This is a genomic window from Pseudomonas sp. CLCA07 (assembly GCF_053615335.1).
Genome location: NZ_CM132131.1, coordinates 3,892,739 through 4,008,081, shown reverse-complemented (window position 1 = coordinate 4,008,081; position 115,343 = coordinate 3,892,739). Strand labels below are relative to the sequence as shown.

At 57.6% G+C, this 115,343-nt stretch carries 87 protein-coding genes, 2 tRNA genes, 3 rRNA genes, 1 other RNA gene and 5 pseudogenes (2 of these 98 running past the window's edge); 46 read left to right on the top strand and 52 right to left on the bottom strand.

Annotated elements, in window-relative coordinates; genetic code table 11:
• Positions 1-1,321 carry the 5' portion of an ATP-dependent zinc metalloprotease FtsH gene (gene ftsH / locus ACWGZX_RS18370; RefSeq protein WP_033048677.1) on the bottom strand. It extends 590 nt beyond the left edge of the window, so 1,321 of the gene's 1,911 nt are visible here — the first part of the coding sequence; its start codon is at positions 1,319-1,321; the stop codon falls past the left edge of the window.
• A 200-nt stretch (positions 1,322-1,521) separates the two neighbouring features.
• Positions 1,522-2,154: a 23S rRNA (uridine(2552)-2'-O)-methyltransferase RlmE gene (gene rlmE / locus ACWGZX_RS18365; protein ID WP_223516380.1), complete on the bottom strand. Its 633-nt coding sequence runs from the start codon at positions 2,152-2,154 to the stop codon at positions 1,522-1,524.
• Between the two features lie 105 nt (positions 2,155-2,259).
• Between rlmE and ACWGZX_RS18360 the strand changes: the two genes are divergently transcribed.
• The gene (locus tag ACWGZX_RS18360) at positions 2,260-2,568 is read left to right on the top strand and encodes a YhbY family RNA-binding protein (RefSeq protein ID WP_007942889.1); all 309 of its coding nucleotides are present in this window, start codon (positions 2,260-2,262) and stop codon (positions 2,566-2,568) included.
• Between the two features lie 9 nt (positions 2,569-2,577).
• On the opposite strand, the gene ACWGZX_RS18355 is transcribed toward ACWGZX_RS18360, so the two are convergent.
• The 8 genes from ACWGZX_RS18355 to grpE form a co-directional block, all read right to left on the bottom strand.
• Positions 2,578-2,982, bottom strand: coding sequence for an MFS transporter (locus ACWGZX_RS18355; RefSeq protein ID WP_452624898.1), 405 nt, complete (start codon positions 2,980-2,982; stop codon positions 2,578-2,580).
• A 28-nt stretch (positions 2,983-3,010) separates the two neighbouring features.
• Positions 3,011-3,487 carry a transcription elongation factor GreA gene (greA, locus tag ACWGZX_RS18350; RefSeq protein WP_027924456.1) on the bottom strand — a complete coding sequence of 159 codons (477 nt, stop codon included), beginning with the start codon at positions 3,485-3,487 and terminating at the stop codon, positions 3,011-3,013.
• Positions 3,484-6,705, bottom strand: coding sequence for a carbamoyl-phosphate synthase large subunit (gene carB, locus ACWGZX_RS18345; protein WP_223516375.1), 3,222 nt, complete (start codon positions 6,703-6,705; stop codon positions 3,484-3,486). Before carB ends, greA begins: the two co-directional genes overlap by 4 nt.
• A 118-nt stretch (positions 6,706-6,823) precedes the next feature.
• On the bottom strand, positions 6,824-7,960 hold the full coding sequence (carA, locus tag ACWGZX_RS18340; protein ID WP_452624897.1) for a glutamine-hydrolyzing carbamoyl-phosphate synthase small subunit: 1,137 nt from the start codon (positions 7,958-7,960) through the stop codon (positions 6,824-6,826).
• A gap of 259 nt (positions 7,961-8,219) precedes the next feature.
• Entirely contained in the window at positions 8,220-9,023 is an 804-nt protein-coding gene (gene dapB, locus ACWGZX_RS18335) for a 4-hydroxy-tetrahydrodipicolinate reductase (RefSeq protein WP_452624896.1), read from the bottom strand.
• A gap of 10 nt (positions 9,024-9,033) precedes the next feature.
• Positions 9,034-10,158: a molecular chaperone DnaJ gene (gene dnaJ, locus ACWGZX_RS18330; protein ID WP_452624895.1), complete on the bottom strand. Its 1,125-nt coding sequence runs from the start codon at positions 10,156-10,158 to the stop codon at positions 9,034-9,036.
• A gap of 295 nt (positions 10,159-10,453) precedes the next feature.
• The gene (gene dnaK / locus ACWGZX_RS18325) at positions 10,454-12,370 is read right to left on the bottom strand and encodes a molecular chaperone DnaK (protein ID WP_452624894.1); all 1,917 of its coding nucleotides are present in this window, start codon (positions 12,368-12,370) and stop codon (positions 10,454-10,456) included.
• A 102-nt stretch (positions 12,371-12,472) separates the two neighbouring features.
• Positions 12,473-13,039: a nucleotide exchange factor GrpE gene (gene grpE, locus ACWGZX_RS18320; protein ID WP_452624892.1), complete on the bottom strand. Its 567-nt coding sequence runs from the start codon at positions 13,037-13,039 to the stop codon at positions 12,473-12,475.
• 240 nt (positions 13,040-13,279) lie between these two features.
• Here grpE and recN point away from each other — a divergent pair, with 240 nt between their 5' ends.
• On the top strand, positions 13,280-14,953 hold the full coding sequence (gene recN, locus ACWGZX_RS18315) for a DNA repair protein RecN (protein WP_452624891.1): 1,674 nt from the start codon (positions 13,280-13,282) through the stop codon (positions 14,951-14,953).
• A 75-nt stretch (positions 14,954-15,028) separates the two neighbouring features.
• Here the strand turns inward: recN and fur are convergent, their stop codons facing one another.
• Positions 15,029-15,433, bottom strand: coding sequence for a ferric iron uptake transcriptional regulator (gene fur, locus ACWGZX_RS18310; RefSeq protein ID WP_003197684.1), 405 nt, complete (start codon positions 15,431-15,433; stop codon positions 15,029-15,031).
• Between the two features lie 97 nt (positions 15,434-15,530).
• On the opposite strand from fur, the gene ACWGZX_RS18305 reads away from it, so the two are divergent.
• Positions 15,531-16,052, top strand: coding sequence for an outer membrane protein assembly factor BamE (locus ACWGZX_RS18305; RefSeq protein WP_223516361.1), 522 nt, complete (start codon positions 15,531-15,533; stop codon positions 16,050-16,052).
• Between the two features lie 60 nt (positions 16,053-16,112).
• Here ACWGZX_RS18305 and ACWGZX_RS18300 read toward each other — a convergent pair whose 3' ends face one another.
• Genes ACWGZX_RS18300 through ACWGZX_RS18290 form a run of 3 tightly spaced genes read right to left on the bottom strand, consistent with a single transcriptional unit; the run spans position 16,113 to position 18,265 of the window.
• Positions 16,113-16,427: an RnfH family protein gene (locus ACWGZX_RS18300; RefSeq protein ID WP_452624889.1), complete on the bottom strand. Its 315-nt coding sequence runs from the start codon at positions 16,425-16,427 to the stop codon at positions 16,113-16,115.
• The gene (locus tag ACWGZX_RS18295; protein ID WP_452624888.1) at positions 16,420-16,854 is read right to left on the bottom strand and encodes a type II toxin-antitoxin system RatA family toxin; all 435 of its coding nucleotides are present in this window, start codon (positions 16,852-16,854) and stop codon (positions 16,420-16,422) included. The genes ACWGZX_RS18300 and ACWGZX_RS18295 overlap by 8 nt, the downstream gene beginning before the upstream one ends.
• Before the next feature lie 7 nt (positions 16,855-16,861).
• Complete coding sequence (locus ACWGZX_RS18290; RefSeq protein WP_223516356.1) at positions 16,862-18,265, bottom strand: sodium-dependent transporter; 1,404 nt, start codon at positions 18,263-18,265, stop codon at positions 16,862-16,864.
• Between the two features lie 118 nt (positions 18,266-18,383).
• On the opposite strand from ACWGZX_RS18290, the gene smpB reads away from it, so the two are divergent.
• Positions 18,384-18,866, top strand: a complete 483-nt coding sequence (gene smpB / locus ACWGZX_RS18285; RefSeq protein ID WP_007942908.1) for an SsrA-binding protein SmpB — start codon at positions 18,384-18,386, stop codon at positions 18,864-18,866.
• A gap of 76 nt (positions 18,867-18,942) precedes the next feature.
• On the opposite strand, the gene ACWGZX_RS18280 is transcribed toward smpB, so the two are convergent.
• Positions 18,943-19,710, bottom strand: coding sequence for an FCD domain-containing protein (locus ACWGZX_RS18280; RefSeq protein WP_223516354.1), 768 nt, complete (start codon positions 19,708-19,710; stop codon positions 18,943-18,945).
• A 263-nt stretch (positions 19,711-19,973) separates the two neighbouring features.
• Between ACWGZX_RS18280 and ACWGZX_RS18275 the strand changes: the two genes are divergently transcribed.
• From ACWGZX_RS18275 to ACWGZX_RS18225, 11 genes and pseudogenes are all read left to right on the top strand, one after another.
• Positions 19,974-21,668, top strand: a complete 1,695-nt coding sequence (locus ACWGZX_RS18275; protein ID WP_452624887.1) for a lactate permease LctP family transporter — start codon at positions 19,974-19,976, stop codon at positions 21,666-21,668.
• Between the two features lie 151 nt (positions 21,669-21,819).
• The gene (locus tag ACWGZX_RS18270) at positions 21,820-22,644 is read left to right on the top strand and encodes a (Fe-S)-binding protein (RefSeq protein WP_452624886.1); all 825 of its coding nucleotides are present in this window, start codon (positions 21,820-21,822) and stop codon (positions 22,642-22,644) included.
• A complete protein-coding gene (locus ACWGZX_RS18265; RefSeq protein WP_452624885.1) occupies positions 22,641-24,095 on the top strand; it encodes a LutB/LldF family L-lactate oxidation iron-sulfur protein in 1,455 nt (484 codons plus the stop codon). Before ACWGZX_RS18270 ends, ACWGZX_RS18265 begins: the two co-directional genes overlap by 4 nt.
• The gene (locus ACWGZX_RS18260; protein WP_452624884.1) at positions 24,095-24,766 is read left to right on the top strand and encodes a LutC/YkgG family protein; all 672 of its coding nucleotides are present in this window, start codon (positions 24,095-24,097) and stop codon (positions 24,764-24,766) included. The genes ACWGZX_RS18265 and ACWGZX_RS18260 overlap by 1 nt, the downstream gene beginning before the upstream one ends.
• A complete protein-coding gene (locus tag ACWGZX_RS18255; protein WP_452624883.1) occupies positions 24,763-27,573 on the top strand; it encodes an FAD-binding and (Fe-S)-binding domain-containing protein in 2,811 nt (936 codons plus the stop codon). The genes ACWGZX_RS18260 and ACWGZX_RS18255 overlap by 4 nt, the downstream gene beginning before the upstream one ends.
• A gap of 200 nt (positions 27,574-27,773) precedes the next feature.
• The gene (locus ACWGZX_RS18250) at positions 27,774-28,046 is read left to right on the top strand and encodes a hypothetical protein (protein ID WP_452624882.1); all 273 of its coding nucleotides are present in this window, start codon (positions 27,774-27,776) and stop codon (positions 28,044-28,046) included.
• 97 nt (positions 28,047-28,143) lie between these two features.
• Positions 28,144-28,537: a transfer-messenger RNA gene (gene ssrA / locus ACWGZX_RS18245) on the top strand.
• A gap of 180 nt (positions 28,538-28,717) precedes the next feature.
• Positions 28,718-28,927: a hypothetical protein gene (locus ACWGZX_RS18240; RefSeq protein ID WP_452624881.1), complete on the top strand. Its 210-nt coding sequence runs from the start codon at positions 28,718-28,720 to the stop codon at positions 28,925-28,927.
• A 287-nt stretch (positions 28,928-29,214) separates the two neighbouring features.
• Complete coding sequence (locus tag ACWGZX_RS18235) at positions 29,215-29,754, top strand: class I SAM-dependent methyltransferase (protein WP_452624880.1); 540 nt, start codon at positions 29,215-29,217, stop codon at positions 29,752-29,754.
• 407 nt (positions 29,755-30,161) lie between these two features.
• Positions 30,162-30,365 (top strand): hypothetical protein, encoded by a 204-nt coding sequence (locus ACWGZX_RS18230; RefSeq protein ID WP_452624879.1) that lies wholly within the window; start codon positions 30,162-30,164, stop codon positions 30,363-30,365.
• Positions 30,366-30,492: 127 nt separating this feature from the next.
• Positions 30,493-30,831 (top strand): annotated as a pseudogene (locus ACWGZX_RS18225) (DUF6124 family protein); the annotation flags it as partial.
• Between the two features lie 122 nt (positions 30,832-30,953).
• Here the strand turns inward: ACWGZX_RS18225 and ACWGZX_RS18220 are convergent.
• Positions 30,954-31,376: an organic hydroperoxide resistance protein gene (locus ACWGZX_RS18220; RefSeq protein ID WP_452624878.1), complete on the bottom strand. Its 423-nt coding sequence runs from the start codon at positions 31,374-31,376 to the stop codon at positions 30,954-30,956.
• 146 nt (positions 31,377-31,522) lie between these two features.
• Between ACWGZX_RS18220 and ACWGZX_RS18215 the strand changes: the two genes are divergently transcribed.
• The 5 genes from ACWGZX_RS18215 to ACWGZX_RS18195 all read left to right on the top strand — a co-directional run bounded on the left by ACWGZX_RS18215 (position 31,523) and on the right by ACWGZX_RS18195 (position 34,865).
• The gene (locus ACWGZX_RS18215; protein ID WP_452624877.1) at positions 31,523-32,440 is read left to right on the top strand and encodes a hypothetical protein; all 918 of its coding nucleotides are present in this window, start codon (positions 31,523-31,525) and stop codon (positions 32,438-32,440) included.
• Between the two features lie 342 nt (positions 32,441-32,782).
• Positions 32,783-33,169, top strand: coding sequence for a DUF6124 family protein (locus ACWGZX_RS18210; RefSeq protein ID WP_452624876.1), 387 nt, complete (start codon positions 32,783-32,785; stop codon positions 33,167-33,169).
• Between the two features lie 31 nt (positions 33,170-33,200).
• On the top strand, positions 33,201-33,449 hold the full coding sequence (locus ACWGZX_RS18205) for a hypothetical protein (RefSeq protein WP_452624875.1): 249 nt from the start codon (positions 33,201-33,203) through the stop codon (positions 33,447-33,449).
• 319 nt (positions 33,450-33,768) lie between these two features.
• Positions 33,769-34,461: a DUF433 domain-containing protein gene (locus ACWGZX_RS18200; protein ID WP_452624874.1), complete on the top strand. Its 693-nt coding sequence runs from the start codon at positions 33,769-33,771 to the stop codon at positions 34,459-34,461.
• Entirely contained in the window at positions 34,458-34,865 is a 408-nt protein-coding gene (locus ACWGZX_RS18195) for a PIN-like domain-containing protein (protein ID WP_452624873.1), read from the top strand. Before ACWGZX_RS18200 ends, ACWGZX_RS18195 begins: the two co-directional genes overlap by 4 nt.
• A 249-nt stretch (positions 34,866-35,114) precedes the next feature.
• Here the strand turns inward: ACWGZX_RS18195 and ACWGZX_RS18190 are convergent, their stop codons facing one another.
• Positions 35,115-35,366: a helix-turn-helix transcriptional regulator gene (locus tag ACWGZX_RS18190; RefSeq protein WP_452624872.1), complete on the bottom strand. Its 252-nt coding sequence runs from the start codon at positions 35,364-35,366 to the stop codon at positions 35,115-35,117.
• A gap of 212 nt (positions 35,367-35,578) precedes the next feature.
• On the opposite strand from ACWGZX_RS18190, the gene ACWGZX_RS18185 reads away from it, so the two are divergent.
• Complete coding sequence (locus tag ACWGZX_RS18185) at positions 35,579-36,985, top strand: DUF2252 domain-containing protein (protein ID WP_452624871.1); 1,407 nt, start codon at positions 35,579-35,581, stop codon at positions 36,983-36,985.
• A 243-nt stretch (positions 36,986-37,228) separates the two neighbouring features.
• Here ACWGZX_RS18185 and ACWGZX_RS18180 read toward each other — a convergent pair whose 3' ends face one another.
• Positions 37,229-38,086 carry a phosphatase PAP2 family protein gene (locus ACWGZX_RS18180; protein ID WP_452624870.1) on the bottom strand — a complete coding sequence of 286 codons (858 nt, stop codon included), beginning with the start codon at positions 38,084-38,086 and terminating at the stop codon, positions 37,229-37,231.
• A 25-nt stretch (positions 38,087-38,111) separates the two neighbouring features.
• A complete protein-coding gene (pmrG, locus tag ACWGZX_RS18175; protein WP_452624869.1) occupies positions 38,112-38,783 on the bottom strand; it encodes a lipopolysaccharide core heptose(II)-phosphate phosphatase PmrG in 672 nt (223 codons plus the stop codon).
• A 259-nt stretch (positions 38,784-39,042) separates the two neighbouring features.
• Between pmrG and ACWGZX_RS18170 the strand changes: the two are divergent.
• A pseudogene (locus ACWGZX_RS18170) lies at positions 39,043-40,056 on the top strand (methyl-accepting chemotaxis protein); the annotation flags it as partial.
• Positions 40,057-40,098: 42 nt separating this feature from the next.
• Entirely contained in the window at positions 40,099-40,962 is an 864-nt protein-coding gene (locus tag ACWGZX_RS18165) for a methyl-accepting chemotaxis protein (RefSeq protein ID WP_452629031.1), read from the top strand.
• A 158-nt stretch (positions 40,963-41,120) separates the two neighbouring features.
• On the opposite strand, the gene ACWGZX_RS18160 is transcribed toward ACWGZX_RS18165, so the two are convergent.
• The 6 genes from ACWGZX_RS18160 to ACWGZX_RS18135 all read right to left on the bottom strand — a co-directional run bounded on the left by ACWGZX_RS18160 (position 41,121) and on the right by ACWGZX_RS18135 (position 51,215).
• Positions 41,121-42,494 carry a DUF1329 domain-containing protein gene (locus tag ACWGZX_RS18160; protein ID WP_452624868.1) on the bottom strand — a complete coding sequence of 458 codons (1,374 nt, stop codon included), beginning with the start codon at positions 42,492-42,494 and terminating at the stop codon, positions 41,121-41,123.
• Positions 42,495-42,680: 186 nt separating this feature from the next.
• Entirely contained in the window at positions 42,681-44,636 is a 1,956-nt protein-coding gene (locus tag ACWGZX_RS18155) for a DUF1302 domain-containing protein (protein ID WP_452624867.1), read from the bottom strand.
• Between the two features lie 70 nt (positions 44,637-44,706).
• A complete protein-coding gene (locus tag ACWGZX_RS18150; RefSeq protein ID WP_452624866.1) occupies positions 44,707-45,993 on the bottom strand; it encodes a phospholipase in 1,287 nt (428 codons plus the stop codon).
• A gap of 245 nt (positions 45,994-46,238) precedes the next feature.
• Positions 46,239-47,807 carry an FGGY-family carbohydrate kinase gene (locus ACWGZX_RS18145; RefSeq protein WP_452629030.1) on the bottom strand — a complete coding sequence of 523 codons (1,569 nt, stop codon included), beginning with the start codon at positions 47,805-47,807 and terminating at the stop codon, positions 46,239-46,241.
• 202 nt (positions 47,808-48,009) lie between these two features.
• On the bottom strand, positions 48,010-49,614 hold the full coding sequence (locus ACWGZX_RS18140) for a glycerol-3-phosphate dehydrogenase/oxidase (protein WP_452624865.1): 1,605 nt from the start codon (positions 49,612-49,614) through the stop codon (positions 48,010-48,012).
• 5 nt (positions 49,615-49,619) lie between these two features.
• Positions 49,620-51,215 (bottom strand): FAD-binding oxidoreductase, encoded by a 1,596-nt coding sequence (locus ACWGZX_RS18135; RefSeq protein ID WP_452624864.1) that lies wholly within the window; start codon positions 51,213-51,215, stop codon positions 49,620-49,622.
• Positions 51,216-51,424: 209 nt separating this feature from the next.
• Between ACWGZX_RS18135 and gliR the strand changes: the two genes are divergently transcribed.
• The 4 genes from gliR to ACWGZX_RS18115 all read left to right on the top strand — a co-directional run bounded on the left by gliR (position 51,425) and on the right by ACWGZX_RS18115 (position 60,679).
• On the top strand, positions 51,425-52,453 hold the full coding sequence (gene gliR / locus ACWGZX_RS18130) for an AraC family transcriptional regulator GliR (protein ID WP_452624863.1): 1,029 nt from the start codon (positions 51,425-51,427) through the stop codon (positions 52,451-52,453).
• A gap of 153 nt (positions 52,454-52,606) precedes the next feature.
• Positions 52,607-55,504, top strand: a complete 2,898-nt coding sequence (locus ACWGZX_RS18125; protein ID WP_452624862.1) for a Tc toxin subunit A — start codon at positions 52,607-52,609, stop codon at positions 55,502-55,504.
• 26 nt (positions 55,505-55,530) lie between these two features.
• Positions 55,531-59,361 (top strand): Tc toxin subunit A-related protein, encoded by a 3,831-nt coding sequence (locus tag ACWGZX_RS18120; protein WP_452624861.1) that lies wholly within the window; start codon positions 55,531-55,533, stop codon positions 59,359-59,361.
• On the top strand, positions 59,354-60,679 hold the full coding sequence (locus tag ACWGZX_RS18115; protein WP_452624860.1) for a SpvB/TcaC N-terminal domain-containing protein: 1,326 nt from the start codon (positions 59,354-59,356) through the stop codon (positions 60,677-60,679). Before ACWGZX_RS18120 ends, ACWGZX_RS18115 begins: the two co-directional genes overlap by 8 nt.
• On the opposite strand, the gene ACWGZX_RS18110 is transcribed toward ACWGZX_RS18115, so the two are convergent.
• Both ACWGZX_RS18110 and ACWGZX_RS18105 read right to left on the bottom strand, forming a co-directional pair.
• Positions 60,676-61,509 carry an IS3 family transposase gene (locus ACWGZX_RS18110; RefSeq protein ID WP_452624859.1) on the bottom strand — a complete coding sequence of 278 codons (834 nt, stop codon included), beginning with the start codon at positions 61,507-61,509 and terminating at the stop codon, positions 60,676-60,678. The two genes, ACWGZX_RS18115 and ACWGZX_RS18110, sit on opposite strands and share 4 nt — an antisense overlap.
• Entirely contained in the window at positions 61,506-61,802 is a 297-nt protein-coding gene (locus ACWGZX_RS18105) for a transposase (RefSeq protein ID WP_452624858.1), read from the bottom strand. Before ACWGZX_RS18105 ends, ACWGZX_RS18110 begins: the two co-directional genes overlap by 4 nt.
• 43 nt (positions 61,803-61,845) lie before the next feature.
• Between ACWGZX_RS18105 and ACWGZX_RS18100 the strand changes: the two genes are divergently transcribed.
• Entirely contained in the window at positions 61,846-65,112 is a 3,267-nt protein-coding gene (locus ACWGZX_RS18100) for a toxin TcdB middle/C-terminal domain-containing protein (RefSeq protein ID WP_452624857.1), read from the top strand.
• Positions 65,109-67,862: an RHS repeat-associated core domain-containing protein gene (locus tag ACWGZX_RS18095; protein WP_452624856.1), complete on the top strand. Its 2,754-nt coding sequence runs from the start codon at positions 65,109-65,111 to the stop codon at positions 67,860-67,862. Before ACWGZX_RS18100 ends, ACWGZX_RS18095 begins: the two co-directional genes overlap by 4 nt.
• Before the next feature lie 13 nt (positions 67,863-67,875).
• Here the strand turns inward: ACWGZX_RS18095 and ACWGZX_RS18090 are convergent.
• Positions 67,876-68,041, bottom strand: a pseudogene (locus ACWGZX_RS18090) (glyoxalase superfamily protein); the annotation flags it as partial.
• 414 nt (positions 68,042-68,455) lie between these two features.
• Here ACWGZX_RS18090 and ACWGZX_RS18085 point away from each other — a divergent pair.
• Complete coding sequence (locus tag ACWGZX_RS18085) at positions 68,456-68,821, top strand: DUF6124 family protein (RefSeq protein ID WP_452624855.1); 366 nt, start codon at positions 68,456-68,458, stop codon at positions 68,819-68,821.
• A 118-nt stretch (positions 68,822-68,939) separates the two neighbouring features.
• Here ACWGZX_RS18085 and ACWGZX_RS18080 read toward each other — a convergent pair whose 3' ends face one another.
• The 6 genes and pseudogenes from ACWGZX_RS18080 to ACWGZX_RS18055 all read right to left on the bottom strand — a co-directional run bounded on the left by ACWGZX_RS18080 (position 68,940) and on the right by ACWGZX_RS18055 (position 75,131).
• Positions 68,940-69,308: a glyoxalase superfamily protein gene (locus tag ACWGZX_RS18080; protein WP_452624854.1), complete on the bottom strand. Its 369-nt coding sequence runs from the start codon at positions 69,306-69,308 to the stop codon at positions 68,940-68,942.
• 120 nt (positions 69,309-69,428) lie between these two features.
• Positions 69,429-70,886: pseudogene (locus tag ACWGZX_RS18075) on the bottom strand (N-acyl-D-amino-acid deacylase family protein).
• Positions 70,887-70,932: 46 nt separating this feature from the next.
• Positions 70,933-72,378 (bottom strand): SulP family inorganic anion transporter, encoded by a 1,446-nt coding sequence (locus ACWGZX_RS18070; RefSeq protein WP_452624853.1) that lies wholly within the window; start codon positions 72,376-72,378, stop codon positions 70,933-70,935.
• 195 nt (positions 72,379-72,573) lie between these two features.
• Positions 72,574-73,467: an NAD-dependent epimerase/dehydratase family protein gene (locus ACWGZX_RS18065; protein WP_452624852.1), complete on the bottom strand. Its 894-nt coding sequence runs from the start codon at positions 73,465-73,467 to the stop codon at positions 72,574-72,576.
• Between the two features lie 103 nt (positions 73,468-73,570).
• A complete protein-coding gene (locus ACWGZX_RS18060; protein WP_452624851.1) occupies positions 73,571-74,482 on the bottom strand; it encodes a LysR substrate-binding domain-containing protein in 912 nt (303 codons plus the stop codon).
• Positions 74,483-74,540: 58 nt separating this feature from the next.
• Positions 74,541-75,131 carry an NAD(P)H-dependent oxidoreductase gene (locus tag ACWGZX_RS18055; protein ID WP_452624850.1) on the bottom strand — a complete coding sequence of 197 codons (591 nt, stop codon included), beginning with the start codon at positions 75,129-75,131 and terminating at the stop codon, positions 74,541-74,543.
• 161 nt (positions 75,132-75,292) lie between these two features.
• Between ACWGZX_RS18055 and ACWGZX_RS18050 the strand changes: the two genes are divergently transcribed.
• Positions 75,293-75,607 carry a putative quinol monooxygenase gene (locus ACWGZX_RS18050; protein WP_452624849.1) on the top strand — a complete coding sequence of 105 codons (315 nt, stop codon included), beginning with the start codon at positions 75,293-75,295 and terminating at the stop codon, positions 75,605-75,607.
• Here the strand turns inward: ACWGZX_RS18050 and ACWGZX_RS18045 are convergent.
• On the bottom strand, positions 75,597-76,361 hold the full coding sequence (locus ACWGZX_RS18045; RefSeq protein WP_452624848.1) for a sulfite exporter TauE/SafE family protein: 765 nt from the start codon (positions 76,359-76,361) through the stop codon (positions 75,597-75,599). The genes ACWGZX_RS18050 and ACWGZX_RS18045 overlap by 11 nt on opposite strands.
• A 238-nt stretch (positions 76,362-76,599) precedes the next feature.
• Here ACWGZX_RS18045 and ACWGZX_RS18040 point away from each other — a divergent pair, with 238 nt between their 5' ends.
• Positions 76,600-77,484: a LysR substrate-binding domain-containing protein gene (locus ACWGZX_RS18040; RefSeq protein ID WP_452624847.1), complete on the top strand. Its 885-nt coding sequence runs from the start codon at positions 76,600-76,602 to the stop codon at positions 77,482-77,484.
• 57 nt (positions 77,485-77,541) lie between these two features.
• Here ACWGZX_RS18040 and ACWGZX_RS18035 read toward each other — a convergent pair whose 3' ends face one another.
• The 3 genes from ACWGZX_RS18035 to kynU form a co-directional block, all read right to left on the bottom strand.
• Positions 77,542-78,951: an amino acid permease gene (locus ACWGZX_RS18035; protein ID WP_452624846.1), complete on the bottom strand. Its 1,410-nt coding sequence runs from the start codon at positions 78,949-78,951 to the stop codon at positions 77,542-77,544.
• 88 nt (positions 78,952-79,039) lie between these two features.
• Positions 79,040-80,350, bottom strand: a complete 1,311-nt coding sequence (locus tag ACWGZX_RS18030; RefSeq protein WP_452624845.1) for an OprD family porin — start codon at positions 80,348-80,350, stop codon at positions 79,040-79,042.
• A gap of 105 nt (positions 80,351-80,455) precedes the next feature.
• Complete coding sequence (gene kynU / locus ACWGZX_RS18025) at positions 80,456-81,706, bottom strand: kynureninase (protein WP_452624844.1); 1,251 nt, start codon at positions 81,704-81,706, stop codon at positions 80,456-80,458.
• Between the two features lie 222 nt (positions 81,707-81,928).
• Here kynU and ACWGZX_RS18020 point away from each other — a divergent pair, with 222 nt between their 5' ends.
• Complete coding sequence (locus ACWGZX_RS18020; RefSeq protein ID WP_452624843.1) at positions 81,929-82,402, top strand: Lrp/AsnC family transcriptional regulator; 474 nt, start codon at positions 81,929-81,931, stop codon at positions 82,400-82,402.
• A 15-nt stretch (positions 82,403-82,417) separates the two neighbouring features.
• On the opposite strand, the gene ACWGZX_RS18015 is transcribed toward ACWGZX_RS18020, so the two are convergent.
• On the bottom strand, positions 82,418-83,431 hold the full coding sequence (locus tag ACWGZX_RS18015; RefSeq protein WP_452624842.1) for an AraC-like ligand-binding domain-containing protein: 1,014 nt from the start codon (positions 83,429-83,431) through the stop codon (positions 82,418-82,420).
• A 377-nt stretch (positions 83,432-83,808) separates the two neighbouring features.
• Between ACWGZX_RS18015 and antA the strand changes: the two genes are divergently transcribed.
• From antA to antC, 3 genes are read left to right on the top strand one after another with little or no spacing between them, the layout of a single operon-like run.
• The gene (gene antA, locus ACWGZX_RS18010; RefSeq protein ID WP_452624841.1) at positions 83,809-85,200 is read left to right on the top strand and encodes an anthranilate 1,2-dioxygenase large subunit; all 1,392 of its coding nucleotides are present in this window, start codon (positions 83,809-83,811) and stop codon (positions 85,198-85,200) included.
• Positions 85,200-85,691 (top strand): anthranilate 1,2-dioxygenase small subunit, encoded by a 492-nt coding sequence (gene antB, locus ACWGZX_RS18005; RefSeq protein ID WP_452624840.1) that lies wholly within the window; start codon positions 85,200-85,202, stop codon positions 85,689-85,691. The genes antA and antB overlap by 1 nt, the downstream gene beginning before the upstream one ends.
• Positions 85,692-85,709: 18 nt before the next feature.
• Positions 85,710-86,732, top strand: coding sequence for an anthranilate 1,2-dioxygenase electron transfer component AntC (gene antC, locus ACWGZX_RS18000; RefSeq protein ID WP_452624839.1), 1,023 nt, complete (start codon positions 85,710-85,712; stop codon positions 86,730-86,732).
• A gap of 71 nt (positions 86,733-86,803) precedes the next feature.
• Here the strand turns inward: antC and kynB are convergent, their stop codons facing one another.
• Positions 86,804-87,448, bottom strand: a complete 645-nt coding sequence (gene kynB, locus ACWGZX_RS17995; RefSeq protein WP_452624838.1) for an arylformamidase — start codon at positions 87,446-87,448, stop codon at positions 86,804-86,806.
• A gap of 289 nt (positions 87,449-87,737) precedes the next feature.
• Here kynB and ACWGZX_RS17990 point away from each other — a divergent pair, with 289 nt between their 5' ends.
• Entirely contained in the window at positions 87,738-88,082 is a 345-nt protein-coding gene (locus tag ACWGZX_RS17990) for a cupin domain-containing protein (RefSeq protein ID WP_007946320.1), read from the top strand.
• A 134-nt stretch (positions 88,083-88,216) separates the two neighbouring features.
• On the opposite strand, the gene mmsB is transcribed toward ACWGZX_RS17990, so the two are convergent.
• A complete protein-coding gene (gene mmsB, locus ACWGZX_RS17985; protein WP_452624837.1) occupies positions 88,217-89,104 on the bottom strand; it encodes a 3-hydroxyisobutyrate dehydrogenase in 888 nt (295 codons plus the stop codon).
• Between the two features lie 10 nt (positions 89,105-89,114).
• Complete coding sequence (locus ACWGZX_RS17980; protein WP_452624836.1) at positions 89,115-90,641, bottom strand: CoA-acylating methylmalonate-semialdehyde dehydrogenase; 1,527 nt, start codon at positions 90,639-90,641, stop codon at positions 89,115-89,117.
• Positions 90,642-90,791: 150 nt separating this feature from the next.
• Here ACWGZX_RS17980 and ACWGZX_RS17975 point away from each other — a divergent pair, with 150 nt between their 5' ends.
• The 7 genes and pseudogenes from ACWGZX_RS17975 to ACWGZX_RS17945 all read left to right on the top strand — a co-directional run.
• Positions 90,792-91,739: a LysR family transcriptional regulator gene (locus tag ACWGZX_RS17975; RefSeq protein ID WP_452624835.1), complete on the top strand. Its 948-nt coding sequence runs from the start codon at positions 90,792-90,794 to the stop codon at positions 91,737-91,739.
• A gap of 263 nt (positions 91,740-92,002) precedes the next feature.
• Positions 92,003-92,671, top strand: a complete 669-nt coding sequence (locus tag ACWGZX_RS17970; protein WP_452624834.1) for a hypothetical protein — start codon at positions 92,003-92,005, stop codon at positions 92,669-92,671.
• Positions 92,672-92,712: 41 nt separating this feature from the next.
• Positions 92,713-93,144 (top strand): hypothetical protein, encoded by a 432-nt coding sequence (locus tag ACWGZX_RS17965; protein WP_452624833.1) that lies wholly within the window; start codon positions 92,713-92,715, stop codon positions 93,142-93,144.
• Between the two features lie 19 nt (positions 93,145-93,163).
• Positions 93,164-93,538 carry a Rap1a/Tai family immunity protein gene (locus ACWGZX_RS17960; RefSeq protein ID WP_452624832.1) on the top strand — a complete coding sequence of 125 codons (375 nt, stop codon included), beginning with the start codon at positions 93,164-93,166 and terminating at the stop codon, positions 93,536-93,538.
• 465 nt (positions 93,539-94,003) lie between these two features.
• Positions 94,004-95,149, top strand: a complete 1,146-nt coding sequence (locus ACWGZX_RS17955; RefSeq protein WP_452624831.1) for a polymorphic toxin type 44 domain-containing protein — start codon at positions 94,004-94,006, stop codon at positions 95,147-95,149.
• A complete protein-coding gene (locus tag ACWGZX_RS17950; RefSeq protein ID WP_452624830.1) occupies positions 95,121-95,537 on the top strand; it encodes a hypothetical protein in 417 nt (138 codons plus the stop codon). The genes ACWGZX_RS17955 and ACWGZX_RS17950 overlap by 29 nt, the downstream gene beginning before the upstream one ends.
• A gap of 57 nt (positions 95,538-95,594) precedes the next feature.
• Positions 95,595-95,732: pseudogene (locus ACWGZX_RS17945) on the top strand (LysR family transcriptional regulator); the annotation flags it as partial.
• A gap of 11 nt (positions 95,733-95,743) precedes the next feature.
• Here the strand turns inward: ACWGZX_RS17945 and recD are convergent.
• The 10 genes from recD to ACWGZX_RS17895 form a co-directional block, all read right to left on the bottom strand.
• A complete protein-coding gene (recD, locus tag ACWGZX_RS17940; RefSeq protein WP_452624829.1) occupies positions 95,744-97,852 on the bottom strand; it encodes an exodeoxyribonuclease V subunit alpha in 2,109 nt (702 codons plus the stop codon).
• Positions 97,849-101,538 (bottom strand): exodeoxyribonuclease V subunit beta, encoded by a 3,690-nt coding sequence (gene recB, locus ACWGZX_RS17935; protein WP_452624828.1) that lies wholly within the window; start codon positions 101,536-101,538, stop codon positions 97,849-97,851. Before recB ends, recD begins: the two co-directional genes overlap by 4 nt.
• Positions 101,535-104,987 (bottom strand): exodeoxyribonuclease V subunit gamma, encoded by a 3,453-nt coding sequence (gene recC / locus ACWGZX_RS17930; protein ID WP_452624827.1) that lies wholly within the window; start codon positions 104,985-104,987, stop codon positions 101,535-101,537. Before recC ends, recB begins: the two co-directional genes overlap by 4 nt.
• A 156-nt stretch (positions 104,988-105,143) precedes the next feature.
• Positions 105,144-105,259, bottom strand: a 5S ribosomal RNA gene (rrf, locus tag ACWGZX_RS17925).
• A 148-nt stretch (positions 105,260-105,407) separates the two neighbouring features.
• Positions 105,408-108,298 (bottom strand): 23S ribosomal RNA (locus tag ACWGZX_RS17920).
• Positions 108,299-108,546: 248 nt separating this feature from the next.
• Positions 108,547-108,622: transfer RNA gene (locus ACWGZX_RS17915), tRNA-Ala, on the bottom strand.
• Positions 108,623-108,652: 30 nt separating this feature from the next.
• Positions 108,653-108,729, bottom strand: a tRNA-Ile gene (locus ACWGZX_RS17910).
• Between the two features lie 81 nt (positions 108,730-108,810).
• A 16S ribosomal RNA gene (locus ACWGZX_RS17905) occupies positions 108,811-110,344 on the bottom strand.
• The 16S, 23S and 5S rRNA genes sit together here with 2 tRNA genes alongside, the layout of an rRNA operon.
• Before the next feature lie 567 nt (positions 110,345-110,911).
• Positions 110,912-112,405, bottom strand: coding sequence for a CoA-acylating methylmalonate-semialdehyde dehydrogenase (locus ACWGZX_RS17900; RefSeq protein ID WP_027921834.1), 1,494 nt, complete (start codon positions 112,403-112,405; stop codon positions 110,912-110,914).
• Between the two features lie 63 nt (positions 112,406-112,468).
• A complete protein-coding gene (locus ACWGZX_RS17895) occupies positions 112,469-113,818 on the bottom strand; it encodes an aminotransferase class III-fold pyridoxal phosphate-dependent enzyme (protein ID WP_452624826.1) in 1,350 nt (449 codons plus the stop codon).
• 124 nt (positions 113,819-113,942) lie between these two features.
• On the opposite strand from ACWGZX_RS17895, the gene ACWGZX_RS17890 reads away from it, so the two are divergent.
• Positions 113,943-114,863 carry a LysR family transcriptional regulator gene (locus ACWGZX_RS17890; RefSeq protein WP_007940170.1) on the top strand — a complete coding sequence of 307 codons (921 nt, stop codon included), beginning with the start codon at positions 113,943-113,945 and terminating at the stop codon, positions 114,861-114,863.
• Between the two features lie 236 nt (positions 114,864-115,099).
• Positions 115,100-115,343 carry the beginning of a TetR/AcrR family transcriptional regulator gene (locus tag ACWGZX_RS17885; RefSeq protein ID WP_223521424.1) on the top strand. It continues 407 nt past the right edge of the window, so 244 of the gene's 651 nt are visible here — the first part of the coding sequence; its start codon is at positions 115,100-115,102; its stop codon lies beyond the right edge, outside the window.

The following is a 115,343-nucleotide window of genomic DNA, read 5'->3' as shown; positions in this document are numbered from 1 at the left end:
GCGGGATGATCGATACCTTGTAGACCGGATCATGCTCAGGCACGACGCGACCAACGATAGCGTGGCCGGCTTCGTGATAAGCAGTGTTCTGCTTTTCTTTCTCGGACATGACCATGGATTTGCGCTCGGCGCCCATCATGATCTTGTCTTTCGCCAGTTCGAACTCTTTCATTTCGACGATGCGCTTGCCGGCACGGGCTGCGAACAAGGAGGCCTCGTTCACCAGGTTAGCCAAGTCAGCACCGGAGAAACCAGGTGTACCACGAGCGATCACTGCCGGAGCGACGTCGTCACCCATTGGCACTTTGCGCATGTGAACTTTAAGAATCTGCTCGCGACCACGAATGTCTGGCAGACCCACCACAACCTGACGGTCGAAACGGCCTGGACGCAGCAATGCCGGGTCCAATACGTCCGGACGGTTGGTTGCAGCGATAACGATGATGCCGTCATTCATTTCAAAGCCGTCCATCTCTACCAGCAACTGGTTGAGAGTCTGCTCGCGCTCATCGTGACCACCGCCCATGCCGGCGCCACGGTGGCGACCAACGGCGTCGATTTCATCGATGAAGATGATGCATGGCGCGTGCTTCTTGGCCTGCTCGAACATATCGCGAACACGGCTGGCACCGACACCGACGAACATCTCGACGAAGTCAGAACCAGAGATGGTGAAGAACGGCACTTTCGCTTCGCCGGCAATCGCCTTGGCCAGCAAGGTTTTACCGGTACCCGGAGGACCGACCATCAGCACGCCGCGTGGAATACGACCGCCCAGGCGCTGGAACTTGCCCGGATCCCGGAGGAACTCAACCAACTCGCCAACTTCTTCCTTCGCTTCGTCGCAACCGGCAACGTCAGCCAAGGTAGTTTTTACCTGATCTTCGGAGAGCAGGCGCGCCTTGCTCTTGCCGAAGCTCATTGGCCCGCCTTTGCCGCCCGCGCCACCCTGCATCTGCCGCATGAAGAACATGAACACGGCGATGATCACCAGGATCGGGAAGCTTGCAACCAGGAGTTGAGTCCAGATGCTTTGCTGTTCAGGCTGCTTGCCTTCGACTACGACGTGGTTGTCCACGAGGTCGCCAATCAGACCGTTGTCCTGGATTGCCGGACGGATGGTCTTGAAACTGTCGCCATCGGTGCGTTTACCGGTAATCACGTAGCCGTCAACTGCTACGCGCTCGACCTTGCCATCCTTGACTTGCTGGATGAAGTCGGAATAGTTGAGGGTCTGCGGCTCGTTAGGGCTGGAGAAGTTGTTCATCACTGTCACCAGGACAGCCGCGATGATCAACCACAGGATCAGATTCTTTGCCATATCGTTCAATTAACTACCCTCTGAAGCAAGCTCCGCTAATGGCGCGCGCTTCGCATGATATTCACCGGCCTAACTTACTACATTACCTACGGCTCTGGCAGGCGCCGTCTGTAACCCTTTGTGAAACACTTTCTACACAATATTCGCTAAAGCACACGGGGCGAAATACGAAAAACCTATCACCCCGGTAGAAAAAACTTTTATTCCTCACTGCGTCCGCGGAAACCACGGCCCAGCAAGTACTGCTCACGAGAGCGATCGCGCGACGATTTCGGCTTGCGCGTCGTGACCTTCTCGAACTGCTTGCGTACGCTCTTGTGGTATTCGTCAAAGCCTTCACCCTGGAAGATCTTGATCAAAAAGTCACCACCTGGCTTCAACACCCGAGTTGCGAGATCCAGTGCCAATTCGCACAGAAACATCGATTTCGGCATATCGACAGAGGCCAGTCCACTCATATTGGGGGCCATATCGGAAATCACAAGGTCCACTTCTTTATTTCCGACAGCCTCAAGGATTTGTGCCAGCACGGCATCCTCGGTGAAGTCGCCCTGAATGAAGGTCACATCAGGGATGCTGTCCATTTCCAGGATGTCGGAAGCGATCAGTGTACCTTGCCCGCCAATCAGACGACTGGTCACTTGGGACCAGCCACCGGGCGCGGCACCAAGGTCGATCACACTCATGCCCGGGCGGATCAGACGATCTCTTTCCTGGATCTCCAGCAACTTGTAGCTGGCACGGGAGCGGTACCCGTCTTTTTGTGCCATTTTGACGAATGGGTCGTTGAAATGCTCTTGCAGCCATTTAAGACTTGTCTTGGAACGGGCCACGGGCCACCTCGAAAATAAAACGGGTCGTGATTAACTGGGCGGTCCCGGACTCGCTCGGGTAAACTGGCCGCCGCTTTTTACAAGATCAGACGCAGGGGTCAGATTATGCCGCTCACTCAAGAGCAGAAGAAACAGTACAAATCCATTGGCCACCATCTGAAACCAGTTTTGATTGTGGCTGACAACGGTTTGACTGAAGGTGTGTTAGCCGAACTTGAACGCGCGTTGGCGGATCACGAGCTGATTAAAATCAAGCTCAACATCCTCGATCGCGAATCGCGCCTGGCGTCCATTGCAGAACTCTGCAAGGTCGGTAAAGCGGATCTGGTTCAGGTCATCGGCAAGATGGCACTGATTTACCGCAAGAACTTCAGCGTCAACAAGCAACTGTCGAACGTCCATCGCTTCAAGTGATGGCAAGGGTCAAGGGTGTGCTTCGCGCACCCTACCGCTCCTCCCCGGCACCGGCTGCAACACCAGCACCAGCCCGGAAAAGCCCAGAACAAGATAGCTGAATACCTGCCAACGCACTGCATCCGGCCAACCGAAGCGCACAGCGAAAAACATCGCGCACGCACACAGCGCCATCAGCAGCAGCTGCCCACGAATATCGCACCATAGACTGACAAGGCCCTCGGCCTGAACCAGCACCAAAGCCTGAAAAATCACACACGCTGCGGCAAATCCCGCCAACAGCGCATTCAGCATGCCTGCAATTTCGTCGATCAGCAGCGGCGCCAGGCCTATTTGACCCAACGCCGGCACCAGACCGATATGTAACAGCCACAGGCCGCCAACCCACAACATCTGAGCCAGCTGCCAAACCATCGCGCCAGCACGAAGCGGGCGCAGGCCTTTAGATGTGGCGAACTTCGACAATCTCGTACTCGATGACGCCGCTTGGCGTTTTCACGGCCACCACGTCACCCTCTTCCTTGGCAATCAAGGCGCGGGCCAGTGGCGACCCGACCGAAATCTTGCCAAGTTTGAAATCAGCCTCATCCTCACCAACGATGTGGTAAGTGACGCTTTCATCAGTCTCGACGTTGGCGATTTCAACGGTGGTGCCGAAAATCACTTTGCCGGTGTGAGGAATGGTCGTGACATCGATGATGACCTGATTCTGAATCCGGCCTTCGATGTCACGAATCCGCGCCTCGACCATCCCCTGCTGCTCACGAGCAGCGTGGTATTCGGCGTTTTCCTTCAAGTCACCCAACTCACGGGCCGTCCCGATGTCCTGGCTGAGCTTGGGACGGACGACCTTGGTCAGGTGAGCGTGTTCTTCTTCCAGGGCTTTCGCGCCCTGGACGGTCATTGGGTATTTGATCATGCCTTCAATCCTGCGTGTAGATCCTGCAAGCGGCGCACGGTCTTCTCGGGACCGAACTTCAGCGCTTCGCAGATGGCTTCGCCAGCAGCAATAGTCGTGGTGCAGTAGATTTTGTGCTGCAAGGCATTACGACGAATGGAGTACGAGTCAGCGATCGACTGACGACCTTCGGTGGTGTTGATGATCAGGGTGACTTCGTCATTCTTGATCATGTCGACCACGTGCGGACGGCCCTCGGTCACCTTGTTCACACGGCGCACTTTCAGGCCTGCAGCCTCGATCAGCTTGGCAGTACCGGCAGTGGCAACCACTTCGAAACCCAAGTTGATCAGATCACGTGCTACGCCTGCAACCAGTGGCTTGTCGTCGTCACGCACGCTGATGAACGCGGTGCCGCCGGTCGGCAGCACTTCGCTGGCGCCCATCTGGGCCTTGGCAAATGCTTCGCCGAAGGTGTCGCCCACGCCCATCACTTCACCGGTGGACTTCATCTCTGGGCCGAGGATCGGGTCCACACCAGGGAATTTGGCGAATGGGAACACCGCCTCTTTCACGCTGTAGAAGTTCGGGATGATTTCTTTGGTGAAGCCGATTTCTTTCAGGGTTTTACCGGCCATCACGCGAGCCGCGATCATCGCCAGGGAAACACCGATGCACTTCGACACGAACGGAACGGTACGGGAAGCGCGTGGGTTGACTTCGATGACGTAGATGTCTTCGCCTTGCAGCGCCAACTGAACGTTCATCAGGCCGACAACGCCTAGTTCCAGGGCCATTTTCTTGACCTGTTCGCGCATCTCGTCCTGGATGTGTGCAGGCAACGAGTACGGCGGCAGGGAGCACGCGGAGTCACCGGAGTGAACGCCGGCCTGCTCAATGTGCTGCATGATCGCGCCGATCACCACGTCGGTGCCGTCGCAAACCGCATCCACGTCCATTTCGATGGCGCAGTTGAGGAAGTGGTCGAGCAGCACCGGGCTGTCGTTGGACACTTTCACCGCGTCACGCAGGTAGCGCTTCAGCTCTTCTTCTTCGTAAACGATTTCCATCGCGCGCCCGCCCAGTACATAGGACGGACGAACCACCAGCGGGTAACCGATTTTGGCGGCGGCACGAATTGCTTCGTCTTCGCTGCGCACGGTAGCGTTTGGCGGCTGACGCAGGTTCAGGCGCTCAACCATTTGCTGGAAGCGCTCACGGTCTTCGGCACGGTCGATGGCGTCAGGGCTGGTGCCGATGATCGGTACACCGGCTTCTTCCAGGGCGCGCGCCAGTTTCAGCGGGGTTTGGCCGCCGTACTGGACGATCACACCTTTTGGCTTCTCGACGCGGACGATTTCCAGTACGTCTTCCAGGGTCACTGGTTCGAAGTACAGACGATCGGATGTGTCGTAGTCGGTGGAAACGGTTTCCGGGTTGCAGTTGACCATGATGGTCTCGTAACCGTCTTCGCGCAGGGCCAGTGCCGCGTGTACGCAGCAGTAGTCGAACTCGATGCCCTGGCCGATTCGGTTTGGACCGCCGCCGAGGATCATGATCTTGTCGCGACCCGATGGCGCGGCTTCGCACTCTTCCTCGTACGTCGAGTAGAGGTAAGCGGTGTCGGTGGCGAACTCGGCCGCGCAGGTGTCAACGCGCTTGTAGACCGGGTAAATCTCAAGCTTGTGGCGGTGGCGGCGCAGGGCCTTCTCTGTCACGCCCAGCAGCTTGGCCAGACGCATATCGGAGAAGCCTTTGCGCTTGAGGCGGAACATCAAGTCGCGGTCGATGCTGGCCAGACCCAGGGTCTTGACCTTCTCTTCTTCCTTGATCAGATCTTCGATCTGCACCAGGAACCACGGGTCGATCATGTTCATGCCGAAGATGTCTTCGACCGACAGACCGGCGCGGAAGGCGTCAGCCACGTACCAAATACGCTCGGCACCCGGCACGGTCAGCTCGCGCTTGAGCACGCTCATGCTTTCCGGATTGCTCAGGTCGAGCTTCTCGTCCAGACCGCAAACGCCCACTTCCAGGCCACGCAGGGCTTTCTGCAGGGATTCCTGGAATGTCCGGCCGATGGCCATGACTTCGCCGACCGACTTCATTTGAGTAGTCAGGCGTGCATCGGCTTTCGGGAATTTCTCGAAGGCGAAACGTGGCAGCTTCGTGACGACGTAGTCGATGGACGGCTCGAAGGATGCAGGAGTAGCGCCGCCGGTGATTTCGTTCTGCAGCTCGTCCAGGGTGTAGCCGATCGCCAGCTTGGCAGCGATACGCGCAATCGGGAAACCAGTGGCTTTCGAGGCCAGTGCCGAAGAGCGGGATACACGCGGGTTCATCTCGATCACGACCATACGGCCAGTGTCCGGGCAGATGCCAAACTGAACGTTGGAGCCGCCGGTTTCCACGCCGATCTCACGCAGTACCGCCAACGAGGCGTTACGCATGATCTGGTATTCCTTGTCCGTCAGGGTTTGTGCCGGAGCAACGGTGATCGAGTCACCGGTGTGCACGCCCATCGGGTCAAAGTTTTCGATCGAGCAAACGATGATGCAGTTATCCTTTTTATCGCGGACAACCTCCATCTCGTACTCTTTCCAGCCGATCAGCGATTCGTCGATCAGCAGCTCTTTGGTCGGCGACAAATCCAGACCGCGAGCGCAGATTTCTTCGAACTCTTCACGGTTGTAAGCGATACCGCCACCCGTGCCGCCCATGGTGAAGGACGGACGGATGATGCACGGGAAGCCGAGCTTTTCGAGGACCGCGTTGGCCTCTTCCATGCTATGGGCGATACCCGAACGCGGGCAGTCCAGGCCGATGGACTTCATCGCCTTGTCGAAGCGCGAACGGTCTTCAGCCTTGTCGATGGTGTCAGCGTTGGCGCCGATCATCTCTACGCCGAACTTCTCCAGAACGCCTTCGCGCTCCAGGTCCAGCGCGCAGTTCAGAGCGGTCTGGCCACCCATGGTTGGCAGCAGCGCGTCCGGACGCTCTTTCTCGATGATCTTGGCAACGGTCTGCCACTTGATCGGCTCGATGTAGGTCGCGTCGGCCATGGCCGGGTCGGTCATGATGGTCGCCGGGTTGGAGTTCACCAGGATGACGCGGTAACCCTCTTCGCGCAGGGCTTTACAGGCCTGGGCGCCGGAGTAGTCGAATTCGCAGGCCTGGCCGATAACGATCGGGCCAGCGCCGAGAATCAGGATGCTTTTAATGTCTGTACGTTTTGGCATGGGTTTGTCACTCAAATCCGCAGGTCAGTCGGCAAGCCGTCTTGTTCAATCTTTGAAGCTTTGAGGGGGCCGCCGGTGTCGGGACCGCCCTCAAGCTTTGCACCATCAAGGCGAGCGATCAGCGTCGCTTGGCCATCTCGTTGATGAAGCGATCAAACAATGGCGCTACGTCGTTCGGGCCAGGGCTGGCTTCCGGGTGACCCTGGAAGCTGAAGGCGCTCTTGTCGGTACGCTCGATGCCTTGCAGGGTGCCGTCGAACAGCGATTTGTGGATCGCGCGAACGTTGGCTGGCAGGGTCGCTTCGTCTACCGCAAAACCGTGGTTCTGGCTGGTGATCATCACTACACCGCTGTCCAGATCCTGGACCGGGTGGTTGGCACCGTGGTGGCCGTGGCCCATTTTCAGTGTCTTGGCGCCGGAGGCCAGAGCCAGCAGCTGGTGACCCAGGCAAATGCCGAATACCGGAATTTCGGTTTCCAGCACGTCCTTGATCGCCTGAATCGCGTAGTCGCAAGGCTCCGGATCACCAGGGCCGTTGGACAGGAACACGCCGTCCGGCTTCATCGCCAGAACGTCGGCGGCTGGCATCTGTGCAGGCACGACGGTCACGCGGCAACCGCGCTCGACCAGCATGCGCAGGATGTTCAGCTTGACGCCGTAGTCATAGGCCACCACGTGGTACGGCAGCTCGGAAGCGTCGATGGTCGCGTGGCTGTCGGTTTTCAGATCCCAGACGGTCGAGCGCCATTCGTACTGCTCTTTGGTGCTGACGACTTTGGCCAGGTCCATGCCTTTAAGGCCAGGAAACCCCTGTGCGGCGGCGATGGCGGCGGCTTCGGAAATGTTGTCACCGGCCATGATGCAGCCATTCTGCGCGCCTTTTTCACGCAGGATGCGCGTCAGGCGGCGGGTGTCGATACCGGCGATAGCCACAACGTTGTTGGCTTTCAGGTAATCGGACAGAGACATCGTGTTACGCCAGTTGCTCGCAACCAGTGGCAGGTCACGGATGACCAGGCCAGCGGACCAGACACGGTCGGACTCGGCGTCTTCCGGTGTGGTGCCGGTGTTGCCGATGTGCGGGTAAGTCAGGGTAACAATCTGTTGGGCGTAGGAAGGATCGGTAAGGATTTCCTGATAGCCGGTCATTGCGGTGTTAAACACCACCTCACCAACGGTTTGACCGTCGGCTCCAATGGCTTCGCCGCGAAAAATGCTGCCATCAGCAAGGGCGAGTATGGCTGGCTTAGTCAAGAAGACCTCCCGTAAATAAAGCCTGAAAGGGCGATCGCAGGTTGTAAAAAAGCGGAGTGACGTATGGACACGTCACCCCGCTTCTTCACCGAATAATTCTGCGCGCTTTTAGTGGACACACTAAAGCTGTAGCTTACAGAAAAAGGCATTTTTGGTCTACCGCCAATGAGCCCGAAAGGCTGGAGAATGCGACAGGTCGTCGCTTGGCGGGGTAAAACCGGGCCCAAACGCAGGGTTTGAACCCGATTTCGGGCGCATCTTAACGCAGATCGAGCACGTCTTGCATGTCGTAAAGGCCTGGCTCACGACCATCCAGCCACAACGCAGCACGCACCGCGCCCTTGGCGAAGGTCATGCGGCTGGACGCCTTGTGGGTGATCTCGACACGCTCACCGTCGGCAGCGAACAGCACCGTGTGATCACCCACGATGTCACCGGCACGCACGGTGGCGAAGCCGATTGTCTCGCGAGTACGAGCGCCGGTTTGGCCTTCACGACCATAAACCGCCACTTTCTTCAAATCACGCCCGAGCGCATCGGCAATCACTTCCCCCATACGAACGGCGGTGCCGGACGGCGCATCGACTTTATGCCGATGATGGGCTTCAGTGATTTCGATATCGACATCATCACCCAACACGCGAGCTGCAGTGTCGAGCAACTTCAGGCAAAGATTGACGCCGACGCTGAAGTTGGCGGCGAAGACGATCGGAATGTCCTTGCCCGCTTCCGCCAGCAATTGCTTCTCTTCAACGTTGAAACCGGTGGTGCCGATAATCATCGCCTTGTGATGCTTGCGGCAGAACGCAAGGTTCTTCAGTGTCACCGTCGGGTGCGTGAAGTCGATCAACACGTCGAACTCGTCAACCACCCGATCCAGATCACCCGACAACGGCACACCGATACGGCCCAACGCAGCCAACTCACCGGCATCTGCGCCAACCAACGTGCTATCAGGACGATCAATGGCAGCCGTCAGACCGGCGCCAGGCGCTTGCTGCACCGCCTCGATCAGGGTTTTGCCCATGCGCCCGGCGGCGCCCATCACTGCAATACGTCGCATGCCTGTCTCCTTACAAATCGCCGAAGAAACGCTTCACACCTTCGAACCAACCGGTGGTTTTTGGCGATTGGCTGTTGTCGTCCGCCAGGGAGCTGCGGAATTCTTCCAGCAATTCACGCTGACGACGACCCAAATTCACCGGGGTTTCGACCGCCACACGGCACATCAAATCACCTGCTCCGCCGCCGCGCACTGGCGCAACGCCTTTGCCGCGAACGCGGAACTGCTTGCCGGTCTGGGTCCCCTCAGGGATTTTCAGTTTGACTCGACCATCGAGGGTCGGAATCTCCAGCTCACCGCCCAACGCCGCATCGACAAAGCTGATCGGCACTTCGCAGAACAGGTGCTTGCCGTCACGCTGGAAGATCGCGTGCTCGCGCACATTGATCACCACGTACAGGTCACCAGTCGGCCCACCCTGAGCGCCCGCCTCGCCTTCGCCGGACAGACGAATGCGGTCACCGGTATCGACACCGGCCGGCACTTTCACGGAAAGGGTTTTGTACTCTTCGACACGACCTTCGCCATTGCAGGAGTTGCACGGATCGGAAATGATCTTGCCTTGGCCGTGGCAGCGCGGGCAGGTTTGCTGCACCGAGAAGAAACCCTGCTGCATGCGGACCTGGCCGATACCGCCGCACGTCGGGCAAGTGACTGGCGAGGAGCCTTTCTTGGCACCCGAGCCGTCGCACGGCTTGCAGTTGACCAGTGATGGAACACGGATATTCACGGTGGTACCGCGCACCGCTTCTTCCAGATTCAATTCCAGGGTGTAACGCAGATCGCTGCCGCGCTGGGCACCGCCACGGGGACCGCCGCGACCGCCACCGAAGAAGTCACTGAAGACATCGCCAAAGATGTCGGAGAAGTTCTGACCGCCAAACCCGGCACCGCCGCCACCCATGCTTGGGTCGACACCGGCATGACCGTACTGGTCGTAGGCCGCGCGCTTGCCGGAATCGGACAGCACTTCGTAGGCTTCGTTAGCCTCTTTGAACATCTCTTCCGACGCTTTGTCATCGGGATTACGGTCCGGGTGGTGCTTCATCGCCAGGCGACGGTAGGCCTTTTTCAGGTCCGCTTCGCTTGAGCCACGCTCAACACCCAATACCTCGTAATAGTCACGCTTTGCCATAAGTCTTTGCACTCTTAAGGACGTCCGGCAAACCTCTCCTGAGCCTTGCCAAACTCGTTGAGCCCCAATACAGGCCCGGACCCAACTCACGTCAATTCAACGATCCTGGTCTTTGATTCATTGCGGTACTTTCGGCTCGAAAAGCAGGAGCATTCCCGGCCATACCCAGCATCCGAGCGTTGTCGCATGCTGTAAAAATTCGCTAACTCCAGACACGCCAACGCGGGAGCAAGCTCCCGCGCGGCGACATCCTACCAGTCACCGCCTGAAGGCAGTCAACCGGGCGACCAACAACTTACTTGTGGTCTTTGACTTCTTCGAACTCGGCATCGACAACGTCGTCAGCCTTTTCAGCTTTTTCGTCATGCGGTGCCGCACCTTCAGCAGGCTGAGCCTGTTCGGCGTACATCTTCTGCGCCACTGGAGCAGAGACTTTCGACAACTCTTCAACCTTGGCTTCGATTGCAGCTTTGTCGTCGCCTTTAACAGCGGCTTCCAGAGCAACAACAGCGGCTTCGATGGCAGTCTTCTCTTCAGCGGTCACTTTGTCGCCAGCATCTGCGACCATTTTGCGCGTCGAGTGAACCAGTGCATCGCCCTGGTTACGGGCAGCGGCCAGCTCTGCGAACTTGCTATCTTCCTCGGCGTTGGCTTCAGCATCGCGAATCATCTGCTGAATTTCTTCCTCGGACAGACCGGAGTTAGCCTTGATCACGATCGACTGAGTCTTGCCGGTGGCCTTGTCTTTGGCGCCTACGTGCAGGATGCCGTTGGCGTCGATGTCGAAGGTCACTTCAATTTGTGGCACGCCACGTGGTGCTGGTGGAATCTCGGCCAGGTCGAACTTGCCCAAGGACTTGTTCTGAGCCGCTTGCTTACGCTCACCTTGCAGCACGTGAATGGTCACAGCACCCTGGTTGTCATCGGCAGTCGAGAACACTTGCGATTTCTTGGTAGGAATCGTGGTGTTTTTCTCGATCAGCGCAGTCATCACGCCACCCATGGTTTCGATACCCAGGGTCAGCGGGCTAACGTCCAGCAGCAGAACGTCTTTCACGTCGCCGGCCAATACCGCGCCCTGGATAGCAGCACCCATGGCAACAGCTTCGTCCGGGTTCACGTCTTTACGAGCTTCTTTACCGAAGAACTCGGTCACCAGCTTCTGAACCAGTGGCATACGGGTCTGACCGCCTACCAGGATCACGTCGTTGATGGCACCAACGTCGATACCGGAGTCTTTCAGAGCGATGCGGCAAGGTTCGATGGTGCGTTGAACCAGGTCTTCTACCAGCGCTTCGAGCTTGGCGCGGGAGATTTTCACGTTCAAGTGCTTAGGACCGGTAGCGTCTGCAGTGATGTACGGCAGGTTCACATCAGTCGACACGCTCGAAGACAGTTCGATCTTGGCTTTTTCAGCGGCTTCTTTCAGGCGCTGCATGGCCAGCGGGTCACCTTTGAGGTTCATGCCGCTTTCTTTCTTGAATTCGTCGACGAGGTAGTCGATCAGACGAATGTCAAAGTCTTCACCACCCAGGAACGTGTCACCGTTGGTGGCCAATACTTCGAACTGGTGCTCGCCATCGACTTCCGCGATTTCGATCACGGAAACGTCGAAAGTACCGCCGCCCAGGTCGTAAACGATCACGGTGTGATCGCCCTTCGCCTTGTCCATACCGTAAGCCAGAGCGGCCGCGGTTGGTTCGTTGATGATACGTTTAACGTCCAGGCCCGCGATGCGGCCGGCGTCTTTGGTGGCTTGACGCTGGCTGTCGTTGAAGTAGGCCGGAACGGTGATCACCGCTTCAGTCACAGGCTCGCCGAGGTAGTCTTCGGCGGTCTTCTTCATTTTCTTCAGAATTTCAGCCGAGATTTGTGGCGGCGACATTTTCTGGCCGTTCACTTCTACCCATGCGTCGCCGTTGTCAGCCTTGGCGATTTTGTAAGGCACCATCTTGATGTCTTTCTGTACGACTTCTTCGTCGAACTTACGACCGATCAGACGCTTCACCGCGTACAGGGTGTTATGCGGATTGGTCACAGCCTGACGCTTGGCCGACTGGCCCACGAGGATTTCGCCATCGTTGGCGTAAGCGATGATCGACGGCGTGGTACGCGCGCCTTCAGCGTTTTCAATAACTTTGGCTACGCCGTTTTCCAGCACGGAGACGCAGGAGTTGGTAGTCCCCAGGTCGATACCGATAATTTTGCCCATGTTCACTCTCCCGAAACTTTGGATTTGGTTGCCGCAGCAGTGGTGGCTAACTGCGGTAGCACTTAAACGCTTGACTTATAAATGGGGGCCTTGCGGCCAATTTCAAGCCTGCTCGTCAATCGAAGGCGAAACTGGCGCAGGGGCCTTGCTGACCACGACCATGGCCGGGCGCAGCAGGCGACCATTGAGCTGATAACCCTTCTGGAACACCTTGAGCACGCTGTTCGGCTCGACGTCGGCGCTTTCCTGCATGGCCATTGCCTGATGCTGAACAGCATTGAACGGTTCGCCATGCGGATCGATGGCTTCCAGCTGATAGCGCTTCAAGGTGTCCTGGAACATTTTCAGGGTCAGCTCGATACCTTCGCGCATTGGGCGGATGCTTTCGTCGTCCGGGTTGGACAACTCCAGACCACGCTCCAGACTGTCGACGATCGGCAGCAAATCGCCTGCGAATTTTTCCAGGGCGAATTTGTGCGCTTTTTCTACATCCTGCTCGGCGCGACGGCGGACGTTCTGCAGATCGGCGGCAACACGCAAAGCCTGATCCTGCGCGCCTGCCAGTTGCTCTTCGAGCACTTGTACACGAGCCGCCAGGTCTTCACCCGAAGCCGCGGAGCCCTGGTTGGCGTCTTGATTTTGCGTATCCACTGTCTGTTCGTCAGCCATAGATTTCTCCTTTCAATATCGTCCGTGAGCTCAACTCACGCTTCTGCCCCGGTATATGGGGCCGCAAAAATCAGCTTCAAGGGGGTTGTTGTGATTAACCCTACAAAAAGCGCTGCATTGCGATTAGCCGATGCACCAGGCATTTCGTCAGACCGAGCAAATAGAGCCAAGCAAGGGCATTGTCAGGCGCAAATAAAACACTGTATAAATAACCAGACCTAAAGCCTGGGAGCGGCCTTTATGCTGGTGCACCTGTCCGTACATAACTACGCCATCGTTGAACACCTCGATCTCGAACTCGATCGTGGGATGAGCGTGATCACCGGGGAAACCGGCGCCGGCAAGTCGATCATGCTCGACGCCCTGGGTCTGACGCTGGGCGATCGAGCCGACAGTGGCGTGGTTCGCCCCGGCGCCGACAAGGCCGACATTCTGGCGACCTTTGACCTGGTCGACATTCCGGAAGCCAGCGCCTGGCTCGCCGAGCGCGACCTCGAAAGTGATGGCCCGTGCATCCTGCGCCGGGTGATCACCGCCGAAGGCCGCTCCCGTGGCTATATCAACGGCACGCCCTGCCCGCTCGGCGACCTCAAAGCCCTGGGCGAACTGCTGATCGATATCCACAGCCAGCACGAACACCAATCGCTGCTCAAGACCGACACCCACCGCCGCCTGCTCGACGAGTATGCCGGCGCGACGGACCTTGCCCGCCAGGTCCAACTGGCGGCCCATCGCTGGCGCCAGACCCGCCAGGAACTGGAACGCCTTTCCAACTCCGGTGACGAGCAACGCGCTCGGCATCAATTGCTCAGCTATCAACTTGAAGAGCTGGAGAACCTCGGTCTCGGTGAAAACGAGCTGGAGCAACTGGAACAGGAACACAAGAACCTGACCAACGCCGAAACGTTGCTGGGCATCTGCCGACAAGTCGTCGAGCAGTGCAGCGAAAGTGATTCCGGCAATGTCCTGAACGCCCTGACCGTCAGCCTCAACCGCCTCTCGAGCGTCAACAATTCGATCGGCGCCCTGGGCGAAGCCAGCAGCCTGCTGACCAGTGCGCAGATTCAGGTAGAAGAAGCAGTGGGCGAGTTGAACCGCTTCCTCGACAATTTCGACGCCGATCCGGCGCGACTTCAATATCTGGAAGAACGCCTCGATGCGATCTACACCATGGCCCGCAAACACCGCATCCAGCCGACGGAAGTCGCGGAGATGCAGCAGCGGCTGCTGGATGAAATCGAAACCCTGAATGCCAACGATGAATCCATCGAACGGCTAAGCGATGAGCTAGCTTCCTATGCCCGCCATTATCAGGAGAAGGCGCGCGAGCTGAGTGACTTGCGCCATCAAGCATCGAGCAGTCTGGCCAGCGCCGTCGAACAAGAAATTCAACGACTGGGTATGCCTGGTGGTCGCTTCACTATCGAACTGCGCCCTAACAGCAGTGATGAGTTGCTGCCTAACGGCCTTGAGCAGGTCGAGTTGCTGGTAAGCGCCAACCCTGGCCAACCATTGAAGGCCCTGGCCAAAGTGGCATCCGGCGGTGAGCTGTCGCGGATCAGCCTGGCGATCCAGGTGATCACCGCACAGACCTCTCGTGTACCGACACTGGTGTTCGACGAAGTAGACGTGGGCATTGGCGGCCCGACCGCCGAGATCGTAGGCCAGTTGTTGCGGCGACTCGGAGAGCGCGGGCAAGTGCTGACAGTGACTCACTTGCCGCAAGTGGCGGCGCAGGGTCACCAACATTTATTCGTGCACAAGGTTCGCGGCGAAGAGGCGACCCACACAGCCGTTTCCAAGCTGAGCAAGAATGATCGAGTGGAGGAAGTGGCGCGAATGCTGGGTGGCATCGACCTGACCAAGGAGTCCTTGGCTCACGCGAAAAAAATGGTCGTCACCGCAAAAATTTAAGAACGGCAGACAGCACGAAGGCGACCCTGGGATCGCCTTCGTTCGTTTCGCGAATGTGAAATTCGCGCGACATGCTTACTTTTTCTTGCGTACGTACAGCACCAGATTGTGATCAACCATCTCGAAACCATACTTGTCGACGATGGCTTTCTGCAGACGCTCGATTTCTTCGTCGAAGAATTCGATCACTTCGCTGGTTTCGACATTGACCATATGGTCGTGATGCTTGCCATCATCCAGCTCGAAGACCGCGTGGCCTCCGTCGAAGTTGTGCCGCACCACAAGGCCAGCTGCCTCGAACTGAGTCAGTACACGGTAAACCGTGGCCAGACCGACGTCCTCACCAGCCTCCATCAGCGCCTTATATACATCTTCGGCACTCATGTGGCGCTGCTCGGCGGAATCGAGCATTTGCAGAATTTTGACCCGTGGCAGGGTCACTTTGAGGCCGGCTTTGCGTAGTTCGCTATTTTCAACCATGGTCAGCTTTCTCGCGATGCTGCTTCGCAGCTTCTCTTAATGCGGGTATGATCGGCGTTTACGTTGTCCCAGCCAAGATAGTGGAAGTCGCCCACCGATGCAAAACACCAAGCTCTTGCTAACCAGTTTCACCTTTGTGGGACTGCTCGCACTCGCCGGTTGTTCATTCCCCGGGGTTTACAAAATCGACATCCAGCAGGGCAATGTCGTCACGCAGGACATGATAGACCAGTTACGCCCGGGAATGACCCGCAAGCAAGTACGGTTTATCATGGGTAACCCTCTGCTGACCGACACGTTCCATGCCGATCGCTGGGATTATCTGTACAGCATGCAACCGGGTGGCGGTGAACGCCAGCAGGAACGCGTTACCGTTATCTTCAACTCAAATGATCAGCTTGTCAGCCTTTCTGGTGATTTCATGCCCGGCATGAGCCGCGATGAAGCCATTCTCGGCACCGACACGCCAATCAAAGAACCAGTAGAACACCTCGAGCTGCCGAAACCGGAAAAACCGGTCAAGCCAGGTTCGTTGCTGGACCAGATCCAGAAGGACGTCGACGGCGTAGAAACGGTCCCAGTCCCGACGCCAGAACCGCTGGGCACCACGCCGCAATAATTTGCGACGCAATAAAAAACCCGGAATATCCGGGTTTTTTATTGTCCAGCGTTTAGCGACTCACTGATTCCGGGCTTTAGCCTCGGCCGCCTTGGCGGCACGCAACCGACGAACTTCCTTCGGATCCGCCAATAATGGCCGGTAAATCTCAATGCGATCTCCTGCCTGAACCGGGCGCACCTGCGGGTCGGCAATGACCTTGCCGAATATTCCCACCGGGCAATTACCCAGATCCAGCTCAGGAAATTGAGCGCCTACCGTAGATCGGCGCAACGCTTCGCGCACCGATGTGCCCTCAGGCACAGCGACCACCTGCAATACCTGACGATCAACGGCGGCATACACCACCTCGACCTCGATCACGGCCTCAACCATGAATCTGTTTGGCGCGCTGGCAGAACGCGTCCATCAGCGTGTTGGCAGCCTGATTGAACAAGGGGCCCAGCGTCGCGCGAACAATCGGTCCCGCGTAGTCGAACGACAGGTCCAGACTGATCTTGCAGGCCTTGTCAGTCAGCGGCTTGAACACCCAGATGCCGTGCAATTGAGTGAAAGGGCCTTCTTCAAGATTCATTTCGATCGAATGGCCGGGCACTAATGTGTTTCGAGTAACGAAATGCTGACTCAAACCACCCTTGGCCACACCCACACTGGCACGCATATGCTCAGGTGAGCTTTCCAGCACCTCGGCAGCCGAGCACCATGGCAGAAACTCGGGATAACGCGCTACGTCGTTGACCAGGTCATACAGGGCCTGCGCCGGGTACGGCAGCAGGGCCGAACGTTGAATATGCGTCGTCATGTCAGCGTCACTTCCACAGCTGGGCGGCAAACACTACGAGAATGCCGATGGGCGCCACATAGCGCATCAAAAACAGGGACAAGCCAAACAGCATCGGGCTGCGGATCGACAACTCGTCACGCACCGCTTCACGCCCCATGATCCAGCCTGCAAACACCACGAAACACAAACCACCGAGTGGCAACATGATCCGCGAGGTGAAGAAGTCGATCACGCCAAAGAAGTCCAGACCGCCGGCAGCCCCCCATTGGTAGAGGTGAAACATTCCGCCTTCGTTCACGAAAAACTTGGCTTCCTTCCAGATATTGAAGGAAAACACCGTGCCCAGCCCGACGAACCAGCAGATGAATGCCAACCAGAACGTCACCCAGGCGCGGCTGACTTTGGTGCGCTCAACCAGGTACGCAACCATCGGCTCCAGCAGTGAAATCGCCGAACTCCAGGCGGCGACCGCGACCAGCACGAAGAACACTACGCCCATCAACTGGCCGAACGCTACGTTGCCAAAGGCAAATGGCAGGCTGACAAACATCAGGCCAGGGCCTTCGCTCGGGTTCAGACCCGCAGCGAACACAATCGGAAACAATGCCAGACCGGCCACCAACGAAACGAACGTATCGAGCAGCGCCACGCCGACGATCGTGCCGGAAATCGACGAGTGCTTCGGCATATAAGCGCCGTAGATCATGATCGAGCCGACACCCACACTCAGCGAAAAGAACGCGTGCCCCATGGCGGGCAGCAAACCGTCGAGGACTTTTTCCGGGTGGAAGTCGAACATGAAATGCACACCATCCATGAAATGGCCGGTGGTCATGCTGTAACCCAGCAGAACGATAACCATCACAAACAGCAGTGGCATCATGATGCGCAAGCTGCGCTCAAGCCCGGCGACCACGCCTTTGGCGATCACGACGGCCGACAGCAGCATGAAAATCGTGTGCCAAAGTGTCAGGCGCCACGGATCGGCAATCACATTGCCGAAGTACGCGCCGACCTGATCAGCCGTCACCCCCTGAAAATCGCCACGCCCCATGTCGATGATGTAATCCAGCGACCAGCCGCCGACCACGCTATAGAAAGACAGGATCAGCAACGCAGTGATCATCCCGGCGAAAGCGCCCCAGGACCACTTGGCCGAGTGCCCTGCCTCCAGCGCCAGCACCTTCAAGGCGTTGGCCGGACTTTGCCGTGCACGACGCCCGATCAGGGTTTCAGCCAACATGACCGGCACGCCAATCAGCGCGATACAGGCCAGGAACATCAGCACGAAAGCCCCGCCGCCGTAGACGCCGACCATGTACGGGAATTTCCAGATACTACCCAGGCCCACGGCCGAACCGGTCGCGGCGAGTATGAAGACCCAGCGGCTAGCCCAACTGCCGTGGACAGAAACCTTGTCTGTCGACATCGTTATCACGCCCAAGCGTTCAAAAAAGAGGCCGCATTGTCCGGGATTCAATCAACCTGCTCAAGCACGTAGCGATACCGTAGCCGACTCGCGCGCAACTCCCTATAATGCCGCCCCTATGGCTAAACAGAAGAAACACCCCACAGGGACCATCGCGCAGAACAAAAAGGCGCGACACGATTACTTCATCGAGCATAAGTTCGAGGCTGGTCTGGTCCTGGCCGGCTGGGAAGTAAAAAGTTTGCGGGCAAGCAAGCTGCAACTGGTCGACAGTTACGTGCTGCTCAAGGATGGCGAAGCCTGGCTGCTCGGCAGCCACATTACGCCGCTGATGACGGCCAGCACCCACGTCATCGCTGACCCGACCCGTACCCGAAAATTGCTGCTCAACCGTCGCGAGCTGGAAAAGCTGGCCACCGCCGTGCAGCAAAAAGGTTATGCCTGCGTGTGCTTGTCCTGGTACTGGAGCAAGCACATGGTCAAGTGCGAGATCGCGCTGGGCAAGGGCAAGAAGGAATACGACAAGCGTGACACCGAACGCGAACGCGACGCCGGTCGTGAATTGGCGCGTGCTGTGCGCAACAAGGGCAAGGAAGATTAATTCCCCTGCTGCTTGATACCGCCATCGCCGGCAAGCCGGCGAAGGCGATAGCACAAATCATCGCAAATCCAACTGACTACATCCCCTTGCGCCGCTCCGCCCGAGCCATGCGCTGCACTTCCTGACGCACCTCTTCCAGCACTTCCTGCACATACAAGATGTGTCGACTGGAGACTTCCCGCGCCTGCTCCGCTCTCCCTTCGATAATCGCCGTGTACAACTCCCGGTGCTGCGTAATCAGCATGTCGCGGGTTTCGGTGCGTTGTTTATACATACCGCCAATGTTGGTCACCACATTGCGCTTGAGCAGATCGAACAGCCCGCGAATCGTGTGCAGCAACACCGCGTTATGACTGGCTTCAGCAATGGCCAGGTGGAAACTGGCGTCCGCCGCCCCTTCTTCGGCCCGACTCACGTCGTCATGACGCGAATAACAATCCTGCAATACTTCAAACGCAGCTGTCAGCCGCTCACGGTCCACATCAGTGGCGCGTAATGCCGCGTAATAAGCACAGGACGCTTCCAGGGTGTGGCGAAACTCCAGCAGATCGCGCTGCGCCTCGGGGTTATTTTCCAGCAGGTGCAGCAATGGATCGCTGAAGGTCGACCCCAACGAATCGACGACATAATTGCCCCCGCCCTGGCGACTGACCAGCAAGCCCTTGGCGGCCAGTTTCTGAATCGCCTCGCGCAACGAAGGGCGTGACACGCCGAACTGCTCGGCCAGTGCACGTTCAGCCGGCAAGCGCTCACCGGACTTTAGCGTGCCTTCGAGGATCATCCCCTCGAGCCGCTCGACAATATCGTCAGACAAACGGCGCTGACGAATCTGATCAAACCCCATAACTCAATTCTCCACGATCCCGACCGCTCGCCGGGCTCTCTATTCTGGCCTATTGGCGCGACGCCAGCACCTGGCAAGACGACGCTCGATCAAACCGGTCAGCAGCATTGCGCACGGCGTATTCGACAAAAGTTTTAGGGCGGCAAATTGACACACCGCACATAAGGCTTTTACCCTAGCCAACAGCGATTGTAAATTGGTATTACCAATTAACCAAGAACGCTGCGCAGTGCCTGACCAACAACAATTAGGGGCCACCCCATATGCAAACCTGGCAACAGCTCTATACCCCGCTCGGCAGTCTCGGCGTCTCCGCCCTCGCGGCCGTTATCCCTATCGTGTTTTTCTTCCTGGCGTTGGCGGTGTTCCGCCTCAAAGGCCACGTGGCCGGCAGCATCACCCTGGCGTTATCCATTGCCGTCGCGATCTTTGCCTTCCAGATGCCGGTCGACATGGCGTTCGCCGCCGCCGGTTATGGCTTTGCTTACGGTCTGTGGCCCATCGCCTGGATCATTGTGGCGGCCGTGTTCCTCTACAAACTGACGGTCAAGAGCGGCCAGTTTGAAGTGATCCGCAGTTCGGTACTGTCGATCACCGACGACCAGCGCTTGCAGGTGTTGCTGATCGGGTTCTGCTTCGGTGCGTTCCTCGAAGGCGCCGCTGGTTTCGGTGCACCGGTAGCAATCACCGCAGCACTGCTCGTCGGTCTGGGCTTCAATCCGCTGTATGCGGCCGGCCTATGCCTGATCGCCAACACCGCGCCCGTCGCATTTGGTGCCTTGGGGATTCCAATCATCGTCGCCGGGCAAGTGACCGGCATCGACGCGTTCAAGATCGGCGCCATGACCGGTCGCCAACTGCCGCTGCTGTCGCTGTTCGTGCCGTTCTGGCTGGTGTTCATGATGGACGGCATGCGCGGCGTCAAGGAAACCTGGCCTGCCGCGCTGGTGGCCGGTTTGAGCTTTGCCATTACCCAATACTTCACTTCAAACTTCATTGGCCCGGAACTGCCAGACATCACCTCGGCCTTGGTGAGCCTGATTTCCCTGACCCTGTTCCTCAAAGTCTGGCAACCGAAACGTGCCGCCGGCCAGCACATCGTCGGTGCCGTCTCGGCGTCCGTGGTGACCGCCAGCTCCGGTGGTTTCGGCCAGAAGCGCACCACCGTCGCTTCGCCTTACAGCCTCCTGGAAATCATCAAAGCCTGGTCGCCGTTCCTGATCCTCACCGTGCTGGTCACCATCTGGACCCTGAAACCGTTCAAGGCGATGTTCGCGGCCGGCGGTTCGATGTACAGCTGGGTGTTCAACTTCGCCATCCCGCACCTGGATCAAATGGTGATCAAGGTTGCACCTATCGTAGCGGCTCCAACCGCTATTCCGGCGGTGTTCAAACTCGATCCGATCTCCGCAACCGGCACTGCTATTTTCTTCTCCGCGCTGATCTCGATGCTGATATTGAGGATCAACATAAAAACTGGTCTGACCACTTTGAGAGAGACCTTCTACGAGCTGCGCTGGCCGATTCTGTCGATCGGCATGGTGCTGGCATTTGCCTTCGTCACCAACTACTCCGGTATGTCCTCGACCATGGCCCTGGTACTGGCCGGCACCGGCGCAGCGTTCCCGTTCTTCTCGCCGCTCCTCGGCTGGCTGGGTGTGTTCCTGACCGGTTCCGACACCTCCTCCAACGCCCTGTTCAGCTCGTTGCAAGCGACCACCGCGCACCAGATCGGCGTCAACGATGTGTTGCTGGTAGCAGCGAACACCAGTGGCGGCGTGACCGGCAAGATGATCTCGCCACAATCGATTGCCGTGGCCTGCGCCGCGACCGGGCTGGTGGGCAAGGAATCGGATCTGTTCCGCTTCACCCTCAAGCACAGCCTATTCTTTGCAACGATAGTCGGTTTGATCACCTTGGCTCAGGCCTACTGGTTCACCGGCATGCTGGTGCACTAAGTACTACACGTTAAAAAGCAAAAACCGACGCCGGATCACGATACCGGCGTCAGCAATTCACAACCCGGTCTGCAAGGCTGCTGAAAGCTACCCACACTATATTCAGCAGCCGCAGCGGACGGATAACCGGGACCACCCGGAGACACGCCTGATGAGCGAGCTTTTTTACAACGCTGTGCCGAACGCGACCCGCGTCGCCCCGCCACTGCCCGAGCCTCGGCAGTACCCCAGCGAGAAACCGTCACGGGTCTACCTGTTCGGGACCTGCGTGGTGGATTTGTTCTACCCGGAAGCCGGGATGGACGCGATTCACTTGCTGGAACGCGAAGGCATTCGTGTCGAGTACCCGCAAGGGCAAAGCTGCTGCGGACAACCGGCCTACACCTCGGGTTACACCGAGCAGGCAAGGACGGTGGCGCGCTCGCAACTGGCGCTGTTCGCTGGGGATTTTCCGGTGGTGGTGCCGTCGGGATCCTGTGCCGGGATGTTGCGCGAACACTACGCCGACTTGTTCAAGGACGAGCCGGACACGTTGAAACAGGTTCAAGCCCTGGCGGCCAGGACATATGAACTGGCCGAGTTCCTGTTGTTTGTCTGCAAAGTCCAGCTCAAGGACAGCGGCGAGCCGGTCAAAGTGGCGTTGCACACGTCGTGCTCGGCCCGCCGTGAAATGAATACTCACCTGCATGGTCGCGAGCTGTTGTCGCAACTGAGTAACGTGGAGCGGGTCAATCACGATCACGAAAGTGAATGTTGTGGCTTTGGCGGGACATTCAGCGTCCGTATGCCAGACATTTCTGGCGCGATGGTGGCGGACAAGACCCGGTCGTTGAAGGAGTCCGGCGCGCACAAGGTACTCAGTGCCGACTGCGGTTGCCTGATGAACATCAACGGCTCGCTGGAGAAACAGAAGGAAGCGTTGCGCGGCCAGCACCTGGCCAGTTTCCTTTGGCAGCGAACCGGAGGTGCCCGATGAGCACTTCCACGATTATTCCGACGGTCAGCGTCGAAGAAGATTTCCGCGCCAGGGCCCACAAGGCTTTGGACGACAAGCAACTGCGAAACAACTTTCGCACTGCGATGGATTCACTGATGGCCAAGCGGGCAGCGTCCTTCAGCGATGCCCACGAGCGAGAACATTTGCGAGCGCTGGGCAATGCTGTCCGCGCCCGTGCGTTATCCAAGTTGCCCGACCTGCTCGAGCAACTTGAACAGAACCTGACCCGCAACGGTGTGACAGTGCACTGGGCGGAAACGGTGGACGAAGCCAATGGCATCGTCCTCTCGATCATCCGCGCTCACGAGGGGCGGCAAGTGATCAAGGGCAAATCAATGGTCAGCGAAGAGATGGAGATGAACCATGTCCTCGAAGCTCAAGGCATTGAATGCCTGGAGTCGGACATGGGGGAGTACATCGTCCAGCTCGACCACGAGAAGCCTTCACACATTATTATGCCGGCGATCCACAAGAATGCCGGTCAGGTCGCGTCCTTGTTCCACGACAAACTTGGCGTGGAATATACCAAGGACGTTGACCAACTCATTCAGATTGGTCGCAGAGTCTTGCGGCAAAAATTCTTCGAAGCGGACATCGGCGTCTCTGGCGTCAACTTCGCCGTGGCCGAAACCGGCACCCTGTTGCTGGTGGAAAACGAAGGCAATGGTCGCATGACCACCGCCGTACCCCCAGTGCACATTGCCGTAACCGGCATTGAAAAAGTCGTGGAAAACCTGCGCGACGTGGTGCCGCTGTTGTCGCTGCTGACCCGCTCGGCGCTGGGCATTCCGATCACCACCTACGTCAACATGATCTCCGGCCCACGCAAGGAGCATGAGCTCGACGGTCCTCAGGAAGTGCACCTGGTGTTGCTCGACAACGGTCGTAGCCAGGCGTTTGCCGACAGCGAACTGCGTCAGACCCTGAACTGCATCCGCTGCGGCGCCTGTATGAATCATTGCCCGGTCTACACCCGAATCGGCGGCCACGCCTATGGGGAGGTTTACCCTGGGCCTATCGGAAAAATCATCACGCCGCATATGGTCGGCCTGGCGAAAGTGCCGGACCACCCCAGCGCTTCATCCCTTTGCGGCGCTTGCGGCGAAGTCTGCCCGGTAAAAATCCCTATCCCTGCCCTGCTGCGTCGCCTGCGGGAAGAGAACGTCAAAGCGCCGGACAGCCCGCATCAAGTCATGCGCGGTCAAGGCAGCAAATACTCGCGCAAGGAACGGTTTATCTGGAACGCCTGGGCCATGCTCAACAGCTCGCCGACGTTGTATCGCCTGTTCGGTTTCTTAGCCACTCGCCTGCGCGCGCTGACGCCGAACAATGTCGGCCCGTGGACGCAAAACCACAGCGCACCAAAACCCGCTGCCCGCTCACTGCACAACATGGCCCGCGAACATCTGGGCAAACAGGGAGACCGCTGATGAGCGCCAAGCAAAACATCCTCGCCAAGTTACGCAAAAGTCTGACTGGCACCACGCCTGTGCCTGACGAGTTCGACGTCGAACTGGTGACAGCGCCCTACACCTACACGCCCGAGCAACGCATCCCGCAGTTACGCAAACTGATGGAAGCTGTGCACACCGAAATCCATCTGACGTCGGGCGAAGGTTGGCCTTCGCTGCTGGCCCAGTTGTTGCGGGATCGTCAGTTACCAAGCCTGTTGATCGCGCCGACGACGCCTCACGGGCAACGCCTCTCACAACATTGGGCGAATAATACGGGGCTGCCGACGCTCAAGGCCTACGACCGCCCGGTTGAAGAGTGGAAAGCCGAGTTATTCAACGACACCCCGGCCAGCCTCACCGGCACTCTCGGCGCAATCGCCGCCACCGGCAGCCTGATTCTCTGGCCGACGCGAGAAGAACCGCGCTTGATGAGCCTGGTACCGCCGGTGCATTTCGCCCTGCTCAAGGCCAGTGAAATCCGCGACAACTTCTATCAGGTGCAGCAGGAATTCGAATGGGCCCAAGGCATGCCGACTAATGCTTTGTTGGTGTCCGGCCCGTCAAAAACCGCAGACATTGAACAAATCCTGGCCTACGGCGCGCACGGTCCGAAAGACTTGGTGGTTTTGATCCTGGAGGACCAATGAGTCTACCGGCGGCTTTCCTGAGAGATGCACAGCAACTGATCCCCCAAGAGCGACGTTTCGACGACCCGCTGTCGACCTTGGCCTTCGGCACTGACGCCAGTTTCTATCGACTGATTCCGCAACTGGTGATTCGGGTCGAGTCGGAAGACGAGGTGGTCGCGTTGCTCAAACTGGCGCAACGGGACCAGGTCCCGGTGACCTTCCGCGCCGCTGGCACCAGCCTGTCTGGCCAGGCCATCAGTGATTCGGTATTAATCGTGCTGGGGGATAACTGGAACGGCCGCGAGATCCGAGGCCAAGGCATGCAAATCCGCCTGCAACCGGGCGTGATCGGCGCGCAGGCCAACGCCTGGCTGGCACCGTTCGGACGCAAGATCGGCCCGGACCCGGCCTCGATCAACGCCTGCAAAATTGGCGGCATCGTCGCCAACAACGCTAGCGGCATGTGCTGCGGCACGGCGCAGAACACCTACCATACGCTGGCCGGTATTCGACTGGTGCTGGCCGACGGCAGCCGCCTCGATACCGAAGACACGGCCAGTGTGGCAGCGTTTTGTCAAAGCCATGCCTCACTGCTTGAACGCCTGGCCACCTTGGGCCGCGAGACTCGCGCCAATGCCGAACTGGCTGCAAGAATCCGCCACAAATACCGTCTGAAAAATACCACCGGCCTGTCACTCAATGCGCTGGTGGACTTCGACGAGCCTGTGGATATCTTGAGCCACTTGCTGGTGGGCTCCGAAGGCACCCTCGGCTTTATCAGTGCGGTGACGTACGACACGGTGATTGACCACCCGAACAAGGCGTCGGCGCTGATCGTGTTCCCGGACGTGGAAACCTGCTGTAACGCCGTAACCGTGCTGAAAAGCCAACCGGTGTCGGCCGTGGAACTTCTGGACCGTCGCAGCCTGCGCTCGGTACAGAGCAAACCTGGCATGCCCGCTTTCGTACAGCACCTGTCGAACAATGCCTGCGCGTTGCTGATCGAATCCCGCGCAGCATCGTCCACCTTGCTGCAGGAACAACTGGCGCAGATCATGGCGTCACTGACCTCGTTCCCGGTGGAGAAACAGGTCGACTTCACCGAAGACCCGGTGGAAAACGCCCGCCTCTGGGCGATCCGTAAAGACACCTTCCCCGCCGTCGGCGCCGTGCGCAAAACCGGCACCACGGTGATCATCGAAGACGTGACCTTCCCGGTGGAACAACTGGCCATCGGCGTAAACCGCCTGATCGAGTTGTTCGACAAACATCACTACGACGAAGCGATCCTTTTCGGACACGCACTGGAAGGCAATCTGCATTTCGTCTTCACCCAAGGTTTCAACAATCCGGAAGAAGTCGCACGCTATCAGGCGTTCATGGACGACGTGGCGCAGTTGGTGGCGGTGGAATTCGGCGGCTCGCTGAAGGCTGAACACGGCACCGGACGCAACATGGCGCCCTTCGTCGAGCTGGAATGGGGCAGCGATGCCTACCAGTTGATGTGGCAGCTCAAACGCCTGCTCGACCCCAACGGCATTCTCAACCCGGACGTAGTGCTCAGCGAAGACCCGCAAATCCACCTCAAGCACCTGAAGCCGTTGCCGGCCGCCGATGAGATTGTGGATAAGTGCATCGAATGCGGTTTCTGCGAGCCGGTGTGCCCGTCGAAAGGCCTGACCCTGAGTCCGCGCCAGCGCATCGTGATCTGGCGGGATATTCAGGCTAAAAAGCGCGCCGGCGTCGACACCACCGAACTCGAAGCGGCTTACGAATACCAAGGAATCGAAACCTGCGCGGCCACCGGTCTTTGTGCGCAGCGCTGCCCTGTAGGCATCAATACCGGCGAGTTGGTGAAAAAGCTCCGCAGCCGTAACGCAACGCGTACGAAAACCGCCAACTGGCTGGAAAGCAATTTCGCCACCGCGCTGCAAGGCGCCCGATTCACCCTGCACGTCGCCAATGGCGCGCGGATGCTGTTGGGAGCACCACGCCTGGCGAAACTCTCGGCGACGCTGACCAAGTTGTCCAAAGGTCAGATCCCGCAATGGACCAACGCTATGCCGCAGCCGGAAAAAGCGACTCGTTTCAGCCCGACCGTGTCGGACGAGCGCCCCCGGGTGGTGTACCTGGCGGCCTGTGTATCGCGGGTAATGGGCCCGGCGGCGGGTGATAAAGAGCAAATGTCGCTGTACGACAAAACCCGCAGGCTGCTGGAAAAGGCCGGTTACCAAGTGGTCTTCCCGGACAATCAGGACAACCTTTGCTGCGGCCAGCCATTTGCTTCCAAAGGTTACGCCGAACAGGCAGAACACAAACGGCAGGAACTGATCGGCGCCTTGCTGCACGCCAGTCGCGGCGGTCTCGACCCGATTTACTGCGACACCAGTCCTTGCACCTTACGGCTGGTTGAGGATTTGGGCGAAGTTCGACTGGACCTGTACGACCCGGTGCGTTTCATCCGCACGCATTTGATGGATCGTCTGGATTTCACTCCCCAGGACGCGCCGATTGCGGTGCACGTCACCTGCAGCACCCAGCATCTGGGCGAGAGCCAGGCGTTGATCGATCTGGCGCGCAAGTGCAGCAAAACCGTGGTCATTCCGGAAGGCATTCACTGCTGCGGGTTCGCTGGAGACAAGGGTTTCACCACGCCGGAACTGAATGCCCATTCGCTGCGCACGCTCAAGGACGCGGTGCAACAATGCAGCGAGGGCATTTCTACCAGCCGCACCTGTGAGATCGGTCTGACGAAACATGGCGGCATTGACTACCACGGACTAGTCTATCTGGTGGATCGCGTTACCAAGGCTAGGGTGCTGTGATAGCAGAGCCTCAAGGAAGGTGCATTGATGTGCCTATCTTGATGTTCTTGCCGGAATCGACAGCTCTACAGCAGAAAAACAGAACCCTGATGTGCCGCCGCAGTCCACTGATCAAGTCCCGCTAATGTGGGACCTTCCCAATACTCGGTAGCCGATTTGATGGCCGGCAATGCCTGGCCCTTCTGCTCAAGGAGATACACATGAATCATTCTGTTCTGTTAGGTCTGTTCATTACTGCTTCAATGATGGCTTCCACTTCGTTCGCCGCAGAAGACCTCTGCGCAGTCAACCTGCAAACCATCCAAAACGGCACGACACAGATTCCTCCAGAAATGGCAGATCAGGTAAAGGCCTCCGTCGCGCAAGCTAAAGCCGACCAGGCAAAAGGCACAAAGGAAGGTACTAAAGCTTGCATAGACGAGACCAACGACATCATCAAGGCGGTCACTGACGCGCACAAAGGCGGGAAGTAAATCAGCTCAGGGCCAACCTTCGGGTTGGCCTTCTACGCCTTGTTGGCGTACACTGCGCAGGCTTGTTGCTCACTTTGATTTACAGAGCAGCAGGCTCGGGGCCGTTTAGGATTCGACGCCGGTCGCGAAACTTTAGGTGCATGCCGAGTTGGTAACAGAACTCGTAAATCCACTGTTGCAACTTTCTATAGTTGCCAATGACGAAACCTACGGGGAATACGCTCTCGCTGCGTAAGCAGCCTTAGCCCTTCCCTCCTGGTACCTTCGGGTCCAGCAATCATCAGGGGATGTCTGTAAACCCAAAGTGATTGTCATATAGAACAGAATCGCCGTGCAGTACGTTGTGGACGAAGCGGCTAAAACTTACACAACTCGCCCAAAGCACCCTGCCCGTCGGGTCGCTGAGGGTTAACTTAATAGACACGGCTACGCATGTAGTACCGACAGCGGAGTACTGGCGGACGGGGGTTCAAATCCCCCCGGCTCCACCAATTGAGACACCAACGAAGCCCGCCCAGTGCGGGCTTTGTTGCATCTGGGGTTTCACATGTTGCTGACGATTGTTGTGGATTCCTACAGGCCTCTGCGACTTTTCAGCAACATCCTTCCTCCGGCGTTCTGCCGACCCAGTCCCTCCCTGCTACGCTGATTTACGACACGGAGGAAATCCCATGCCGAACTCAGACCTACTCCCTTCACTGCTCTTCAAGCTCAATGAAAACCAGCTAGCCCTTGAGACTGCCATCATGGAGCTGTCGAACTGGGTCGAGCAGTGCGGATCGGCCGACGTTGCCGACAACGTGCGCGGCGCCATGGACACTATCGACAAGAATGAAGAGTTCATCAAAATGACGCTTGCGGTAATGATGGCGCCGGAGTGACTGCCCGCTGTCAAATCCCACCTCCGGCGTCCTGCCGACCGAGTACAACCCCTATATAAAGGATGAGCAGCCAGATGGAAGTCATGGCACATCCTTGAAGAAATCGTGCTGCCCCAGCTTCAAGGTCTGCCTCGCGGCAGCTTGCGCGTTATCGCACTCAAGAACCGAGCAGCCATAGGGAATCGCGTCCTTGTAGGCCTTGCAGTAGTGGCCAACGGAGGTCATCGGCTGAATGTTGCAGCCCTCTCTTCTACCATGACACCAAGCGAGCTATCTGGACGCCTGTAGTGGATAAGGTCGTGGGGTTGCTGGGTGGTTTTGGGGCGGTAGTGAATCAGGCCAGCCGGCCGGTCTGGGTGGACGTGGGGTGCGGCGACGGTGCGCTCGTCATGACGGCCGGAGACTACGGGTTTTCGGCAATAGGCCTGGATGCCCGCGCCGAAACCGTCAGCCAGATTCAGAACCTGGGCTTCAATGCACTGCAACATGACTTCATGACACTGCAATTTGAGGTCGTGCCCGATGTACTGTCCATGATGGATGTTCTTGAACACATGCCTTACCCGCTTGAAGCCTTACGCAAAGCAGCGCAAGTACTTCGCCCTGGTGAAGTGATTGTTATCAGCCTGCCTGATTTGACATCTTCGAGCTGGAAACTCATGGATGCGGAGAAAGCCAACCCTTACTGGTTGGAAATCGAGCATTACCATAATTTCAGTCGCGACCGACTCGTTGCACTCTTGATCGACAGTGGTTTTGCCGTTGTCGATTTCGCAGTTCCGAACCGGTATAAAGCCCAAATGGAGCTTTATGCGGTACGCCAATAACAACCCCAAGAGGGAAGAATGATCCAAAGCTCAGCATCTTCCAGGCAAGGCTGAGCCCTGGCTTCCTGACTCAAGAATAGAAATCACCCGATGCACTGCGCCGGGTGTTTTTTTGTTTACAAGCGAGCGCGCAAGCAGAATGCGTTACTTCGCCTGAGTACCCCGCCCCCCATGCGCCAAGCCCTCCTGATCGTAGACATGCAGCACAGCTTCGCCCCGCCGCAATAGCTTATCGATGGCATCCGGACGCTCGTCGATCACTGGATCGAACAGACGGGCTGGCCGTCAGGCTTTGGGAGCATCCTATCAAGCACACAATGAAATCGACCGGGTTGTACTCTGTAACTTCATTGGACGGTTCAACACAATCAGACCTACGCTGTACTACTTCTCCCAAGGATGGCGCCATGAAATACAAAATGCTGATTGTCGCGTTAACCCTCTCCCTGTCGTCCGGTTGTGCGTACTACAACGACCGCACCACCGACACCAGCAAGAACGGGCGGATTGCCTGTGATGCCGAGCCTGCCAATCAGCCGGGCTGTTATTCGAAGCAGTCGAAGGATTGGAGTTGGGGTGGGTTGAAGTTTGGGGTTGGGGCTTCGAACTAGTGTCAGCAAGGGACAGGTCCTACAGCTCTCGTGAGTTTGGGGATTGTTTCCGACACGTATTGACGGTTGTTGTGTGGGAAGCAGAGTCCGTAGGCTTCAGGGACCGCCGGAATACTGGTAGGAAACAGAATCCCCCGATTCCAAAAAGCTCAACGACGCCGCCGACCGCGCGCTCAATCACTACCTCAATCCCTCCGCCCTCAAATCACCCGTGGCCCGCAAGCCAAGCACGATGTTTTTCGTTTCGCCGGATATCAAAGACGAAGACCTGTTGGCGCATGCCTGTGAGTCCCTGGCTTCGGCGAGTGTGATGACGAGTAATTTTGCGGGGTATCTGGAAGGGCCGCACCGGCATACGGCGATGGCGATGGCGATGGCGATTCAGCAGATTGTGATGCTGGCGGAACTGGCGGTGTATCGGATGCTGGATAACATTGAAGTGCCGAGATCGTCGCCACACCGCTGATCCACCTGTGGGAGCGAGCCTGCTCGCGATGGCGTAGTGTCAGGCGACATTCATGTCGAATGAATAATCGCCATCGCGAGCAGGCTCACTCCCACAAAGGCAAGTCCAGTGTGAGCCGGAATTTAAACGACCTTCAACTCCACCTCTACATGCCCGCGCGTCATCCGCGAATACGGGCAGATCTGATGCGCAGCTTCAGCCAGTTCACGCTTCACTCCAGCGTCCAACCCGGGAATGTTGACGTTCAACCTGACCGCCAACTGAAAATCCCCGCCATTGGTTTTACCCAGATCCACCTCGGCATCCACCGATGTGTCTTCCGGCAATTTGATTTTCATCTTGCCCGCCGCCACCTGGATCGCACCGATGAAACAGGCTGAATACCCGAGGGCAAACAGTTGCTCCGGATTGGTGCCGCGCGTGCCCGAGCCAGGGGAGCTGAAGGTGACATCGATTTCGCCATCGCTGGACTTGCCGGTACCGGTGCGGCCGCCGACGGTGTGGGTTTTTGCGGTGTACAGAACGGTTTCCAGTGCAGTACTCATGACCGTGACTCCTGATAGGAAACAACAGAGTAGGCAAGCCTAGCAGCGCAGCATCTGCTCACAGGTGACGTTTGTCGGTTTTGCGTCTTCGCAGACTCGCAGGGTTTTATCTATCCTTTCGCTCCAGATCCTCTCAGGAAAAAAACATGAAACGCTGGATCAACGCCGTTCTGTTGGCCGTGGTTTCCACGTTTGCACACGCCACCACCGAGCTCGCACCTCGTGTCGAGCAAGTCCCTTTCGACAAAGGCGCCGATAGCGTCAAGTTCAAGCAATCGATCAAAGGCCCACTCACCGCGCAGTACCGCGTCAGTGCAAAAGCAGGCCAGATACTGACCGTCGACCTCAAGCCTTCCAACGCATCCGCCTACTTCAACATCACCGCCAAGGGGGCCGACTCTGCGCTGTTCAACGGATCGATCATGGGCAACCACTTCATGGGCCCGTTGCCCGTCGATGGCCAATATACGGTTCGGGTATACCTCATGCGCAACGCTGCTCGGCGCAACGAGATAGCCTATTACAGCCTTTCATTGAACCTCAGCCCCACGACGGACAGCGCCCAACCGTTTGATCAGACTCTCGAACTGCAAGGCATACGTTTTCATGTAAAGGGGGAATGGGACGACGGAAATCCTGTGGTGCGCATCTCGCCTCAAGGATTGGAAATCGACAACTCGGAGATCACTCGACCGATCACAGGCAACATCGCACGCGCGGAAGTCGCTGACCTTGATCGCGATGGCTCACCAGAGATTTACATCTTCGCCCGATCACCTGGGCGCGGGATGCCGGGGGAGCTGGTTGCCTACTCGGCCAACCGCAAAAAATCGCTGGGCGAGATTTATCTTCCGGCCGTTAGTGAGAACGCGAAAATGGCGGAGGGGTATCAGGGGGAAGAAGAGTTTGCGGTGGTGGAGAACACGTTGGTGCGACGGTTTCCGGTTTATGACAGTCCTGAGGCTGGGGCGGGAAGGACGGGGAAGATGCGACAGGTTCAGTACAGGTTGGTGGCTGGGGAGGCGGGGTGGGTTTTGAGGGGGGATGAGGTCACTGAATATTGAAAATTTGAGCCTTGTAGGAATGTAGTCACCGTCCTAGGAAACTTCCCGCAACTCGTATCGACTTTCATGAACTGGCGGAAGCGGTTCTGCGTCGATAGCCTTCAGATGTCGCTACAAAACAGCGATCGGCTTTGACAGGCTAAAAAGTGTAACCTTTCACTCCTCCTGACCGGGCGGCATGCTCACGCGCATGCAATCTTGTTATGGCGGCTGTGCGCGGGGCATCTTCGGGTGCACCGGGTTCTCACACTTCCGGTCTGTCAACCCGCGTACAGCTGCCACCCGATCCTGTTTGACAGCAGGGGATTGGTAGCTCTTATCAATAGTGTGAGGAAACTCAAAATGAAAAAAATCACTCCAAATCCACCCGAATCTGCGGCACTTCAAGATGCAGACACTCCCGATTTGACCCAACTCTCTGATACCACCGAAAGCACCGTCAGCGCTCGCCTGCGCCACCCAAAACGCCCCGACCCCATCAGCCACGTCTTCACCCTCCTCCCCGAAATCGACACTCCCACCTTGCTCGCTCACGCCTGCGAAACCCTCGCCTCGCTCAACGTCATGACCACCGACCTCGCCTGTGAACTCGAAGGCTCGCGTCGCAATGTGGCACTGGCAATTCAGCAGTTGAGCGTACTGGCGGAGCTGTTGGTAAACCGCGCACTGGACAACCTCGATCCTCCTGATGGGCTGCCTGAGGTTCGTCCAGCAGTCACCACTGAGTAATCGCGTTCTTTTACCGAATGGAGAGTTTGTCATGGATCGATACATGCCTATCACCGGCATCGACTGCAACATCGCGTCGTTACTGATCGACACCGAAGCACCGCTGGACGTATTGCACGAAACCGCGGCTTACCGCATCCGTACCGCGACCCAATTGCTAGAGAGCATCGCGTTTGGCGAGGGTGTTCACAGCGAACTGGCGCGGGTACTGGTGACTTCGCTACGCGATGGCTGTGATTTGATGGATGTCGTCGGTCGACGATTGCGGGCACAGGTTTAGACGAAGTAACGAAATGGCTGCAGCTCATCAATAACGAAAGCACCTGACGAAAACATCGCAGGTGCTTTTTTGGTTTCAACTCAGCAGATCGTTTCCAGCCAACAGACTCAGCTCACTCCTGGTCATCTTGCGGGCGAATTAAAGGACAGGCTCATCGGAAATTTCCTTCAAACCTTAACGACTCTGAGCTGATTGTGCCGATCAACCTTTAGACCTACGCTGAACCAACAAAGTGGCTGTTCGTCCACGACCGGTTGCTTGAGATCGTCCTTCCCACCAGAATCACTTCGCCGAACCACCTACTGACAAGGAGGCCATATTGCTAACGATCAAACTGCCTAGCCGCCTTGTCGGTATTGGCTTATACACACCGGCAGAAGCCTCCCTTTACACGGGGATTCCGGCTGCCGATATTCGCCGGTGGCTATTTGGATATACCGCGCATGGTGTTCAATATCCGGGAATTTGGAACTCAGAACTGTCTGACTTGAATGAGGGCGTTCTTGGCTTTCATGACCTCCTGGAAATTCGTTTCGTCCATGCCTTCCGCCAGCACGGTGTCAGCCTGCAAGCCATCCGCAATGCCTCACAGCAAGCAAAAGAACTGTTTAACCAAGCCTATCCATTTACCTGCAAACGTTTTCAAACCGACGGCCGAAGCATTTTCGCCACCGTCCTGAGTGAAACAGGGGATGAGTCCCTTCTGGATCTGATAAAGCGTCAATATGCCTTCGAGCAGGTAATTAAACCTTCTCTATACGAGGGCATTGACTACACGGAATCAGAGGCGGCTCAGCGTTGGTACCCCGTCGAAAGCAGTAAAGCCATCGTTCTGGACCCATCTCGAAATTTTGGCAAACCCGTTCTCACAGCTGCGGGAATCGATACGGCGACGATTTTTAGCGCTTATAAAACAGAGGGAAAAGACACCAAACGGGTGGCACTTCTCTATGAAATTTCTACGGCAGCCGTTGAAGCCGCGGTGCACTTTGAGCAAAGGAACGCCGCTTGAACTTCTTGCTGGATAATAACCTTCCTCCCGCATTGGCCCGTGCATTGAATGAGTTGACTAAAGTAGAAGGCCATTCGGTATTGCCACTGCGAGATAAATTTCCGCAAAACACCACCGACGTTGACTGGATTTCAGTGCTGAGTAACGAAGGCGGCTGGGCGGTAATCTCACAAGATAAATTTACAAAGGGCGATATAGAAAAACGAGCGTTTCGCGAATCTGGACTACCCGTTTTTTGCCTGGCCAAGCATTGGGGAAATGAGTCCTATTGGAACAAGGCTCATAACTTGGTGCGTTGGTGGCCTGCAATCACCGCTCAAGCGAATCTGATCAGAGGCGGTGCCGCGTTCCGCGTACCGTGGAAGTTTCCTGCCCATGGGAAATTTGATCAGATAAAAATTTAACGCTCTCCATTCACTTAATGATTGCTGTTGAGAAGCCTCCTCGCCCCTTCCTATCCTCGAAACAACTTACCCAAACGTCAGCAGAAATGGCGCAGCCGCTCGTTGGATGGCACTTACAACATGAGGGGGCCGTTCTCGATGCTGCGGATAGCGGTCAAGCACGACCTCCAGCGCCGCTAACAATTTCTGGATGCGCGCTGAAGATTCTGCCGCTATTGCCTTCTGGGTGACATTCAGAGAATGTCATTTTCATTCAAACAGATCCCCAAGCTCTTCAAGCGTCGGCATCGCCGCTGGAATGGCCGATAACTCACAATCCAGCGCAGCCAGAATTCGCGCGAAAGCGATCATCCCGACGCTAAGGGTGCCTTTTTCTACCGCGATGACTTTTTGTCGTGTCAGCCCCGCGAGTTCGGCGAGCTGGACTTGCGTCAGGCCACGATTGATACGTTTTTCTCGAATTTGCTTACCGAGGCGGGAGATGATCAGTGAATAGTCCATGTGCCGTTACCGTAACATTCATAACCCAAAGTATCGTATACATAACACTCTGAATACTCAGAATGACTGGGTCTCGGACTTTTTGCTGATTTTCCACCCAATCGCCTGTTAATCCGGCAACCCGCAACCGCTCAAACCCTTCAGACAATCGCACACGCCCCTTCTACACTCAGTTCGAATTCACCTCAAAACGCCAACCAAAAATAGCCCACATGACCACCCTCGAAGACCGTTTGAAGCAAGGCAAGGATGCTCGCAAAAACTGCTCGCGCAGTGCTCAGGCGGTCATGGGTAAAGTAACGCGTGATCTGCTGCCGCTGATCAAGCGGTCCAGTGAGGGCAGGATCAAGTCGCTGGTCGAGTTACGGTATGGCCGCATGCTCGTGTCGCCGTTCGCCTTCTATCGCGGTAACGCCTTGCTGCAAGCCCATGATCTGGCCGCCACACCCGACATGGGTCTGGTATCGACGATCTGTGGCGATTGCCATCTGATGAATTTCGGCGGTTTTGCCACGCCCGAGCGCAATCTGCTGTTCAGCGTGAATGACTTCGACGAAGCCCACCCCGGCCCCTGGGAATGGGACCTGAAACGCCTGGTGGCGAGTTTCATGGTGGCGGCCAGGGACCTGCGCCACGGCGAGACGGTGGAAGAAACCGTCTGCCGCCAAGTGGTGGGCGCCTATCAGGAAACCATGCTGGAGTGCGCCCAGCAAAGCGAGCTGGATAACTGGTACGAGTCCATCAGTTACGATGACTTGCTCAAGCAGGCGAGCAAAAGCACGCTGGAGCATGTGGAGCGCGCCATCGAAAAAGCCGAACGGCGTACGCATGCCGAACTGCTGCCGAAAATCAGCGAACGTCACGCGAAAGGTCATCTGGTCATTCGCGATGATCTGCCGGAAATTTTCCACTTGCACAAAAACACCACCCTGCTGGATGCCGACGATGACTGGCTGCGCCTTTCGGACTGGCGCCAGCTGTACGACACGTTCATGAGCGACTACCGAACCACGCTGCAAGCTGACCGTCGTGAGTTATTGTCACGTTTTCACGTTCACGACATGGCGTTCAAAGTGGTGGGTGTGGGCAGTGTCGGCACGCGTTGCCTGGTGGCGTTACTGACGGATGAACAGGAATTCCCGCTGTTCCTGCAATTCAAGGAAGCACGGCGTTCGGTGCTCGCCGATTACGTGAAGGCGAAATCACGTGTTCGACATAACGGTCAGCGAGTGGTCGATGGTCAGCGGCTGATGCAATCGGCCAGTGATCTGTTCCTTGGCTGGACCACCGGTCCCAGCGGTCGACACTTTTACGTGCGCCAGTTGCGCGACATGAAGATTTCGGCCGAACTGGAAACCTTCGACGCCGAAGCGTTTGCGGCCTACGCACGCTTGTGTGGCCGCGCCCTCGCCCGCGCCCATGCCAAATCATCCGGGCACGCCTCGCAGATCAGCGGGTACATCGGCAAAAGCGATGCATTGGCGCAGGCGCTGGTCAAATATGCCAAAAGCTATACCGACCAGAATGACCACGACTACGAAAGATTCCAGCAAGCCTGCCGCAAGGGCCAGTTACGCGCGCGTTCAGAGGCGGACTTTGCGGCGGATCATTTGCCGTAAACGCACGAGCCCGAGGGCGTTCATCTACATGAACTTTTCTTCACCCCGTTGTGCCTCAACAATCGGTACATTGCCCTCGCTCATTCAAGAAACTACAGTTTGCCCGCCCTCCCGCGGGCTTTTTTTTGCCTGAAAGAATGGTCAACGTTTCACTTGCTGTTTTTCACACGGGGGTAGGTGGCGCAGCGTCCAACGTGGCGGTCAGGTCCGGTGATACCGAACCTGCCGCGACGCTGAAAGTGCTCAAGACAATGAGGGTGGGGCGACAGGCTTACTACGTTGTGAATCTGTAACGGCGTTCGGTTGCCCAGCCTTTTTCAGCACCGGCACGTCCAGCCTTGCCCGCCCGTAAAACGCCAGGGCCGTCAGCAAGCACGCCAGCCAGACAAAGATCCCGGCCCAGAGGGTGTGGGACATGTAGTGCCAGCCTTGCAGAACACGTGTTGTGCCGTAGATGAAACCGAGCAGCAACGAGCCCCACAGCACGGCTTTGGAATAGCGCCACTGGTAGCGGCGCGCAACAAAGTACAGCGCGAGCATGGTGAACCCGCCCGACGCATGCCCACCCGGCCAGCAGCGACCGTCGCCGGCTTCACGGAACAGCTGGAAGTTGTTGTACCACTCCATGTGGGCAATCTTGCCACCGTAGATCGTCGTTTCAATCGGGCAGTACACGCTGGTGTGCGCCTTGAGGAAATGGATCACGCCGGTGCAAACGGCAAACGCCACCACCACAAAGATAAAGTCACGACGATGGTCATAGGTAAACCGCAGCACGGGGGCGGCTTTGACCCGCTCCAGAAATTGACCGATACGCGGGCGCTTTTGCAGGTTGACCAGTGGCCAGACAAACGAAAGCAACATACCGATCAAGGCGATTTCACCGGTCCAGTTGGGAATGATGCGTGCCCACTTGTGGGTGACTTTCTCGAAGTAGTGAACCTGGTCGAGCGGGAAGGTCTGGGTGACCGGATCAAAAAAAAGATTGTTGAAGGCGATGTCGATGGTGGTCATGTCGAACATCAGGAAAACCGCGGCCGCGCAGGCTAGCGCAATACCGAAGTTCACCCAGTAAAAGCGGTGTCGGGAAAAATTCAGCATTGTATGTCCTGATCCAGAGGAAAATTCATTCGGTGGTCACCGTGTGCCAGTCGGAGGCGTCAATGAAGCCCAGCATGTGTGCCGCTTGAGGCGTTGGCGCAGTGATAAACAACGAGGCGCCGTAACCCAGGGTTGAGGTTGGCAACTTGAGGTCCTTTTCGAGTTGCGTCATGCATTCACTGTGGGTCACCAGAATCAGATTGCGGCCCGCTACTTTATGCGCCAAAGCATCACGCAACATAGTGCCCTTGCAACTGATTAGCCAGTCCTCACCGACACCTGCCTTGCTGAACATAAAATTGGCGGTCTGCACAGCACGCAGGATCGGGCTGTTGTAAATGTCAGCCTTGCTCAGCCCTAGGCGTTGAAACTGCGCGCCCACACTGACCGCAACGCTTCTGGAGCGTTCGGTGATGCCATCGCTGCCCGCCAGGCAAGGGGCCGGGGAGTGATCGCAACGTTCGACATGGCGAACCAGCACGATCATGTCGCCCTTGGCCCAGCCGTCCGCTAACGCCTTGGCGCCCGCGACATTGCCATGGGCCAGGTCCGGCACGGCGGCGGGTTGCAACAGCCATACCGTCAACGGGATCACCAACAGCGCAGAAGCCAATACCACCGCCACATTGCGATAGCGGGCATAGCGGCTTAAATCAATCGAGCGCTTTATCCCGAATAGATTCAGTCTCAATTCCACATCAAGCCGCCTCGCCGGCACGTACTGCTCTCATTAAATCCTGAGAGGGTAGCGAGGCGTGCGTCGGCAACGGGTGAACGGAATGTGAAAAAAAGCTTAAAACTCGCGCAAAGTCTTGTTACAGGATCAGCCCCACAGAATCCTTTCAGCTCTCGCGAATGCGGCCGATACAGACCTGCTACCTACCTTGCTGGCGCCCAAAAACAACAATCTTCCAGCCAATCGATGATCAAGAAGCTCAACGTTCCTGGAGGAATTGATGAATAACTGGTTCGGCAATATCAGCGTGAACATGAAACTGGGCCTGGGATTCGGCCTGGTCCTGGCTCTGACCTGCATCCTGGCCCTGACGGGCTGGATGAGCCTGGGCAGCTTGATTGACCGCAGCAACTGGATGAGCGACATCACCCAGCTCAACGCCGGCCTGACCAAGCTGCGTGTGGTGCGCCTGCAATACATGCTGACCAATGGCGACGAAACCGCTGCGCAAAACGTACAGACCACACTCGACGCCTTCTCGGCCCAGCAACAAGCATTGCTGTCGACATTCAAGAGCCCGGAAAACCTAAAGCTGCTTAAAGAGCAAGGCACCGTCATTGCGGCGTACCAGGCCTCCCTGAACAAAATGCGCAGTGCCTACCGCACGGGCAACAGTGCCCGCGACACCATGGCCGCCAACGCTCAAACCGCCAGCACGTTGATCGACGCCCTCAACACCCGCGTGCAGCAAATGCCACTGAGCGATCAACGTTTCGAACAATTCCAGGCCATCACGGCCGCCAAGGAAGCGTTCATCCTGGCCCGCTACGAAGTGCGCGGCTACACCGCCGCCACCAACGCCGAGACCGAGCAAAAAGCCGTCGGCCAACTGGACGCGGCGATTGCCAGCCTCAAACCACTCAATGCGCAATTTGCCGAGACTCAGCTAGATGCCCTGCGTCAGCTGGAAACCGCGCTGGCCAACTATCGAAGCGCCTTGCAGGCTTATAAAGCGGCTAATACCGACGCCGTTCAGGCTCGCAAGGAAATGACCGACCAGGGCGCTGCCATCGTGACACTGAGCGACCAGCTGTATCAGATTCAGCTCGACCGCCGCGACGCCGAGAGCGCCCAGGCCCGCACTCTGCAATTGATCAGCACCGTGCTCGCGTTGCTGGTTGGCGTAATTGCCGCCGTGATCATCACCCGTCAAATCACCGGCCCGATTCGCGACACCTTGGCCGTCGTGGACCGCATCGCCAGCGGCGACCTGTCTCACGACGTCAAAGTCACTCGCCGTGACGAACTGGGTGTGTTGCAGCAAGGTATCGCGCGCATGGGCGTGACCCTGCGCGACCTGATCAGCGGCATCCGCGACGGCGTCACCCAGATCGCCAGCGCGGCTGAAGAGTTGTCCGCTGTGACCGAGCAAACCAGCGCTGGCGTAAACAGCCAGAAGGTCGAGACCGATCAGGTCGCCACCGCCATGCACGAAATGACTGCCACCGTGCAGGAAGTCGCGCGCAACGCCGAAGAAGCCTCACAAGCCGCTGCTGCCGCAGACGGTGAAGCTCGTGAAGGCGACAAAGTGGTCAACGAAGCCATCGCCCAGATCGAACGCCTGGCCAGCGAAGTGGTGCGTTCCACCGAAGCCATGAGCGTGCTGCAAAAGGAAAGCGACAAGATCGGCAGCGTGATGGACGTGATCAAAGCCGTCGCCGAGCAGACCAACTTGCTGGCGCTCAACGCCGCGATTGAAGCCGCGCGTGCCGGTGAAGCCGGACGTGGTTTTGCGGTGGTGGCTGATGAGGTTCGTGGTTTGGCCCAGCGCACGCAGAAGTCCACCGAAGAAATCGAAGGCCTGGTGGCCGCTCTACAGAACGGCACGCAGCAAGTGTCGGCGGTGATGAACAACAGCCGCACCCTCACGGACAGCAGCGTCGCGCTGACCCGCAAGGCGGGTGTTTCACTGGAAAACATCACCCGCACAGTGTCCAACATTCAGTCGATGAACCAGCAGATCGCCGCCGCTGCCGAACAGCAAAGCGCCGTGGCCGAAGAGATCAGCCGCAGCATCATCAACGTGCGCGACGTGTCCGAACAGACCGCCGCCGCCAGCGACGAAACCGCCGCATCCAGTGTTGAGCTGGCGCGGCTGGGCAATCAGTTGCAGATGATGGTCAGCCATTTCCGCGTTTGATGTTGTGTCAGCGCTGAGTCAACTATCCAATCGCGAGCAGGCTCGCTCCCACAGGTACCGTGATTAACCTGTGGGAGCGAGCCTGCTCGCGAATGCGATCTGACTGATCGCATCTTTTCAAGGTATTGAAAAGCTTTGTGCTACCCCGCTGACAACAATCACCGCGTCCCGCGCTGGCGCAATGCCGACGGCATGAAATACGCGTCTTCCGGCACCGGTTGGGCGAAGTCCACGGTGGCCGGCTCTTCGTTGTCCAGGTTCTGCACGTAGTAACGACGAGCCTGCAAGTCATGGAATACGTCCAGCGCACTCCAGGTGGTGGGCAGGTCGTAGAAGTTTTTCAGGTAGGCCATCGACACCCGCCACAACTCCCCTCGCCCGTCATATTGATCCACCAGTGCAGCGCCCCAACTGTCCTCGTCCAGAAACAGCACGCGTTTGGAATAGATATGCCGCGAGCCCGGCTTGAGCGTGCCTTCGACCACCCAGACCCGATGTAGCTCATACCGGGTGAATTGTGGGTTGAGGTGACCCGGTGTGAGCAACTGGGCGTACTTCACCTCAGGGCTACCGACTTTGTAGCTGTTGTACGGAATGTAGACCTCTTGCTTGCCCTTGAGCTTCCAGTCGTAGCGGTCCGGCGAGCCGTTGAACAGGTCGGTATCGTCTGCCGTGCGCAAGCCGTCGGATGAAGCGATCGGCGTGTCATACGCGAGGTTCGGCGCCCGGCGCACACGGCGTTGGCCCGCGTCGTAGATCCAGGCCTGACGCGAATCCTTGAGCTGGTCCAGGGTCTCGTGAATCAACGCCGCACCGCCGGCCAGCCGGGCCGGGCTCTTCACGAACGCGAGGTAGTAAAACAGGATGTTTTTCAGGTCGGCAAACTGCCCGCCCGGACGGTAGTAATTGAACATCCCCTCCTGCTGCGAGGTCACCAGCGCGAAGCTGCCGTTGCGCTGTACCGGCGCTTCGGAGGCACGACGGACCACATAGATGCCGCGATAACGGGTGATGTGGTTCCACAACGCCTCGACCCCATCCTTGGGCACCGGGAACGGAACACCGCCATAGGCATCGGCAAAACCGGTCCCGCCGTCGAGCAGCTTGGCCGAAGTCGCATTTTTCAAGGTGTTGTCATACAGCCACTGCGGCGCAGAGCCAGAGCGACGAGAGGGATAGACCGGCATCTGGAAGGTCTCGGGGTAGCTGTTGAACAGCGCGATCTGGCCCGGGCTGAGGTGGGCTTTGTACTGCTCAAGGTTGGCTTTGGTGATGGTGAACAGCGGCTTGTCCGCCGCGTACGGGTCGGGATGATGCTGACCCGGCTTGTAGCCTGCCGGCGCCTGGGTGATACCGCCGGCCCAGGCCGGGATGGTTCCGCCGGCGTTGCCGGCACGCTCGGCGCCCAGCGGTGTCAGCGTGGTTTTCAATTGCTCGGCTTGCTGGGGCGAGATGGCGGCCAGCGCGTTACTGGCGGCCAGGCTCAGGACCAGCGCCAGTGTGGTTTTGGTCAGTCGTGAAGTGTGAAACATGATCGTTCTCCGAAATAAAACCTGCTGTCAAGGAGTGAGGTCTGCAAGACACTGCTGATCCACTGTGGGAGCGAGCCTGCTCGCGAATGCGGTGCATCAGGCGACATCTTTGTTGACTGTGCGGCCGTCTTCGCGAGCAGGCTCGCTCCCACAGGGCTACACCTGCTCACGCGATGTTCTGAGGAATCAAAGGAAGTACTTGAGGTTGAAGCCGACGTTGTCGCGGTCACGCAGGCCGTTGTCCTGCCCACCGCCATAGAATTCGGTGTATTGCAGCTCGGCCTCAAACTTGTTCTGGTAGTTGGCCTTGATCCCCAAGGTGTAGGCCTTGCGGCCCTCGATGGTGTTGCCCGCCTGATAGCTGTTGCCCTTGAAGTCGTCCTTGTAGACGACGTAGGGCGAGACGTTGACCCCGGCATACACGTCATTCCAGGTGCCGTTGACCATCGCGGTGTAGCTGTAGGAGTCGCGGTTGACCTGGTCGCTGCGACGGCCGCCGGACACATAGGAAAAGTTACCGGTGCCAGCGAAGTAACGGGTACTGCCGTCATAAGCGGTGTACTGCAGGTTACTGCCGCGCAGGTGCTCGGACACCAGCTCGAACACGCCGAACATCGAGTCGAACGACAGGCTCGGACCAAAGTTGTAAATGGTGCCCAGGGAGGTGTTGAACGCTTCCACCCGCTCAGCGTTGTTGATCTGGCTGTCGAGCGTGACTTGCTGCCCGCCGATGTTGATGCTCTGACCGCCTGCCAATGCAGCAGCGCCGTTGGCCAGGTCGCCAATCAGGTCGTTGGTGGCGGCGACCCCGATGGGCAGGTTCGGCCGATAGGCCACTTCTCCGAACACCGACGCCTGGCCCAGGGTGGTGTTGAAACTGAAGCCGTACATGCGGATGTCTTCGGCGTAGCGACGATGAGCCTGAATATTGCCCAGCACATCCACGGTCGCCAGGCCGTTGGCCAGTTGGCCCGCCTGACTGCCAGCGACACCGGTCAACAGGTTGGTCAGGGCATTCATGTCGATGCCCTTGTAACCCCCCAGATCGGCGGAGACAGTCGGCTCCTTGGCGTGGTAGTTGACCAAGTACAACCCGAACTCGGTGCTGTTGAGTTCTTCTGCGACGTAGCGAAAGGCGAAGCCGAACTGGCCGTCATTGCGCGCGTTGTAATCCTTGCCGACCGAAGCCACCTTGACGATATTGCCGAAGGTCGGGGTCACCCCGTTGGCATAAAGGCCGGTGGTGCTCAGGGTCTGGTTGAGCGAGGGGTTGTTGCCCAGCGCGCTGTACAGGCCAATCACGTTGCCGAAGCCAGGCACCGGGGTGTCCAGCGCGGTATCGGTAAAGTTGTTGTAGCCGGTGTTGCCGCCGTCGGCGAACAGGTCCGTTTGCGAGTAGAAAGTACCTACCGGGTCGATGCGGGTTTCCTTCCAGTTCGTCTGATAAAAGCTTTCCATGGTCAGGGTGTCGGTCAGGCCGATGTTGAAGCTCAGCGCTTCCACCGGTACCAGCACTTCCTTGACTTCGGCGCCGGGCAAACGGTACTTGGCCGCGTCCACCGGGTTGGTGGTGTTGATCCCGCCCCGGTAGAAAATCCCCTCGCCCCAGTTGAACACCTGGCGCCCCAGCCGTGCCGTGACCGGCATCTGTGCGACGTCCCAGTTGCCATAGACATAGGCGTCGAGCATCTCCACACGGCTACCGGCGATATCGCGGGTCTGGTCAGTGAAGTGGTCGTCCTGCGGGAAACTCTGGCTCGGTTGCGACGGGTTGTTGTTGCGGTAGTAATCGTTGCGCTTGTCCATCAATTGGGTGTCATAGAACGCGGTGCCGCGCATGAACATCCCGTAGTTCTGATAGTTGGCCTCAAGCTCCGAGGTGATCTTGTACACCTCGGAAACCAGCCCGGTGTCGAAGTTGCGATTGCCGTCGTTGGTGTTGATGTCGTCGTTGTTCTTGTCCCGCCCCTGGACCCGCCACAAGCGGCCATAGGACAAGGTACTGTCGAAAGAACCGGTGACCTGATTGTCCAGTACGCTGAACTCCTCGGCCTGCACGCCGTCGACCGCGCACAGTTGCAGCAGCCCTGCCAGGCCGACGCTGGGGAGCACCGTGCCAGACAGGCGAAATCGAGTGTTCATGATCTGTTCCTCTTCCCTGGTTTTATTATTTTTATGGTTTCTGTGTGAGTGGGCAATGTTGCCGCGATGGCTATGGCGCCAACCCCGCACTGACATAAATCCGGCTGTGCGCGCCGAAATGCCCCAGCAGTTTGAATAGTTGTTGGTTAAGTGCCGGATGGTCGAAGTCTTCGCGCTGCACCTGGTTACCGGCGCTGAAATCGCTGGTGATCGCAGCCGTGTCCAGCCACTGCCCGATGGCTTCATCAAACGCTGCGGATTCGTCGACGGACTCGGCACTCACCACTTCGCGCAGGTAGTCCACCGAGTACGGCGGATAACGGGCGTCCTGTGCAAAATCGGCATAAGCGTCGAGCATCGGATGGGCCTGGCCGGCGCGCAGCAGGCGACGAAGCCAGGTCGACTGATATTTCTCCACTTCCATGTGCCGGGTGGCGACCCGTTCGATGGCCGCATGCTTATCGGCGTCGAAGCCGACCAACGCCTTGCTTTCCAGCAGCAGCAGGCTTGCCAGTTCGACGCCCGGCAGTGGCTTGGCGTGATAAGGCTGAGTCAGGTCCTGAACGTGGTGCAGGCCCCATCCGAGAAAACGATAGCCCCAGTAAGAATGGCCAGTGGCAAACGCCAGTCGCGCCAAACCCATGTACTGGTAGGCGCGCCAGTCCGGCCAACTACGCTGAAGAAATCCGGCAGCGGCATACACCACCGCACTTTCATGGAAGAACCCCATATGGAACGGCGCCTGGGAGCTGTACTGAAACCGGGCATCGCCGAAAGGCTGCGGGCCGAAGCCGTACAACACCCCCACCAAGCCTGGGTTGTCGCTGAACAGATTGATGTCGTGGCCGTAATCAGGCTCATCGGCGGCGCTGGCCAACACCGCCAGGGGCGCTACTTTTTCGCCGTCAGCCACGTGGATGAAGCGCTGGCGATTCCACGGCGACAGGGCCTGCTCCACCATGACCTGCTCGGCCTTGAGGTGTTCACGTTCGGGGAAATCCTTGCCCGGCAGCGGCTGGATGACCATCGCCAGATGAATCCGCGGATTAATCCGTAACGCGGTGAGGAAGTCGTGCCGCAGATTGTCCCCAGGCACAGCTGGCAGCCGCAGACTGTCGGGGCGCGACGGGTACTGGGCGAAGTGCTCACGAGCGAAGCGTTCCTGTTCGTCCAGCAGCGCGGACACGGCTTGGTATTGTTGCGAGAGAAAGTGCTCCAGCGGCTCGACTTCGACCTGAGGAGCTGCGCGCAAGGCCGGCAAATCCTGCAACGCCTGGTAGCTGCCGACCGTATGGTTGGACCAACCCCACGCCATCGGAGCCGTTCCACAAAGCAGCAGGAGGAATGTCAGCTTCATTGCTTTTGGTTCTTATTGGATGAGCAGTGGGGGTTGAGCCTAACAACCGACCCTGCCCCCTGACACTGTCCAATCTCACCAGAAAAGCTCTCCGATGGCGCCACATCAGATGGCATGAAATCACCACCGATCCCTGTAGGAGCCGAGCTTGCTCGCGATAGCGGTGTGTCAGTCAACAGTAATGCTGGCTGACACACCGCTATCGCGAGCAAGCTCGGCTCCTACAAGGGATTCCCGGTGTTCTTTTAGGCGGGGTAACCGGTGATTTTGCGGATGCTTTGGTACAACGGCTTAAGCTGTCGATACATGCGCAGGTAGACCTCTTTGTACAATCGCTCATAGATCTGTTGCGCCTCGGGTTGCGGCATGAAGACCGCACCGACCCGGGTCATGGCCGCCATCGCTGTGGGAAAATCCGCGTGCAGCCCCAGCCCCACCGCGCAGCAAATGGCCGCGCCCAGACCGGACGCTTCGTAGACATGCGGACGCTCAGCCGGCAAGCCGAAAATGTCGGCCGTAAGCTGCATCGCGGCATCACTCTGGGAGCCACCACCGGCGACGCGCAAACGCTTGATGGAGACCTTCGAACGCTTCTCGATACTCTCCATACCCTGCCGCAAGGCATATGCCAGACCTTCGAGGATCGCCCGGTAAATGTGCGCGCGGGTATGCACGTCGCCGAAGCCGATCATCGCGCCCTTGGCTTCCATGCCCGGCTCGCGGATGCCGGGCGACCAGTAGGGTTGCAGCATCAGCCCCATGGACCCCGGCGGCACGGCGTCGACCAGTGCATCGAAGAGTTGCTCAGGCTCCACGCCCAACGCTTTGGCCTGCTGCATTTCCCGCAGTCCGAACTCGTTCTTGAACCAGCTGACCATCCAATAGCCGCGATAAATCATCACCTCGCAGTTGTATTGGTCCGGCACCGCAGACGGGTAAGGCGGAATCAACGGGACGATTTCAAGATAACGCGATCGGGTGCTGGTGATCGTCGCCGTGGTCCCGTAAGACAAGCACACGGTGCCCGCGTCGACGACACCGGAACCCACAACCTCGCAAGCTTTGTCGGCACCCGCGGCGATCAGGGGCAGCCCCTCGGGAATACCTGTATGGCGGCTGGCCTCGGCGCTGATGTAACCCAAGGTTTCACCGGGCTTGTGCAGACTCGGCAGTTGCTCGGGACGCACCGCCAGCGCCTGCCATTTCCAGTCCGAGGGCGCGGCCCAGCGCAAGCGCTTGAAGTCGAACGGCAGGTAGCCGACGCAACAGCCCACGGAATCAACAAAGCGCCCGCACAGGCGATGAGTGAGAAACCCCGAAAGCAGCAAAAACTTGTCGGTCGCCGCCCAGACTTCAGGCTGGTGGTGGGCGATCCAGTTGGCCTCGGCCTGAGCGCGAAAATAATCCACGGTGGCTTGCGCGCCGACCAGTTTGAGCAGCCAGCCCCACGGCCCCTTGATCCCGCCTTCGACTTCAGTCTGGCGTTGATCGAGCCACAGGATCGCCGGGCGCAGCGCCTTGCCCTGGGCATCGACGTTGATCAATGTGCCGCGCTGAGTGGTCAGGGATACCCCGGCAATCTGCGAACGATCGATACCGGTTTGCTGCCACACCTGCTGGCAGGCCTCGCCCAATTTCGCCCAGTAATACTCTGGGTCCTGCTCGGCCCAGCCGGGCTGAGTCGAGTAATAGGCCTGCAACTCGACCTTGCCTTTGCCCAGCAGATTGCCCTGCAGGTCGAAGAGCAGCGCGCGCACGCTCTGGGTTCCATTGTCGATGGCCAGCAGGTAACGCTTGTTCGGGTGGTTATCCATGGAGCTCTCTTCAATGGGCATGGGTCGCGCACATTCCTGAATTTTTATAATCCGTGTAGCTGTCGAGCGCAGCGAGGCTGCGTCCGAGAACAACGTTCTCGCCATCCCTGCCCCCGAGGTTTATCTGAAACACCGGGTTGGGGGTTTTGCGACTGCTTCGCAGCCGAACGCTGCCTCGCTCCACTCGACAGCTGCTACAGGGCTACGGGTGCTCAACGCGGCTGCAGGGCAAACCATGATGGCGTTGCCACAACGCCCGGTAGCGCTGCTGCTCCTGCTGCCAACGCTCGTCGTCCCAGCCCAACCGTGGCTGGCAGAGTCGGCGAATGGCCGGCCAATAATTCTCGGCGCCTCGTGGCAGCAACAGGCCCAGGCGGGTTCGGCGCAGCAGCAGGTCATCCAGGTGCAGGACCATTTCCGCCTCACAGGCAAAAGCCAGTTCCGCCCACAAGGTGTCAGTGGCGCCAACGCTGTCATGGCCCAGTTCCGCGATCAGTTTCGCCAGCCTCGGCAGGTCACGACCATGCCGCCCGGCCAGGCGCCGCCACTGGCTGCCACAAAGACCGGGGATCGTCAGCGGCGGCACGGCGGCAAACACCGGCGCGGCGTCATCATCGAAGGGGCGGCCGAGCATGGTCGCGCAGGCCTTGAGCACTTCGATCGCCTGCGGGCGAAAGGTGGTCAGCTTGCCGCCGGCCAGGGTCACGCAACCCGGTTCCTGCCACAGCACATGCTCACGGGTTTCATTCGACGGTTTGCCTTGATGTTCACCCTCGGCGCTGCCCACCACCGGGCGCACACCGGACCAGGTCGACAGCACATCGGCCGCGACCACCTCAGCCTGGGGGAACTGCTGGGTGCAGGCCGCCAGCAGATAGTCGAGTTCCTCGGGGCTGATGCTCGCGCTCTGGTCCAGATCTTCGTGATGATCGAGGTCCGTGGTGCCGACCACCGTGGCGCCTTCCCACGGAAAAACGAACACCGGTCGACGGTCGCGCTCGTGCAGGAAGGTGAAGGCTTGCGCCACTGGCAGGCGCCAACCCGGCAGCAACAAATGACTGCCACGCAACGGGCGCAACTGGCGAGGGGCATCGGGCACGCGCAAGCGTTCAGCCCAGGCGCCGGTGGCCACGGCCAACACGCGACAACGCAATTGCATTGACGCGCCACCTTCGCTGTCCTCGACCTGGACCCCGCAAACCCGTCCCTCTTCACGCAGCAATTGCTGCACGCGCGCGCTGTTGAGCACCACGGCGCCGTCGGCCCGGGCCTCGCCCAATACGCGCATCACCAGTCGGGCGTCATCGGTCAGTGCATCGACAAAACAGGTGCCACCCAGCAGGTCATGTTCCTTCACCCCCGGCGCCAGATACCGCAGTTGTTGAGCGTCGTGGAAGCGATGGCTACGCCGCCCGGCCAACGCGTCATAGATGGACAACAAACCACCCAGCACCCGCGGTCCGGGAAAGCCGCCACGATAATGCGGCATCATGAAACTCATCGGCTCCACCAGTCCCGGTGCTTCGTCGAGCAGGCGCTGGCGTTCGCGGACCGAATCGCGGGTCAGGCGCCACTGGCCCTTGGCGATGTAACGCAAGCCGCCATGGACCATTTTCGAGGATCGGCTGGAGGTGCCCCAGGCGAAATCACGCTGCTCCAGCAGCAGGCAACGCCAGCCACGGCGCGCGGCTTCGCGCAGGATACCGGCGCCGCTGATGCCGCCGCCGATGACGATCAGGTCCCAGTTTTCATCCGCCAGCGTCGGCAGCACCTGCTGTCGCCACGCGGCGTTCCAGTCCAGGCTCATGGCCGTCACTCCTGCAACAGCGTGCCAGGGTTCAGTCGCCCGGCCGGATCAAAATGCCGGCTCAATACCTGCAAGGTGTCCATCGCCAGCGCGCCTTTCTCGCGCAGCAGGTACGGCGCGTGGTCCTTGCCCACGCCGTGCTGATGACTGATGGTGCCGTGGTTGTCGACGATGGTCTGGCTGGCCGCGTGCTTGAGCGCCTGCCAGCGGGCCAGCGTGGCGGGATAGTCCGCCGCCGGGCGAAACACATAGGTGGTGTAGATGCTCGATCCTTCGCCATAGACATGGGACAGGTGGGTGAAGACATGCACCCGTTCGCCTTCAGCCGACAAGGCGTCACGCAGGCTGGTTTCGATCAGGGTGAGGAGGTTATCGACGTTGCTCCAGTCGGTGGCCGTTTCGAGTGTGTCGACCACATAACCGGCGTTCCACAAGTTCTCGCGCAGGTAGGGAAAACGGAAGCGGTTCTGCGCCCACTTCTTGCCGAGCAAAGTCCCGGTAAACACCCCGCCGAATGCCTTGAGGTGCTGCCGGGCCTGGCTCAGGGACAGCGCATTTTGCCGGCGATTACCGGTCACGCCGAATGTCAGCAGGCATTTGCCCTCACCGGCGCCGCGCAGGGCCAGGTACTTTTCCAGCCAGGCGATCTGCTGTGGGTGACCGGCCAACGCCAACTGGGTTTCGGTTTCCACCGCGTTGGACAAACGCAGCATCGACAGCGGCACGCGCGCCTGGGCCAACTGGCGGATGGCTTGCAGTGCCTTGGGCCAATCGGGCAGAAACACTCCATAGAAACGTTCATCAGCGGGCAGTGCGCTGACCCGTACCTTCACCTCGGAAATGATCCCGAAACGGCCCTCGCAACCCAACACCACCTCACGCAGATCGGGACCTGCTGCCGAGGCCGGGAACGTGGTGATCTCCAAAGGCCCGGCAAAAGTTTCCAGGGTCCCGCCGGCGAACAGTTGCTCGATTCGCCCATAGCGCAACGATTGCTGGCCACTGGAACGGCTGGCGACCCAACCGCCCAGGGTCGACAGCTCCCACGACTGCGGGAAATGCCCCAGGGTGTAACCCCGGGCGCGTAGCTGACTTTCTACCTGCGGCCCTGTCGCGCCGGGGCCAAAGGTGGCCAGCAGGCTCTGTTCGTCGAGGTCCAGCAGGCGATTCATGCGGGCCAGGGAAACCGTCACCACCGGCCGCGCGGAACTCGGTGGGTTGATGTGCCCGGCCACCGAGGTGCCGCCGCCATAAGGAATCAGGCACAGGTCCTGCTCATGGGCGAGGGCCAACAACTGGCGAATCTGTTCGGCGCTCTCGGGAAAGGCCACGGCATCGGGATAATTCCCCAACGCGCCTTCACGTAACGCCAGCCAGTCCGGCAGGCTCTGCCCCCGGGCATGCAGCAAACGATCATGCGCATCCACGCTGAACAAGGTGTGTTCCTGCAACCGAGAGGCCAGCACCCGGGCCAATGCCGTCTCAAGTGTCGCATCGGGCAGCGCTCGACCGTCTCCCACCCGCCGGGCGAGAAAACTCGCGCCCTGGGCCGGTAGTTCGACCACCGTGGTTGCATCTCCCCAGCCGTTCCAGCGTCGCATGCGTGTGTCCTTTTGCGGTTCTGATCAGTGATATTTCAGGCCACATACTAGTCAGCTGTCCGAAAGTGTCACGGTCGCATCCGGCCAGTTCGAGTAGCCAATTGAGTCAAACGTCGCGCAGGCGTCAGCCATTTACTTTAGCCGTGGTTTCAAATTACCTTTCAGGGCATTCATCCGCACGCGCGGGCCTTGATCAAAGGAATACGATCATGCAATCCCTGGGCTTCACTTCAGTTCCGCCGCTGCTCAAGTACCTGCGACATGCCGAACAACTGGGCGTGGCCATCGAGCCTGCGTTGGCGGCTGCCGGGTTGCAGGCGCAGCAGTTGAATGACAACAGCCTGCGGTTGCCTGGTGAAGCCCATGAACGGCTGCTCGATTATTTCTGCGAACACTCGGGCGATCCGTTGTTTGGGCTCAACGCCGCGCGTTTTGTGTTACCCAACTCCTGGAGCGTGCTGGGTTACATCACCATGAACTGCGCGACACTGGGCGATGCCATGAGCCGCATCATGCCGTTCGAGAAACTGGTGGGAGACATGGGCGTCAGCCGCGCCGAGGTGCAGGACAGCCACGTGCATCTGATCTGGGCATGCCGCTATCAACGCCCGCGTATCCGCCGACACCTGGTGGAAAACGTGCTCGGCTCCTGGCTGCAATACGCGTGCTGGATCGCTGATACGCAGATGTCGCCGGCCGCTGTCTGGCTGGAACATGCACGACCGGCTGACACGACGCTGGCGCAGTACGAGCAGTTCTTCGACTGTCCGGTACTGTTCGACCAGCCTTATTCGGCGCTGATTGTCCCGTTGCCGTATTTGCAGTTGCCGTTGCGCCAGGCCGATGCGCAATTGCTGCGCACCCTGGAAGAACATGCCATGGGGTTGATGGCCACACTGGAGGACGCATCGCTGGAACAGCGGGTCAAAAGCATCCTGCGCCAGTTGCTCAAGGAAGGTCTGCCCCGCAAGGAGCAAGTGGCCGAGCATCTCGCCGTGTCGGTGCGTACGCTGCAACGCCAGTTGCATCAGGCCGGCACGTCGTACCAGCAGATCCTCGATGACCTGCGCCAGGAACTGGCCGAGCATTACCTGCTCAACAGTACCTTGCCGATTCAGGACATCGCCCAGTACCTGGGTTTCACCGAACCGCGCTCGTTTCACCGTACATTCAAATGCCGGCGCGGGATGCCACCCGGCGAGTTTCGCCAAACTCACCGGGTGCCGGACGAAAGCTGAAGGCTCAGAGGCTGTTTCAACGTCCTACAGTCTCCCGTCCTTCTTCCCCATCCCAGCGGTGAAAGATCCAGTCCTCAGTCAATGACGAGGCTGACAGCGCCCCCTCATGCCACGCCGTAATGTCGTCAGCTCCATCAAAGGAGATGCATTGGCATGGACGACAACACCTTACTGACTTCTCTGGTCAGGGCTTATGGCACCGGGCAAACCAACGCGGCACTGGTGAAGTGTTTTAAAGACACACTGAAATACACCTCGGTGTTCGATATCGCTCGCCTCACCAAAGCCGAATTCCAAAAACAATTCGATGACGCCATCAAGACTGACAACACGCTCAAAGACGAAGCATTTGAAACCGCAAAGCTCTACGACGACGTTAAATGCCTGGCCACCCAGATCAGCCATCTGTATCGGGAACAACGAACTTCAGCCGAAACGGCACAAGATCATTGGCATCCCTTGGGCATTCGTGCGATCGAGAAACAAGGCCCCACCTACACCCATCTGTTCAAAGAGAACTGGGACGACGCTTGCAAAAACGATTCGATCGCTGCCATCGACTCGCCGGTTGCCTACCTTAGAGCGCTGTACCGGTTTGCCTTGCAACTGGAAACCAGTGTCTCGTCATTACCGGGTGAAAAAGACAATCGAATCACGCTGGAAAAACGCCGTCCGGATCTCGCCGCTCTGTCGATTGATCAGCAAAGCACCTTCACTGCGCAACCGATGCTCGGGATCGTTAATGAGACGCTGGACAAAAATATTCAGAACGCGCTGAAGCACACCGAAGACGAAGGTAAGTCGACTTATGAAGTGCTCGCACAAAAGTATTATCCCTTTGCGCTCCCCTATGAGTTTTACCATCACCAGTGCCTGCTGGGACTGAATGGGAACAAGCCTACGCTGGGAGAGCTGAGTTACCTCGTGAGCAAATCCCTGCCTCTCACGTCGCATGACATCTCTCAGTACGGCAAGTTGTTGAACGCTGGTTCTGATCAAGCGCAGATGCTGATGTCCGGGCTTGGCCCGAAACAGCAGGCGCTGCTGACAGAACTGCCATGGGCTGAGAGGTACGTGGGGAACATTGACTACATCAACTCGGACATCGGCAGGCAAAGAGACAGTTACTCGAAAAAGATCTATGGCATAGCGCCCATTACCGATCTGAAAAATATCAACACCTTCCTGGAACGTACCGAGCTTAATGCCGAGCAAATGGAAGTATTACTGGCGCAAGGTAAATACGCGCCATGCCTGTCTCCTCATTACCTGTTGCCGGCACCTCATTCCCATCCTTTCGGAGCCCGTTACGTAAACGGACCTCTCTCGGTCTATGACAGCATGGCGCTGGACAACGAGAAAAAAACCGGGGAAATCGCCAACGCGACCGAGGACCGACTTGAACGCTTGCATCGGATGATCCGCCTCCAACGTTGGCTCGACATCCCGTTTGCCGATCTGGACACACTGATATGCAGCGCATTTGAATCACAGCTGTCACTCAATACCCATCGGCTACTGGACAGTTATGCCATCAGGGCCTTGGGCGTTTATCGGTATATGAATCGCCGGTATTCGATCACGGCCGAAGAGTTCGCGGCGCTGTTGCATCACGTTTCACCTTATGCCTCCGGCGACGATACGTCCCTGTTCGATAAGGTATTCAATCAGACCCGGGTATTCGCTACTGCGCTGAAGCTCGATGGTCGTGCCTTCGTGGCGGATGATTCGGATCCGGCCTCCCACACTATTCTCCAACACCTGAGTATCAGCCTCGGCCTGCCTTTGACCGAGGACTCGCTGATGCAGGTCGTTAAAAACACATTGAAATACCAAGGATCGCTCAAGTGCGATTTGCCCACGCTGTCATCCATTTATCGACAGGCACGGGTAGCGAGAATGTTCGGCCTTTCGATTGCCGAAAGTACAACACTGGCAAACTTCCTCGGAGGGGAACGTGTTACCACGAACATTCTCGACGTCCTGATGCGAATGGACTGGATCACCCGCTGGATCAAGCAATCCGCCTACGACATCCCCTTTCTGAATCGTGTTCTTGAACCGCAAGGCAACGACAATTATCCGCAGGGAGATTTGCGGCAACGCCTCCTCAAACTGGGCGCCGAAGCGCGCCATAGCGCGGTAACCGCACAAGAACTGGCATCGTTGGCGCTGCCAGGCAACGTTGACTGGCGTGCGAAGCTGGCTAATACCCTGCTCGATGACAAAGGTTTAGTGAAAAATTTCGCCCCATCGACCCAGGACGACGTGGTGCAACAGTTGACCTTAGCGCTGAACAACGTCATCGAAGACGAAACATTCAAACTGGATGACGATCCCGAAAAAAACCCGAAGCTTAAAAATGACGCCAGGCAAAAACTGAACAACCTTCTCTTGTTGGCTCATGACCGGCAGTTGCACCTCATCGAAGCGTTTCTACAGGAAACATTCCTGCTGCCCATGAATTGTGCGAAGGATGTTGTGATATGGGCCAACACCTCGATCCATCAGATTCTCACCGAAGTCCTGGATTCAAAGGATTCACATGCACTGGTGCAGACACTGCATCCGCTACTGCGCCATACAGAGACTGCCGTCCGGTTGCAGTTGAGCAACAAGGCCCTGCGCGCACTCCTGAGCACTGCCAGTTGGCTGGACATACCGGATGGACAGTTGAGTCTGTCATTCGAAAGTCTGTACCTGCTCGAGCGTTTCAACCATTGCCTGAAGACTTACCAGCAGACGGAAGAAAGCCTGTTGAGTTATCTGGAATTCGCGAACTTCTTCGGTCGCGAGAGTCATGCCGTCAACGGCCGCCTGGCCCAATTGTTGAACTGGGAAACGGCTGAAGTGACCGTGCTCACCTCGAAACTGATGTTCAAGCACGCCAAATCGGTGAAGGACATCGATTGGATCATGCGCTGCCACCAAACCTGCAAGGCCACCGGGCTCAGTGCAACCGCCCTGCTCAGCGCCGCGACCCTCCACAACGACAGTTCGCTCGACCACTGGAAAACGGTCGGTGAGGCCGTCATGGCGGCCAGTCACTAACCCCACTGCATGCTCAAGGAATGAACATGTCTATTGCTATTGAAAAACAACTCAATGAAAGCCTTCGTGATGCGCAGCTCGGGCTCTATCTGTCGGTGATTGCTCCGCAAGACAAGACCCTCAAAGCCCTGAAACTGGCAGAGCACCTTAAAACGCCCGATGACCTTTATCATTACTGGCTGCTTGATGTACTGGTCAGCCAGGACGTGCCGACCAGCCCGGTCGCCTGCGCCATTGCCAGCCTCCAGCAATACATCAACAGTATTCTGGCCAACATGGAGCCGGGATATCACACCGCCCGGATTCCCTCGGAACAAATCGAAGCCTGGCGCACCGCCATGCATCACTACCAGGACTGGGCCGCCAATCAACGCCTTCACTACTTCCCCGCGGCCTACCTCGATCCAACGCTTCGCAAGCGCAGGACCGCAAGTTTTGAGCAGCTGGAAAACGACCTCAACCGCAATCAGCTCACGGCTGAGTCCGTGCAAACGGCGGTATTGGCCTATCTGACCAGATTAGAGGAAGTGGCCAACCTGGAGATCGTCAACGGTTACATCGACGGTAACGATTTCGCCAACAGCACCTATTACTTTGTTGCCAAATCCCGCGCGGCAAACACGTGGTACTGGCGCTCACTGGACATGACGTGTCGCCCCTTCATGCCCGGCTCCCGGACTGACAAATTTGATGCCCCGGAACCGCAGGCATGGTCCGACTGGCATCGCATCAATCTGCCGGTTTCCGAAAGTGCCATCGAACACACCATTCGCCCGGTCATGTTCAACAAGCGCTTGTATGTAGTCTGGGCTGAGTGTGTCTATCAGGATCAGGCGAGCAGAGAGGATCACAAGGACAAACCCTATCCATTGTTTCGTCTGAACATGTGTTACAGAAAATACGATGGCAGTTGGAGCCCACCAAAGACATGCGCACAAGGTTACTGCCCGGTCGAAACAATTGATGGCATGGACCTGGCGAAACTGAAGGAAAACACTAAAACCATTGCGACCAACGTTCAATCGCCCTCGTCACTCTGCATTGTCTTGCACGTCGGCCGCTTTGACCGCTCAGACTTCAATCTCTCCTACATTGATTTTTGCCTGTCGGTCGTAATCGACAAGGACGCCGTGCTCACTTCAGTCACTCGTCTCAAAGAGTTGAATGCCACGCAAGACAAAACGCTTATTGCACTGCTCGAATGCTGGCCATTTTCCAAGCCGAAACTGCTCCAGTTCAGTTATCCCTCAGCCTCGTCCGTAGCGCCCAGCATCGATTCCCATCTGGACAACACCCTCGGCAATGCAGATTTCATCGACTTCAAAGAATCCGAAATCAAACATACCGATGGCCAGGATAAGCAATTCCGCCCCCCCACCCGAATGAACATCACCTTCGCCAGGCACTTGATCGAGCGCGCAGAAGAAAGCATGGATACTTTGCTGAGCTGGTCCTCTCAGCACTTGCAAGAGCCGCCACTGGGGGCAGACAAACCTCCTGAACAACTGGATTTCTACGGTGCCTACGGTCGCTACTTCGTCGAACTGTTTCTATACCTTCCCTGGTTGGTCGCTCACCGCTTCAACCAGGAGCGTCAATTCAGCGAAGCCGAACGTTGGCTGCTTTATCTATTCAACCCCGCCCAAAAGGCAGTCAGCGGCGGCAACCCGGATTACTGGAACGCGGTGCCACTGATCTCCGGCTCTCCGAAGCCCGGCCAATCCAGTTATGCCCTTCAGGGGCCACAGGATCCGCACCAGATTGCACTGAGTCATCCCGTGCACTTTCGCAAAGCCTTGTACGTGCTCTACATCGACATTCTGGTCAATCGCGGCGATGCCGCTTACCGCGAATTGAGCCCCGACAGCCTGACCGACGCGAAGCTCTGGTATCTGCGCGCCCAGGGCTTGCTGGGGCCAAGGCCGGACATCAGGCAAACCGACTTGTGGACGGCCCTGACGTTAAAAACATTCAGTGAGGAGCATGATAAAAAACTGCGTGAATGCGAGGAAATGCTGGTCAGAGACGGTAAGCATCAATGGATGACTAGTGCCCCGGGGCTGGCGCCTGAGGTGTGTGTCCGCCCTTATGTCCATTCCCACTTCACGAGCCTGATCGACACGCCGCATTCGCGTTTACCCTTCAATCCCGTGCTGTTGCCGCGCTGGGAGAAACTCGAAAGTCGTCTGCACAACCTCAGGCATAACCTCGACATCGTCGGCCGCCCCTTGCGACTTGCACTCTTTGCCACCCCGGCAGCGATAGACAACCGGCTCGGCGCCAATCCCCAACGCGCTGCGGAACCCGGACAGGCCCAACGCCTGGGCACAGAGATTCCGCCTTACCGTTTCAATGCTCTGTATGCCCATGCCATGATTGCGGTAGACACGGTGATCCAGTTCGGCACGACGCTGATGTCGTTCATCGAGCGCAGCGAACAGGCCAGTTATCAGGAGCTTTCGCAGCAACATGTCTGGGACATCGCCAGCGTTGCGGTAGACCTGCAGACCCAGGCCCTGAACATCGACCAGAAAAGCCGGGAAGCGTTACTGGCCAGCAAAACCATCGTCGAATGCCGCCGCGATTATTACAGTCAGCGAGTTAACGAAGTCGTCAACCTTGAGGAAGTGACCGCTGCCGCTTTTCATTTGGAGGGACGTATCGCTGAAGCAAGCGCCCATGCGGCTCATGCCATGGGCCAGGGATTGAAGGTCATCCCTAATATCTTTGGCACCTCAGACGGCGGCGCCCGCCTGGAGGGCGTCCCCTTCGCGTCGATGGCAATGGCTCAAGGGCTGACAACCGCGGCCTATGGCGCCGGCGAAGCCCTGGAACGTGCCGCACAGTATCGACGCAGGCATCAGGACTGGACGCTCGCCCGTGACCAGGCAACGCTCGAAATTGCCCAGATTGACGCACAGTTGGCGCTGGAGGCCGAACGAGAGACGGCCTCAAGACTGCTGCTGAAACAGACTCAAACCGCTTTGGATCAAGCCAGGACCCGCTACAACTTTCTGAGCCAGCGCTTTACCAACTCGCAGCTTTACCAATGGTTCACCCATCAACTCTCCAGCTTCTACTACCAGGTGTATGACTCGACCTTTTCGCTGTGCCAATTCACCGAACGGAGTTGGCGATACGAGATGGCCGACAACACCACTCAACCGTTCTTCCAGAACCAGACCTGGAACAGCACTTACCGGGGTCTAGGCCCCGGCGAGCGCATGAAGTTAGGTTTGGTGAAGATGAACAATGCCCATTTGCTGGGCAATGAGCGCGAACTGGAAATCCGCAAAACCGTGTCACTTCGCCTGCTTCATGCGAAGGAAAACACCCTGGACCTGCCGGCACCTACCATCAACAAACCCTGGGACGATGCGACCGCGGCTGACAAATCCGTCACCAAAGGAATCAGGTCCACCCTTGTAGAGACTGGACGGTGCGAATTCGAGTTGACGTCTGCGCTTTTTGAAAACGATTACCCAGGACATTGTTTGCGCAGGATCAAGACCATCAGTATTTCCCTGCCGGCAGTGCTCGGCCCTTATGAAGATATTCGCGCCACGCTATCCCAGACAAGCAGCGAAGTCGTCATGCCCGGTAGCGACAAGACGGTCATGAAAAGCCTGCGCGCCAATCAACAAATTGCCCTGTCGACGGGTATCGACGACAACGGATTATTCACCCTGAATTTTCAGGACGAACGCTACCTGCCGTTTGAGTACACCGGCGCGATTTCGAAATGGCAGCTGTCATTCCCCAATCCTGCGGCACAGAAAGCCATGCTCGAATCACTCACCGATATCATCGTGCACCTGCAGTACACCGCCAGAGTCAGCGGGGTGCGCAATGAGTGAACAAACCGTCATTCCTGTGCATTCACCTGCCCTGCCCAAGGGAGGGGGGGCAATTCAGGGCATCGGCGGTAGCCTGGGTGCCATCGGCTCCAGCGGGACCGCTTCCTGCCAGATTCCGTTGCCCGTATCGCCGGGTCGCGGATATGCCCCGAGCCTTGCCTTGAACTACAACAGCAGTCAAGGCAACGGCGTGTTCGGCTTGGGTTGGAAATTGTCCTTGGCGACTGTCTCACGACGTACGCACCTGGGGGTTCCCGCCTACATCGACGATGATTTATTCATCGGCCCTGGTGGTGAGGTTCTGATGCCTGAACGGAACCGGGAAACCGGCGCAATCGTCTCCACACAAAAGCGGTGCAGTGACGGTACGCAGCAGGTCGAACACACGGTCGTGCGCTATCGCCCGCGCATCGAAGACGCGTTCGACTTGATCGAGCATTGGTCCAGCACCAAGGACAAACCGGGGTTCTGGCTGATACATAACGCCGACGGCAGCCAGCATCTGTTTGGGAAAACAACGCTCGCACGTCGTGCGGATCCCGACGAACAATCCTGCGTAGCCGAGTGGTTGCTTGAAGAGAGCATAAATGCTCATGGCGAGCATATCGGTTATGAATACAACGCGGAACCGGCCTCCCAGGTGGGCCCTGCCGACTGCCGGGCCCAGCGTTACCTCGGCCGCGTACGCTACGGGAATTTCAAAGCCGACTCACAGCTGTACTCGTGTAAAACCGATGGATTCAAGGACGTCCGTTGGCATTTCGAGCTGCATTTCGACTACGGTGAACGCAGCCCCGCACTGGATAAAAAACCCGCGTATCTGGCAACGAAATCGTCGCCCGTACGCAGCGACCCGTTTTCGGATTTTTCCTATGGGTTCGAGTTGCGCACCCAACGCCTGTGCCAGCAGATTCTCATGTTTCATTACTTTCCCGATGAGTCATCGATGGGAGCGGTGCCGGTGCTGGTTCGCCGCACGATCATCGAGTACCAGACCAGCCCCTTGTCCTACAGCTGCCTGAGCGCAGCGATGACCCAGGCCTACGGCGAAAGCACCGACAGTTACCTCCCTCCCCTCGAATTCACCTACTCCAGTTTCGCCCTTGAACCTGAAGTTCATCGCTACAAACCTTTTGAGGCATTGTCGAGGCTCAACCATCAACAGCACTTTCAGTTCGTCGATCTGCTAGGGGAAGGCCTGCCCGGTGTGCTGCACCGTACAGACAAAAGCTGGCGCTATAGCCAACCAATGCGTGATGACGCAGGAGGGGATCTGTTGGGGTCCAGTTTTTTTGGACCACTCTGTAGGAGTTTTTAGGCCGCCTGCTGCTCAAAGAGAGCCGGCGGCAGGTTATTCGAAGCGGTGTGGCAACGACGATGGTTGTAATGCGACACAAAATCGATCACATCCTTCTCCGCTTCGAAATGGTTCTGGTAGCCGCTCTCCGGCATCCAGTCATGCTTCAATGTTCTGAAATAACGCTCGACCACCGCATTGTCCCAGCAGTTTCCACGCCGGCTTACGCTATGCACGATCCGGCTTTCTTCCAGGCATGTCGCGAAGCGGTCAGAGGTGTACTGGCAGCCTTGGTCTGAGTGGAACAACAGCTGCGGCATCGGACGACGCAGCGCAACTGCCAGCTTAAGGGCTTTGATGGACAAGTCCGTGTCAGCCGTCCTGGAACAGGCCCATCCCACAATTCTGCGTGAAAAAAGATCCATCACTACCGCCAAATACAACCAGCTATCCCTCACTTTGATGTAGGTGATATCACCCGCCCATAGCGTGTCCGGCTGGACTGGATTAAAACGACGATCAAGTATGTTTGGTGCCGTGACTCCGGGCTTGGTGGCGCGGCGATAGTGGGCATAACGCGGTCGACGTCTGGCGAGTTCCAAAGTATTTATCAAGGAGCGCATTCGGTGACGCCCAATGAAAACACCACCTTTTCTCAGCTCCTTGGACAACCCGCGCGCACCCAGTGCTTCGCGATGCTCCTTATGTACCGCACGAATTTTCAGCTCCAGGTCCTTCTCGATAACACGCGGCAACGCAGGCTTACGCTTCGCGTAAAAGCTACTGCGAGCCAAACCCAGGACCGAGCACATACGTCGAATCGACATTGCTCCTCTAACGCCATCAATCACTTGGTTCGGTTGAACAGAACTTTCAGATGAGAGGGCAATTGCTTTTTTAAGACATGATTCTCGGCCTCAAGCAGGGCCAATTTTGCCTGCAACGACTCGATCATCTGCTGATCTTGGGGCCGGGAGGCCTGCAAAATCCCCGCATGCTCCCGGCGCCAGTGCAAAACCCATCGGCGTAGAGCTGTGGGCCCCACGCCTGTAAGCTCACAGGCTTTATGAATGGAGCATTTCATCTCCACAACCAAACGAATGGCCTCCGCTTTTTCCTCAGGACTAACAACCCGATATCCCATGATGCTTCCTTAGGTCGATACTCCTACATCATGGTCAAAAACATTGAGCCACAACAATCAGGTCACCTACCAGGCGTTGAGCGATCTGCCACATATCCCGCTGACCGACAGCCGAAAATCGACTCGCCAGTTTCTCGGTAATCTCAGCGCCTGCGGTCGCCCCGAGTGGATTGTGGCGCAACCAGGCTTCAGTGGATTCTTCACGCTGAAACCCGACGGAAAATGGTCCGGGTTCACCCCGCTGGACGCCGTTCCGACCGAGTTCTTCCATCCACAAGGACAATTGGCCAACCTGATGGGCGCCGGGCTCAGCGATCTGATCATGCTCGGCCCCCGCAGTGTTCGCCTGCACGCCAACCTCAATGGCAATCGTTTTTCCAGCGCAACCGAGGTGGTACGCCGGGCGGATGAGGACGACCTGCCACTGCCTGGTAACTCACGCAGCGAATTGGTGGCCTTCAGCGATGTGCTGGGCAGTGGGCAACAACATCTGGTTAGAATCCGCCACAACGAAATGAAATGCTGGCCCAACCTGGGTCGGGGGCGCTTCGGAAAAGGTCGGGTAATTGCCACTCTGGATTTTTCCTACGAGGAATTTGACGCCTCTCGTGTGCTGCTTGCCGACCTGGATGGCTCGGGAAGCGCGGACCTGATTTATCTCCTGCCCGAGTGCGCGCGCATTTACATGAACCGTAGCGGCAACGGCCTGAGCCCGGCGATCGATTTGCCATGGCCCGAAGGGCTTCGCCATGACCGCTTCTGCCAAGTCCACGTCACAGACCTGCAGGGGCTTGGCTGCTCCAGCCTGGTGTTCAGCACCTCCGGGAAAACGCCACGACACTGGCGCTATGACTTCGTCAGCACCAAACCCTATTTGCTACAGACAACCAATAACAACATGGGCGCTGCCGCAAGCCTGCGCTACCGCAGCTCTGCACAAGAGTGGCTGGACGAAAAAAAACAGCTGCTCAAGAACAAAAAACCGGTGGCTTCACACCTGCCGTTTCCCCTATTTCTGGTCAAGCAACAGACTCAGGAAGATGAAATCACCGGCAATCGATTGACCCGTCATTTCAAGTATCGGCGCGGTTTCTACGACAGTACGGAACGTGAGTTCCGAGGTTTCGGCCTGCTCGTCCAATCCGACAGCCCCACTGGCCGCGGTGACACAGAAAACAGGCGCCTGAGCGCACCGACAGTCACAAAGACCTGGTTCCACATCGGCAACGCGGTCGATCTGATCATCCATGACCGAGACTTCAGCGACGCAAAAGCGGTTCTTCTCAAAGAGACCCTGCAGAACCTTGGGACAAGCTGGACCCCGCAAAGCGACGGACACGCCCCGGCCAAGACGTATTCCAAAGCCCGCAAACGCGAAATTGCCCGGGCGCTGAACGGACGCGTCTTGCGGGTCGAGGTGTACGGCCAGGAACAGGATGGCAAATCAAAACTCCCGTATTCGGTGCAACAGCATCGCTACAAAGTCAACGAGCTCAGGGGCATGGGCAAGCACAGCCCTCATTCGATCCTGCACCCTGTGCTGCTGGAATCGATCAACTACCAGTACGAGCGTATCCCGCAAGACCCGCGTTGCACCCATTCGATCAATTTGAAATGGGACACTTATGGCTTCGTGACTCACTCCCTGGACATCAGTTATGCCCGACGCACAACGGCTGCCGACGCCCCGCCGTTCACCGACAAATGGGAAAAAAAATGGTGGGGCGATGCCCATGACGAATCCCAGCAGCACTACTACCTGAGCGAACACAAAGCTCAATTCATCCATATAGGGAAAGCGCAAACCAGGCGACTGGGGCTGCCTTATCTGCAACGCGTCAATGCACTGAAATTGCCCAAGGCGCCCTCTGCAGGTGGCCTGACTCCCTCTGGCATCAACCACGAGGCCTTGCTTGCGCTGAGCGCGTCAGACGGCTGGAAAACTGGACAAGTCTTGACGAGCCTGTCTTTGCAGCGCTACAGAAAACCTGACGCCAGCGGCACCTTTGCGGACGGACAGGCCAGTGTTGAAGCATTGGTCGATCACACGGAAACGGCTGAACTCAATCCATTGGCGTTGAAGGCCTATGACAAACTCAAGCTACAACCGGGCGCGTCGTCCTTTGATTTGACTCAACGACTCAAGGAGAACGGCTACAGGCAAATGCCCGTCGCCTTACCCGCGGACACTGCGTGGGATAAACAGCACGGCCTGTGGTCAGTGCGACGCCAATTCTTCGCTTACGAAACAAGTGATGGTTTTTTCAAACCTTCAAGTTTCAAGGAAACGTCGCAGCAGGGCTCGACAACATCCACCCATGATCCTTATTACTGCCTGACTACTCGTACGCAACTGGCGGACGGCTGCACCACCACAGCCTCCAAGGTTGACTACCGACTGCTCCAGTTTTGCCGCATTACCGACGCCAACAATATTGTCCAGGAAGCGTCATACGACGCATTAGGACACGTTCAAGCCATCAGCCATTACAAAAGCGGCATCGATACGGACATCGGGTTCAAACCGGTGTCCGACTATACCCGTCGCTACGATGGCCGACCGGATCTGGCTATCGAAAATCCGCAGCAGGCACTGCAGCAAATCGCCAGCGCCTGGTTCTACAACGCGTTCAGCTGGATGGGGCGTATCGCGCCAGCCACACAACAGGAACAGCAATTGTGCAAAGTCGCAATGGCCTCGGGCGATGTGATGCCCGGCGGACACATTCGCGCCAGTGCTCGCGCTCGCCTGGCCCGCCGCGATATCAAGAAAACGATTTACGAACAAGCGCTCCAGACGAAGATTGAAAGTGTGCCGCGCGAGCCGGTTTACTACGCCGAACTGCACGCAGACCGATTCCCCAACGATGATGAAAACAAACAAATTCGCGTGGTTGTCGCTTGCCGTGACGGCTTTGGCCGGCTGTTGCAAAGCAAACAGCAAGTCGGCCAAGGAACAGCCCTGGCAGTCAATGCGGACGGAACGTTGCAGTGGGTGAACGACAAACCGCAAGAACACGAAGTCAGCCTGCGCTGGCGTGTCAGCGCGCGTTCCGAATACAACGACAAGGGCCTGGTGACGCGTATGTATCGGCCTTTTTTTAGCGACCGTTACCGCTACATCAATGATGGGTCCATGCACACACCAGGCCTGTGCGACCAGTATTTCCATGACCCCATGGGCCGACTCATTCGCGTTATCAATGCCAAGGGGGACGAGCGTCGCTACACCTTTCACCCCTGGTACTCCATCACCGAAGACGAGAACGACACACAACCCGACACCCCGGCCTCGGGAGGTGTGAAATGAGCGACGACACTCATCGCCATACCCCGACCCTGAACGTCGTCGACAGCCGTGGTGTGCAGGTCAGCGAAGTCCGCTACTTGTGCAATGAGTCCATCAAGGAGCCTGAAGCCCGCACTACGCGTTACCGGTACGACATCGGCAACCAGACCGTCGAGCGTTATTCGCACGCTGATGACATACAGCTCAAGGTGGCAGACTCAACACACATCACCAGTCTGTCGGGTGCCCAGGTTTTTACCGACAGTCTCGATGCGGGGTGGCGTCTTACGGTCTTTGGAGAAGCAGGGCAGGCGCTGGAGACGTGGGACTCACGCGGCAGCCATTGGCAAACGGAATATGACAGTCAGTTACGCCCACGGGTGATCTTCGAAGCATTCGAGCAACAGCCCCGACGGGCCATCGAGCGCTTCACCTACGCCACCACCTCGAACGACGCTGCAGATACGAACCAGTGTGGCCGATTGATTCGTCATGATGATCCGGCAGGCACGCTGCTGTTCACCGCCTATGACCTGACGGGAAAGCCACTCAGCCAAACGCGACATGTTCTGAAAGACCTGCAGGCCGTGCACTGGCCGGAAGAGCTCGATAAACGCAAAGATCTTGTCGAAAGCGGTGCCGGCCATATCACCACCTGGCGGTACGCGCCGACCGGCGAAATCCTTGAGCAACAAGACGCCAAAGGGCATACGCAACGCTTCTGGTTCGATGTCGCCGGCCAGTTGCAGAAAGTCACCCTGCAACTCAACGGTGCGTCCGAACAGAGGCTGATACTCGATCAGATCAGCTATAACGCGCAGGGTCAGATTCAATCGCAAGTGCTGGGTGGCAAGATCACCAGCGCGGCGATGTTCGCGCCTGAAAACGGCCGTATGAACCAGCGAACCCTCTCGCGCACTGCGACAAACACCTGCGTGCTTCAGAAGCTGCACTACGCCTATGACGCTGTGGGCAATGTGTTAAGTGTCCAGGACCACAGCAAACCCGAACAGCACAACGCCAATCAACGCATCAAGCCAGGCAGCACTTATGTCTATGACAGCCTGTATCAGCTGATTAAGGCGACGGGGCGAGAGGAACAGACTGCCAGCCTCCACGCGGCGCTTCCCGAGTGGGCTTCAAGCCCGGGAGACCGCAGTCGATTGCTCAATTTCACTCAGCACTACAGCTACGATGAGCGCGCCAACCTGATCAGGTTGCAACATCAACGAGACGGCAATAACTACACCCGAGAGATGCGCATCGCACCCGGCAGCAATCGCGCACTGGCGTGGAAAACAACAGATCCGCAACCCGACTTTGCAACAGGCTTCGATGCCAATGGCAATCTGCAAGCGCTACAGACCGGGCAACCGCTGAAGTGGAACGCACGCAATCAACTGCACAACGTGACATTGGTGGAGCGCACAGAACAAGCAGCGGATACGGAAAGTTACCTCTACGCGGGCAATGGCCAGCGCGTTCTCAAGCGCCAGACGCAAAAAGCCCGCGCACTCAGCCACTGCCGCGACGTCCTCTACTTGCCGGGTCTGGAGATCCGGGAAAGCGCTGCCGAGCAACTCGACGTCATCACGGTTCAGGCAGGAAACTGCAACATTCGGTGCCTGCACTGGGCGCGGGGAACACCTGCCGCTATCGCCAACGACGCCTTGCGCTTCTGCTTCGACGATCACTTGGGCTCGAACACCCTTGAACTGGATGCCGAGGGAAGTCTGATCAGCGAGGAAGGCTATTACCCCTTTGGCGGCACCTCATGGAGAGCCGCCCGTAACGCCCTGGAGGCGAACTACAGGACCATTCGTTACTCGGGCAAGGAGCGTGATGCCAGCGGTCTGTATTACTACGGCCAGCGATATTACGCACCGTGGTTGCAGCGCTGGATCAGCCCGGATCCGGCGGGGACGGTAGACGGGTTGAATCTGTATTGCATGGTGGGGAACAACCCGGTGAGATTCGTTGACCATCAGGGCTTGGGTAAAGAGGATATCGTCGAGCAGTTTCGTGGTTGGGGCAGGCAGCGTTCACAAGACATCATGAACGCAGCGAAACGAAAACTATCGACCCCTGGCGATATCAAGTTCAACAAACTTGCCGTGAGCAAACTGACGGCTCATGCCTACGCGATCAACACTGATCGCGAGCTGAAAGTCGGCGAACTGTTCAACCTGGAAGGCCCCCCTTCCGGCCCGACAAACTACCGAGGTGTCGATCAAAGTTATGTGGGGGCGAAAAGCCCGGAACACTATTTGGAATTTGGCAGCTACAGAATCGAAAACGCCGGCATTTTTCTGGAAGACCTGGCCGAACGCTACGCTGCAACGAAAACTGACGCACTGCGACAGATACATATTGCCCCCGAATCACTGCGCGCCCATCCGACGCTCAGCAGAACACGCGAGCAAGCGTACGAACTGCAACAACCGGTCAAAGACCTCATCGCCAAACATATCGAGGCCAGCAACGGGATTATCCCCGCACTTGCTGGCGGCCCCGGGGCTCATGCCGAAGTCCGGGCACTGAACTCAATCGTTGCGCTCTATCCGGATTCCGCGGAAAGGTTGCTCAGCGAGACCACCATTTTCACAGACACCTTGCGACGAGGAAATGCACCGCAAGACTTCGTTGCCTGTTGCAACTGCGGCGGCATCATCCCCGATGAAGTCACCATTCCGACCGGACGGCCCCCCAGAAACTACGTTGCGTTCAATGACTTCGTCAGCCAGTTGAACAGCAAGGCTGCTCAAAAATAAACCTTTATCCGTTTCACACACTGATCGCATTGGTAAACACCAATCGATTGCCGAACGGATCACTGAGGGTCATGTCCTGGCTCCCCCCAGGGCATGGCCTGAATCTGTGGATGCGCGAACTGATACTCCTTGGCCAACAACTGCTGCTGAAACGCTTCCAGTTCATCGGTCTCGAGGGTGCCGGATGAAGGCTGAGTGCCAATATCCGACATACAAATCCTCGATTTTTGAAGTGCAATAAACACACTGCATCGCAGGCGTTTAAAGACACTCGACGTTACGCGACAACGCCCACAAATCCTTGCGTCGCTGCCTACGACTGCGCCAGAATCCGCCGGCTTGTGCACTCGGGGGCTGCTCGGTAACTTAGATCGCGTCACTGATTCCCAGTGATCGGGTTTAGCAGCCCGGCTAAATTCGCTCCCGGTTGCACAAGTATCATCCAGTCAGGCAGTTGCCTGCGCTTGATGGTGGCTGTGCGCATGGCACCTTCGGGTGCGCCGGGTTGGGAGCTACCGGTCTGCTAACTTGCGCATAGCCGCCACCCATTCGTTTAGCAGCGAGATGGATGCGGCCTTATTAGGTACGCTCCCATGGTCAAAGTTACGCCAAACCCACCGGACACCGATCCGGCATCCCCCTACGAAACACCGGAATCAAAGAAATTCCACGAAGCCGCCGAGCGCGCCCTCAATCACTATCTGGGCCCTCCGGCCTCCCACATCATGACAAAGCCCTACCAACCCAACCGCCTCTACATGGCCAACCCGGCGTCCGGCACCGAACCCTTGCTGACCGACGCCTGCGAAACCCTGGGCTCAGCCACCGTCATGCTCAATGACTTCGCCGCCTTGCTCGAAGGCTCGCACCGCAAAACCGTGCAAGGTATCGCCCAAGTGGTCATGGTGGCGGAAATGGCGGTCAATCAAGTGCTGGATAAATTAGTGCCCACTGAGTGATCAATGCGGTGACCCAGCCACTTGCCACATTGGCCTCTGATCCATGAACGAAAAAGCCCGCTGCCAAACCAAAAGGGTTTGGCAGCGGGCTTCTTTGTGCGCCTTACAACATTTGCGCTCAGAGGCTGATCGCGTTGGTGAACACCAACCGATTGCCGAACGGGTCTGCAATGGTCATGTCCTGGCTCCCCCAGGGCATGGCCTGAATCTGTGGATGCGCGAACTGATATTCCTTGGCCAGCAACTGCTGCTGAAACGCCTCCAGTTCATCCGTCTCGATCCGCAGTGCCGAACCCGGCGTGCTATCGCCGTGGTGTTCGGACAGGTGCAGCACGCATTCACCACGGGAAACTTGCAGGTACAGCGGGAAATTCGCTTCGAAGCGATGCTGCCAGTCGATCTTGAAACCCAGGAAGTCAACGTAGAATTCCAACGCCTTGGCTTCATCGAAAATCCGCAGGATCGGGGTGGTTTTACCGAAGCTCATGCAGTTACTCCCTGACTGAAAAGACACCCATTGTAGCTGGGCCGATTGTCAGCGCTTCGGCTTGGTGGTGGATTTCTTTAATTGTAATGTGCCACTAGTGTGACAAACCACTAATAAAGCTTACTGAAATCCGTCACGCAGATCCCCTTCCCGCGCCAGAAACCGCCCTTCCCGTCTACCATTTGCCTAACCCTCGCTGTAACTCAACACGCCGTTGACCCACACACCGTCAATCCCTTCCGCAGCCCGTTGCGGATCGTTGAAGTCCGCCACGTCGCGAATGGTCACTGGATTGAACAACACCAGATCAGCCCAATGCCCTTCACGGATTTCGCCGCGCTCCTTCAAGCCAAAGCGCGCTGCCGACAACCCGGTCATTTTGTGTACCGCCGTGTGCAGCGCAAACAGCCCGACATCGCGACTGAAGTGGCCAAGCACCCGTGGGAAAGCGCCCCACAAGCGCGGATGCGGGAACGGGTCTTCCGGTAATCCGTCTGAGCCGACCATGGACAGCGGATGCGCGAGGATTCTTCGTACATCGGCCTCGTCCATTCCGTAATACACCGCGCCAGCCGGTTGTAGTTGTCGGGCGGCGTCGAGCAACGGCACGCCCCACTCGGCGGCGATGTCCATCAGGTCGCGACCGCTCATCTGCGGGTGCGGCGTGGACCAGGTGATGGTAATGCGATGAACGTCGGTGACTTGCTTGAGGTCGAGCGTCGAAGAGCTCGCCGCGTAGGGGTAACAATCGCAGCCCACCGGATGGGTTTTCGCCGCGTGTTCAAGGGACGCCAGCAGTTGCGGACTGCGTCCCCAGTTACCGGCACCCGCGCATTTGAGGTGGGAAATGATTACCGGGGATTTCGCATGACGACCGATCTGAAAAGCCTCGTCCATCGCCTCCAGCACCGGTTCGAACTCGCTGCGCAAATGGGTGGTGTACACCGCGCCGAATGCCGTCAGCTCTTCAGTCAGTTGCATCACTTCATCGGTGGATGCCGAGAATGCACTGGCGTACGCCAGGCCTGTGGATAACCCCAATGCGCCGGCCTCAAGGCTTTCGCGCAGTTGCTCGCGCATTGCGCTGATTTCGTCCGGCGTGGCGGTGCGAAACAGGTCATCGAGGTGATTGCTGCGCAACGCGGTGTGGCCGACCAGTGCGGCGACGTTCAGTGTGGTGTTAGCCGCCTCAACCGCCGCGCGGTAGTCGCTGAACGTCGGATAAACAAATGCAGCGGCAGTGCCAAGCAGGTTCATCGGGTCCGGCGGATTGCCCTTTAAACTCACCGGCGAAGCACTGATGCCGCAATTGCCGACGATCACCGTGGTCACGCCCTGGCTGAGTTTTGGCAGCATCTCTGGCTGGCGGATCACCACGGTGTCGTCATGGGTGTGCACGTCGATGAAACCCGGCGCCAGCACGCGGCCAGCGGCGTCGACTTCTTCGGTGGCGGTGGCATCGTGCAAGTCTGCGATGCGCTCGATGCGGCCGTTCAGGATCGCCACGTCGGCGGGGTAGCCGGGGCGGTTGCTGCCGTCGATGATCAGGGCGTTGCGAATCAGCGTGTCGTACATCATGTCAGTCTCCCAGCGGCAGGTAATCGTCCACCTGCCGCGTTCAATCTCAGTCGTGATTCACCCGCGCACGTTTCAGCAGTTTCTTGCAGCGCTCCGACAAGTGCAGCACCCGCAGGTGCTTGCCGGCCTTGGCGTAGCGTTCGCGCAGCGCATTCAGCGCAGCAATGGCCGAGTAATCGACGAAGCTCAAATGACGGCAATCCAGCGTCACCAGGGCAGGATCATTGGCTGGGTCGAATTGATTCAGGAAGGGTGTCGTCGAGGCAAAGAATAGCGTGCCATGCACCCGATAGTGCTTGCTGCCGTCGGTTTCCAGATGACTGTCGGCGTAAAGCTGCCGGGCCTGCTGCCAGGCAAAGTTGAGCGTCGCGATGATGATTCCGCACAGCACCGCAGTGGCCAGATCGGTGAACACGGTAATCACCGTCACGGCAATGATCACCAACACGTCGTTCAAAGGCACTTTGTTCAATACCCGAAGCGAGGCCCAGGCGAATGTTTGCTGTGACACCACAAACATCACCCCGACCAGCGCCGCCAGCGGGATGCGCTCAATCAGCGGCGAAATAAACAGAATGAACAACAGAATCATCACCCCGGCCACCACCCCGGACAACCGTCCGCGCCCACCGGAACTAAGGTTTATCATCGTCTGACCGATCATCGCGCAACCGCCCATGCCGCCGAACACGCCAGAGACCATATTTGCTGCACCCAGCGCCACGCATTCGCGATCCGGGAAGCCACGGCTCTCGGTGATTTCGTCGGTCAGGTTCAGGGTCAGCAAGGTCTCCAGCAGGCCGACCAGCGCCATCAAAATCGCGTAAGGAGCAATGATGCGCAGGGTTTCGAGACTCCAGGGAATGTCTGGCAATGCAAAGGTCGGCAAGCCACCGGCAATGTGCGCCATATCGCCTAATGTACGTGTCGGCAAGCCCAGCAGATACACCGCCAGGCCTATGCCCAGAATCGCCACCAGTGCCGGCGGCACGGCACGCGTCAAGCGCGGTAGCAGGTAAACAATGGCCATGGTGACAGCCACCAGCCCCGTCATCATGTACAGCGGTGTACCACTGAGCCAGGTGTCACCGCTCTTGAAATGCTCCAACTGCGCCAAGGCGATGATGATCGCCAGGCCGTTGACGAAACCGAGCATCACCGGATGCGGGACCATGCGCACCAGCTTGCCCAGCTTGAGCAAGCCGAACGCCAGCATGATCAACCCGCCGAGCAACACGGTCGCCAGCAAATACTGCACACCGTGTTGCACCACCAGCGCGACGATCACCACGGCCATCGAACCGGCAGCGCCCGACACCATGCCCGGCCGCCCGCCGAACAGCGCGGTCAGGGTGCAAATGATGAACGCCCCGTAAAGCCCCATCAGCGGATTGAGGTGGGCCACTAGCGCGAAGGCGATGCATTCGGGCAGCAGGGCAAAAGAGGTCGTGAGCCCGGCCAGGACATCGGCGCGTAGGCGTTTTGGTTTCATGGGGGGATCGCACGCAGGTAGTAGCAGGAAAAGAGGTGCGGATGTTACGGAATTGAGGGCAGCCCGGCCAGTTGTCGAGCTGCTTAATACGCCATCGCGGGCAAGCCACGCTCCCACAGGGGATTTGTGAACGACGCAAATCCCCTGTGGGAGCGTGGCTTGCCCGCGATGGCCGCGATGCGGTTTAAAGCGAACTCAAACCATCTCGTCCCGAATCCATTCAATCACCGACACCCGCTTCGGCGCCCAACCCAGCAATTCACGCGCCTTTTTCCCGCGCACCCGACTGTTGGAACCCAAACCATAGTTGGCCATTTCATACCCCCACTCGGCTTCGGCGTCTTTCAACGGCCAGTCTTGCGGCACGCCCAACGCCAGCGCTTGAGCAATGGCAGTGGTCATGTCGATGAACGACGCTTCACCGCTTTCGACGAAATAGAACGTGCCCGGTACGTTTTTGGTCAGCGCCAGCAGGTACAGGGACACCACGTCTTCGATATGCACGTTGGACCAGATGTTCTGCCCCGGGCCAACATGCCGGACCACGCCACTTTTACGTGCCTGCTTGAGCAAGCGGGGCAGTTGCACGCTGTCGCGGTTGACGCCGAGGCTGTGGCCGTAGATCAGGGTGTTGCAGATCACGGCCGAGTTCACGCCGTCGTTCGCAGCAGCGAGAATCAGGTTGTCGATGGCCACTCGAGCGGCCTTGTCGACCGTCGGTTCCGGTAGCTTGTCTTCGAAGTAGATGACCTCGCTGGACTGACCACCGGATGCATCGCCGACGATGCTCGAACCGCTGGTGTGCAGGAACACTTTGTTGGATCCGCGCAACGCGTCGAGCAAGGCTTGCACCGCGCCACGATGGTCGCTGCTGGCGGCGTTGATTACGGCGTCGGCAGCGCGGGCCTGTTCGGCGAGCAGTGCGCTGTCGTCAAGCGTGCCGATCACCGGGGTAACGCCCAACGCGCTCAGTTCATTGGCTTGTTCCTCGCTGCGAACGAGGCCGGTGACCTTGTGACCAGCCCGGATCAGGCCGGAGGCAATGGAGCCGCCGATAAAACCGGCGGCGCCGGTGACGAATACGTTCATGGAGAAATTCCCTGCGTGAATAAGTGATGCAACGAGTATCGAGGAGTGATCACTGACGAAAAATCCCCTCTGACCCAATTCACTCTTGCGCAGGGATCACGAATCAGCCCTTGAAGTCTATATTCGCATAAGCCGCCAACTTGCTCTGAATGAAGTCCAGAAAGCACTGAATCCGCAGGGCCAGCTGCGAGTTACGGTAGTACACCGCGTTGATCGGCTGGCGATAACCGGTATTGAAATCCGCCAGCAGCACCTGCAAACGGCCGGCACGGATGTCGTCGATCGTCATGTAGTGCGACAGGCAGGCAATGCCCTGGCCTTCCAGCGCCAAGTGCCGGATGGTCTCGCCGCTGGAGGCATTGATCGACGCTTGAATCGGCCAGCGATCACCGTGCACATAACGCAACGGCCATTGGTTCAGGCCTTCGTTATGGGTGAATCCCAGCAATGCGTGCTCACTTAAATCCGCAACTGCCTGCGGCGTACCGTGTTGCTCAAGGTAGGCCGGGCTGGCGACGATGTGCAGCGGGCTGCAACCCAAAGAGCGTGCATGCAGGGTCGAGTCGGAGAGCGTGCCAATGCGGATGGCGATGTCGGTGCTTTGCTCCAGCAGGTCGATTATCAAATCGTTGCTGTTTAGTTCCAGCTGGATGTCCGGGTAAAACCTGCGGAATTCGTCGATGTACGGCACGATGGCGTGCAGCATGAACGGTGAAGCGGCGTTGATCCGCAAGCGCCCGGACGGGGTTTGCTGGCGTGAGTTCAGGCGTTCTTCGAGTTCATCCATCTGATCGAGAATCCGCTTGGCGTGCTCGAAGAAGTACTTGCCCTCCTCGGTCAGGTCCATGCGCCGCGTGGTGCGGTTGATCAGCGTGGTATCGAGTTTCGCTTCCAGTCGTGACAGCGTGCGGCTAACCGCCGAAGGCGTTTGCCCGACCTGTTCGGCCGCAGCGGAAATCGACCCGCACTCAATCACACAGACGAATATCTGCAACTCATCGGATCTGGCTTTCACAACTGCCCCTCATTCAAAAACTGGCTTGATAGTAACTGGATGCGGGGCAAAAGGAACCTCAAGCGGACAGGCCAAACACCTCGGTCAAATGCTGCTCATAACGCACCACATCGGCTTCGATATTCGGGCGTTTCATCACGTCAACGCAGAGGAATGTCGGCAACCCGGTCATGCCGAGGAACTCGTTAGCCTTGTGGAACGGGAAGTACACCGCGTCCACGCCTTTGGCTTCGAAGAAGTCGGTCGGATCGTCGAACGCTTGCTGCGGTGCATTCCAGGTCAGCGACAGCATGTATTGCTTGCCCTGCACCAAACCGCCGCTGCCGTACTTTTGCGACGCATCGGAACGGGTGCGGCCATCACTGGCGTAGAGGCTGCCATGGCCTTCGGTGAAGACTTCGTCGATGTACTTTTTCACGGTCCACGGCGCGCCCATCCACCAGCCCGGCATTTGATAGATGATCACGTCCGCCCAGAGAAATTTGGCGACTTCTTCGGCGACGTCGTACCCCTCGTCGATGAAAGTGGCTTTCACATCGAAGCCGCCGCGGTCCAGCACGCTCAGCGCGGCTTCATGCAGGGTGGTGTTGTAGCGGCCATCAGAATGGGCGAATTTTTTGCCGCCATCGAGCAACAGGACTTTTTTCATGGGAAATCTCGGAAGGTCAGAAACTGGATGGCGGCAGGTTAGCGGCGAGACTCGCGCGGAATAAGCCTCGAATGCACAAAACCCTTTTGACTAATACGCACGAATCTATAGGCGATTGTTGCCATAGACTTGCGCCGATTCTTAACTTGAGGGAATTTCTGATGAGTGAAATGCAAGGCTTCATCCTGCACGCCAAGACCCGCCCGGAAAAATCCGACGCCTTCGAAGCGTTTTTCCGCGGCTATGTGGAAGCCAGCCGCGCCGAGCCCGGTTGCATCGAGTACCACATGCTGCGCGACAAACAGGACCCGACGCTGTTTATCTTTTACGAGATCTGGCAATCCCGGGCCCACCTGGACGTGCACTCGAACTTGCCGCACATGAAGCTGTTCCTCGACCAGCGCGATGAATACCTGGAACAGGACTTCGAAATCCGCACCATCGACATGCTCAGCCCGTCGTCCGCTACCCGCTGATCAGCAAATGGCCGCCAAGCACGCCGAGGCCGATGAAGAACACTCGCTTGAACAGCACCGCGCTGATCCGCTGACGCAGCCATTGGCCCAGCCACATGCCGAGCACTGCCGGGATCAGCGCCAGCAACGACGCGCTCAACTCGCCACCGCCCAGGGTGTCGCGCCACCACAGGCCGGCGGCCAGCGCCAGGGTCGAAACGGTGAACGACAAGCCCAGCGCCTGCACGAGTTCGTCCTTGCTCAAACCAAGCGCTTGCAGATAAGGCACCGCCGGAATGACGAAGACGCCGGTTGCCGATGTGATGACCCCTGTCAGCACGCCGCACAGCGGACCAAGCCAGCGTTCGGTGCGACTGCCGACACGCAAGGTCGGCAGGAGCAATCCGCTCAACGCATAGAGCAACAGCGCCGCGCCCAACGCCCGCACGACCCAATGCCCTCCCACCATGCCGATCCACAACGTGCCGGCGCCTGTGCCGATGACGATCACCAGCAGCATTGGCCATAGACGTTTGATCAACCCGCGCAGGTGCCCGCCGAATGCCAGTTGCCAGACATTCGTGAGGGTCGCGGGGATGATCAACAGCGCGGCAGCCTGCGACGGGGCCATAGCCAGACCGAGTAGCCCCATTGCGATGGTTGGCAAGCCGAGGCCGATGATGCCTTTGATCATGCCGGCCAGGAGGAAGGTGGCGATGACCAGCAAAGAAAGGGCTAGCCCGAGGTTTTGATAGAACGCGGCGAGTGTATTCATGGGGCTATCCTGAGCCCGGACGAGTCAGTTGAAAATCTGCCATATACTGAGGCAGCCTCTTGCTGATCAATAGGCTTACAAATTAGTCGCGGCCACTGGCCTCTTCGCGGGCAAGTCGGATCGCCGCACCGCCGCTCCTACAGTGGATCGCATTTCTTCAATGAGAACCCGGTCACCTGTAGGAGCGGGCTTGCCCGCGAAGGCGCCCTTCCAGACAACACAGATAAAGAGGTTGCCAATGCACTTCGACCTGACCGACCTGCGCCTCTACCTGAACATCCTCGACAGCGGCAACATCACCGCCGGTGCTGCGCGCAGTCATCTGTCCCTGGCGGCGGCGAGCGCGAGAATTCGTGCCATGGAGGCGTCGTTGGGCATCGAATTTCTGGAGCGAGGCCGTCGCGGTGTCACGCCCACTCCGGCCGGCAAAGCCCTTGCAAAACACGCCCGATCCCTGCTGCAACAAGCGGAACACATGCAACAGGACTTGGCCGAATACGCCAAAGGCGTCAAAGGCCAGGTGCGGTTGTTGTGCAACACCACGGCAATCACCGAATACCTGCCGGAGTTGCTCGCGGACTTCTTGCGCGATCATCCGAATCTCGACATCGACCTTCAAGAATTGCCCAGTGCCCGCATCACCCATGCGTTGCGTCACGGCGCGGCTGACCTGGGTATCGTCTCCGACGCGGTGGACACCGATGACCTGCAGACATGTCCGTTTCGCGACGATCCACTGGTACTGATTCTGCCCCTCGATCACCCATTGGCGGACAGTGCATCACTGAGTTTCGGCGACACCCTGCACCACGATTACGTAGGACTGAACGCTAACAGCGCTCTGGCCGTGTACCTGGAAGAACAGGCGCTGCACATCGGTTCACGCCTGCAGATCCGCATCCGTGCCGACGGTTTCGATGGTCTGATGCGCATGGTTGCGCGCGGTGCCGGGCTGGCCATCGTGCCGCAGGCGGCTATCCAGCGGTGGCCGGTGGATCAACCGTTCAAAAGCTTCGCGCTGAAAGAAGATTGGGCCCAGCGAAAACTGCTGGTGTGCGCTCGCTCATTCGACAACCTGCCCGGCTATGCCAGAGCCTTGCTGGAAGCCCTGCACACGGAGTAAAGGCGTTACCGGGCAGAGGTTGTCAATAACCACCACCCGACAATGTACGTCTCTGATTCAAACCTTTGACAGCGGGTCCAACGCCCCGGTCGCCTTGGGCTTTCTGAAGAAGAGACCGTAGACCAGCGAAAGCACCAGCAGAAACGGCACACCAAACACCAAGGTCATTTTGAAGGCTTCGGTGAAGTACGTGGTGACCATCACCGCGCCCATCAACACCAGCCCCAACAAAGTGCTGAAGGGAAACAGGCGCATGCGAAAGGACAGTTTCCGGTTGCCGTTGCGTTCGTGATAGCGACGGAAACAGTAATGAGTCAGGAAAATCATGAACCAAGTGAAGATGGCGCCGAACATGGAGATCGCCATCATCAAGGTGAACGAGCTTTCCGGGTACAGAATATTCAGCAGCGTGGCTAACGCAATACCCGAACTCGACAGCAGCAAGGCATTGAGCGGGATGCCGGTCTTGCTCAATACACCCATGGATTTGGGTGCGTAACCGCCCCGGGACAGGCTGAACATCATCCGCGTGGTGATGTACAACTGGCTGTTCATCGCCGACAGCGCCGCGATCAGAATCACGAAGTTCATCACCCCGGTGGCGCCGGGAATGCCGATGGCTTGCATGACGGTAACGAATGGGCTCTGGGCGTGACCGGCCTGGACCCACGGCACAATCGCCAGCATCAATGCCAGGGTCAGCAGGTAGAACACCACCAGCCGCACGATGGTCGCGCGAAAGGCCTTCTTCACCGCTTGCTCCGGGTCCTTCGCCTCACCGGCGGCCACCGCGATCATTTCCACACTCAGGTAGCTGAAGATCGACACGATCACCGCAACCCACATCCCTTGCAGGCCGTTTGGGAAAAAGCCGCCGTGTGCGGTGTAATTGTGCACGCCGTAATCGGGATTACCGGAGCCGAACACCACGTAGACCGCAAGGATAATGAAGCCGACGATGGCGCCGATCTTGATGGTCGAGAACCAGTACTCGAAGGTGCCGAAGGCCTTCACGCTGATGGCATTGAGGATGATCAGGACACTGGAGAACGAGACGATCCATATCCACTCCGGCACGTTGGCGAACCAGTACTTCATGTACATCGCCACCGCCGTCACTTCCGTGCCGACTGCCAGCACAATGGCCGCCCAATAAGCGTAGCGCACCAAAAACCCGGCCAACGGGTTGACATAGAATTCGGCATAGGCACCGAATGAACCCGAGGTCGAATGGGCCACGGTCATTTCCGCCAGGCAGCCCATCAACAGCAGGGTGATGATCGCACCAATGGCGTAGCTGAGCAGCACGCTCGGCCCGGCATAGCCGATGGCGTAGGCACTGCCCATGAACAGCCCGGTGCCAATCGCACCACCAATGGCGATCATGCTCATCTGCCCCGACGTCAGTTGACGCCGCAGGCCGTGTTCACGGTTGGATATCGTTTCAAAACCGGTGTGATCGGTCATTTGTCTGTCCTCTGAATATTGTCTTTCTTGAAGAGAGCACGTTGTTGGAAGAGTTCGTGGGTATCAGCCACGCATAGCAGGACACGAATCAGAAAATATTCAGCGGATACTCGACGATCACCCGCACCTCGTTGTTGTCGGTCGTGTCGGCACGGGCGACCTGAGCGGTTGAGCGCACACTGGCCTGCCGCACGCGCACCGACAGGTCTTGGGCCTTGCCCGATTGCACGACGTAACGCGCTTCAATGTCGCGTTCCCATTGTTTGCCGTCATCGCCGTAACGTCCGTAGGCGCCATTGGGGCCGCCGTTGTAATGGCTGTCATCGATGTGGTCACCTTTGACGTAACGCGACATGAAGCTCAAGCCCGGTACACCGAACGGCGCCATGTCAAGGTCATAACGCAGTTGCCAGGAACGTTCGTTGGGGGCGTTGAAGTCGAGGACTTGAATGGAGTTGGCGAGGAAAATCGAAGTGCCCGGTTGCTGATCGAAACCCAGGTAATCGAACGGTTCATTGCCATCGACCCGTTGGTACGCCAGGGTCACCCGATGGGCGCCGACCTTGTAGGCACCAGACATCGACCACGTGGTGTTGTCGATTCTGCCGGCCAGACTCTGGCCCGCGTCGTTGGTGCGGTAAATGTTGAAGTCCAGGTTCAGCGACTGGTTTGGCGTCAACGCGTAGGTGTAGTTGGCGTTGGCGTAGTACTGCCGCCAAATGTCCGTGAATTGAGAACCGAACAGGCTAAGGCTCAGTTGATCACTGACGGCATAACTGCCCCCCAGGTAATCGACGCTACGGGTTTCCACTCCGGCATACAGCGCTTTGAGCGGGCCATCGGAGTTGGTCGAGTTACTGTCGTTGCCGGAGGTGAAGTGGCCGATGTCCAGTTGCAGTGCCTTGAGCTCATTACTGGTCAACTGAAAGCCATTGGCCACGCTGGTGAACAGTCGCGCATTGCCCGTGCCGAACACCGGGTTGAACGGGGTCAGGTTGCCGTACTTGAGCTCGGTCCTGGATATCCTGGCCTTAAGCGCACCACCCGCTTCGGAATACTCGTCTTCCGGGCGGCCATCGGAATCGACCGGCAGCAAACCGGTGCCGGTTTGCCCCTTGCCGCTGTTGAGTTTTAGGCCCAACTGCGCGTAGGCATCGATCCCGAAACCCACCGTGCCCTGGGTGTAACCAGAGCGGTAATCAAGCATGAACCCATGGGCCCATTCGTTCCGATAATTCTGACCTCCCGGGTTGTTGAGGTTGTTGCGGTAGAAAGAGAAGTTACGGTTCGTCAGGACCAGGCTGCTGTCTTCGACGAATCCGTTGTCGGACGCGGCGTAGGCCATTTGGCCCAGACAGGTAATGGCGAGCGGCAAGGCGGGACAGAGGGACAGTTTCATTCTGCGTGTTCCTTATTATTGTGTTTGCACGGAACTCTTTATCGGGGCGACCGAAGCTGTGCGGCCAGGAAAACCCGGCAGCCAGACAACGAGGCGTTGAGTGATTCAGGTGACGCTTTGGCGAACCTGGAACTGTCCCTGCGACCAGGTTTTTTCATCGAGAATCTCACCGAGGATCTGCACCGCATCCCAGACCTCTGTGAAGCTCGTGTACAGCGGGGTGAAACCGAAACGCATGATGTGCGGCTCGCGGTAGTCGCCGATCACGCCGCGGGCGATCAGGGCCTGGATCACCGCATAACCTTCGGCGTGCTCGAAGCTGACATGACTGCCCCGTTGGGCGTGTTCACGCGGGGTGACCAAGGTCAGATCGTGGTCAGCGCAACGCTGCTCGACGAGCTCGATGAACAGGTCCGTCAAGGCCAGGGATTTGCGGCGCAGGCTGGCCATGTCGGTTTGGGCAAAAACATCCAGACCGCATTCGACCATGGCCAATGAAGTGATCGGTTGCGTGCCGCACAGGTAGCGAGCGATGCCGTTGCTCGGCTCGTAGCCCGACTCCATGGCGAACTGCCGTGAGTGGCCGAACCAGCCGGACAACGGTTGCGCCACCAGATTGCACAAATCAGGCGATACCCAGACAAACGCTTGCGAGCCGGGGCCGCCATTGAGGTATTTGTAGGTGCAGCCGATGGCGTAGTCGGCGCGCGCCTGATGCAGGTCGACCGGTACCGCGCCGGCCGAATGCGCCAGATCCCAAATGGTCAACGCACCACATTCATGACTCAGCGCAGTCAGCGCCTGCATGTCGTGCATGTAGCCGGTCTTGTAGTTGACGTGGGTGAGCATCACCACAGCCGTGTCCTGATCAATCGCCTGCGGCAACTCCTGCGGAGCGTTGACCAGGCGCAGGGTGTAACCCTGCTGCAGCAGGTCTGCCAGACCTTGGGCGATGTACAGATCAGTGGGGAAGTTGCTGGCTTCACTGACGATCACCCGCCGTTCAGGCACCCGGGTGGCCTGCACCTTCAACGCGGCGCTGAGCACTTTGAACAGGTTGATCGAGGTGGTATCGGTCACCACGACTTCACCGTCACGCGCACCAATCAGCGGCGCCAACCGATTACCCAGACGCTGCGACAGATCGCGCCAGCCGGCGCTATTCCAACTGCGAATCAGGCCATTGCCCCATTCCTCGGCGATCACCGCCTGAGCCCGCGCCAATGCGGCAACTGGCCGCGCACCCAGGGAGTTGCCATCGAGGTAAATCACGCCTTCGGGGAGCGCAAACTGCTGACGCAGGGGAGCCAAAGCGTCTTGAGCATCAAGCGTCAGGCAATCGTTTCTTGTAGTCATGGAGTGTCCTGCTTTTGTTATGGCGCGTGGGCCGGACCGTTCGTAAAAATCGGCTCGAATCTGTGGGAGGCACGTCGTGTTTTTCAGGCGCTACGGGTGCCTTTCGATGGAGAGATAATGAACGAAGATTTGGAGAATTTTCGTGCAAAGTAAGCGGCCATAGCGTAGTAATCTCGCAGATAATTCGAATTAACCCCCAATAAACGCGGATTTATTCAAACCATGAATCTCGACTCGACAGACCTGCGAATCCTGCATCAACTGCAAATGGATGGACGCATCAGCAACCAGGAATTGGCGGAGAAAGTTGCTCTGTCGCCGTCGGCCTGTTTACGCCGATTGCGACTGCTGGAAAGTGAGGGGATCATCACCGGCTATCGCGCGGTGTTAAATGCCGAGCGGCTGGGCATCGAGTTGGAGGCCTTCGTTCATGTGTCATTGCGACAGGACGTCGAGGACTGGCACGAGACCTTTATCAAGAAGGTGCAGCAGTGGCCTGAAGTGGTCTCCGCGTACGTGATTACCGGGGCGAGCAACTATGTGTTGCGAGTGCAGGCACGTAACCTCAAACACTTCTCCGATTTCATCGTCAACCACCTGAATCGCACGGCCGGCGTCACCGATATCCGCTCGGAAATCGTGTTGCAGAAAATCAAGGAGCGAGAGGAGTTGCTCGATCTGGTGGCGCGCAAGTAAGGCAGGCGCGCCGCTTCAGAAGCCCTGCATGCGCCGGGCTTCGTTGCGCTGCAAGGTCATGCTCGGGGTTTCGTCGAACAGCTTGCGGTACTCGGCGGAGAATCGCCCCAAGTGAGTGAAGCCCCAGCCCATGGCGACCCCAGAAATATTACGCATCGAGCCATGTTCCAGGATCTCCTGGCGCACGGCGTTCAGGCGGTATTTTTTCAGGTAGGCCATCGGTGACAAGGCGAAGTACTTCTTGAATGCCTCGAACAGTTTGAAGCGCGAAACCCCGGCCGCCGCTTCGATGTCTTCCAGGTGCAATGCTTCACGAGCGTTCTCGTGGATGTACTGCCGAGCCCGGATCAAATAGTGGGGCAGCTTTACACCCAACACGTGTCGCAGCTCTTCTGAGTAGTTGTTCGGCTGGGCAAGGATCAAGCCTTTGATCAGAGAACTTTCAAGGTCCCGGGTAAAAGCCACTTGTTCATACAGTGCGCTGCTGCGCTCCAGCTCCCCAATAAAATAACGCGCCATGCGCCACCACGACGCCGACGCCCCGTCGACTGCATCCATGACCGGTTCGAAACGCAATGGCCCATCCAGCGGTCGCTGCAACAGGCTTTCCAAAGACTCGCTCATGGCCACGCGGGTAATCACCACTTGGACTTTGCGGCAATCGCCGGAGATTGCCAGCACCTGGTTTTCATTCGGGGAGATGATTACCCCTTGATCGCGGTCAGACTTGACTACGCTGCCGTCCTTGCTCAACTCTTGCTCGCCCACCAAGGGCAAACTCAGGCTGTAACTGCTGAAGTGCTCGGCGTCTTCGATGTCGATGGTGACATCGGTGCCGTATTCAATGGTGCCAAGGGTCGTGGCCATCGACTTGAACATATTGGCGTTGTGATGAAAGCGGATACGTTCGGGTGTCGTGGTCACGAGGCGATGCGGTCCGCAGATACCGGACATCCAGCTTCTCGCGGCCTCAAGGTCGTCGCTGTCGACACGAATGTCGCGAAACTGCGGATCATCTTTGCTGGTCATCACGGCACACTCACGCAAGGGTGTTTCAGCGCGCTCTGACGGCGCGTATCCGGCTGGTACGGAGCAACTTCCAAGCCACAAAACGCCAAGGCCCACTCAGCGGATAGAGATTCCCCACTAAGCGGATAACGGCTCCCTGCGAAGCTGGAAAAACCTGTCAAACCGCATTCGACGTCTTACAAAACTTTAACTGATTGCTGCATTCAGGTGCGGCCGTTTATCGCATGGGCAGGATTTGAGTAATCCCTGCCCAGCCGGTTGTTACCTCCCCCCCAAATTAATGGACTGCCTTCACCTACTAACCGGATAGACCCCTGCCCGCCTGACTCTCTCTAATGAGCACACCGATTAGCCCGAATAAAAAAAGGTGCATCCCCATGAGTGGCGAAAAAAACGTCGAGCAGTGGAAAGCGTTTATTGAAAGTTGCCTGGATTTCCGTCCGGCAGACGGCGTGTTCCGGATCGCCCGGGACATTTTCACCGAGCCGCAGTTGTTCGATCTGGAGATGGAGCTCATCTTCGAGAAGAACTGGATCTACGCGTGCCACGAGAGTGAGCTGGCCAACAATCACGACTTCGTCACTCTGCGTGCCGGCCGTCAGCCGATGATCATCACCCGCGACGGTGAGGGAAAACTCAACGCCTTGATCAACGCCTGCCAGCATCGTGGCACGACGTTGACCCGCGTCGGCAAGGGCAACCAGTCAACCTTCACCTGCCCGTTCCATGCCTGGTGCTACAAAAGCGACGGACGCCTGGTCAAGGTCAAGGCACCGGGCGAGTACCCGGAAGGCTTCGACAAAGCCACTCGCGGCCTGAAAAAAGCTCGCGTTGAGAGCTACAAGGGTTTCGTGTTCATCAGCCTGGATGTTCATGCCGATAACAGCCTCGAAGACTTCCTCGGCGACGCCAAGGTGTTCTTCGACATGATGGTCGCCCAGTCGCCCACCGGTGAGTTGGAAGTGCTGCCCGGCAAGTCGGCTTATACCTACGATGGCAACTGGAAACTGCAAAACGAAAATGGCCTCGACGGCTACCACGTCAGTACCGTCCACTATAACTACGTGGCCACGGTGCAACACCGCCAGCAGGTCAACAGCGAGAACGGCACCACCTCCAGCGACACCCTCGACTACAGCAAGCTAGGTGCCGGTGATGCCAATACGGATGACGGCTGGTTCGCGTTCAACAACGGCCACAGCCTGCTGTTCAGTGACATGCCCAACCCGACAGTACGCTCCGGGTACGCCACGATCATGCCGCGACTGGTCGAAGCACACGGCCAGGAAAAGGCCGAATGGATGATGCATCGCTTGCGCAACCTGAACATCTATCCAAGCCTGTTTTTCCTCGATCAGATCAGCTCGCAACTGCGCATAATCCGCCCGATGGCGTGGAACAAGACCGAGATCATCAGCCAGTGCATCGGCGTCAAGGGCGAGTCCGATGCCGACCGCGAAAACCGCATTCGTCAATTCGAAGATTTCTTCAACGTCTCGGGCCTGGGCACGCCGGATGACCTGGTGGAGTTCCGTGAAGCTCAGCGCGGTTTCCAGGCGCGCCTGGAACGCTGGAGCGATATTTCCCGTGGCAGTCACCAATGGGCCACCGGTGCCACCCCCAACAGCGAATCGATCGGCATTGCCCCAGCCATGACCGGCACCGAATTCACCCACGAAGGGCTTTACGTCAACCAGCACCGCAACTGGCAGAAATTCCTGCTCGATGGCCTGGACGCGAAATCCCTGAAACTCCGTGAGGTGCAATGATGAATACGCTATTGCAGTACCAAATCGAACAATTCTTCTATCGCAAGTCCGAACTGTGCGATGCCCAGGACTGGGATGCGTACATCAAGCTGTTCGACGAACACAGCGAATTCCACTTGCCACAATGGGACTCGGAACACGTCTACACCCGCGACCCCAAACGCGAAATGTCGTTGATCTACTATCCCAACCGTTCCGGTCTGGAAGATCGCGTGTTCCGCCTGCGTACGGGCAAGTCCGCCTCCTCGACGCCGATGCCGCGTACCCTGCACCTGATCAACAACGTACGGATCAGCGAGCTGGAAAACGGCGAGCTGGAGGTGCGTCTGAACTGGCACACCTTGTTCTATCGCCTGGCCACGACCGAGCAGTTCTTTGGCCGCGCGACCTACCGCCTCAAGCCCCACGCCGATGGCTGGCTGATCGCCCGCAAGCATGTACTACTGCTCAACGACACCATCAACTCGGTACTCGATTTCTACCACCTCTGAATCCATGGAGACCGGGGCATGAACCATAAAGTCGCGTTCAGCTTTGCCGACGGAAAAACACTGTTCTTTCCCGTACAAGCCAACGAAATACTTCTCGACGCCGCCCTGCGCAATGGCATCAACATTCCTCTGGATTGCCGCGAAGGTGTCTGCGGAACCTGCCAGGGTCGCTGCGAATCGGGCGAATACAGCCAGGACTATGTGGATGAGGAGGCCCTCTCCAGCCTGGACCTGGAGCAACGAAAAATGCTCACCTGCCAGACGCGAGTGAAGTCCGACGCAGCGTTCTATTTCGACTTCGCCTCCAGCCTGTGCAACGCCGCAGGCCCTGACCAGTTCAACGCAACGGTCACTGACGTCAAACAGGTGTCGGCCAGTACGGCGATCCTGCATCTAGACTTGGGGACAACAGGACAGCCACTGGATTTCCTGCCGGGGCAATACGCCCGCTTGCGGATTCCGGGCACCGAGAGTCTGCGTTCGTACTCGTTTGCCAACCGGCCGAGCAACCACAATCTGGTGCAGTTCCTGATTCGCCTGCTGCCCGACGGGGTGATGAGCAACTACATCCGCGAACGCTGCCAGGTGGGTGACGAAATCGCCCTGGAGGCCCCCATGGGTGCCTTCTATCTTCGCCACGTCACCCAGCCGCTGATCCTGGTGGCGGGTGGCACCGGGCTCTCTTCGCTACTGGGTATGCTCGACGAATTGGCCGAGCGCAACTGCGCCCAACCGGTGCACTTGTACTACGGTGTGCGGGACGCTGCCGATCTGTGCGAACGGGCACGCATTGATGCCTACGCAGAACGTATTCCAGGCTTTCGCTACACCGAAGTGGTGAGTGATCCGTCGCCGCACTGGACCGGCAAGCGTGGCTACATTGCCGAGCACTTCGATGCCGATGAACTGCGCGATGGGGACGTTGATATGTACGTCTGCGGGCCACCGCCGATGGTCGAGTCGATCAAGACCTGGCTGCAGGCCCAAACCCTGGACAGCGTGCACCTGTACTACGAGAAATTTACCGAGAGCAATACCTGACAACTCCCCCGGAAGTGAACGCTTGGCAATCTCGCTGACGTTCACTTCGGGTTAGCCACAGGTCAGGCGCGTTACTGCGCATTCAACGGCCGCAAAATTGCCCTCACCGGACTAGCGTCCAGATGGGCAAAACGCAGCGGCAGCGCAATCAGTTCATAGTCACCTTCCGGTACCTCATCCAGCACGATGCCTTCGAGAATGGCCATGCCATGGCGAGCCACCGCATTGTGCGAGTCCATTGTCTTGGATTGCTGCGGATCGAGCGACGGCGTATCGATACCGACCAAGCGCACGCCGAGGCTGGCCAACAGGTCGACGGTTTCTTTGGCGACCGCAGTGAAATGCGGATCCCAGGTTGTCAGCGGCGCCAGTCGATAGGTGCGCAACAGTACACGCTCAGGCACGTTGTCCAAACGCCCCTCCAGTTGCCCAGGTTGAACCAATTGACCGCTGTCCAGGCAATGCAACACGCGGCAGGGCCCGATGTAGACCTCCAGTGGCACATCGCCGATGGCCGCACCGTCAGCGCTGTAATGCAGCGGTGCATCGACATGGGCGCCTGTGTGCGGCGACAAGGTGATACGCCCGACATTCACCGGGCACTCAGGCCCGAAGCTCCAGACGCGCTCTTCCTGAAAAGGCGTATCGCCCGGCCAGGTGGGGGTTACGGTACTCAGGGGCGGACTGATGTCCCACAACATAGGTGCTTTGTTCATGACAATGCTCTCGGAATTTCCCGAACTGAATGATACGAGCGATACCGGCGAATATTCGTGCAAAAAACCCGCAACGCCGGGGCGTTTTTCGCACGAACTGCCGTGAACCGGGGGTTTGCCGAGAGGAAATTTCAATGAGTGCACAGATAGTCCAAAGGCCGGTTGTTCGAAGGACCACACCTTGACCACTGCGTTTCTGGATAGCTCAGTGTCGAGTTCAGACAACTGACCGGTGCACGGGCGCTATAGGGTGCCACTTCAGTTCTTGAACCCGCTGCCCGGAGTCCACATGACCGCACCGATTACCGTCCTTCGCGATACTCATCCACTGCCGGTGCTTGACGCCTGCAAATGGGAAAAACTCGAAGGTGACCCGCACACCGTCAACCTCAACGCCTACACCAGCGAAGACGGCAGCAAGATCATGGGCACCTGGATCTGCACGCCAGGCAAGTGGTATGTCGAATACGTGAAATGGGAATACTGCGACTTCCGCGAGGGCTACTGCATCATTACCCCGGAAGGAAAGGAGCCGATCCATCTACGTGCCGGCGACATTTTCGTCATCGAGCCGGGGATGAAAGGCACATGGGAAGTGGTTGAAACCGTGCGCAAGTATTTCGTGTTTGCCTGATGCAAAAAACCGGGAGATCACCCGACGTGATCTCCCGGTAAATGTATTGACCTGTAGGAGCTGGCTTGTCGGGTCGACGCATCGCAACGAAGGCAGTATGACAGCCACCATTGCTTTCGCCGGCAAGCCGCCTCCTACAACGGTTTGCGATAGCTATTGATGATCGCTGAGAAGTCTTTGCCCCCTTCCCCACGCTGGCTCATCGCCTGATACAACTGCTGGGCCACCGCGCCGAGCACCACCGGTTGGTGCGCCTGACGGGCCGCTTCCGTGGCCAGCCCCAGATCCTTGAGCATCAGTTCGGCACCAAATCCGCCGGTATAACCGCGCGAGGCCGGCGCCGTTTCGACGATGCCCGGCCATGGGTTGTACATCTCCGAACTCCAGCAACGTCCAGTAGAACTATTGATGATCCCGGCCAGCACGGTCGTGTCGATCCCAAGGGCATCTCCCAGCGCCATGGCTTCGCTGACGCCAACCATGGAAATCGCCAACAGCAGGTTGTTGCAGATTTTGGCGATTTGCCCGGTGCCGACTTCACCGCAATGGACGATGTTGCGGCCCATTTGCGCCAGCACCGGTTGCAGGATAGCGAACAGCTCAGGGGTGGCGCCGACCATAAAGGTCAGCGTCCCGGCAGCTGCACCGCCGGTGCCACCGGAAACCGGCGCATCGGCCATGGCCACGCCCTGTTTGGCAGCGGCGGCAGCCACATCGCGTGCGGTCTGTGGATCAATAGTGCTGCAATCCACGGCCGGTACACCTTGACCGATACCGGCGAGAACGCCGTCTTCACCCAGCCACACGCTGCGCACATGCACAGCGGCCGGGAGCATGGTGATCACCAGTTCCGCGCCTTGCGCCGCTTCACGGGCCGAAGCGCTGATGCTGCCGCCCAGTTGCTCAAGCTCCGCCAGCACGGTTTTGTTCAAGTCGACCAGACGCAGTGCATGGCCGGCCTTGATCAGGTTGCGCGCCATCGGGGCGCCCATGTTGCCGAGACCGATAAATGCGATTTTCATGTCCGGCTCCTTAACGCAAGTTGATGGTGGTGTTCACACCGTCGTTGACGCTGTCGTCATCGAACCAGCGACTGGTGACGGTCTTGGTCTGAGTGTAGAACTGCACCACTTGCTTGCCATACGGGCCAAGGTCGCCGAGCTTGGAACCGCGCGAACCGGTGAAGCTGAAGAACGGGACCGGCACTGGAATCGGGATGTTGATGCCGACCTGGCCGACGTCGATTTCGTTCTGGAATTTACGCGCCGCCGCACCGCTTTGGGTGAACAGGCCCGTGCCGTTGCCGAACGGGTTGGCGTTGACCAGCGCAATCGCCTCGTCGAGCGTATTCACTTCCAGCACCACCAGCACCGGGCCGAAGATTTCCTGGGTGTAGATCTGCATGTCGGTGGTCACGCCGGAGAACAAGGTCGGGCCGACAAAGTTGCCCTTCTCGTAACCCGGAACCGTGATCTCGCGACCGTCCAGCTCCAGTTTCGCGCCTTCCTTGATGCCGCATTCGATCAAGTCGAGAATCCGCGCCTTGGCTTTTTTCGAGATCACCGGGCCGACGTCAGTGCCCGGCTCGCTGCCGGCATTCACTGTCAGTTTCTGCGCCAGCGCTTTCAGGTCCGGCAACCATTGTTTGGCCGCGCCCACCAACACCACCACGGACGTAGCCATGCAGCGTTGACCCGCCGCACCAAAACCGGCGCCGACCAGGGCATTCAGTGCTTGTTCGCGATTGGCATCCGGCAGCACCACAGCGTGGTTCTTCGCGCCCATCATCGATTGAACGCGCTTGCCGTGCTTGCCGGCCAGGTCGTAGACGTGAGTACCGACTGCGGTCGAACCGACGAAGGAAACAGCCTTGATGTCTTTGTGCGTGCAGAGTGCGTCGACCACATCCTTGCCGCCATGCACGACGTTCAGTACGCCCGCTGGAACACCGGCCTCAATGGCCAGTTCCACCAGGAGCATGGTCGACATCGGGTCCTGTTCGGACGGCTTGAGCACGAAGGTGTTGCCGCAGGCGATGGCCATCGGGAACATCCACAGCGGAATCATCGCCGGGAAGTTGAACGGGGTGATGCCGGCGCACACGCCGATTGGCTGGCGCAGGGTGTAGGTGTCGACACCGCCGGCCACGTTCTCGGCAAACTCACCCATTTGCAAGCTGCCGATTGAACACGCGTGTTCGACCACTTCCAGACCACGGAAAATGTCGCCTTCAGCGTCGGCGATGGTTTTGCCTTGCTCTGCGCTCAGGACCACGGCGATGCGTTTGGAGTGTTCACGAATCAGCGCCTGGAGCTTGAGCATGATGCGCATCCGCGCGCCGATCGGCGTCAGCTTCCAGGTCTGGAAGGCGCGATGGGCAGCGCTGATCGCGGCGTCGACTTCTTCGGTGGTGGCAAACGGCACTTTGGCCAGCACTTGCTGGGTCGCCGGGTTGACGATGTCGTGCCACTCGGTGGTTTTGGATTCGACCCACTGGCCGTCGATCAACAGCTTTACCGTTTGGACAGTGGTTTCGTTAGGCGTGAGCGATGCGTTCATGTGGGTCTCCAGATGCTTGTTTTTATCTTGGGAGCCAAGGCGAGAAAGTCACCTTGTGATGAGGCGTGTGCCGCGAATTGGTTGTCGAGCTGTTTTTGGAGTATAGATGTGCAAACTTCTAATAAGAACGCACATAAAAGCCGGTCCATCATGCAAAAAAACATCACGTCTTTAGGCTCGTTGAACTGGGATGACCTCAAGTTTTTCCTCGAAGTCGCCCGCACCCGCAAGGCCAGCACTGCGGCCAAGCGCCTGGCAGTGGACTACACCACCGTGTCGCGGCGTATCAGTTCGCTGGAAGCAGCATTGGGGACATTGTTGTTCGAGAAATCCCGGACCAGCGGTTTTGTCCTGACCGCTGAAGGTCAACGACTTCTGGGTTACGCCGAGTCCATTGAAAGCACCCTGCACATGGCATGCGAACAAGTTTCAGGGTCTGGAGTGGCGTTGTCCGGTCACGTGCGCATGGGTTGCACTGAAGGGTTCGGCAGCTTTTTCATCACCCCGCAACTGAGTCATTTCGTCGACGCCTACCCGGCCATCTCCGTCGACATCCTGCCGCTGCCGCACTTCATCAGCTTGTCCAAGCGCGAAGCCGACATCGTCATCGCCCTGGAGCGTCCGGAACACGGGCCGTACGTCTGCTGCAAACTCTGTGACTACCGATTACAGCTGTACGCAACCCAGGACTATCTGGACAAACACCCACCGATCCGCCGCCCGGCAGACTTGGGCAAGCATTCATTCATCAGTTATGTCGACGATCTGGCATTCAGCTCCGAGCTGTTGTACCTGGCGAACGTGCTGCCCGGCGCCAGCGCCAATTTGCGCAGCACCAGCGTGATCGCGCAATTCGTGGCGGCACAGCAGGGGCGGTCGCTGGCGATTCTGCCGTGCTTCCTGGCGGCCCAGGACCTACGGCTGCTGCCAGTGTTGCCGCAAGAGATCAACATCACCCGGCAATTCTGGATGTATTGCCGGGAGGACCTGAGGAAGCTCAAGCGGATCACCCTGTTGTGGGATTACATCCGCTCGGTCACTGAACAGAATCACGGCCTGTTGATGGGTGAAAGCCGGGAGATGTTGTTCGCCGACTGAAGATTTCAAGGAATCAGGTAGCGGAATCGTAATGAGGTCAGCAGGTCTTTACCAATAGTTTGTACCAGTGCTTGATACCCAACTTGAAACACCTCGACGCATACTTTCAGACCCACACCGTCACTGACTGGGCAAATGCTAGCCCCCCCCAGCGTGATGCTGAGAGCTGGAGTTTTGTATGACGACGGGTGTGGACAAATGGACATTGTTCCGGCGAGCCGGTAGCGCCCATTGTCAATTTCAACAGCCCATCAGGTGCCGCCTTGAAACCTCTATACAAGTACCTTCCTTCCAAGTATCTGGACGCATTTGTCGACAGAGGCGAAGTGCTCTTTCGCTCGCTTTCGTATTACAGCAACTACGAGGAAATGCAGGTTCGCGGTGATCGAAACGAAGGCAAGCGGGTTTTCAATCCGGTGGATGGCCTCGAACTGACGAACACGACAACTGGAAAAACATCGCAATTACACGGGACGTTCGAATCAACCGTCCGTGATCGTGAAATCTTCGTCTTCTGCATGAGCAAAGTGTTCTCTCCCGAACTGGCAAGGGAGTTCAAATCTGATGTCTGCGTAGAGATTACGGAACCTGCATACCTGATTGCTCAAATCCGGTCGGCACTACGGCTTCGCAAATGGGTGAAACAAGGTCGTTTGTTGCATGACTCGGTTGACTACTACTCGCCGGAAACAGAGCCGCTGGCTGAGTGGGCGGTTCCTGAACGTATGGTTATGCGGAAGACCACTGATTACACCGATCAAGCGGAGTATCGACTTGCCTTCGCTCGCGGGAATGCGCTTCAGGTAGAGAACGTAGTGACTCAGATTAAGACAGACCAAGACATCACACAGCCTATGCTGGACGGACACCCCCAGCACACTCTTAAGCTGGGCAACCTGAAGAAGCTGTGCAAGGTGCATCGCATCGAGTAGTACCCGGTACAATCTGCAAACTCATTCACAAGGAATTCAACATGAAGGCATGGATTGGAGCGCTTGCACTGTTGGGCTTGGCGGGATGTGCCAACCACCCGATGGATTGTTCGATGGGCATAGCATGGGACGACTGCCTTCCCGGCACCAATGGCTATTCGAACAGACAAGAGAGCCTGAACAACCTTGCCGCTGCGAAAGAACTGCAAGCTGCCAAGGACGATGCACAGTGTCAGTCATACGGGGCAACGCCCGGTTCTGACGCTTACGTGAACTGCCGTGTTCAGCTCGACAAGACCGCGACAGACTTGCAAGCACAGGCCGAAAAGGAAAAGCGTCAGCGCATAGTGAAGATGCTGAATTCGCAGAGTCAGCAATACCAGCAACCGGCACCACAACCCTACGTGATGCCCAAGCAAACACACTGCACTTCGATGGCTTACGGCCAGACAGTGAGCACCGATTGCTATTAACGCACTCAGGATAATCAGAATGAAGACAGGGATGGCGGCAGCAATTGCATTGGTTGGAATACTGGTGAGTGGCGCAGCCTTGGCAGATGGGAACAAGCTTTTAGAGGTGTGTCAGCAGGCTGTTCGGGCAATGGATAAAGTTCCAACCCCCTCCATTGACTTGCTGGGTGTTGGACGGTGTATCGGGATGGTAGAGGGCGTCAGAAACACGATGGTGATTTTCAAAAGCGCGCTACCTGACAATCTGAAGGTGTGCTTTCCGAAACAAGGCATCAACAATGGGCAAGCAACACGGATTCTCGAAAAGTTTTTGCACGACAATCCGGCAATGTTAGATCAGGACGAGACATTCCTGACAATTATGGCGTTCAAGCAAGCATACCCCTGCGAGTGACCTTTTTCTGTACGAGTTTCCAGCCCCGCCCCGTGGAAAATGGTCTCATCTTTTACGAGTTTGGTTTTTCGGCCTGAAATATAAGCTGGGGCGAGTGACATTTGGAAAGCAGGTTTTGTACATGAGGTGCTTAACGATGTGCGATCGTCCAAAAGGGATTCGTTTGTAATTCTGAAATAAGTTGTGGCCCCTGAGAGCCCGTGAAAAAGCCCTTAGGATGCTCAATGCAATCCGTGAAGACATCGGAATTGGAAAAAACCCAATAACCTACAACGGCGATCTTTGACCTTTCTGCCGAAGCAACTCCCTCCATCACAGCCACCAAGTAGAACGCAGACTGGGTCCTCAAGGCCTCGCCCATCATCAGGTCTTATCTTACAGACTCGCTATTCCATTTCCGGTAGTCTCCCGCAAGCCAGCATAAGACTGGTGCATGCCCATGGATGAAAGACGCAAGGACGATTAATGATTTCTTCTGCTCGATTGGGTGACAAACACGTCTGCCCATTACCCGGTCACGGCACAACCCCAATTGCTTCTGCCAGTGCTGACGTTAACATCAACTTTATGGGCTCCGCTCGTGTAGGCGATACCTGTGGATGTGGTGCTGTCATTACTACGGGCTTTCCTTCTATTCAGGTGAATGGCCGTCCTATGGCCCACTTAGGAAGCCCAACCAGTCACGGCGGGACAATCATCACTGGGTCTAGTGATGTCGGTGGTGGCTTTGTTATGGGGGACGCTAGCGGTGCAACTATCATCAACTTTATGGCGCTCGGAGCTTTCCGGCCCGATGGCTCTATTGACGATGAAAAGATGGCGACTTTGTTGGCCGACCCGAAACTCAAAGAGAAAGCCACAGCGGCGAATGCTTTAGTTGATCCCCAAGCAGCCACAAAGCAGCCGGTTGCGAAACCTGAGCCACAAGCGGAACCGGCCGTTTGCACTGACCCTGACATGATGGAGGAGCTGGCGAGTTACATCGCGGACGAGATGAATCGCAATATCCACGATTCCTCGGTCTTGAAGATGAAAGAGCTGCTCAGCTATGACGTTGCGGCAGCGACCCGCAAGCAAATGGAGCTGCCGTGGTATGCCCAGATCAGTACGACAAGCCCTCAAGTTATTGGGGCGGCAAATGGCGCGGCTGCGATGGCCATATGGACTGAACGAGTGGGTCAAGACCGCCCCTGGGACCATAAGCCGAAAATCCATAAGAAATTCGGTGGGTACTACCACAAGCAAGGTAAGTACGATTATTTCTATGATATTTGGTCGAACATCCACTATGGATACGTCGGACGAGCTGGTGGTCTTTCGGAAAGCGTGCTGTCCGACGGTGCGGGTGTTGAGCAGTTTGCATCCGACTCCATCAGAAAGGCATTTGATTGGGAGAAACGGCGGGGGCCTCATGCGACCGAAGGTGTCGATGGGCTGAAGGCTTACGACGACGCCCCGGACCGAGTATCGATTAGCATCGGAATAAAATTATTCGCCGAGCATCCTAACGGAGGCGTCACTGCCCAAATGATCATGGAGAAGGTTCTTGCAGTTAATCCGGAGGATTGGGGGAATGGCGTTAATGTCCACGCTTGTAAGCAAGCTGAGTAAGGGGAAAGTGGCAGCTCTTCTCCTGTTCGCAACACTTTTGTTTTGGTATGTGACGTTGCCCAGAGTAGTCGTCAATTACCCCAAGGATGGAAAGGAGGAGCTGCGCTATATCTGGAACACCCAACACCGTATCGACAAAGGGGGCATGCTCCCCGGCCAAGGGACCGCAGATATCGGCCACATCTTCCCTGATAAGGAATTCTTCATGATGTTCGATTGGTGGAGCGACAAGGGCCTTCGGAGGTGTATCGACATAACACCAAAATGGGGGAGAACTATAGAAATCAACCTTGACGAAACAGGTAGGATCGACACTGCAAGAACCGCCCCTGACGTTATTGCCCGCTTGAAACAATGTGAGGGCGAACGTGACCCTTTCCGGCCCTAAGATGCCCTACTCATAGCTGTTAGCCTCAGTAATCAATGGGTTAGCCTAAATTCCTTGAAACTCTGGATGTACTGCCGGGAAGACCTGCGCAAGCTCAAGCGGATCACCCTGTTGTGGGATTACATCCGCTCGGTCACTGAACAGAATCACGGCCTGTTGATGGGTGAAAGCCGGGAGATGTTGTTCGCCGACTAGTCGGCGCGCAATCAAAGGCTCGATGCAATCCCGTCTTCCAGCTCCAGCATCAATCCGCTCAAGCGCTTGACCTTGCGCCGCACCGCCTCCTCGAAGACACCCGCACGCGGCTCGATCAAGGTGAACCAGTGCTTGGCCCGGGTGATCCCGGTGTAGATCAGTTCCTTGGTGAGCACAGGGTTCAGGGCATCCGGCAGAATCAGCGCCGTATGGGCAAATTCCGAGCCCTGGGATTTGTGCACGGTCATGGCGTAGACGGTTTCGACATCGTTGAGCCGGCTAGGCAGAACAAAACGAACGCCGCCCTGGCCGTCATTGCGTGGGAACGCCACGCGCAACACCTGCTTGCCTGCTTCGGGTCCCTCACGCTCCGGCAGTTTGAGGGCGATGCCAATGTCACCGTTCATCAACCCCAGGCCATAATCGTTACGGGTCATCAATACAGGTCGCCCTTCGTACCACTGCTGATCGCTGTCGATCAACCGGGCCCTGAGCAATGCGGCGGTCACTCGCTGATTCAACCCTTCCACGCCCCACGGCCCTTTACGGACGGCACACAGCAACTGGAAAGCGTCAAAGGCTTGCAGCACTTCTCGCGCCCACCCGCTCCAGCGTGGATCGTCGAGTGAACTGTCGAGCGGCGGCCGTTGATTGCGTAAAAGACTCAAATAGTGGCGATAGCCTTGTGGTCCTTCGCCATGGCCTTCGAGCAACAAGCGCTCCAGCGCCCGGTCTTGCTCACCCTTGAGCGACAGGGAAAACACGTCGTCGTGGCTTCGAGCCGACAACAACTTGCGGGCTTGTTCGGGTTGTTGCTGATTGACCCACCGAGCCAGTTGACCAATGCCACTGCCCTCGCCGAACCGGCGCGAATGACGCAGCATCACCACTTGCTGGGCCAGTGGATGAGCGCCTTGGGTGTCAGCCTGCAAACCACTGGCTTCCAGGCTTTCACCACTGACCGCTTCCAGCCACTGGCGAGTCTGCGGGCTGTACCAACCTGCCTCGGCATCCCGGCACAGGTCGCCCAGCACAGCGCCGGCCTCCACCGATGCCAGCTGATCCTTGTCCCCCAACAACACCAACCGCGCGTGGGCCGGCATCGCATCGAGCAGGTTGGCCATCATTTCAAGGTCGATCATTGACGCTTCGTCGACGACCAGCACATCCAGCGGCAAGCGATTACCGGCGTGATGGCGAAAGTGTCGCGTGCCGGGGCGACTGCCCAGCAAACGGTGCACAGTGGTGACGTCGGACGGGATCTGGCTGCGAACCGATTCGGCGACTGCCAGGGTCCGGACCTGTTGGCTGATCGACTCCGTGAGCCGGGCCGCCGCTTTGCCTGTGGGTGCGGCAAGCCGGATGCGCAACGGTTTGCCGGCCTCCACTGCGGGAGCCTGAAGCAATGCCAGCAAGCGCACGACGGTGGTGGTCTTGCCGGTGCCAGGGCCGCCGGTCACGATGCTGAACGCACTGCGGGTCGCCAAGGCACAGGCGAGTTTCTGCCAGTCGATCACTTCACCGGTTTTGGCGGAACCGAACAGACCGGTCAGGCGTTGGGGTAAATCATCCGGTGTCGTTTCGTGTTCAGCCAAGCGCAGGCGCAGGGCATCGTCGATGCGTCTTTCGTAAGCCCAGTAGCGACGCAGGTATAGGCGCTTACCGGATAAAACCAAGGGCCGCGATTGCACAGATTCACGACCGTCTGCGGCCAGGGCCACCAAATTGCTGGAGGCCAGAACCTTGCACCAATGGGCTCCGTCCAGCGCTTCAAGCAATTGCGACGGCAATACCATCGCACCACTGTGCAAATCACCTTCAGGGGGTAGCGACAGGGCGAAATCCGGTTCTTTCAGCGTCTCGAACAAGTCCAGACACACATGGCCGTGGCCCAGTTGATGACTGGTCAGCGCGGCCGCGAGCAGCACCAACGGATCATCGTCGGGAGCGAGTTCGTGGAGGAAGGCGACGAAGGCCTTGTCCAGCGCTCGCAACCAGCCTCGCTCAACCCAGCGCGTCAGTAACAGCAGCAGGTCATCGGCACGACTCAATGGCGTCAGATCCGCCAGGCTTTCGGCCGCCAAGGGTGTGGGCAGCAAATCGGCGAAGGTGCGACTCATAGCAGTACTCCCTGTTCCCACGCGGGTTCGGCCTTGGGTTCTGGCTTGCCCTGGAACATTCGGTCCAGTCGCTCGATCAGTTCTTTGGGTGGACGGACGAAATACACGCCTTGGGTGGCAGCACGCGTACCCCGCAAGAACAGGTAGAGCGCACCGCCGACGTGCCGGTCGTAATCGTAGTCGACAAGCCGCGCCTTGAGCTGTCGATGCAAGGCCAACAGGTACAGCACGTATTGCAGGTCATAGCGGTTATCGAGAATCGATTGCTCCATAGCCTGTTCGGTGTAGGCCGCGTCATCAACGCCTAGCCAGTTGGATTTGTAGTCGGCGACGTAATAGCGGCCATCGTGCTCGAAGGTGAGGTCGATAAAGCCTTTGAACATGCCGTTGAGCAAGACCGGTTCGGCCGCCACTCGGGCAACGCCGTTGTGGGTGTGTTGGCACACCAGTTCATCCAGTTTGAGTACGTCGACTTTATGGCTGGCGAACCAGAACTCCATCTCGACGCGGTACTGAGTCAGTTGCTCGAAAATCACTGGTGCCGGCCCGCCGCCGAGGCGTAGCGGGGACTTGAGCAAATGCTGCAGCCAATCGCTCAGCGTAGTGATCCAGCCTTCCCAGCCACGGCGGTTGCAGCGCCGGGCAATCGCGTCTTCGATCGCTTGCGCGGTGGCGGAAAAACCTTCGTCGCCGGCCCATTCCAGCAAACCATGGAGAAAGGTGCCGGGGTTAGGGCCTCTGGGGAATCGATGGATATCACCGCCACCGGCCATCACTTCTCGTGGAGCGTGCGGATCGAGGCGTTCGTCGTCGAAGAGCTTTTGCGCTTGCGGACTCTCAGGGGCTTCGTCACTGCCCACGCTCAAACGGTCGCCAATGCGCAAGGCGCTGTACGAGGCGATCCACCAGTTTTCACTGGCCTTGCGTTTGGGGACGCGCAGCGCGAGCAAGGTCGCCTGGTTTTGCGGCGGCTGGTAATGCTCGGCGGTGGCTTGCGGCAATTCAACGTAAGTCAGCGCCGGGCAGTCCTGCTGCAAGTCTTCCAGCCAGCGTTTCAAGCCTGCCGACTCGGCCAATGGCAAACCACCCCCCAACAGGTAACCCAACGCCGACAGGTGCAGCACCGAACTGTTGTTATTGCCGCGTTTGAGATCCGTCACGCCGAGCCAGCACGCATGTTGTGCGCGAGTCAGGGCGACATACAGCAGGCGCAGATCCTCGGCCAGACGCTCATCGTCGGCCAAGGCAATCAACTCGTCCGTCGGCTTCAGGCTCACCTGAGCCTTGCCGTTTTCGTCGTGGTAATGCAGCGGTAAACGACTGCCATCCACCGGTTTCGCCGAACAGATAAAAGGCAGAAACACCAAGGGGTATTCAAGGCCCTTGGACTTGTGGATGGTCACGACCTTGACCAGTTGTTCGTCGCTTTCCAGACGCAGGATCTGCTCTTCACCAGCCTGGCCGGACAACGCCAGATGCTCGGACAAATGACGAATCAGCGCCTGTTCGCCGTCGAGCTCGGCCGCAGCCTGCTGCAGTAATTCGGACAGGTGCAGCAGGTTGGTCAGTACGCGCTCCCCGTCGCTGCGTGCAATCAATGCTTGCGGTAGCTGGAAGTCATGCAGCAAACGTCGCAGCATCGGCAGCACGCCTTGCTTGCGCCAAAGCTCGCGATATCCACGGAATTGCATGACCCGTGCTTCCCAGGCGAGCTCGTCCTGATTCAATCGTTCCAGTTCAGCCAGCGACAAATTCAGCGTGATGCAGGCTAACGCGGCTCGCAGTGGCCGCTCGACATCGGGCTCGGCACAGGCCTTGAGCCAGGTCAGCACGTCGTGAGCTTCTTGTGCGGCGAACACCGAGTCCTTGTCCGACAGATAGACGCTGCGCACACCTCGAGCCGAGAGTTCGCCACGCACCGCTTGAGCTTCTTTACCATCGCGTACAAGGATCGCGATATCGGCCGGGAGCAGGCCCCTGAAGTCCTTGCCATTCTCGACGAAACCCGCCCGCCCTTGTTGTCCACCATTGAGCAATGCAGTGATTTCACTGGCGCAGGCGGCAGCCAATTGTTGCCGGTACACCGCGCCGGACAGTGGTTGTTCTGCGGACAAATGCCAGATGTTCAGGGACGGGACCACCTGACCCTCTACGTGCAGAACCTCTTTGCGCCCCTGGGACTCGACAGGCAAAAACGGAACGGGGTTGTCGCCATTTTTTTCCCGAAACAGAAACGCTCCGCGCCCCAGGTCACGAGACTCGGCGCGTTCGAATACGTGATTCACCGCACCGACCATTCCATGGCTGGAGCGGAAGTTGGTGCCCAGCGTATGCAGTCGACCGGTGGTGGCCTGACGGGCGCGCAGGTAGGTGTAAATGTCGGCGCCACGGAACGCATAGATCGCCTGTTTCGGGTCACCAATCAGGAACAGGCCGCACTCTGGGTTGTTGTCTTCGATGCGATAGATGCTTTCGAAGATCCGGTATTGCACCGGGTCGGTGTCTTGGAATTCGTCGATCAACGCGACCGGGAACTGCTCCCGAATCAAGGTGGCCAGGCGCTCGCCTCCTTCGGATTGCAAAGCAGCATCCAGGCGCAGAAGCATATCGTCGAAGCCCATCTCCGCGCGGCGGCGCTTTTCTTCCTCGAACCGTGTTCCAACCCAATGTGCGGCATGTTGCAGAACGGCGGCATCGGGGGTCGGCAGTCCGTCGAGGCTGGCCTTGAGGCCGGGCATTGCGTCCAATCCTGGATGACGGGGCGCTTCGCCCTTCCAGGCTTCGGCCATGCCATCAGGCGTCAGACGTGTGAAGCCGGTGCCGATGTCCAGTTGTTCAAGCGCTTCATCTTCGGCCCAGGCTTTGATTTTTTCGAACCAGGGTTCGAAGTAGCGCGCCTGCATTTTTCGACCGTCGACACTCTTGCTCGCAACGCCTTGATGACAGATAACCAGCAACTCGTCCGCCCATTGGCGCCAAGGCATCTTGAGTTCAAGCAACGCGCTTCGTCGTTCCTGCAAACATTCGTTGATCAGCTCGGCCGGGGCTTTTCCTTCAACACTGTCGCGCTCGCTGGCGAACAAACCGCGCACGCGCGGCAGTAGCGCGGCCGGACCGCCCCAATTGTTGCGGACCCAGTTGAGCGCATCGCCTTGCATCGGATAACAGAACAGCCGCCAGTAATCGCGCAGGACTTCGCCCAGCAAATCGCTGTGATCGGTTTCCAGGGTCTGGGTAAACAAGCTGCCGCTGTCGAACGCATGTTCGCGCAGCATGCGCTGGCACCAACTGTGGATGGTCGAGACAGCCGCCTCATCCATCCATTGCGCGGCGATGTCCAGACGGTTTGCGCAGCCTGACCATTGTTCGGGCAGGTACTGATCACGCAGTTCGGCAATGAGGCCATCCGGCGCTGTTGTCTCATCACGGAAGAACCGCGCGGCCTCGGCCAGGCGCGTGCGGATACGTTCACGCAACTCTTTGGTGGCGGCATCGGTGAAGGTTACGACGAGGATTTGCGGCGGTAACAGCTCACGCCCGAAACCACTCACTTCACTGCCGTGCCCCAGGACAAGGCGTAGATAAAGCGCGGAAATGGTGAAGGTCTTGCCGGTCCCGGCGCTGGCTTCGATCAGTTGGCTGCCGCGCAGTGGGAAGGCCAGCGCCAGAGGTGTTTTTTTGGTCATGAACGAGCCTCCTCGCTGGTCAGTGAACGCCAGGGGGCTTCAAGCATCGGTTTGTACAACGCGTTGCACCAGTCGGGGAATGTCTCGTCGGCGAGCAGTGCATCGTAGTCAGCAAACTGCCGGGTGAGTGCAGGGCTTTCGCGGCGCTCTCCGTCAGTGGTCTGACCATCGCCCTCATAGGCTTTACGGGCAGCGGCTTCGGCTTTCAGCGGCTCGGTCTGGCCAAGCCAGGCGAAGGCTGTTTTAACTGCAATCGGCAGGGGTTGACGCATGCCCGCCTGCCAGGCTTCCAGGAGATGTCCCAAAATTGTAAGTGCTGCGCCCTTCCCCAACGGCTCCAGCAGCAGGCTGTCGTCGCTGGCTACTAGCGCGGTGGTCATCGGTATGCCGCTGGCGCAGGCAACCAGATGATTGACCCAAGGCCGCGTCAAACGGTGCCATTTTCGGGTTTTGACTGAGCCAATGCTGTTGGGGATGGTAGTGACCGACAGCAAACCACCGTCTGCACGCTGGTGCAGGCCACTGAGCCAACCTTCAAGGCGCAGTCCTTCCAACTCAAGATTCACTGGCAGAGCGCTGGTAAGCGGCGTCGGCCATAACGCCAGGAGCTGTTGATAGCGCTGCAGCAGATCCGGCAACGGCTCGATCAACTCACGCTGAAGGCATTCGCCGAATCCCGCCATGGGCAACAGCCCACTGTTTTGCAGGCGTTTGGCCTGATCGTCAAGTGCCTGATCGGCGTGATCAATGCGCCCCAGAGCCGCTGCAAGCAAGCTGTCGCTGAGGGTATAGCGTTGCAGCGCATCGAGGACAAAGGGTTCTTCATCGGCCAACGGCACTTCAGCCGCTTCAAAAAACACTTTCAGGCGCTGACTGAAAAAATGCCGCACGGGATTGCGCACGAAGTCCTGCAATTGACCGAGGCTCAGCGGCTCCTCCTGTACGTAAGCCTCAAGTACTTCGACGTCAGCCACCTGATCAGTGACACGATGAAGTACCTGCCACTCATTGGCGTAGCTGAACAGCGCGTCACCTTCATGAAAGTAGCGAGCGCTGAAAGGCTGCAATGGATGTTCCTGAGTCATGGCCTTTAACAAGTCCTTGTCTTCATCGCGCAGTCGCCAGCCGCTGGCGAGATGGTCACGCAATTGGCCGATCAGCACTGAGGCCGGGCGCTCACTGTTATCCCGAATGCTACGGCCAACCCAGCTGATGTAGAGCTGATCACGCGCCGACAGTAGTGCTTCCAACAGAAGATAACGGTCATCTTCGCGGCGAGACCGATCACCAGGGCGGTAGTCACTGCCCATGAGATCGAAATCCAGCGGTGGTTGCGCACGTGGATAGTCGCCGTCGTTCATGCCCAGCAGACAGACCCGTTTGAACGGGATCGCCCGCATCGGCATCAAGGTGCAGAAGTTAACGGCACCGGCCAGAAAACGCTGGGACAGGCGGCCCTGATCCAGTCCGGCCAGCCAGGCTTCCCGAACAACGGTCAACGGTAAATCATCATGCAAACCTACGGACTCGCAGGTATCGAGCCAGGTTTCGCGTAACTCTTCGAGCTGGGCCAGCAAGTAGTCGTCATGTTCGTTGCTAGCCTGGAAAAACAGCTGCACCAGTGCTTGCAACCGCACACCCCACTGCTTGGGTGGTGCAGGCTGAGTGAGTTCATTGTGCGCAATCTCCAACGCATCCAGCAGGGCCACCAAAGGTCCGATAAGTGCGGCATCCAGACCGCCAATTTCGTCGTAAGGCTCGATGCCTTCGCACGCATTCGCACAGCCCACGGCATAACCCAGCAGCATTCGGCGCAGGCCAAATCGCCAACTGTTTTGCTCCAGCGCTTCAGGCAATCCCAGACCCGCACGCTGTTCGGCATTCATTCCCCAGCGGATGCCGGCCCCTTCGATCCAGCGGTGCAACGTCGGCAGGTCACGCTCCTCAACGCCAAAGCGGGCACGTAATGCGGGAACGTCCAGCAAGTCGAGAATCTCGCTGACGGGGAAACGGCTATCGGGGAGTTTAAGCAGGTGTTCGACGGCAATCAGCAGGGGATCGCGACCACGCTGGCCTTGATCCGCGAGCGTGAATGGAATGAAACGTGGATCCTGACGTTCAAGCTGACCGAACACGGCGCGAATATGCGGTGCGTAACTGTCGATGTCCGGAACCATCACGATGATGTCCCGAGGCCTTAGGTCCGGATCAGCGCTGAAGCGTTCGAGCAACTGATCATGGAGGATCTCTACTTCACGCTGGGCACTATGGGCGATGTGAAAACGGATCGACTCGTCTTGCTCCAGATCGACAGCTGGCCAGCATTCTCGCGTCTCGCTCAGAGGACGTAATTCGAGAATATCGTCCTGCAGTTGATTGAGCATGCTCTTTGGCTGATTGTCGCTGAACAGGTCGATACGTCCGTCACGAAATGCCGAGCTATAGCTGTTGGGATCGTCATAGCTGTCGAGAAGATTGATGTAGTCCCGTCCCTGTTTGCCCCAGGCAGCCAGCAGCGGATGAGCATGCTGGTGGAGCGTTTGCGGGTCGAGCACAACGGGCATTCCGCTCTTGCGGGCCTGGCGCTTGTATTGATGCCGTAGCAGGTCTTTATCGGCGACGATGTCGGCCCAATGGTAACGACAAGGATTATGTACACACAGCAGAACCTGACTGAAACGAGCCAGTCCGGCGAGTGCTTCGAGGGCCTGAGCGGGCAGCGAAGAAATCCCGAAAACGATCACCCGAGAAGGCAATCCGATAGGCGCGACGTCGAGGCTGTTGATGCGTTCGATAAACCGCTGATGAACACCGGCACGGCTCTGCGCCATGCCTTCCTCACCCACATCCAGCAACAACGCTCGCCATAATTCCGCCTGCCAGCAATTGGCCGGGACCAGTGGCTTGGTTTCGCCTCTGCCGTTGCGTAATTGGTGACGACCTTCTGCCCAGTCTTCGAGCCAGTCGGCGCGGTAGACCTGGTATTGGTCGAACAGGTCGGCCAGTCGCTCAGCCAACTGGTAGCGCTTACGCAAATCAGCGTCATGGGTCAGGAAGCGCTGCAGCGGCTCGAAGTGCGGCTGGTTGATCAGTTGCGGAAGGAGGCGCATCAGACGCCAAGTCAGTGGCGCTTTATCGAGCAACGATTTGACCGGGATTTCATCCCGCCCAAGGACCATGCGATAGAGCTGCCACATGAAGCTACCGGGTAACTGCACGTCGATGGCTGCTGCAATACCGCAGCCGCCCATGTCATCCTCTTCCGGATCTTCAGCCAGTGCCAACTTAAGCCATTGCGCGATGCCATTGCTCTGCACCAGGGCGATTTCGTTTTCCAGGGGAGCCAGCGGATAACGCCGCATTACGCTGATCACCAGGCTGCGCAGTTCATTCAAACTGTTGCTTTGAACCACCATAAAAGCAGCGTTGAGGGACGTGGCGTCCGGCATAAAGGCTTCCTTGGGAAAATACAAACGCTAGGGCCGAACCTTAGCACTGTCGGGAGACTGTGACAGCCGGGAGCTGTCCGGTAATGCTGTACGAACTTTCCTGCGGACAAAACAAAACCCCTACCTGCGTACGCAGATAGGGGTTTCGGAATTTAATCTTGACGATGACCTACTCTCACATGGGGAAACCCCACACTACCATCGGCGATGCATCGTTTCACTGCTGAGTTCGGGATGGGATCAGGTGGTTCCAATGCTCTATGGTCGTCAAGAAATTCGGTAGCCAGGTCGTTATGTGCATAACGCTCCAGCGAATGGGTATGTAATAGATTTGTGTGTTTCGTTTCGAACTTTCGGTTCTTTCGTCTTCACACACCGCAATCTGGCCTCTTTCGAGTTCGCAAATTGCTTGGGTGTTATATGGTCAAGCCTCACGGGCAATTAGTATTGGTTAGCTCAACGCCTCACAGCGCTTACACACCCAACCTATCAACGTCGTAGTCTTCGACGGCCCTTCAGGGGACTCAAGGTCCCAGTGAGATCTCATCTTGAGGCTAGTTTCCCGCTTAGATGCTTTCAGCGGTTATCTATTCCGAACATAGCTACCCGGCAATGCCACTGGCGTGACAACCGGAACACCAGAGGTTCGTCCACTCCGGTCCTCTCGTACTAGGAGCAGCCCCTCTCAAATCTCAAACGTCCACGGCAGATAGGGACCGAACTGTCTCACGACGTTCTAAACCCAGCTCGCGTACCACTTTAAATGGCGAACAGCCATACCCTTGGGACCGGCTTCAGCCCCAGGATGTGATGAGCCGACATCGAGGTGCCAAACACCGCCGTCGATATGAACTCTTGGGCGGTATCAGCCTGTTATCCCCGGAGTACCTTTTATCCGTTGAGCGATGGCCCTTCCATACAGAACCACCGGATCACTAAGACCTACTTTCGTACCTGCTCGACGTGTCTGTCTCGCAGTCAAGCGCGCTTTTGCCTTTATACTCTACGACCGATTTCCGACCGGTCTGAGCGCACCTTCGTACTCCTCCGTTACTCTTTAGGAGGAGACCGCCCCAGTCAAACTACCCACCATACACTGTCCTCGATCCGGATAACGGACCTGAGTTAGAACCTCAAAGTTGCCAGGGTGGTATTTCAAGGTTGGCTCCACGCGAACTGGCGTCCACGCTTCAAAGCCTCCCACCTATCCTACACAAGCAAATTCAAAGTCCAGTGCAAAGCTATAGTAAAGGTTCACGGGGTCTTTCCGTCTAGCCGCGGATACACTGCATCTTCACAGCGATTTCAATTTCACTGAGTCTCGGGTGGAGACAGCGCCGCCATCGTTACGCCATTCGTGCAGGTCGGAACTTACCCGACAAGGAATTTCGCTACCTTAGGACCGTTATAGTTACGGCCGCCGTTTACCGGGGCTTCGATCAAGAGCTTCGCGTTAGCTAACCCCATCAATTAACCTTCCGGCACCGGGCAGGCGTCACACCCTATACGTCCACTTTCGTGTTTGCAGAGTGCTGTGTTTTTAATAAACAGTCGCAGCGGCCTGGTATCTTCGACCGGCATGGGCTTACGCAGTAAATGCTTCACCCTCACCGGCGCACCTTCTCCCGAAGTTACGGTGCCATTTTGCCTAGTTCCTTCACCCGAGTTCTCTCAAGCGCCTTGGTATTCTCTACCCAACCACCTGTGTCGGTTTGGGGTACGGTTCCTGGTTACCTGAAGCTTAGAAGCTTTTCTTGGAAGCATGGCATCAACCACTTCGTCACCCAAAGGGTAACTCGTCATCAGCTCTCGGCCTTAGAATCCCGGATTTACCTAAGATTCCAGCCTACCACCTTAAACTTGGACAACCAACGCCAAGCTGGCCTAGCCTTCTCCGTCCCTCCATCGCAATAACCAGAAGTACAGGAATATTAACCTGTTTTCCATCGACTACGCTTTTCAGCCTCGCCTTAGGGACCGACTAACCCTGCGTCGATTAACGTTGCGCAGGAAACCTTGGTCTTTCGGCGTGGGTGTTTTTCACACCCATTGTCGTTACTCATGTCAGCATTCGCACTTCTGATACCTCCAGCAAGCTTCTCAACTCACCTTCACAGGCTTACAGAACGCTCCTCTACCGCATCACCTAAGTGATACCCGTAGCTTCGGTGTATGGTTTGAGCCCCGTTACATCTTCCGCGCAGGCCGACTCGACTAGTGAGCTATTACGCTTTCTTTAAAGGGTGGCTGCTTCTAAGCCAACCTCCTAGCTGTCTAAGCCTTCCCACATCGTTTCCCACTTAACCATAACTTTGGGACCTTAGCTGACGGTCTGGGTTGTTTCCCTTTTCACGACGGACGTTAGCACCCGCCGTGTGTCTCCCATGCTCGGCACTTGTAGGTATTCGGAGTTTGCATCGGTTTGGTAAGTCGGGATGACCCCCTAGCCGAAACAGTGCTCTACCCCCTACAGTGATACATGAGGCGCTACCTAAATAGCTTTCGAGGAGAACCAGCTATCTCCGAGCTTGATTAGCCTTTCACTCCGATCCACAGGTCATCCGCTAACTTTTCAACGGTAGTCGGTTCGGTCCTCCAGTTAGTGTTACCCAACCTTCAACCTGCCCATGGATAGATCGCCCGGTTTCGGGTCTATTCCCAGCGACTAGACGCCCTATTAAGACTCGCTTTCGCTACGCCTCCCCTATTCGGTTAAGCTCGCCACTGAAAATAAGTCGCTGACCCATTATACAAAAGGTACGCAGTCACCCAACAAAGTGGGCTCCCACTGCTTGTACGCATACGGTTTCAGGATCTATTTCACTCCCCTCTCCGGGGTTCTTTTCGCCTTTCCCTCACGGTACTAGTTCACTATCGGTCAGTCAGTAGTATTTAGCCTTGGAGGATGGTCCCCCCATATTCAGACAAAGTTTCTCGTGCTCCGTCCTACTCGATTTCATGACCAAGAGATTTTCGCGTACAGGGCTATCACCCACTATGGCCGCACTTTCCAGAGCGTTCCGCTAATCTCAAAGCCACTTAAGGGCTAGTCCCCGTTCGCTCGCCACTACTAAGGGAATCTCGGTTGATTTCTTTTCCTCAGGGTACTTAGATGTTTCAGTTCCCCTGGTTCGCCTCTTAAGCCTATGTATTCAGCTTAAGATAACCATCTTATGATGGCTGGGTTCCCCATTCAGACATCTCCGGATCAAAGTCTGTTTGCCGACTCCCCGAAGCTTTTCGCAGGCTACCACGTCTTTCATCGCCTCTGACTGCCAAGGCATCCACCGTATGCGCTTCTTCACTTGACCATATAACCCCAAGCAATCTGGTTATACTGTGAAGACGACATTCGCCGAAAATTCGATTCTTGCTCATAAAGAGCAACTCACAAATTTTACCTTAGCCTGAGCCGTTACCAGTGAAAGTAACGTTCAGTCTATCTTTCTATCACATACCCAAATTTTTAAAGAACGAACTAGTCAAAGACTAGAAATCAACATTCACCATCATCCGATGGAATGCTCATTTCTAAGCTTTATACCGACAGAAGCAGTAGTGGTGGAGCCAAACGGGATCGAACCGTTGACCTCCTGCGTGCAAGGCAGGCGCTCTCCCAGCTGAGCTATGGCCCCGTATTTCTACAGGCGTTTCCCACACAAAATTGGTGGGTCTGGGCAGATTCGAACTGCCGACCTCACCCTTATCAGGGGTGCGCTCTAACCAACTGAGCTACAGACCCAATTTCGGGCTGCTTCTTTCGTCTTCTTCAATGAATCAAGCAATTCGTGTGGGAACTTATGGAGCAGCTGATGTCGTCGATTAAGGAGGTGATCCAGCCGCAGGTTCCCCTACGGCTACCTTGTTACGACTTCACCCCAGTCATGAATCACACCGTGGTAACCGTCCTCCCGAAGGTTAGACTAGCTACTTCTGGTGCAACCCACTCCCATGGTGTGACGGGCGGTGTGTACAAGGCCCGGGAACGTATTCACCGCGACATTCTGATTCGCGATTACTAGCGATTCCGACTTCACGCAGTCGAGTTGCAGACTGCGATCCGGACTACGATCGGTTTTATGGGATTAGCTCCACCTCGCGGCTTGGCAACCCTCTGTACCGACCATTGTAGCACGTGTGTAGCCCAGGCCGTAAGGGCCATGATGACTTGACGTCATCCCCACCTTCCTCCGGTTTGTCACCGGCAGTCTCCTAGAGTGCCCACCATTACGTGCTGGTAACTAAGGACAAGGGTTGCGCTCGTTACGGGACTTAACCCAACATCTCACGACACGAGCTGACGACAGCCATGCAGCACCTGTCTCAATGCTCCCGAAGGCACCAATCCATCTCTGGAAAGTTCATTGGATGTCAAGGCCTGGTAAGGTTCTTCGCGTTGCTTCGAATTAAACCACATGCTCCACCGCTTGTGCGGGCCCCCGTCAATTCATTTGAGTTTTAACCTTGCGGCCGTACTCCCCAGGCGGTCAACTTAATGCGTTAGCTGCGCCACTAAGAGCTCAAGGCTCCCAACGGCTAGTTGACATCGTTTACGGCGTGGACTACCAGGGTATCTAATCCTGTTGCTCCCCACGCTTTCGCACCTCAGTGTCAGTATCAGTCCAGGTGGTCGCCTTCGCCACTGGTGTTCCTTCCTATATCTACGCATTTCACCGCTACACAGGAAATTCCACCACCCTCTACCATACTCTAGCCTGTCAGTTTTGAATGCAGTTCCCAGGTTGAGCCCGGGGATTTCACATCCAACTTAACAAACCACCTACGCGCGCTTTACGCCCAGTAATTCCGATTAACGCTTGCACCCTCTGTATTACCGCGGCTGCTGGCACAGAGTTAGCCGGTGCTTATTCTGTCGGTAACGTCAAGACACCAACGTATTAGGTTAATGCCCTTCCTCCCAACTTAAAGTGCTTTACAATCCGAAGACCTTCTTCACACACGCGGCATGGCTGGATCAGGCTTTCGCCCATTGTCCAATATTCCCCACTGCTGCCTCCCGTAGGAGTCTGGACCGTGTCTCAGTTCCAGTGTGACTGATCATCCTCTCAGACCAGTTACGGATCGTCGCCTTGGTGAGCCATTACCTCACCAACTAGCTAATCCGACCTAGGCTCATCTGATAGCGCAAGGCCCGAAGGTCCCCTGCTTTCTCCCGTAGGACGTATGCGGTATTAGCGTCCGTTTCCGAGCGTTATCCCCACTACCAGGCAGATTCCTAGGCATTACTCACCCGTCCGCCGCTCTCAAGAGGTGCAAGCACCTCTCTACCGCTCGACTTGCATGTGTTAGGCCTGCCGCCAGCGTTCAATCTGAGCCATGATCAAACTCTTCAGTTCAAACATCTTTGGGTTTTTAAGAAACCCTAAACTTGGCTCAGCAATCGTTGGTTACATCTTTGATTTCTCGCGGAGTAACTTGTGATGCTGATAATCTTGTTGACTATCAGTCTGACTCCACAAGCACCCACACGAATTGCTTGATTCAGTTGTTAAAGAGCGGTTGGTTAAGATCTTTCGTCTCAACCGAGGCGCGCATTCTACAGCAGCCTCTGTTGCTGTCAAGCGGTTATTTTCAGAAGTTTTCAAAGTTTCCTTTGTAACTTCAACCACTTGCGCTTTCGATCTCTCGTCAGCGGGAGGCGAATTCTACAGCGTTACACGCTGCTGTCAACACCTCTTTTTCAACTCCTTTCGGGCTTCGATGACCTGAAGCCGCTCGCTGCCGAAAACTGCGTAACTCTTTGTTTACCAAGGAGTTTTCCGTTTCGACTGCGCCGGAAGTGGGGCGAATTATAGACATCCAGAATCTGCCGTCAATCTTTAATTTCACAAATGTGTCATATAGGCCAAAAAAGCCCAGAAACACGAAGGCCAGCCCAAGGGGCCGGCCTTCTTCCCTTCTACTTACAAGCTAGGGAATGCGAATTGCGAAGCTTCATGGCTCGCACGTTGTGGCCAGCGCTGGGTGATGGCTTTGCGGCGGGTGTAGAAACGCACACCGTCCGGGCCATAGGCATGCAGATCGCCGAACAGCGAACGCTTCCAGCCACCGAAGCTGTGATAAGCCACCGGCACCGGCAGCGGTACGTTAACGCCGACCATGCCCACTTCGATTTCATCGCAGAACAACCGCGCCGCTTCACCGTCACGGGTGAAGATGCAGGTGCCGTTGCCATATTCGTGATCGTTGATCAACTGCATCGCCTCTTCCAGGCTGTTCACCCGAACGACGCACAACACTGGCCCGAAGATTTCTTCTTTATAGATGCGCATCTCTGGCGTGACGTTATCGAACAGGCAGCCACCCAGGAAGAAACCTTCCTCATGACCGGCCACACTCAGACCACGACCATCGACCACCAGGGTCGCGCCGGAAGAAACACCGTCTTCGACATAACCGCTGACCTTGTCGCGCGCCTGACCGGTAACCAGCGGCCCCATGTCCAGACCACAGGTAGTACCCGCACCGATTTTCAGCGCCTTGATCTGCGGCACCAGTTTTTCCACCAGCGCATCCGCCACCTGGTCTCCGACGCACACAGCCACCGAGATCGCCATGCAACGCTCGCCGCAAGAACCGTACGCCGCGCCCATCAGTGCGCTGACCGCGTTATCCAGATCCGCATCCGGCATCAGCACCGCATGGTTCTTTGCGCCGCCCAAAGCCTGAACACGTTTGCCGCGCTTGGTGCCTTCGGCGTAGATGTATTCGGCAATCGGTGTCGAACCGACAAAGCTCAGCGCTTTGACTTCCGGCGCTTCGATCAGCGCGTCCACGGCAGCCTTGTCACCGTGCACGACGTTCAGCACGCCTTTAGGCAGTCCGGCTTCCAGCAACAGCTGAGCGATCAGCAGTGTGGAACTTGGATCGCGCTCGGACGGTTTGAGGATAAAGCAGTTACCACAGACGATCGCCAGCGGGTACATCCACAGCGGCACCATCGCCGGGAAGTTGAACGGGGTAATACCGGCCACCACGCCCAACGGCTGGAAGTCCGACCAGGCATCAATGTTCGGGCCGACGTTCCGGCTGTATTCGCCCTTGAGGATTTCCGGCGCAGCACAGGCAAATTCAACGTTCTCGATGCCGCGCTTCAATTCACCCGCAGCATCTTCCAAGGTCTTACCGTGCTCTTCGCTGATCAGTTGAGCAATGCGTGCTTCGTTCTGTTCCAGCAATTGCTTGAAGCGGAACATCACTTGGGCACGCTTGGCCGCCGGCGTGTTGCGCCAGGCTGGGAATGCAGCCTTGGCCGAGTCGATGGCTTTCTGAATGGTTTCGCGGCTGGCCAATGGCAGCTTGTGGATCGCCTGGCCGGTAGACGGGTTGAACACGTCGGCCGTGCGACCGTCTTCGGTCACCAGTTCGCCATTGATCAAATGCGGGATAAGGCTCATGTAGCGCTCCTGAAAAGTTGTCCACAGGCGCCCGTTGAGGGCGCCTCTATATAGAAGAGAAAATCAGTCGATTTTGTTCAGCACTTCGCCGACCGCGTCGAACAGACGATCAAGGTCTTGCGGCTTGCTGTTGAAGGTTGGGCCGAACTGCAGGGTGTCGCCGCCGAAGCGCACATAGAACCCGGCCTTCCACAGCGCCATGCCCGCTTCGAACGGACGCACGATCGCGTCGCCATCACGTGGCGCGATCTGGATGGCACCGGCCAAACCATAGTTACGAATGTCGATGATGTTCTTCGAACCTTTCAGACCGTGCAGTGCGTTCTCGAAGTGCGGTGCTACTTCGGCCACGCTTTGCACCAGGTTTTCCTTTTGCAGCAGGTCGAGTGCTGCCAGGCCAGCGGCGCAAGCCACCGGGTGCGCGGAGTAGGTGTAGCCGTGTGGGAATTCCACTGCGTACTCAGGCGTCGCCTGGTTCATGAAGGTCTGGTAGATCTCGGAGCTGGCAATCACTGCGCCCATCGGAATCGCGCCGTTAGTGACTTGCTTGGCGATGCACATCAGATCCGGGGTCACACCAAAGCTGTCGGCACCGAACATCGAGCCGGTACGGCCAAAACCGGTGATCACTTCATCGAACACCAGCAGGATGTTGTGCTGATCGCAGATCTCGCGCAGACGCTTGAGGTAACCCTGTGGCGGAACCAGTACGCCAGCGGAACCGGCCAGCGGCTCAACGAATACGGCGGCGATGTTCGACGCGTCGTGCAGTTCGATCAACTTCAGAAGCTCGTCAGCCAGGGCGATACCTCCCAGCTCCGGCATGCCACGGGAATAGGCATTGCTCGCCAGCAGTGTGTGCGGCAGGTGATCGACGTCCATCATCGCCTGACCGAACATCTTGCGGTTGCCGTTCACACCGCCAAGGCTGGTGCCGGCGATGTTCACACCATGGTAACCACGGGCGCGACCGATCATTTTGGTCTTGGTCGCCTGGCCTTTCAGACGCCAGTAAGCGCGGACCATTTTCACTGCGGTGTCAGCACACTCGGAGCCCGAGTCGGTGAAGAACACGTGATTCAGATTGCCCGGCGTCAGGTCGGTGATTTTCTCAGCCAGTTGGAACGACAGCGGATGGCCGTACTGGAAGCCTGGCGAGTAATCGAGGGTGCCCAATTGCTTGGATACCGCTTCCTGGATTTCCTTACGGGTGTGCCCGGCGCCGCAGGTCCACAGACCGGACAGCGAGTCATAAACTTTGCGGCCCTTGTCGTCGATCAGCCAGCTACCTTCGGCGCCCACGATCAGACGCGGGTCGCGCTGGAAGTTACGGTTGGCGGTATAGGGCATCCAGTGAGCATCAAGCTTGAGCTGGCTGGCCAGGGAAGACGGGGCGTTTTCAGGCAAGTTCATGGGCGAAACCTCGCAAGGCAATAAGCGGCGTAGAGATCAAAAGCGTTCTTGCAGCTAAATTGCCACGGAGATAAAGTCGGTGAAATCCAACTTTTCTAACGTTCAGTCAGGCTGTCACTAAACTATGAGTACGCGTCGTCCCGATCCACTGGCGCAAGTCAGCGACTTTGATATCCGCTTGCTGCGGATCTTTCGCAGCGTGGTCGAGTGCGGCGGCTTCTCTGCGGCGGAAAGTGTGCTGGGGATCGGGCGCTCGGCCATCAGCCAGCAAATGAGCGATCTGGAACAGCGCCTCGGCTTGCGTTTGTGTCAACGCGGTCGCGCCGGTTTTTCCCTGACCGAAGAAGGTCGCGAGGTGTACCAATCGGCCTTGCAGTTATTAAGTGCGCTGGAAAGTTTTCGCACTGAGGTCAACGGCCTGCATCAACACTTGCGTGGCGAGTTGACCATCGGCCTGACCGATAACCTGGTCACCCTCCCCCACATGCGCATCACCCACGCCTTGGCACAACTGAAAGAGCGTGGCCCGGACGTGCAGATTCAGATCCGTATGATCGCGCCAAACGAAGTGGAACAAGGCGTGCTCGATGGCCGCTTGCATGTAGGAGTAGTACCGCAGGCCAGCGCGTTGTCGGGGCTGGAATATCAGCCGCTTTACAGTGAACGTTCACTGCTGTACTGCGCGGTTGGCCATCCACTGTTTTACGTCGATGACAAACAACTCGACGACGAACGTTTGAACAGTCAGGACGCCATCGCGCCGACCTTCCGCTTACCCGCGGAGATCCAGGCCCATTACCAGGCGCTCAACTGTACCGCCAGCGCTTCGGACCGTGAAGGCATGGCGTTCCTGATCCTGACCGGGCGTTACATCGGTTACCTGCCGGATCATTACGCCAGCCTCTGGGTGCAACAAGGTCGTTTGCGTGCGCTGAAACCGAAGGCACGTTTCTATGACCTGAGCCTTGCATCGGTCACGCGTAAGGGCCGTCGTCCGCATTTGGTACTGGAAAGCTTTCTGGAAAGCCTCGCCGCGACGCGCTGAACAACACACCAAACCTGTGGGAGCCGAGCTTGCTCCGGCGGCGATCCGACGATGGCGTCAGGTCAGTCACTATCAGTGCTGAATGTTAAGCCGCCATCGTCGGATCGCCGCCCGGAGCAAGCTCGGCTCCTACAGAGATTGTGGTGTTCAGGTTTTATCGCACAAGGACTTGTCTGAAGCCCATGGGTGCGCTATCAACGCATTGGTTGCACCCACCCATCTGTCTGGAAGTGCCTATGACCTTTGAAGTCCCTGCTCATGGCGGAAAACCTGCCAGCCGCATTCGTCAGAAAAACGAAGAGACCATCATCAAAGCCGCCGAAGACGAGTTCGCCCGTCACGGGTTCAAAGGCACCAGCATGAACACCATCGCCCAAAATGCCGGGTTGCCCAAAGCGAATCTGCATTACTACTTCACCAACAAACTAGGTTTGTACGTGGCGGTGCTGAGCAACATCATCGAATTGTGGGACAGCACCT

Excerpts from the sequence above, each read along its gene's own strand:
- ACWGZX_RS18150 (WP_452624866.1), bottom strand. The coding sequence starts at position 45,993 with ATGAAGCTGACATTCCTCCTGCTGCTTTGTGGAACGGCTCCGATGGCG.
- ACWGZX_RS18020 (WP_452624843.1), top strand. The coding sequence starts at position 81,929 with ATGAATCTCGACTCGACAGACCTGCGAATCCTGCATCAACTGCAAATG.
- ACWGZX_RS18105 (WP_452624858.1), bottom strand. The coding sequence starts at position 61,802 with ATGGGATATCGGGTTGTTAGTCCTGAGGAAAAAGCGGAGGCCATTCGT.
- ACWGZX_RS18360 (WP_007942889.1), top strand. The coding sequence starts at position 2,260 with ATGCCGCTCACTCAAGAGCAGAAGAAACAGTACAAATCCATTGGCCAC.
- antC (WP_452624839.1), top strand. The coding sequence starts at position 85,710 with ATGAACCATAAAGTCGCGTTCAGCTTTGCCGACGGAAAAACACTGTTC.
- ACWGZX_RS18220 (WP_452624878.1), bottom strand. The coding sequence starts at position 31,376 with ATGAGTACTGCACTGGAAACCGTTCTGTACACCGCAAAAACCCACACC.
- ACWGZX_RS17965 (WP_452624833.1), top strand. The coding sequence starts at position 92,713 with ATGAAGGCATGGATTGGAGCGCTTGCACTGTTGGGCTTGGCGGGATGT.
- ACWGZX_RS17950 (WP_452624830.1), top strand. The coding sequence starts at position 95,121 with ATGTCCACGCTTGTAAGCAAGCTGAGTAAGGGGAAAGTGGCAGCTCTT.
- ACWGZX_RS18125 (WP_452624862.1), top strand. The coding sequence starts at position 52,607 with ATGGACGACAACACCTTACTGACTTCTCTGGTCAGGGCTTATGGCACC.
- ACWGZX_RS18095 (WP_452624856.1), top strand. The coding sequence starts at position 65,109 with ATGAGCGACGACACTCATCGCCATACCCCGACCCTGAACGTCGTCGAC.
- ACWGZX_RS18190 (WP_452624872.1), bottom strand. The coding sequence starts at position 35,366 with ATGGACTATTCACTGATCATCTCCCGCCTCGGTAAGCAAATTCGAGAA.
- smpB (WP_007942908.1), top strand. The coding sequence starts at position 18,384 with ATGGCTAAACAGAAGAAACACCCCACAGGGACCATCGCGCAGAACAAA.
- ACWGZX_RS18355 (WP_452624898.1), bottom strand. The coding sequence starts at position 2,982 with ATGGTTTGGCAGCTGGCTCAGATGTTGTGGGTTGGCGGCCTGTGGCTG.
- ACWGZX_RS17895 (WP_452624826.1), bottom strand. The coding sequence starts at position 113,818 with ATGAACTTGCCTGAAAACGCCCCGTCTTCCCTGGCCAGCCAGCTCAAG.
- ACWGZX_RS18065 (WP_452624852.1), bottom strand. The coding sequence starts at position 73,467 with ATGAACGTATTCGTCACCGGCGCCGCCGGTTTTATCGGCGGCTCCATT.
- ACWGZX_RS18275 (WP_452624887.1), top strand. The coding sequence starts at position 19,974 with ATGCAAACCTGGCAACAGCTCTATACCCCGCTCGGCAGTCTCGGCGTC.
- grpE (WP_452624892.1), bottom strand. The coding sequence starts at position 13,039 with ATGGCTGACGAACAGACAGTGGATACGCAAAATCAAGACGCCAACCAG.
- recC (WP_452624827.1), bottom strand. The coding sequence starts at position 104,987 with ATGCCGGACGCCACGTCCCTCAACGCTGCTTTTATGGTGGTTCAAAGC.
- fur (WP_003197684.1), bottom strand. The coding sequence starts at position 15,433 with ATGGTTGAAAATAGCGAACTACGCAAAGCCGGCCTCAAAGTGACCCTG.
- ACWGZX_RS18080 (WP_452624854.1), bottom strand. The coding sequence starts at position 69,308 with ATGAGCTTCGGTAAAACCACCCCGATCCTGCGGATTTTCGATGAAGCC.
- ACWGZX_RS17900 (WP_027921834.1), bottom strand. The coding sequence starts at position 112,405 with ATGAGCCTTATCCCGCATTTGATCAATGGCGAACTGGTGACCGAAGAC.
- ACWGZX_RS18265 (WP_452624885.1), top strand. The coding sequence starts at position 22,641 with ATGAGCACTTCCACGATTATTCCGACGGTCAGCGTCGAAGAAGATTTC.
- gliR (WP_452624863.1), top strand. The coding sequence starts at position 51,425 with ATGCAATCCCTGGGCTTCACTTCAGTTCCGCCGCTGCTCAAGTACCTG.
- ACWGZX_RS18030 (WP_452624845.1), bottom strand. The coding sequence starts at position 80,350 with ATGAAACTGTCCCTCTGTCCCGCCTTGCCGCTCGCCATTACCTGTCTG.
- ACWGZX_RS17890 (WP_007940170.1), top strand. The coding sequence starts at position 113,943 with ATGAGTACGCGTCGTCCCGATCCACTGGCGCAAGTCAGCGACTTTGAT.
- dnaK (WP_452624894.1), bottom strand. The coding sequence starts at position 12,370 with ATGGGCAAAATTATCGGTATCGACCTGGGGACTACCAACTCCTGCGTC.
- greA (WP_027924456.1), bottom strand. The coding sequence starts at position 3,487 with ATGATCAAATACCCAATGACCGTCCAGGGCGCGAAAGCCCTGGAAGAA.
- ACWGZX_RS18040 (WP_452624847.1), top strand. The coding sequence starts at position 76,600 with ATGCACTTCGACCTGACCGACCTGCGCCTCTACCTGAACATCCTCGAC.
- ACWGZX_RS18270 (WP_452624886.1), top strand. The coding sequence starts at position 21,820 with ATGAGCGAGCTTTTTTACAACGCTGTGCCGAACGCGACCCGCGTCGCC.
- ACWGZX_RS17960 (WP_452624832.1), top strand. The coding sequence starts at position 93,164 with ATGAAGACAGGGATGGCGGCAGCAATTGCATTGGTTGGAATACTGGTG.
- antB (WP_452624840.1), top strand. The coding sequence starts at position 85,200 with ATGAATACGCTATTGCAGTACCAAATCGAACAATTCTTCTATCGCAAG.
- dapB (WP_452624896.1), bottom strand. The coding sequence starts at position 9,023 with ATGCGACGTATTGCAGTGATGGGCGCCGCCGGGCGCATGGGCAAAACC.
- ACWGZX_RS18120 (WP_452624861.1), top strand. The coding sequence starts at position 55,531 with ATGTCTATTGCTATTGAAAAACAACTCAATGAAAGCCTTCGTGATGCG.
- recB (WP_452624828.1), bottom strand. The coding sequence starts at position 101,538 with ATGACCAAAAAAACACCTCTGGCGCTGGCCTTCCCACTGCGCGGCAGC.
- ACWGZX_RS17975 (WP_452624835.1), top strand. The coding sequence starts at position 90,792 with ATGCAAAAAAACATCACGTCTTTAGGCTCGTTGAACTGGGATGACCTC.
- ACWGZX_RS18015 (WP_452624842.1), bottom strand. The coding sequence starts at position 83,431 with ATGACCAGCAAAGATGATCCGCAGTTTCGCGACATTCGTGTCGACAGC.
- ACWGZX_RS18135 (WP_452624864.1), bottom strand. The coding sequence starts at position 51,215 with ATGCGACGCTGGAACGGCTGGGGAGATGCAACCACGGTGGTCGAACTA.
- ACWGZX_RS18140 (WP_452624865.1), bottom strand. The coding sequence starts at position 49,614 with ATGAGCCTGGACTGGAACGCCGCGTGGCGACAGCAGGTGCTGCCGACG.
- ACWGZX_RS18155 (WP_452624867.1), bottom strand. The coding sequence starts at position 44,636 with ATGAACACTCGATTTCGCCTGTCTGGCACGGTGCTCCCCAGCGTCGGC.
- ACWGZX_RS18205 (WP_452624875.1), top strand. The coding sequence starts at position 33,201 with ATGGATCGATACATGCCTATCACCGGCATCGACTGCAACATCGCGTCG.
- ACWGZX_RS18305 (WP_223516361.1), top strand. The coding sequence starts at position 15,531 with ATGCAAAACACCAAGCTCTTGCTAACCAGTTTCACCTTTGTGGGACTG.
- ACWGZX_RS18045 (WP_452624848.1), bottom strand. The coding sequence starts at position 76,361 with ATGAATACACTCGCCGCGTTCTATCAAAACCTCGGGCTAGCCCTTTCT.
- ACWGZX_RS18115 (WP_452624860.1), top strand. The coding sequence starts at position 59,354 with ATGAGTGAACAAACCGTCATTCCTGTGCATTCACCTGCCCTGCCCAAG.
- ACWGZX_RS18255 (WP_452624883.1), top strand. The coding sequence starts at position 24,763 with ATGAGTCTACCGGCGGCTTTCCTGAGAGATGCACAGCAACTGATCCCC.
- ACWGZX_RS18250 (WP_452624882.1), top strand. The coding sequence starts at position 27,774 with ATGAATCATTCTGTTCTGTTAGGTCTGTTCATTACTGCTTCAATGATG.
- recD (WP_452624829.1), bottom strand. The coding sequence starts at position 97,852 with ATGAGTCGCACCTTCGCCGATTTGCTGCCCACACCCTTGGCGGCCGAA.
- ACWGZX_RS18215 (WP_452624877.1), top strand. The coding sequence starts at position 31,523 with ATGAAACGCTGGATCAACGCCGTTCTGTTGGCCGTGGTTTCCACGTTT.
- ACWGZX_RS18085 (WP_452624855.1), top strand. The coding sequence starts at position 68,456 with ATGGTCAAAGTTACGCCAAACCCACCGGACACCGATCCGGCATCCCCC.
- mmsB (WP_452624837.1), bottom strand. The coding sequence starts at position 89,104 with ATGAAAATCGCATTTATCGGTCTCGGCAACATGGGCGCCCCGATGGCG.
- ACWGZX_RS18295 (WP_452624888.1), bottom strand. The coding sequence starts at position 16,854 with ATGACGACGCATATTCAACGTTCGGCCCTGCTGCCGTACCCGGCGCAG.
- ACWGZX_RS18180 (WP_452624870.1), bottom strand. The coding sequence starts at position 38,086 with ATGCTGAATTTTTCCCGACACCGCTTTTACTGGGTGAACTTCGGTATT.
- antA (WP_452624841.1), top strand. The coding sequence starts at position 83,809 with ATGAGTGGCGAAAAAAACGTCGAGCAGTGGAAAGCGTTTATTGAAAGT.
- ACWGZX_RS18160 (WP_452624868.1), bottom strand. The coding sequence starts at position 42,494 with ATGTTTCACACTTCACGACTGACCAAAACCACACTGGCGCTGGTCCTG.
- kynU (WP_452624844.1), bottom strand. The coding sequence starts at position 81,706 with ATGACTACAAGAAACGATTGCCTGACGCTTGATGCTCAAGACGCTTTG.
- ACWGZX_RS18165 (WP_452629031.1), top strand. The coding sequence starts at position 40,099 with ATGGGCGTGACCCTGCGCGACCTGATCAGCGGCATCCGCGACGGCGTC.
- ACWGZX_RS18230 (WP_452624879.1), top strand. The coding sequence starts at position 30,162 with ATGAAATACAAAATGCTGATTGTCGCGTTAACCCTCTCCCTGTCGTCC.
- ACWGZX_RS17980 (WP_452624836.1), bottom strand. The coding sequence starts at position 90,641 with ATGAACGCATCGCTCACGCCTAACGAAACCACTGTCCAAACGGTAAAG.
- ACWGZX_RS18290 (WP_223516356.1), bottom strand. The coding sequence starts at position 18,265 with ATGTCGACAGACAAGGTTTCTGTCCACGGCAGTTGGGCTAGCCGCTGG.
- carB (WP_223516375.1), bottom strand. The coding sequence starts at position 6,705 with ATGCCAAAACGTACAGACATTAAAAGCATCCTGATTCTCGGCGCTGGC.
- recN (WP_452624891.1), top strand. The coding sequence starts at position 13,280 with ATGCTGGTGCACCTGTCCGTACATAACTACGCCATCGTTGAACACCTC.
- ACWGZX_RS18035 (WP_452624846.1), bottom strand. The coding sequence starts at position 78,951 with ATGACCGATCACACCGGTTTTGAAACGATATCCAACCGTGAACACGGC.
- ACWGZX_RS18145 (WP_452629030.1), bottom strand. The coding sequence starts at position 47,807 with ATGGATAACCACCCGAACAAGCGTTACCTGCTGGCCATCGACAATGGA.
- kynB (WP_452624838.1), bottom strand. The coding sequence starts at position 87,448 with ATGAACAAAGCACCTATGTTGTGGGACATCAGTCCGCCCCTGAGTACC.
- ACWGZX_RS18070 (WP_452624853.1), bottom strand. The coding sequence starts at position 72,378 with ATGAAACCAAAACGCCTACGCGCCGATGTCCTGGCCGGGCTCACGACC.
- ACWGZX_RS18280 (WP_223516354.1), bottom strand. The coding sequence starts at position 19,710 with ATGGGGTTTGATCAGATTCGTCAGCGCCGTTTGTCTGACGATATTGTC.
- ACWGZX_RS18055 (WP_452624850.1), bottom strand. The coding sequence starts at position 75,131 with ATGAAAAAAGTCCTGTTGCTCGATGGCGGCAAAAAATTCGCCCATTCT.
- ACWGZX_RS18240 (WP_452624881.1), top strand. The coding sequence starts at position 28,718 with ATGCCGAACTCAGACCTACTCCCTTCACTGCTCTTCAAGCTCAATGAA.
- ACWGZX_RS18210 (WP_452624876.1), top strand. The coding sequence starts at position 32,783 with ATGAAAAAAATCACTCCAAATCCACCCGAATCTGCGGCACTTCAAGAT.
- dnaJ (WP_452624895.1), bottom strand. The coding sequence starts at position 10,158 with ATGGCAAAGCGTGACTATTACGAGGTATTGGGTGTTGAGCGTGGCTCA.
- ACWGZX_RS18260 (WP_452624884.1), top strand. The coding sequence starts at position 24,095 with ATGAGCGCCAAGCAAAACATCCTCGCCAAGTTACGCAAAAGTCTGACT.
- ACWGZX_RS18050 (WP_452624849.1), top strand. The coding sequence starts at position 75,293 with ATGAGTGAAATGCAAGGCTTCATCCTGCACGCCAAGACCCGCCCGGAA.
- ACWGZX_RS17955 (WP_452624831.1), top strand. The coding sequence starts at position 94,004 with ATGATTTCTTCTGCTCGATTGGGTGACAAACACGTCTGCCCATTACCC.
- ACWGZX_RS18185 (WP_452624871.1), top strand. The coding sequence starts at position 35,579 with ATGACCACCCTCGAAGACCGTTTGAAGCAAGGCAAGGATGCTCGCAAA.
- ACWGZX_RS17990 (WP_007946320.1), top strand. The coding sequence starts at position 87,738 with ATGACCGCACCGATTACCGTCCTTCGCGATACTCATCCACTGCCGGTG.
- ACWGZX_RS18300 (WP_452624889.1), bottom strand. The coding sequence starts at position 16,427 with ATGGTTGAGGCCGTGATCGAGGTCGAGGTGGTGTATGCCGCCGTTGAT.